Annotated in this window: 104 protein-coding genes, 1 tRNA gene and 1 pseudogene (2 of these 106 running past the window's edge); 50 read left to right on the forward strand and 56 right to left on the reverse strand. The window is 64.5% G+C overall.

Annotation, left to right across the window (positions count from 1 at the left end; genetic code table 11):
• Positions 1–332 carry the 3' portion of an NAD(P)/FAD-dependent oxidoreductase gene (locus GUY30_RS05670; protein ID WP_167194841.1) on the forward strand. Its footprint begins 1042 nt before the window's first position, so only the last 332 of its 1374 coding nucleotides appear in the window; its start codon lies beyond the left edge, outside the window; its stop codon occupies positions 330–332.
• Positions 333–492: 160 nt separating this feature from the next.
• On the opposite strand, the gene GUY30_RS05675 is transcribed toward GUY30_RS05670, so the two are convergent.
• A complete protein-coding gene (locus tag GUY30_RS05675) occupies positions 493–1098 on the reverse strand; it encodes an NAD(P)-dependent oxidoreductase (RefSeq protein ID WP_167194844.1) in 606 nt (201 codons plus the stop codon).
• 114 nt (positions 1099–1212) lie between these two features.
• Between GUY30_RS05675 and GUY30_RS05680 the strand changes: the two genes are divergently transcribed.
• On the forward strand, positions 1213–1602 hold the full coding sequence (locus GUY30_RS05680; protein ID WP_167194847.1) for a winged helix-turn-helix transcriptional regulator: 390 nt from the start codon (positions 1213–1215) through the stop codon (positions 1600–1602).
• On the opposite strand, the gene GUY30_RS05685 is transcribed toward GUY30_RS05680, so the two are convergent.
• Positions 1590–2069, reverse strand: a complete 480-nt coding sequence (locus tag GUY30_RS05685; protein ID WP_167194850.1) for a hypothetical protein — start codon at positions 2067–2069, stop codon at positions 1590–1592. The genes GUY30_RS05680 and GUY30_RS05685 overlap by 13 nt on opposite strands.
• A gap of 71 nt (positions 2070–2140) precedes the next feature.
• Here GUY30_RS05685 and bioB point away from each other — a divergent pair, with 71 nt between their 5' ends.
• From bioB to bioD, 4 genes are read left to right on the forward strand one after another with little or no spacing between them, the layout of a single operon-like run.
• Positions 2141–3361: a biotin synthase BioB gene (bioB, locus tag GUY30_RS05690; RefSeq protein WP_167194853.1), complete on the forward strand. Its 1221-nt coding sequence runs from the start codon at positions 2141–2143 to the stop codon at positions 3359–3361.
• 13 nt (positions 3362–3374) lie between these two features.
• A complete protein-coding gene (locus GUY30_RS05695) occupies positions 3375–4700 on the forward strand; it encodes an adenosylmethionine--8-amino-7-oxononanoate transaminase (RefSeq protein ID WP_167194856.1) in 1326 nt (441 codons plus the stop codon).
• Positions 4697–5830 (forward strand): aminotransferase class I/II-fold pyridoxal phosphate-dependent enzyme, encoded by a 1134-nt coding sequence (locus GUY30_RS05700; RefSeq protein ID WP_167194859.1) that lies wholly within the window; start codon positions 4697–4699, stop codon positions 5828–5830. The genes GUY30_RS05695 and GUY30_RS05700 overlap by 4 nt, the downstream gene beginning before the upstream one ends.
• A complete protein-coding gene (bioD, locus tag GUY30_RS05705; protein ID WP_167194862.1) occupies positions 5827–6636 on the forward strand; it encodes an ATP-dependent dethiobiotin synthetase BioD in 810 nt (269 codons plus the stop codon). Before GUY30_RS05700 ends, bioD begins: the two co-directional genes overlap by 4 nt.
• Positions 6637–6704: 68 nt before the next feature.
• Here the strand turns inward: bioD and GUY30_RS05710 are convergent.
• Positions 6705–6781 (reverse strand) — tRNA-Leu (locus GUY30_RS05710).
• A gap of 90 nt (positions 6782–6871) precedes the next feature.
• Between GUY30_RS05710 and GUY30_RS05715 the strand changes: the two genes are divergently transcribed.
• Positions 6872–8158: an MFS transporter gene (locus tag GUY30_RS05715; RefSeq protein WP_167194865.1), complete on the forward strand. Its 1287-nt coding sequence runs from the start codon at positions 6872–6874 to the stop codon at positions 8156–8158.
• Positions 8159–8225: 67 nt separating this feature from the next.
• Positions 8226–9128, forward strand: a complete 903-nt coding sequence (gene ppk2, locus GUY30_RS05720; RefSeq protein WP_127364114.1) for a polyphosphate kinase 2 — start codon at positions 8226–8228, stop codon at positions 9126–9128.
• Positions 9129–9264: 136 nt separating this feature from the next.
• On the opposite strand, the gene GUY30_RS05725 is transcribed toward ppk2, so the two are convergent.
• From GUY30_RS05725 to GUY30_RS05745, 5 genes are all read right to left on the reverse strand, one after another.
• Positions 9265–10440 carry a TIGR01906 family membrane protein gene (locus tag GUY30_RS05725; protein WP_228281725.1) on the reverse strand — a complete coding sequence of 392 codons (1176 nt, stop codon included), beginning with the start codon at positions 10438–10440 and terminating at the stop codon, positions 9265–9267.
• A 94-nt stretch (positions 10441–10534) separates the two neighbouring features.
• Positions 10535–11461 (reverse strand): AEC family transporter, encoded by a 927-nt coding sequence (locus GUY30_RS05730; protein ID WP_167194868.1) that lies wholly within the window; start codon positions 11459–11461, stop codon positions 10535–10537.
• Between the two features lie 84 nt (positions 11462–11545).
• The gene (locus GUY30_RS05735; protein ID WP_228281727.1) at positions 11546–11863 is read right to left on the reverse strand and encodes a hypothetical protein; all 318 of its coding nucleotides are present in this window, start codon (positions 11861–11863) and stop codon (positions 11546–11548) included.
• A 139-nt stretch (positions 11864–12002) separates the two neighbouring features.
• Positions 12003–12431: a YidH family protein gene (locus GUY30_RS05740; RefSeq protein ID WP_167194874.1), complete on the reverse strand. Its 429-nt coding sequence runs from the start codon at positions 12429–12431 to the stop codon at positions 12003–12005.
• Positions 12431–12823 carry a YidH family protein gene (locus tag GUY30_RS05745; protein ID WP_167194876.1) on the reverse strand — a complete coding sequence of 131 codons (393 nt, stop codon included), beginning with the start codon at positions 12821–12823 and terminating at the stop codon, positions 12431–12433. The genes GUY30_RS05740 and GUY30_RS05745 overlap by 1 nt, the downstream gene beginning before the upstream one ends.
• Before the next feature lie 175 nt (positions 12824–12998).
• Between GUY30_RS05745 and GUY30_RS05750 the strand changes: the two genes are divergently transcribed.
• Genes GUY30_RS05750 through hrpA form a run of 3 tightly spaced genes read left to right on the forward strand, consistent with a single transcriptional unit; the run spans position 12999 to position 19423 of the window.
• A complete protein-coding gene (locus GUY30_RS05750) occupies positions 12999–14315 on the forward strand; it encodes an Nramp family divalent metal transporter (protein ID WP_208091490.1) in 1317 nt (438 codons plus the stop codon).
• 50 nt (positions 14316–14365) lie between these two features.
• A complete protein-coding gene (locus GUY30_RS05755) occupies positions 14366–14974 on the forward strand; it encodes a DinB family protein (RefSeq protein ID WP_167194879.1) in 609 nt (202 codons plus the stop codon).
• 42 nt (positions 14975–15016) lie between these two features.
• The gene (gene hrpA, locus GUY30_RS05760) at positions 15017–19423 is read left to right on the forward strand and encodes an ATP-dependent RNA helicase HrpA (protein WP_167194882.1); all 4407 of its coding nucleotides are present in this window, start codon (positions 15017–15019) and stop codon (positions 19421–19423) included.
• Positions 19424–19578: 155 nt separating this feature from the next.
• Here the strand turns inward: hrpA and GUY30_RS05765 are convergent, their stop codons facing one another.
• Positions 19579–19947, reverse strand: a complete 369-nt coding sequence (locus GUY30_RS05765; protein WP_167194885.1) for a hypothetical protein — start codon at positions 19945–19947, stop codon at positions 19579–19581.
• Between the two features lie 149 nt (positions 19948–20096).
• Between GUY30_RS05765 and GUY30_RS05770 the strand changes: the two genes are divergently transcribed.
• The 11 genes from GUY30_RS05770 to GUY30_RS05820 all read left to right on the forward strand — a co-directional run bounded on the left by GUY30_RS05770 (position 20097) and on the right by GUY30_RS05820 (position 32914).
• Positions 20097–21689, forward strand: a complete 1593-nt coding sequence (locus GUY30_RS05770; protein WP_167194888.1) for a peptide chain release factor 3 — start codon at positions 20097–20099, stop codon at positions 21687–21689.
• Positions 21690–21842: 153 nt separating this feature from the next.
• Complete coding sequence (locus tag GUY30_RS05775; RefSeq protein WP_167194891.1) at positions 21843–22928, forward strand: inositol-3-phosphate synthase; 1086 nt, start codon at positions 21843–21845, stop codon at positions 22926–22928.
• Between the two features lie 322 nt (positions 22929–23250).
• Positions 23251–24834 carry an AbgT family transporter gene (locus GUY30_RS05780; RefSeq protein WP_167194894.1) on the forward strand — a complete coding sequence of 528 codons (1584 nt, stop codon included), beginning with the start codon at positions 23251–23253 and terminating at the stop codon, positions 24832–24834.
• Between the two features lie 219 nt (positions 24835–25053).
• Entirely contained in the window at positions 25054–25836 is a 783-nt protein-coding gene (locus tag GUY30_RS05785) for a Bax inhibitor-1/YccA family protein (protein ID WP_167200731.1), read from the forward strand.
• Positions 25837–26041: 205 nt separating this feature from the next.
• On the forward strand, positions 26042–26938 hold the full coding sequence (locus tag GUY30_RS05790; RefSeq protein WP_167194897.1) for a dihydrodipicolinate synthase family protein: 897 nt from the start codon (positions 26042–26044) through the stop codon (positions 26936–26938).
• Positions 26935–28452, forward strand: coding sequence for an aldehyde dehydrogenase family protein (locus GUY30_RS05795; protein WP_167194900.1), 1518 nt, complete (start codon positions 26935–26937; stop codon positions 28450–28452). The genes GUY30_RS05790 and GUY30_RS05795 overlap by 4 nt, the downstream gene beginning before the upstream one ends.
• 53 nt (positions 28453–28505) lie before the next feature.
• Positions 28506–28832 (forward strand): hypothetical protein, encoded by a 327-nt coding sequence (locus tag GUY30_RS05800; RefSeq protein ID WP_167194903.1) that lies wholly within the window; start codon positions 28506–28508, stop codon positions 28830–28832.
• 22 nt (positions 28833–28854) lie between these two features.
• Positions 28855–30429: a molybdopterin-dependent oxidoreductase gene (locus GUY30_RS05805; protein WP_167194906.1), complete on the forward strand. Its 1575-nt coding sequence runs from the start codon at positions 28855–28857 to the stop codon at positions 30427–30429.
• A 145-nt stretch (positions 30430–30574) separates the two neighbouring features.
• On the forward strand, positions 30575–30781 hold the full coding sequence (locus GUY30_RS05810; RefSeq protein ID WP_167194909.1) for a hypothetical protein: 207 nt from the start codon (positions 30575–30577) through the stop codon (positions 30779–30781).
• The gene (locus GUY30_RS05815; protein ID WP_167194912.1) at positions 30778–32316 is read left to right on the forward strand and encodes a sodium/proline symporter; all 1539 of its coding nucleotides are present in this window, start codon (positions 30778–30780) and stop codon (positions 32314–32316) included. Before GUY30_RS05810 ends, GUY30_RS05815 begins: the two co-directional genes overlap by 4 nt.
• A gap of 1 nt (position 32317) precedes the next feature.
• Positions 32318–32914 (forward strand): hypothetical protein, encoded by a 597-nt coding sequence (locus tag GUY30_RS05820; RefSeq protein ID WP_167194915.1) that lies wholly within the window; start codon positions 32318–32320, stop codon positions 32912–32914.
• 16 nt (positions 32915–32930) lie between these two features.
• Here the strand turns inward: GUY30_RS05820 and GUY30_RS05825 are convergent, their stop codons facing one another.
• The gene (locus tag GUY30_RS05825; protein ID WP_062861351.1) at positions 32931–33353 is read right to left on the reverse strand and encodes a VOC family protein; all 423 of its coding nucleotides are present in this window, start codon (positions 33351–33353) and stop codon (positions 32931–32933) included.
• Positions 33354–33371: 18 nt separating this feature from the next.
• Between GUY30_RS05825 and GUY30_RS05830 the strand changes: the two genes are divergently transcribed.
• Positions 33372–34265 (forward strand): helix-turn-helix domain-containing protein, encoded by an 894-nt coding sequence (locus GUY30_RS05830; RefSeq protein WP_167194918.1) that lies wholly within the window; start codon positions 33372–33374, stop codon positions 34263–34265.
• A 50-nt stretch (positions 34266–34315) separates the two neighbouring features.
• Here GUY30_RS05830 and nhaC read toward each other — a convergent pair whose 3' ends face one another.
• From nhaC to GUY30_RS05875, 8 genes are all read right to left on the reverse strand, one after another.
• Positions 34316–35761 carry a Na+/H+ antiporter NhaC gene (gene nhaC / locus GUY30_RS05835; protein ID WP_052239761.1) on the reverse strand — a complete coding sequence of 482 codons (1446 nt, stop codon included), beginning with the start codon at positions 35759–35761 and terminating at the stop codon, positions 34316–34318.
• Positions 35758–36900, reverse strand: coding sequence for a beta-aspartyl-peptidase (gene iadA / locus GUY30_RS05840; protein ID WP_039207196.1), 1143 nt, complete (start codon positions 36898–36900; stop codon positions 35758–35760). The genes nhaC and iadA overlap by 4 nt, the downstream gene beginning before the upstream one ends.
• A gap of 23 nt (positions 36901–36923) precedes the next feature.
• Positions 36924–37754, reverse strand: coding sequence for an ABC transporter ATP-binding protein (locus GUY30_RS05845; RefSeq protein ID WP_167194921.1), 831 nt, complete (start codon positions 37752–37754; stop codon positions 36924–36926).
• Positions 37751–38542, reverse strand: coding sequence for an ABC transporter ATP-binding protein (locus GUY30_RS05850; RefSeq protein WP_167194924.1), 792 nt, complete (start codon positions 38540–38542; stop codon positions 37751–37753). The genes GUY30_RS05845 and GUY30_RS05850 overlap by 4 nt, the downstream gene beginning before the upstream one ends.
• Positions 38539–39471, reverse strand: coding sequence for an ABC transporter permease (locus GUY30_RS05855; RefSeq protein WP_167194927.1), 933 nt, complete (start codon positions 39469–39471; stop codon positions 38539–38541). The genes GUY30_RS05850 and GUY30_RS05855 overlap by 4 nt, the downstream gene beginning before the upstream one ends.
• On the reverse strand, positions 39468–40580 hold the full coding sequence (locus tag GUY30_RS05860; RefSeq protein ID WP_228281730.1) for an ABC transporter permease: 1113 nt from the start codon (positions 40578–40580) through the stop codon (positions 39468–39470). Before GUY30_RS05860 ends, GUY30_RS05855 begins: the two co-directional genes overlap by 4 nt.
• A 2-nt stretch (positions 40581–40582) precedes the next feature.
• The gene (locus GUY30_RS05865; RefSeq protein WP_167194930.1) at positions 40583–42145 is read right to left on the reverse strand and encodes an ABC transporter substrate-binding protein; all 1563 of its coding nucleotides are present in this window, start codon (positions 42143–42145) and stop codon (positions 40583–40585) included.
• 210 nt (positions 42146–42355) lie between these two features.
• Positions 42356–43837, reverse strand: a complete 1482-nt coding sequence (locus GUY30_RS05875; RefSeq protein WP_167194933.1) for a malate:quinone oxidoreductase — start codon at positions 43835–43837, stop codon at positions 42356–42358.
• A gap of 64 nt (positions 43838–43901) precedes the next feature.
• On the opposite strand from GUY30_RS05875, the gene GUY30_RS05880 reads away from it, so the two are divergent.
• Positions 43902–44813: a LysR family transcriptional regulator gene (locus tag GUY30_RS05880; RefSeq protein WP_167194936.1), complete on the forward strand. Its 912-nt coding sequence runs from the start codon at positions 43902–43904 to the stop codon at positions 44811–44813.
• A 69-nt stretch (positions 44814–44882) separates the two neighbouring features.
• On the opposite strand, the gene GUY30_RS05885 is transcribed toward GUY30_RS05880, so the two are convergent.
• Entirely contained in the window at positions 44883–45803 is a 921-nt protein-coding gene (locus tag GUY30_RS05885) for a LysR family transcriptional regulator (RefSeq protein WP_039207203.1), read from the reverse strand.
• A 113-nt stretch (positions 45804–45916) separates the two neighbouring features.
• Between GUY30_RS05885 and GUY30_RS05890 the strand changes: the two genes are divergently transcribed.
• Both GUY30_RS05890 and GUY30_RS05895 read left to right on the forward strand, forming a co-directional pair.
• Positions 45917–47050: a PrpF domain-containing protein gene (locus tag GUY30_RS05890; RefSeq protein ID WP_167194939.1), complete on the forward strand. Its 1134-nt coding sequence runs from the start codon at positions 45917–45919 to the stop codon at positions 47048–47050.
• Between the two features lie 70 nt (positions 47051–47120).
• A complete protein-coding gene (locus tag GUY30_RS05895) occupies positions 47121–48485 on the forward strand; it encodes an SLC13 family permease (protein ID WP_167194942.1) in 1365 nt (454 codons plus the stop codon).
• A gap of 35 nt (positions 48486–48520) precedes the next feature.
• On the opposite strand, the gene GUY30_RS18035 is transcribed toward GUY30_RS05895, so the two are convergent.
• The 4 genes from GUY30_RS18035 to GUY30_RS05910 all read right to left on the reverse strand — a co-directional run bounded on the left by GUY30_RS18035 (position 48521) and on the right by GUY30_RS05910 (position 52770).
• The gene (locus GUY30_RS18035; RefSeq protein WP_266096054.1) at positions 48521–48646 is read right to left on the reverse strand and encodes a hypothetical protein; all 126 of its coding nucleotides are present in this window, start codon (positions 48644–48646) and stop codon (positions 48521–48523) included.
• A gap of 29 nt (positions 48647–48675) precedes the next feature.
• Positions 48676–50787: an iron ABC transporter permease gene (locus tag GUY30_RS05900; RefSeq protein WP_167200735.1), complete on the reverse strand. Its 2112-nt coding sequence runs from the start codon at positions 50785–50787 to the stop codon at positions 48676–48678.
• 27 nt (positions 50788–50814) lie between these two features.
• Positions 50815–51858 carry an ABC transporter substrate-binding protein gene (locus GUY30_RS05905; protein ID WP_167194945.1) on the reverse strand — a complete coding sequence of 348 codons (1044 nt, stop codon included), beginning with the start codon at positions 51856–51858 and terminating at the stop codon, positions 50815–50817.
• An 87-nt stretch (positions 51859–51945) separates the two neighbouring features.
• Positions 51946–52770: an ABC transporter ATP-binding protein gene (locus GUY30_RS05910; protein ID WP_062241614.1), complete on the reverse strand. Its 825-nt coding sequence runs from the start codon at positions 52768–52770 to the stop codon at positions 51946–51948.
• A gap of 209 nt (positions 52771–52979) precedes the next feature.
• On the opposite strand from GUY30_RS05910, the gene GUY30_RS05915 reads away from it, so the two are divergent.
• Both GUY30_RS05915 and GUY30_RS05920 read left to right on the forward strand, forming a co-directional pair.
• Positions 52980–54113: a metallophosphoesterase family protein gene (locus GUY30_RS05915; RefSeq protein WP_167194947.1), complete on the forward strand. Its 1134-nt coding sequence runs from the start codon at positions 52980–52982 to the stop codon at positions 54111–54113.
• The gene (locus GUY30_RS05920) at positions 54110–56713 is read left to right on the forward strand and encodes an ATP-binding protein (RefSeq protein WP_167194950.1); all 2604 of its coding nucleotides are present in this window, start codon (positions 54110–54112) and stop codon (positions 56711–56713) included. Before GUY30_RS05915 ends, GUY30_RS05920 begins: the two co-directional genes overlap by 4 nt.
• Positions 56714–56812: 99 nt before the next feature.
• Here the strand turns inward: GUY30_RS05920 and GUY30_RS05925 are convergent, their stop codons facing one another.
• From GUY30_RS05925 to GUY30_RS05940, 4 genes are all read right to left on the reverse strand, one after another.
• Positions 56813–58531, reverse strand: coding sequence for a class I adenylate-forming enzyme family protein (locus GUY30_RS05925; protein ID WP_167194953.1), 1719 nt, complete (start codon positions 58529–58531; stop codon positions 56813–56815).
• Positions 58532–58616: 85 nt separating this feature from the next.
• Positions 58617–59822: an acyl-CoA dehydrogenase family protein gene (locus tag GUY30_RS05930; RefSeq protein WP_167194956.1), complete on the reverse strand. Its 1206-nt coding sequence runs from the start codon at positions 59820–59822 to the stop codon at positions 58617–58619.
• A gap of 83 nt (positions 59823–59905) precedes the next feature.
• Entirely contained in the window at positions 59906–60700 is a 795-nt protein-coding gene (locus GUY30_RS05935; protein ID WP_167194959.1) for an SDR family oxidoreductase, read from the reverse strand.
• Positions 60697–61719 carry a phosphotransferase family protein gene (locus GUY30_RS05940; protein ID WP_167194962.1) on the reverse strand — a complete coding sequence of 341 codons (1023 nt, stop codon included), beginning with the start codon at positions 61717–61719 and terminating at the stop codon, positions 60697–60699. Before GUY30_RS05940 ends, GUY30_RS05935 begins: the two co-directional genes overlap by 4 nt.
• Before the next feature lie 174 nt (positions 61720–61893).
• On the opposite strand from GUY30_RS05940, the gene GUY30_RS05945 reads away from it, so the two are divergent.
• The gene (locus tag GUY30_RS05945; RefSeq protein WP_167194965.1) at positions 61894–62865 is read left to right on the forward strand and encodes an NADPH:quinone oxidoreductase family protein; all 972 of its coding nucleotides are present in this window, start codon (positions 61894–61896) and stop codon (positions 62863–62865) included.
• A 69-nt stretch (positions 62866–62934) separates the two neighbouring features.
• Here GUY30_RS05945 and GUY30_RS05950 read toward each other — a convergent pair whose 3' ends face one another.
• The 7 genes from GUY30_RS05950 to GUY30_RS05980 all read right to left on the reverse strand — a co-directional run bounded on the left by GUY30_RS05950 (position 62935) and on the right by GUY30_RS05980 (position 72591).
• Complete coding sequence (locus tag GUY30_RS05950; protein WP_167194967.1) at positions 62935–64551, reverse strand: nuclease-related domain-containing DEAD/DEAH box helicase; 1617 nt, start codon at positions 64549–64551, stop codon at positions 62935–62937.
• 131 nt (positions 64552–64682) lie between these two features.
• Complete coding sequence (locus GUY30_RS05955; protein ID WP_167194970.1) at positions 64683–66065, reverse strand: MFS transporter; 1383 nt, start codon at positions 66063–66065, stop codon at positions 64683–64685.
• Between the two features lie 360 nt (positions 66066–66425).
• Positions 66426–67151, reverse strand: a complete 726-nt coding sequence (locus tag GUY30_RS05960) for a DeoR/GlpR family DNA-binding transcription regulator (protein ID WP_167194973.1) — start codon at positions 67149–67151, stop codon at positions 66426–66428.
• A 69-nt stretch (positions 67152–67220) separates the two neighbouring features.
• The gene (gene pdxA / locus GUY30_RS05965; protein WP_167194975.1) at positions 67221–68267 is read right to left on the reverse strand and encodes a 4-hydroxythreonine-4-phosphate dehydrogenase PdxA; all 1047 of its coding nucleotides are present in this window, start codon (positions 68265–68267) and stop codon (positions 67221–67223) included.
• A gap of 65 nt (positions 68268–68332) precedes the next feature.
• Positions 68333–69742: a four-carbon acid sugar kinase family protein gene (locus GUY30_RS05970; RefSeq protein WP_228281732.1), complete on the reverse strand. Its 1410-nt coding sequence runs from the start codon at positions 69740–69742 to the stop codon at positions 68333–68335.
• Entirely contained in the window at positions 69739–71184 is a 1446-nt protein-coding gene (locus tag GUY30_RS05975; protein ID WP_208091491.1) for a GntP family permease, read from the reverse strand. Before GUY30_RS05975 ends, GUY30_RS05970 begins: the two co-directional genes overlap by 4 nt.
• A 345-nt stretch (positions 71185–71529) precedes the next feature.
• A complete protein-coding gene (locus tag GUY30_RS05980) occupies positions 71530–72591 on the reverse strand; it encodes a 2,3-butanediol dehydrogenase (RefSeq protein ID WP_167194978.1) in 1062 nt (353 codons plus the stop codon).
• Between the two features lie 176 nt (positions 72592–72767).
• Here GUY30_RS05980 and GUY30_RS05985 point away from each other — a divergent pair, with 176 nt between their 5' ends.
• Positions 72768–74918 (forward strand): heavy metal translocating P-type ATPase, encoded by a 2151-nt coding sequence (locus GUY30_RS05985; protein ID WP_407645303.1) that lies wholly within the window; start codon positions 72768–72770, stop codon positions 74916–74918.
• Positions 74919–75009: 91 nt separating this feature from the next.
• Here the strand turns inward: GUY30_RS05985 and GUY30_RS05990 are convergent, their stop codons facing one another.
• On the reverse strand, positions 75010–75969 hold the full coding sequence (locus GUY30_RS05990; protein ID WP_208091492.1) for a VOC family protein: 960 nt from the start codon (positions 75967–75969) through the stop codon (positions 75010–75012).
• A 185-nt stretch (positions 75970–76154) separates the two neighbouring features.
• On the opposite strand from GUY30_RS05990, the gene GUY30_RS05995 reads away from it, so the two are divergent.
• A complete protein-coding gene (locus GUY30_RS05995) occupies positions 76155–76658 on the forward strand; it encodes a hypothetical protein (RefSeq protein ID WP_167194983.1) in 504 nt (167 codons plus the stop codon).
• A gap of 12 nt (positions 76659–76670) precedes the next feature.
• On the opposite strand, the gene rraA is transcribed toward GUY30_RS05995, so the two are convergent.
• The 6 genes from rraA to GUY30_RS06025 all read right to left on the reverse strand — a co-directional run bounded on the left by rraA (position 76671) and on the right by GUY30_RS06025 (position 80991).
• Entirely contained in the window at positions 76671–77138 is a 468-nt protein-coding gene (rraA, locus tag GUY30_RS06000; RefSeq protein WP_101545050.1) for a ribonuclease E activity regulator RraA, read from the reverse strand.
• Positions 77139–77176: 38 nt separating this feature from the next.
• Entirely contained in the window at positions 77177–78199 is a 1023-nt protein-coding gene (locus tag GUY30_RS06005; RefSeq protein ID WP_167194986.1) for a D-cysteine desulfhydrase family protein, read from the reverse strand.
• A 36-nt stretch (positions 78200–78235) separates the two neighbouring features.
• A complete protein-coding gene (locus GUY30_RS06010; protein WP_167194989.1) occupies positions 78236–78709 on the reverse strand; it encodes a hypothetical protein in 474 nt (157 codons plus the stop codon).
• Between the two features lie 212 nt (positions 78710–78921).
• The gene (locus GUY30_RS06015) at positions 78922–80232 is read right to left on the reverse strand and encodes a dicarboxylate/amino acid:cation symporter (protein WP_167194993.1); all 1311 of its coding nucleotides are present in this window, start codon (positions 80230–80232) and stop codon (positions 78922–78924) included.
• Positions 80233–80377: 145 nt separating this feature from the next.
• Positions 80378–80650 (reverse strand): hypothetical protein, encoded by a 273-nt coding sequence (locus GUY30_RS06020; protein ID WP_127364141.1) that lies wholly within the window; start codon positions 80648–80650, stop codon positions 80378–80380.
• Positions 80651–80763: 113 nt separating this feature from the next.
• The gene (locus tag GUY30_RS06025; RefSeq protein ID WP_167194996.1) at positions 80764–80991 is read right to left on the reverse strand and encodes a hypothetical protein; all 228 of its coding nucleotides are present in this window, start codon (positions 80989–80991) and stop codon (positions 80764–80766) included.
• 204 nt (positions 80992–81195) lie between these two features.
• Between GUY30_RS06025 and GUY30_RS06030 the strand changes: the two genes are divergently transcribed.
• Positions 81196–83022 carry an acyl-CoA dehydrogenase gene (locus GUY30_RS06030; RefSeq protein WP_167194999.1) on the forward strand — a complete coding sequence of 609 codons (1827 nt, stop codon included), beginning with the start codon at positions 81196–81198 and terminating at the stop codon, positions 83020–83022.
• A gap of 6 nt (positions 83023–83028) precedes the next feature.
• Here GUY30_RS06030 and GUY30_RS06035 read toward each other — a convergent pair whose 3' ends face one another.
• The 3 genes from GUY30_RS06035 to GUY30_RS06045 form a co-directional block, all read right to left on the reverse strand.
• On the reverse strand, positions 83029–83763 hold the full coding sequence (locus tag GUY30_RS06035) for a phosphatase PAP2 family protein (RefSeq protein ID WP_228281734.1): 735 nt from the start codon (positions 83761–83763) through the stop codon (positions 83029–83031).
• Between the two features lie 108 nt (positions 83764–83871).
• The gene (locus GUY30_RS06040) at positions 83872–84537 is read right to left on the reverse strand and encodes a response regulator (protein ID WP_167195002.1); all 666 of its coding nucleotides are present in this window, start codon (positions 84535–84537) and stop codon (positions 83872–83874) included.
• Positions 84538–84605: 68 nt separating this feature from the next.
• Complete coding sequence (locus GUY30_RS06045) at positions 84606–86027, reverse strand: sensor histidine kinase (RefSeq protein ID WP_228281739.1); 1422 nt, start codon at positions 86025–86027, stop codon at positions 84606–84608.
• Between the two features lie 159 nt (positions 86028–86186).
• Between GUY30_RS06045 and GUY30_RS06050 the strand changes: the two genes are divergently transcribed.
• A complete protein-coding gene (locus GUY30_RS06050) occupies positions 86187–86987 on the forward strand; it encodes a DUF4352 domain-containing protein (protein WP_167195005.1) in 801 nt (266 codons plus the stop codon).
• Between the two features lie 2 nt (positions 86988–86989).
• Here the strand turns inward: GUY30_RS06050 and GUY30_RS06055 are convergent, their stop codons facing one another.
• Positions 86990–87778, reverse strand: coding sequence for a fructosamine kinase family protein (locus tag GUY30_RS06055; RefSeq protein ID WP_167195008.1), 789 nt, complete (start codon positions 87776–87778; stop codon positions 86990–86992).
• A gap of 100 nt (positions 87779–87878) precedes the next feature.
• Here GUY30_RS06055 and GUY30_RS06060 point away from each other — a divergent pair, with 100 nt between their 5' ends.
• The 5 genes from GUY30_RS06060 to GUY30_RS06080 are packed head-to-tail and all read left to right on the forward strand — an operon-like array spanning position 87879 to position 92264.
• Positions 87879–88892 (forward strand): zinc-dependent alcohol dehydrogenase, encoded by a 1014-nt coding sequence (locus GUY30_RS06060; protein WP_167195011.1) that lies wholly within the window; start codon positions 87879–87881, stop codon positions 88890–88892.
• A 25-nt stretch (positions 88893–88917) separates the two neighbouring features.
• The gene (locus GUY30_RS06065) at positions 88918–89370 is read left to right on the forward strand and encodes a 6-pyruvoyl trahydropterin synthase family protein (protein ID WP_323127775.1); all 453 of its coding nucleotides are present in this window, start codon (positions 88918–88920) and stop codon (positions 89368–89370) included.
• On the forward strand, positions 89367–90503 hold the full coding sequence (locus GUY30_RS06070; protein WP_167195014.1) for a glycosyltransferase family 4 protein: 1137 nt from the start codon (positions 89367–89369) through the stop codon (positions 90501–90503). The genes GUY30_RS06065 and GUY30_RS06070 overlap by 4 nt, the downstream gene beginning before the upstream one ends.
• Entirely contained in the window at positions 90500–91393 is an 894-nt protein-coding gene (locus GUY30_RS06075; RefSeq protein WP_167195017.1) for a methyltransferase domain-containing protein, read from the forward strand. The genes GUY30_RS06070 and GUY30_RS06075 overlap by 4 nt, the downstream gene beginning before the upstream one ends.
• Position 91394: 1 nt before the next feature.
• Positions 91395–92264: a lysylphosphatidylglycerol synthase transmembrane domain-containing protein gene (locus GUY30_RS06080; RefSeq protein ID WP_167195020.1), complete on the forward strand. Its 870-nt coding sequence runs from the start codon at positions 91395–91397 to the stop codon at positions 92262–92264.
• Here the strand turns inward: GUY30_RS06080 and ribA are convergent.
• Together ribA and GUY30_RS06090 are read right to left on the reverse strand one after the other, a co-directional pair.
• Positions 92179–93579: a GTP cyclohydrolase II gene (gene ribA / locus GUY30_RS06085; RefSeq protein WP_167195023.1), complete on the reverse strand. Its 1401-nt coding sequence runs from the start codon at positions 93577–93579 to the stop codon at positions 92179–92181. The two genes, GUY30_RS06080 and ribA, sit on opposite strands and share 86 nt — an antisense overlap.
• A 28-nt stretch (positions 93580–93607) precedes the next feature.
• The gene (locus GUY30_RS06090) at positions 93608–94375 is read right to left on the reverse strand and encodes a CDP-alcohol phosphatidyltransferase family protein (protein WP_167195026.1); all 768 of its coding nucleotides are present in this window, start codon (positions 94373–94375) and stop codon (positions 93608–93610) included.
• Between the two features lie 275 nt (positions 94376–94650).
• Here GUY30_RS06090 and GUY30_RS06095 point away from each other — a divergent pair, with 275 nt between their 5' ends.
• From GUY30_RS06095 to GUY30_RS06105, 3 genes are all read left to right on the forward strand, one after another.
• Positions 94651–94794, forward strand: a complete 144-nt coding sequence (locus tag GUY30_RS06095) for a GPGG-motif small membrane protein (protein WP_167195029.1) — start codon at positions 94651–94653, stop codon at positions 94792–94794.
• Between the two features lie 199 nt (positions 94795–94993).
• Positions 94994–95929, forward strand: coding sequence for a formylglycine-generating enzyme family protein (locus GUY30_RS06100; protein WP_167200747.1), 936 nt, complete (start codon positions 94994–94996; stop codon positions 95927–95929).
• A 78-nt stretch (positions 95930–96007) separates the two neighbouring features.
• A complete protein-coding gene (locus tag GUY30_RS06105) occupies positions 96008–97513 on the forward strand; it encodes a succinyl-CoA:acetate CoA-transferase ScpC (protein WP_167195032.1) in 1506 nt (501 codons plus the stop codon).
• Between the two features lie 28 nt (positions 97514–97541).
• On the opposite strand, the gene GUY30_RS06110 is transcribed toward GUY30_RS06105, so the two are convergent.
• Positions 97542–98807, reverse strand: coding sequence for an SLC13 family permease (locus GUY30_RS06110; protein ID WP_167195035.1), 1266 nt, complete (start codon positions 98805–98807; stop codon positions 97542–97544).
• 311 nt (positions 98808–99118) lie between these two features.
• Here GUY30_RS06110 and GUY30_RS06115 point away from each other — a divergent pair, with 311 nt between their 5' ends.
• The 6 genes and pseudogenes from GUY30_RS06115 to GUY30_RS06135 all read left to right on the forward strand — a co-directional run bounded on the left by GUY30_RS06115 (position 99119) and on the right by GUY30_RS06135 (position 104321).
• Positions 99119–99598, forward strand: a complete 480-nt coding sequence (locus GUY30_RS06115) for a YybH family protein (protein WP_167195038.1) — start codon at positions 99119–99121, stop codon at positions 99596–99598.
• An 86-nt stretch (positions 99599–99684) separates the two neighbouring features.
• Positions 99685–100308 (forward strand): annotated as a pseudogene (locus tag GUY30_RS18095) (cytosine permease); the annotation flags it as partial.
• 79 nt (positions 100309–100387) lie between these two features.
• Positions 100388–100969, forward strand: coding sequence for a cytosine permease (locus GUY30_RS18100; protein WP_323127776.1), 582 nt, complete (start codon positions 100388–100390; stop codon positions 100967–100969).
• Positions 100970–101114: 145 nt separating this feature from the next.
• Complete coding sequence (locus GUY30_RS06125; protein ID WP_167195041.1) at positions 101115–102395, forward strand: sensor histidine kinase; 1281 nt, start codon at positions 101115–101117, stop codon at positions 102393–102395.
• Positions 102392–103042, forward strand: coding sequence for a response regulator (locus tag GUY30_RS06130; RefSeq protein ID WP_167195044.1), 651 nt, complete (start codon positions 102392–102394; stop codon positions 103040–103042). Before GUY30_RS06125 ends, GUY30_RS06130 begins: the two co-directional genes overlap by 4 nt.
• A 103-nt stretch (positions 103043–103145) precedes the next feature.
• On the forward strand, positions 103146–104321 hold the full coding sequence (locus tag GUY30_RS06135; RefSeq protein WP_228281750.1) for a fatty acid desaturase family protein: 1176 nt from the start codon (positions 103146–103148) through the stop codon (positions 104319–104321).
• A 4-nt stretch (positions 104322–104325) separates the two neighbouring features.
• On the opposite strand, the gene GUY30_RS06140 is transcribed toward GUY30_RS06135, so the two are convergent.
• Both GUY30_RS06140 and GUY30_RS06145 read right to left on the reverse strand, forming a co-directional pair.
• On the reverse strand, positions 104326–105153 hold the full coding sequence (locus tag GUY30_RS06140; RefSeq protein ID WP_167195047.1) for an MBL fold metallo-hydrolase: 828 nt from the start codon (positions 105151–105153) through the stop codon (positions 104326–104328).
• Positions 105154–105258: 105 nt separating this feature from the next.
• On the reverse strand, positions 105259–106296 hold the full coding sequence (locus GUY30_RS06145; protein ID WP_167195051.1) for an ABC transporter permease: 1038 nt from the start codon (positions 106294–106296) through the stop codon (positions 105259–105261).
• A 269-nt stretch (positions 106297–106565) separates the two neighbouring features.
• Here GUY30_RS06145 and GUY30_RS06150 point away from each other — a divergent pair, with 269 nt between their 5' ends.
• Positions 106566–107135 carry a TetR/AcrR family transcriptional regulator gene (locus tag GUY30_RS06150; RefSeq protein WP_228281751.1) on the forward strand — a complete coding sequence of 190 codons (570 nt, stop codon included), beginning with the start codon at positions 106566–106568 and terminating at the stop codon, positions 107133–107135.
• A 13-nt stretch (positions 107136–107148) separates the two neighbouring features.
• Here GUY30_RS06150 and GUY30_RS06155 read toward each other — a convergent pair whose 3' ends face one another.
• The 3 genes from GUY30_RS06155 to GUY30_RS06165 form a co-directional block, all read right to left on the reverse strand.
• Positions 107149–107895 carry an MgtC/SapB family protein gene (locus GUY30_RS06155; RefSeq protein WP_167195056.1) on the reverse strand — a complete coding sequence of 249 codons (747 nt, stop codon included), beginning with the start codon at positions 107893–107895 and terminating at the stop codon, positions 107149–107151.
• A 105-nt stretch (positions 107896–108000) separates the two neighbouring features.
• Entirely contained in the window at positions 108001–108429 is a 429-nt protein-coding gene (locus GUY30_RS06160) for a hypothetical protein (RefSeq protein ID WP_167195059.1), read from the reverse strand.
• Positions 108426–110381 (reverse strand): ABC transporter permease, encoded by a 1956-nt coding sequence (locus GUY30_RS06165; RefSeq protein WP_167195062.1) that lies wholly within the window; start codon positions 110379–110381, stop codon positions 108426–108428. Before GUY30_RS06165 ends, GUY30_RS06160 begins: the two co-directional genes overlap by 4 nt.
• Positions 110382–110514: 133 nt before the next feature.
• Here GUY30_RS06165 and GUY30_RS06170 point away from each other — a divergent pair, with 133 nt between their 5' ends.
• Complete coding sequence (locus tag GUY30_RS06170; RefSeq protein WP_167195065.1) at positions 110515–111171, forward strand: TetR/AcrR family transcriptional regulator; 657 nt, start codon at positions 110515–110517, stop codon at positions 111169–111171.
• 108 nt (positions 111172–111279) lie between these two features.
• Here the strand turns inward: GUY30_RS06170 and GUY30_RS06175 are convergent, their stop codons facing one another.
• The 3 genes from GUY30_RS06175 to GUY30_RS06185 form a co-directional block, all read right to left on the reverse strand.
• Complete coding sequence (locus GUY30_RS06175; RefSeq protein ID WP_167195068.1) at positions 111280–112002, reverse strand: DsbA family oxidoreductase; 723 nt, start codon at positions 112000–112002, stop codon at positions 111280–111282.
• A gap of 43 nt (positions 112003–112045) precedes the next feature.
• A complete protein-coding gene (locus GUY30_RS06180; protein ID WP_167195071.1) occupies positions 112046–113122 on the reverse strand; it encodes an Rv2578c family radical SAM protein in 1077 nt (358 codons plus the stop codon).
• A 61-nt stretch (positions 113123–113183) separates the two neighbouring features.
• Positions 113184–113714: a flavin reductase family protein gene (locus tag GUY30_RS06185; protein ID WP_167195074.1), complete on the reverse strand. Its 531-nt coding sequence runs from the start codon at positions 113712–113714 to the stop codon at positions 113184–113186.
• A gap of 307 nt (positions 113715–114021) precedes the next feature.
• Between GUY30_RS06185 and GUY30_RS06190 the strand changes: the two genes are divergently transcribed.
• Positions 114022–115343 carry the 5' portion of an MFS transporter gene (locus tag GUY30_RS06190; protein ID WP_167195078.1) on the forward strand. 10 nt of this gene lie beyond the right edge of the window, so 1322 of the gene's 1332 nt are visible here — the first part of the coding sequence; its start codon is at positions 114022–114024; its stop codon lies beyond the right edge, outside the window.

Below are 115343 nucleotides of genomic sequence, written 5' to 3' on the forward strand. Positions count from 1 at the left end.
ACGTGCTCGCGGCTCTGCGCGGAGAGACCGAGTTCAAGCAGTACTTCCACAAGACCATCGGTACGGTCGCCGGTCTGGGCGTGTACAAGGGCGTCTCACAGATGGGTGATTTCGAAGCCCGCGGAATCCTCGCTTGGCTCATGCACCGCGCCTACCACGGCTACGCCATCCCGACCATGGACCGCAAGGTTCGGGTCTTCGGCAACTGGTTCGTCAGCGCCGTCCTCGGCCGCGACGTTACGCCGCTGGCAGACCTCGATGTTCCGCGTAAGAACTTCGTCGAAGCCGCGAACTCGAAGCCGGCTCCGAAGAAGGAGCCTGCAAAGGCCTGATTTCAGGCGGCCGGTGCCATCTGGTCACCTGCCCTGATGAGACGACAGCGCCGGGGATGCATCTGCATCCCCGGCGCTGTCATGTTCGCATGACCGCGAGTGGCTGGCTCTCCTCTGGGCGTCGGGATCCGCCGCGCATGGTCATCGACCGTCAGTTCGGTCAGTTCGCGACGGTGAACCGGACGTCGATGTGCTTCGGTTCAACGATCTCGTCGACCATGGCGACCGCGAAGTCCTCGGCCGAGATTGCGTCACCGGCCGGGACCTCCAGCTCGGTCTTGTACGAACCCGTGCGCTTCCCGGGGGCGATCTCCGGTGCGGGGGAGATGAGCGTCCAGGGCGACCAGTTGCCTGTCCGCAGCAGCTCGAGCGCTCGGGTGCCGGTCTCCGATTCGGCCTTGTAGATCGCGGGGAAGCCCTCGGTGTCCTTGAGCATGGTGTCGCCGACCCACAGGGAACCGGCGCCGCCGACGACGAAGATGCGGGTGTTGCCGCTGTTCTCGGCCAAGGTCTTCAGGGCGTCGAGCCACTCCTGGTGGTCCCCGCCGGTGCGGCTGGGACCGGTGGTGGAGACGATGATGTCGTGTTCGGCGGCGATGCGGGCGTCGAACTCGGCATCGGCCATATCGCCCTTGATGCTGCGGGCGGCACCGGGCACGTCGCTGCCCGAGCGGGTGATGCCGGTGATGTCGAGGCCGCGGCCGGCCGCCTCGGCGGTGACGCGGGAGCCGATCATTCCGGATGCTCCGAAGAGTGCGATCTTCATGGTGTGTCCCTTTCTGCTGCGGCGTCGGGTTCGCGGCGCCGAGGTGGTTTCTTCTGTGATGACATCATGACACTATCGTTTGGAAAGGGAGTACCTCAAAGATACTATTGGGATATGAGAATCAGAGAATCTTGGGAAGGCGATGCCTTCGATCCGGAGTGCCCCACCCGAGTCATCCTCGATCGGGTCGGTGACAAGTGGACGGTGCTCATCATCGAGATCCTCGATGACAGCCCGAAGCGCTTCGGCGAGATCCGACAGGCGATCGGGGGCATCACCCCGAAGGTGCTCACCTCGACGCTGCGATCACTCGTCGCCGACGGCTTGGTGACCAGGCAGTCGTTTGGGGAGGTGCCCCCGCGGGTGGAGTATTCGCTCACCGATCTCGGTCGCTCGCTGCAGGCTCCCGTGACCGCGCTGCGGAGGTGGGCCGAGCGCAATGTCGCCGAGTTGATCGACAATCGTGATCGCCAGGCCGAGATCGATGATGCTCAGGCGCGCTGATCGGCCTTGCGGGTGAGTTCGCCGAGGACGGTGATGAGCTCTCTCAGGCGGCCCGCGGCGCGGTAGGTGCGCGGTGAACCCGAGTACACCCAGTTGTTCGTGATGATCGAGGCGCTGCCGTTGTTCGTCGCCACCTTGAACTCTCCGACAGTGAGCGTCGCGAGGTGATCCTCGACGAGGCGGCGCCGCAGCTCCGGTCCCATCTGCACCCAATGATCGGCGGCCTCGAAATCAATGTCCGACCAGTCGGCTCCCGACTCACGGTAGGCGAGAGGACGGTAGGGGGCGTCGATGCATGCGTTCAGCGACGGCGCCTCGGTGCCGATGTCCGGGCCGGAGTTGGAGTCGTCGGCAGCGCTGTCGACGGCGATGAGTACGGCGGGCCCGGCCGCCTCGGCGAGGTTCGGATCATCGGTGCCGTCGACGAACCGGGGATGATCGCCGGCGGTGAGAAGTACGAAGGTCATAACACCATTCTGCCTGTTCGGGCGGAGAGTGTGATTTGGCACTCTATTGAACAGTGTTCAATAATGACAACATGGATAGCTATCAAAAACTCGCCGAGCGCGTGCTCGCCGGCGATCCGGCCAGCGCCTCCGATGCCCGCACGATCCTGTCGTCGTCCGACGAGGACCTCCTCGACCTTGTCGCCGCTGCCTCCCGGCTGCGCCGCGAACATTTCGGCAATCGCGTCAAGGTCAACTACCTCGTCAACCTCAAATCGGGACTCTGCCCGGAGGACTGCGGATACTGCTCGCAGCGTTTGGGCTCAGAAGCCGACATTCTCAAGTACTCATGGCTGCCGAAGGATGAGGCGAAGCGGCAGGCGGAATTCGGTCTGGCAGGGGGAGCCTCGCGGGTCTGCCTCGTCGCGTCCGGACGCGGTCCTTCGAACCGGGACGTCGAGCGCGTCTCGGGGATGGTCGAGGAGATCAAGACATCCAGTCCCGACGTCGAGGTCTGCGCCTGCCTCGGGTTCCTCAAGGACGGTCAGGCACAGCGACTCAAGGACGCCGGTGTCGACGCGTACAACCACAACCTCAACACTGCCGAATCTCTCTACCCCGATATCTGCACGACTCATACGTTCGCCGACCGTGTCGACACCGTGGACAAGGCGCGTGGTGCAGGGCTCTCCCCGTGCTCGGGGCTGATCGTCGGAATGGGGGAGACGGACGAGCAGATCATCGAGGCGATCGAATCGCTCAAGGCCGTTGACTCCGATTCGATCCCGGTCAACTTCCTCATTCCCTTCGACGGCACACCGCTCGAAGGAACCTGGACTCTGACCCCGCAGCATTGCCTGCGGATTCTCTGCGCCGTGCGATTCCTGTGCCCGGACCGCGAGCTGCGCATCGCCGGAGGTCGGGAGATGCACCTGCGTACGCTGCAGCCGCTGTCGCTGCATGTGGCCAATTCGCTCTTCCTCGGCGACTATCTGACCTCGGAGGGGCAGGCCGCCGAGGAAGACCTCGACATGATCGTCGATGGAGGCTTCGAGATCGTCGGGGCAGAGAGTGCCGAACTACTGCGTGATGAGCTCAAGGCTCACCGGGCAGCCCATCAGGCCGCCTTCGCCGAGGTGGCGCCCGGTGACATGAAGAGCGACGGAACGTCCGCTGAGGCAGCAAAGTCCGCGAGCACCCTGCCGTGCGGCAAACCTCTGCCGACGGCTGGTCAAGAAGCCGACGACTCCGGAGTGATGATTCCGACGATCCGGCGCCGCGGCGCGGGCACAGAGCACGCGCCCAATGTCTGAGGCGGGACAACGGATGCCGACGAGCACGCTCGAGCGCGATTCCGGCCTGCTGTGGCACCCCTACGGTCCGCTCGACGCCGGCGCGCACTTCTCGGTCACCGGCGCAGATGGGCCCTATGTGGAGTTGCGCGATGCTTCGGGATCGGCGCATCGACTGCTCGACGGGATGAGCTCGTGGTGGTCGGTCGTCCACGGATACCAACATCCGGTCATGGATGCGGCACTGACCACCCAGATCGGATCGTTCTCGCACGTCATGTTCGGCGGTCTCACCCATGAACCGGCCGTCGAACTAGCCGAGCGGCTCGTCGCAGTCACACCGGACGGACTCGACCATGTCTTCCTCGCAGACTCGGGTTCGGTCTCGGTCGAAGTCGCGCTCAAGCTCGCCATCCAATACCAGCTGGCCCGCGGCCGCGACCGCAGGCGCTTCCTTGCCCTCGAAGGTGCCTACCATGGTGACACCACCGGGGCGATGAGCGTGTGCGGCCCAGTTGGGGGAATGCACAACGATTTCGCCGGGCTGCTCGCAACCCAGCTGTTCCTGCCTCGTCCGCCGTTGCCGGAGGCATCCGCTGCCGAGGTGCACGAATGGTTGGTCACGGCTGAAAACCTCGTCGATGCGCACGGGGCAGAGATCGCCGGCATCATCGTCGAACCCCTCTTCCAAGGTGCCGGAGGTATGCGCCCATATCACCCCGCCGCCCTGCAGTCACTGCGGCGGTTGGCCACCGAGATCGATGCCGTACTCATCGCCGACGAGATCGCCACCGGCTTCGGACGCGCGGGCTCTGACTTCGCCTGTCGAGCCGCGGGGATCACCCCGGACGTCATGTGCCTGGGCAAGGCTCTGACCGGCGGCTATCTCACATTGGCGGCGCTGCTGTGCAGTGGAACGGTTGCCGACGTCATCACCACTTCGTCCCACCGGGCGCTCATGCACGGGCCCACGTTCATGGCGAATCCCCTGGCGTGTGCTGCGGCAAATGCGTCGGTCGGCCTCCTCATCGATGACGAGACGAGCGGCTGGGAGCCGGCCATTGGACGGATCGCTCAGGCCCTCGAAACGGGGCTCGCTCCAGCCAGGCGGCTGGATCACGTCATCGAGGCGCGGGTGACCGGCGGCATCGGCGTCGTCGAACTCGACCGCCCGGTCGACGTGGCTCTGACCACGCGCATAGCCTCCGAACACGGGGTGTGGCTGCGGCCGTTTCGGCAGCACATCTATACGATGCCGCCCTATATCTCGACTCCGGCGGTGGTGGACACCATCACGGAGGCGATTGTCGCGGCAGCCGCGGCACACGGGGATGGGTGCGAGTTCGAGGTTGCATCGTGAACGCCCTCTTCTCCCGCCTTTCCGCCGCCGCCGAGCGCCGAAGTACTGCCGGTCTATATCGCAGTGACCTCGTGCTCGACGGACTCGACCTCGCCTCGAACGATTACCTCGGGCTCTCGGCGCATCCGTTGGTGAGTTCCGCAGCGATCGAGGAGATCGAACGCAGCAGCACCTCGGCCAGCGCATCGCGACTCGTCACCGGGACCACACACGCCCACCACCGATTGGAAGCTGCGCTGGCCGAACGGCTGCGGCACCCTGCGTGTGTGACCTTCTCCAGCGGTTATCTGGCTAATATCGCCGCCGTCACTGCTCTGGCCGGTCCTGATACTCTCATCATCTCCGACGCCCACAACCATGCGTCACTCATCGATGCCTGCCGTCTGGCAAAAGCTCCGACGAGAATCGTCGCCCACAACGACCTGGAGGCCGTTGAAGCCGCTTTGGCCGGTCGTCAGCAGCCAGAGGCGCTTGTCGTCGTCGAATCCGTGTACTCCGTATTCGGTGACACCGCGGACCTGCCTTGTCTTCTTGACCTCTGCGTTCGTTACGACGCTCTGCTGCTCGTCGACGAAGCGCACGGGATCGGTGTGACCGGCGCCGAGACAGCCGTCGGAATGGGGGCGGCCGCCGCGGTGAGCGAATTCCGCGACCGCCTCGTGGTCACCGCCACGCTGTCGAAAGCGCTCGGCTCCCAGGGAGGGGCTGTGCTGGGAGCCGGTCTCGTCCGAGATGCTGTGGTCAACACGGCTCGCACCTTCATCTTCGACACCGGTCTTTCCCCTGCCATGGCGGCCGCAGCGCGTGCCGCACTCGACCTCGTTACCGCTGAGCGGGTGGCGTCGATGAAGGCCGCCCGCTCACAACTGGCAGCCGTACTTGATGTGCCGGTCCCGGCCGGTGCCGTGCTGTCCGTTCCCATGCCGAGTCCGGAATCAGGCGTCCGGGCGCGCGAACTGCTGTGCGAGGAGGGGATCCTCGTCGGCTGTTTCCGCCCTCCTTCGGTGCCCGACGGCATCACGCGTCTGCGGCTGACAGCTCGTGCCGGACTCAGCCCTGGGGAGCTGGCCTACGCCTGTGAGCGCATTCGGGCGGTCACCGAAATCTGCGCTGCGGAGTCGGCGGCATGATCCCGCGCTTTCTGCTCGTCACGGGAACGGACACCGGCGTCGGCAAGACCATCGCCACCGCGGCGTTGGCCGCGGCACTGAATGCGGCTGGACGTCGAGTGATCATGTGCAAGCCGATCCAGACGGGGCATATCAGGTCCGACGATCCTGAACGTGAGCAGCTCGAGTCCGATTACAGCGACGTCGTCACAGAATCCGACGCGGAGGCCGTGGCTCGGCTGACCGGCATCCATACGTTCACGAACACCACCCTCCGCCTGCCGATGGCTCCGGTTCCCGCCGCCAAAGCCGAATGGGACGGGTTCAAGTCGGTCGATGATGAGGCAGCTGGCGCTGTACCACCCGATCCGGACTCCTCAGGGGCCGACAGAGTCTCGAATCTGCCGACCGCAGCCGAGCACGTGGACTTCATCCGTACGGCACTCGCACGAACCGAAGCCGACCACGTCCTCATCGAAGGGTCCGGGGGAGTCCTCGTCGATTTCGGAGAGCATACCGTCGCAGACATCGCAGCCGGACTGTCGGAAGGAGAGAACTCGGTCGGTGCCGCTATCGTCGTCCGCTCCCGCCTAGGGACCCTCAACCACACTGCTCTCACCGCTGAAGCCCTTGAGAGACGGCGGGTTTCGACCACCGGCATCATCATCGGTTCGTGGCCCGAAAAGGCGTCTCCGGTTGACCGTGACAATTGGGCTGCACTGTCGGCGATGGCACCTGTCCTCGGAGCGATTCCCGCCGGAGTCGGAGACAGGCTCGATCGGAACGAGTTCTCTGCCCGGGCACCTGGGTGGCTGCGCCTGTCCTGATCGCAGAGGCGGTGAAGGAATCGGCCTGGTCCTCGCTGTGAATCGCCTCAGGTCAGAAGCAATTTCAATGGTCCCCCCAGTGGGACTCGAACCCACACTGAATCGATTTTAAGTCGACTGCCTCTGCCGATTGGGCTATAGGGGGAATGCTCAGAACACACTTTATCGGCAATGCCCGGCCACCGCGATCTGAGACATCCCGCGGACGATCCGGGCACACGGCTAACCTGGAGCGATGACGACGAACGGACCCACCAGACAGGCCTGGGTGATCCTCGTCGTCGGCGTCCTCACGCAGATGGCGGCGACCATCGCGATCGCCGGACCCGCCTTCCTCATCCCATACATGCACTCCGACCTCGGCTTCACACTCACCCAGGCCGGCACCGTCGCTGCCGCACCGAGCTTCGGACTCATCCTCACCCTCATCGCCTGGGGCGCATTCGCCGACCGCTTCGGCGAACGTCTGGCGATGACCTTGGGCATCGGTCTGACCGCTGTGTTCTCGGCCGCCGCGGTCCTCGTCGTCGACTCGCCGATCTGGATGGTCATCGTCATCGCAGCCTCCGGTGCCGCGGCCGCCTCGGTGAACTCTGCCTCCGGCCGCGTCGTCATGGGTTGGTTCCCCCGCCACCGCCGAGGGCTGGCCATGGGCATCCGTCAGATGTCCCAACCCCTGGGCACGAGCGTGGCCGCCGTGACCATCCCGGGGATCGCTGCGGCCGGCGGATTCCCCGCCTACCTCTGGTTCGTCGCCGCCGTGACCGGCGTACTCGCCCTCATCTGCTTCGCTCTCATCCGCAACCCACCGGACCCGACCCCCACCCGCGCCGAGGTGGCCTACCCCGACCGCGACACCGAACCGGAAGCGGAACGCCACGGACAGAACGAACAGGGCACCGCCTCGGCGGGGGAGGGGAAGCCCAGAGCCGCCTCGGCGATCAATCCCTACCGCAGCGATTCCTTCCTGTGGCGCATCCACGCGGTCTCCGCGCTCCTCGTCGTCCCGCAGTTCGCGTTCTCTACCTACGGACTCGTCTGGCTCATCGTCGTCCAGGGGATCGGCGCGGGCGCCGCCGGAGTGATCGTCGCGATCGCGCAGATCATCGGCGCGGTCGGCCGCATGGTCGTCGGCGCGCTCTCCGACCGCACGGGATCCCGCGTCGGCCTCATGCGCATCGTCGCCGTCGCCGCCGTGATATTCGTGGTGGCTATCGCCATCCTGTCGCTGACTGAGCTCCCCGCTGTCGCCGCAGTCGTCTTCATCCTCGCCTCGGCCGTCTCCGTGGCCGACAACGGACTGGCCTTCGCCTCGGTGGCCGAAGCCGCCGGACCGCGCTGGTCGGGCAAGGCGCTGGGAGCTCAGAACACGGGACAGTTCGTCATGTCGGCCCTGCTCGGCCCCGGATTCGGTGCCCTGGTGACGGCGTTCGGCTATCCGCTGTCCTTCGGACTCATCGCCATCGCGCCACTATTGAGCGTCGGAATCATCCCGCGACGCGACGTCGATCGCATAACCTGATATTCATCTCTGCGCATTATCGTGCACGAGGCACACCCCGGTGTCGACAGTGAAAGGGAAGGATCTCGTGAACAATCTGTTCCAAGAGAATCTGCGGGAGTACATCGACAAACTCCGCCTCGAGGGGTACACCGTCGAGGACAGTCAGACCACGGATCCGCACCTCATCGACCCCATGGGCCGGGCCGTCGAAACTTGGCGGGAAGGGTACCCGTACGACGAACAGATGGACCGCGAAGAGTACGAACTCGAGAAGTACAGACTGCAGGTCGAACTGCTGAAATTCCAGTACTGGGGTCAGGACACGGGCGCCAAACACGTCATCGTCTTCGAAGGTCGTGACGCTGCCGGCAAGGGCGGAACGATCAAACGCTTCACCGAACACCTCAACCCGCGTGCCGCCCGCGTCGTCGCACTCAACAAACCCTCCGACCGCGAAGCCGGGCAGTGGTACTTCCAGCGCTACATCTCCCACCTGCCCACGAGTGGGGAGATCGTCATGTTCGACCGCTCCTGGTACAACCGGGGCAACGTCGAGAGGGTCATGGGATTCTGCACCGACGGCGAATACGAGACCTTCATGGAACAGGCTCCCGTGTTCGAGAAGATGCTCATCGACTCCGGAGTCCACGTCACGAAGTTCTGGTTCTCCGTGACCCAGAGAGAGCAGCGGACCCGGTTTGCGATCCGTCAGATCGACCCGGTGCGGCGGTGGAAGCTCTCACCGATGGATCTCGAGTCCCTCGATCGCTGGGACGCCTACACGGAGGCGAAGGAAGAGACGTTCCGCCGCACGGACACCGACCACGCTCCGTGGATCACGATCAAGAGCAATGACAAGAAACGCGCCCGCCTCAACGCGATGCGCTACTTCCTCAACCAGTTCGACTATGAGGACAAAGACCCGTCGGTCGTCTACGAAGCCGACCCGCTTCTGGTCCGCCGCGGCCGTGACGCGGTCGACGACTGATTCCGGACAGAAATTCGGCCGGGTGGAAGGGGAAAGACCACCCGGCCGGAACCGTGGAGCGGGACTCGAACCCGCTGTGCAGTGACGTGCTGCTGTGCCGCCGGAGGCCGATGCTCCGGACCGCGGCGAAACCGAATCAGATCTCTGCTTCGGCGTCCTTACGTGCCTTGCGCAGCGCCCGGCGCTTCTTGTGACCGGTGAAGCTGAGCAGGAAGAGGATGATCGCCAGGAGCACGAAGAGTCCGCCGCCGGCGATGCCCGCATCGACCCAGAACTGAGGCGGGAAGAGGCGGATGAGCGAATCATCGGCGTAGAACTCCCAGGTCCCATCGGCGAAGAACACCTTGTGGAACCCGCGGAAGAAGCTGTCCCAGCCGAGGACGGCGATAACGGCGACAGCGGCCATGAAGATGATGCTGAAGATCGACCCCAGACGCACGCCTGCATGGATGCCCGATCCGTTCTTGCGGCACATGTAGATGCCGAACAGCACAGATCCGATGATGCCGACGAGAGCCACGAGGTAGAGCAGCGAGATCAGACCCTTGACGTCAGCCATATGGCCGAGCTCTTCGGAGATGAAGATCGGCTCTCCGTTGGGCATGACGATATCGGCGAGGTAGCGCCGGGAATCGAAGTTGTGCAGGTAGTCGATGACATAGGTTCCGTAGTGCTCACGGTCGGCGGCACTGAAGCCGAACTGATCGGCCGGGAATCCGGGCCGGAAGTACTCGAATTTGAGGAAGATCCCCGAGGCGACGAAGCGCACTGCCAGAGCCAACAGGACGAACGGGGTGGCGAGCATGATCCAGATCGTGCCGATGACATCGAGCACCGACCGGCGCCGCTCGGGCACCTCGGGATCGCGGACATCGGTCGACGTCGCCGCCTTCGACACTGCAGCCCAATCGGCTTCGCTCATCACCGCGGTGCGCGCGTTCTGCGGCACTTCGCGTGTGGCACCGGTATCGGTCGAAGCTGACGTCGCGGCAGCCGATTCCGTCCCCGTGGACTTCTGCGCGGAGTTCTGCTCGGCGGCACGCGTGCTCGCGGTCGCCGGCTGAGAGTGCGGATTCGTCGAATGGGCGGGAGTCACCCTCACCGGGCCCGTCGAGGGCTTCGCGTCCGCGGAATGCTCAGGGGCATCCTCGGCGATGGGATCCGTGATCGGATCGAACGCCTCGGTGTCGGTCGAGGGGTCATTTGCCGCCTCCAGAGGAGCCTGCGACTGCTTATCGGCAGCACTGGCAGACCCTGAACTCATCCGCCTGCTCAGGAGGTCTTCGGTCTCGTTCTTCTCGTCTCTGGACACATCCCCATTGTCAGCGACCACGTGGTCCAAAAGGGGGAGGACACGCCACGACGGCCGATTTCACCGGGTCCCTCGCCGAGGCGGCACCGCGGAGTCAGCCGAGGAGGGCGGCGATGATGACGAGGGCTGGAACGGACAGAACCGTGGTGATGAATACGGCGTCGCGCATGAGCGCCTCGGATTGTCGGTACTGCATCGAGTAGATGTAGACGTTCTGCGCGGTCGGCAGGGCGGAGGTGACGACGATGGCGAACAGGTCGATCCCGTCGTAGCCGAGCAGAGGTCCGCCGATGGCCCAGGCGATGACCGGCTGCGCGATGAGTTTGGCGCCGGTGATGTAACTCAGCTGGGCGCGGCTGCCCTTGACGGGGATTCCCCACCCATCCTTGAGTGAGATTCCGAAGGCCAGCAGCGCGCCGGGGACCGCGGTTGCGCCGATCATATCGATGGGTTCGAAGACGAACCGCGGCAGTTCGAAGCCCGTCGCCGACGCGACCACACCGGCAGCGGCACCCAGGACGATGGGGTTCTTGAGCACTTGGAGGATCGCGGAATACCAGTGCGAATCATGCTGCTTCTTCCCCGCACCGTCGAGCACAGCCATGCCGATGGGAGCGAGGACGAGCAGCTGGAAGAGCAGGACCGGGGCGACGTAGCCGATGTCGTGGAGGACGTACGCGGCGATCGGGATGCCCAAGTTGCCGATGTTGACGTAGCTGGTCGCCCAAGCGGAGAACATCGCCTCACCGGTGCTGCGCCGCCTGATCCACTTGGTGAGGACGAAGAGGGCGGCACCGACGATGAGTGCGGAACCGCCGGTGGCGAAGAGCGCGGTGTTGAAGATCAGCCCGAGGTCGGTCTCGGCGACCGTGACGTAGAGCAGAGTCGGGGTGCCGGCGTAGAAGACGAGCTTCGCGATGACCTGCTGGCCGTGGGGTCCGAGAACGCCGGAGCGGCCGAGGATGAGCCCGACCAGAATGACTCCGGCGATGACGGCGAAACCTTCGAATACGGCCAGCATGGGCTGCTCGGGGTCCTCGCTTCCTGCGTCTGGGACGGGCGGTGTCAGTCCGGAATCGTCGCATTCAATCTGGAACGGTTGGTGTCAGTCCGCCTCGGCGATGTCGGAGACGACGTAGGACGCTGCGGCGCTGACCGCGCTCACGGCGAACACGGCCGGCCAGGCACCGATCTTCTTCGCCAGAGGGTGTGAGGCGCCGAACCCGCCGAGATAAGCCAGGCTCAGACCGGTGGCGGCCGGCCAGCCCTTCTTCACATACCAGGAACGGGCGGCGTAGGCGCCGGCCGCGGCGAGGACGACTCCGCCGAGGGGGCGGATCCCGGTCTCGCGGGCGGTGAGGAAACCGCCGATGAGGCCGACGACGACGAGTGGAGCGGTGGAGACTTCGCGTGCATCCTTCATACCGACCAGTTTAGGCGTGCAGGTCAGCGGCTCGGACGGCGGTCTCATAACGAGGAACGGGAATCGGGTCGGGTGCGCTGGTCGGGGAATTGGTGCGATCGTGCAGGGAGTGTGCCTGTGCGATCGTTCGACAGCAGCCTCAGAGCAGGCTGATCTTGATGACCGAGGCGATGCTCAGCGCTGCGATGAGGCACACCGAGGCGGTGAGGAAGATGACGGCCCACGGGGTCGGGCGACCGCGTTCGGCCAGGATCGAGTCCGAACCGAGCCGGTAGCGCCTGACCTGCATGGCGATGGCGACGATCGCCATACCCATGCACACGACGAAGATCGCCACCGACCACCCCTGGAAGACATTGATGAAGCGCATGAAGACGAGGCTGACGACCGTCATCGTCAGACTCGTTCGCAGCCATGACTGTACGGTCCGTTCCGGCTGCAGCGCCGGATCGGCATGCGGCTGCGGGCGGGGAGAGCGCTGGGTGGGTCGCGGCAGGCGTGGCCGCCCGCGCGATGAGTGGTCTGGTTGGTGGGGTCCGGTCGATTCGGGCCCGGTCGGCTCCGACATCACAGCAGACCGGCGAACACCAGAACGAGCAGACCGGCACCCAGCGCCGAGGCGAGGCTGACGATGGGAATGATGAGCGGCAGAGGCAGCGAGGTCTTGCGACGCATCGCGGATTCGATGCGATGCCAGCGGACGGCGGCACCGGCGGCGAGGATGAAGCCGATGACCATGAGTACGATCGACAGGGTCGCCCGCAGGCCGGTGGTGAAGATCTCCGAGGTGAAGGCTTCGACGGCGATTCCGCCGCCGATGAATGCCAGAGCGGTGCGGATCCAGGACAGGAAGGTCCGCTCGTTGGCCAAGGTGAAGCGAGGATCGGGGTCGACGCCGTCGGGGAAGACCCGGCGGGCGATGCGGCTGCGGGAGTCCTGCGAAGAATTGTCGTCACTCACCCTTCGAGGATAACGGCAGACGGTATGAGACTGGTGACATGCAGGAGCTGTTGTCACCTATCATGACTGTGAACATACGGAGACCGCTGCGCCGCCGATGTGCGGGGAACCCATTGGAGGATCCCCGACCAGATGGTGAGTCTGTGCGCGGCCGAAGATGAAAGCGAAGAACACCATGAGTGAGCAGCCGAACGGTGTGAGTCCCGGCGAGGCGGGCGACCCCGAGGCCGTATCCGGAGTGGAAGAGGCCTCTGGTCCCGCCAAATGGAAGGTCATCGGTCCCGGACTCGTCGTCGCGGCCACCGGTGTCGGCGCCGCCGATATGGTCGCCACCCTCGTCGCCGGAAGCCAATTCGGCTACGGACTGCTGTGGGCCGTGATCGTCGGCGTCATCCTCAAGATCGTCCTCGTCGAAGGGGCCGGCCGATTCAGCCTCGCGACCGGAAAGACGATCTTCGAAGGCTGGCGTTCGCTCGGCCGCTGGACCACGTGGTACTTCGGTCCCTACATCATCATCTGGGGCTTCGTCTACGGAGCGACCGCAATGAGTTCGGCGGCGTTGCCGCTGGCCGCGCTGTTCCCCGGAGTCAACCTCACGGTGTGGTCGGTGCTCATGGGCCTGGCCGGCTTCGCCATGGTGTGGTTCGGCCGCTACGGCGTGTTCGAGAAGATCACCGCCATCCTCGTCGGGATCATGTTCATCACCGTCGTGGGGCTGGCGATCATCGCCGCACCGAACATCCCCGACATGCTCACCGGGCTGATCCCGATCATCCCCGAAGGCGGAGTGATCTACACGCTCGCGCTCGCCGGAGGAGTCGGCGGCACCATCACCCTGGCCGCCTACGGCTACTGGCTGCGCGAGAAGGGCTGGCACACCCCGAAGTGGATGCGGGTGATGCGCATCGACAACTCGATGGCGTACGTGATGACCGGCATCTTCGTCATCGCCATGCTCATCGTCGGCGCCGAAGTCGTCCGCGCCGCGGGAGTCTCGATCTCCGCCGACGACAAAGGGCTGCTCGACCTCGCCGACGTCCTCAAGGCCCGCTACGGCGAGGTCGTGGGTATCGGCTTCCTCGTCGGATTCTGGGCCGCCTCCTTCTCCTCGATCATCGGCGTCTGGAACGGCGTCTCGCTCATGTTCGCCGACTTCTGGGGACACATGCGCAAGAAGCCGGGCGGACACCCCGACACCCTGACCGGCGGCAAGTACTTCAAGTTCTATGTGCTGTGGCTGACCTTCCCGCCGATGCTGCTGTTCATCCTCGGCAAACCGATCGGACTCATCCTCGCCTATGGCGTCCTCGGCTCACTGTTCATGCCGTTCCTCGCCATCACCCTCCTCGGGCTGCTCAACGGCAAGAAGATTCCGAAGGAATGGGCGAACAAGCTGCACACTAACATCGCCCTGGCGATCACCGCGCTGCTGTTCATCATCCTCGGCGTCCAGCAGCTCTACTCGGCGCTGGCACCGCTGTGGGGCGGATAAAAGGCACACACACTATGGTCATCCGACCGTAACCGGGGCAGACTGAGACCATGTCCCGCAACGATGCGATGAAGGCCATTCTCAAGAACTCACTGCAGGCCGGCCGCAGCGACCTGCTGTGGAAACTCGAGGGACTGAGTCAACGAGACCTTCGACTGCCGCAGACACCCACCGGATTCAACCTGCTCGGAGCCGTGAAGCACATGGCCAATGTGGAGGTCGGATACTTCGGCGAAACCTTCGGTCGCTCCTGGCCGCAACCCGAGGAGCTTGTGAGTCTTGACCAGATCGCGACCGACCCGCAGGCCGATTGGTACGCGACTTCTGCCGAATCTGCCGAGCACATCCTCGGCCTGTACCGGCGAGTGTGGACCTTCGCCGATGAGACGATCGACCAGCTCGATCTCGATGCCCAGGGCACGGTGCCGCACTGGCCCGGAGAGCGGGCGACGGTCACTCTGCAGCAGATGATGGTCCACGTCCTCGTCGACCTGACGCGACACCTCGGGCAGGTCGACATCGTGCGGGAGGGCATAGACGGTCAGGCCGGACTCGACCCGAGGATCTCGAACATTCCCGACGACATCGACTGGGATGCCTACCTCGCCTCGCTGCGAGCACTGGCCGATGATTCGGGAAGCCGGTCGGACACCACCTGAGAAGGACCAACTTGGAGGGGCAGACGATAAGCTGGGATCCACATGGCAGAAAACAACTCAGCATCATCGTCTCCGCGAGGACTGCAGCGAACCCCGCAGGATGAGACTCAGGCCCCGCGTACTCCCGCACAGGATCGCTCCGGGCATTCGCAGGCGCACCCGCAGGAGAAGCGGGGAACGCAGGGGAAGAAAGATACACGGGAGAAGCGCTCGCCGCGGCGGAAGAATTCTCGGCGCCGCAACACCGGCGCCGAACATCGCGAACGTCGGGCCCGACTGGCAGCCGCCCGCGCGGCTCATCCGGTCACCGTCTCCTACCCGGCCGATCTGCCGGTCACCGCGGCGAAGGACGAGATCGCGGGCGCGATCAGGGACAACCAGGTCGTCATCATCGCCGGTGAGACGGGATCGGGAAAGACCACCCAGCTGCCGAAGATCTGCCTCGACCTCGGCCTCGGTGTCGACGGACTCATCGGCCACACGCAGCCTCGGCGCATCGCCGCCCGGACCGTGGCCGAGCGCATCGCCGACGAAATCGATGAAGAGCTCGGCAACACCATCGGCTACCAGGTGCGGTTCACCGCGCAGGTCGCCGACTCCACCCGGGTGAAGGTGATGACCGACGGCATCCTGCTGTCCGAGCTCTCGCGTGACAAACTGCTGCGCGACTACGAAGTCATCATCATCGACGAGGCACACGAACGCAGCCTCAACATCGACTTTCTGCTCGGCTATCTCAAGGAAGTCCTCGACAGACGTCCCGATCTCAAGGTCATCATCACCTCGGCGACGATCGATCCCGAATCGTTCTCCGCCCACTTCGATGACGCTCCGATTATCTCCGTCGAAGGCCGCACCTTCCCCGTCGAGGTCCGCTACCGGCCGCTCGGAGATGATCCTGCCGATGACGATGTCGACGGGCCCGGCGAATCCGGAGACTACGAAACCGGAGTCGAGGAGCAGACGGACGGAATCATCTTGGCCGTCGACGAACTCGCCGCCGAAGACCCCGGTGACATCCTCGTCTTCCTCTCCGGAGAACGCGAGATCCGTGACACCGCCGACGCCCTGACCGACCACCTGCGCAGACGTCCGCGAATGAGCAATTGGGAAGTCGTGCCGCTGTTCGCGCGGCTCTCAGCAGGGGAGCAGCAGAAGGTCTTCCAACCGCATTCGCGCCCCCGTATCGTCCTGGCCACGAACGTCGCCGAAACCTCGCTGACGGTGCCCGGAATCAAATACGTCATCGACGTCGGCACCGCCCGCATCTCCCGCTACTCCAACCGCACCCGAGTGCAGCGTCTGCCGATCGAGCGGATCTCCCAGGCCAGCGCGAACCAGCGCAAGGGTCGTTCGGGGCGCACCAGCGACGGCATCTGCATCCGGCTGTACTCGGAAGAGGACTTCGAATCGCGCCCAGAATTCACCGATCCGGAGATTCTGCGCACGAACCTCGCCAGCGTCATCCTGCAGATGGCCTCACTGGGATTCGCCTCGAGCGATCAGGAGATCCTCGACTTCCCGTTCCTCACCCCGCCGGAGGCCAGAGCCGTCCGTGACGGACGCACGATGCTCACCGAACTCGGGGCGCTGACCAGCGACTCTGCTGGGAAGATCCACGTCACCGAGATCGGTCGGAAGCTCACCGTGCTGCCGATCGATCCGCGCCTGGCTCGAATGGTCATCGCCGGGGCGGAAGCCGGCTGTGGGGGAGAGGTCACGGTCATCGTCGCCGCACTGTCGATCCAGGATCCCCGGGAACGCCCGGCCGAGGTCCGAGCCGCCGCCGATGAGAAGCACGCCCGATTCACCCATCGGGGCAGCGACTTCCTGTCCTACCTCAATCTGTGGAACTATCTGCAGAGTCTGCAGGCGGACATGGGGTCGTCGAAATTCCGTCGGCGCTGCAAGGACGAATTCCTCAACTTCGTGCGCATCCGAGAATGGCAGGACCTCGTCGGCCAGCTGCGCTCACTGCTCGGCTCCGCCGGGATCAGGATCGGGAAGTCCGTCTGGCAGCCGACCGACGACGGCGGGTCCGAACTCGGCGCGGACAGCGGAAACGCGGCGACAGGTGGGGCCGGCGACGGTTCCGACCGAGGGCAAGCCGGTCAAGCAGGTCGTGGCGGCGGACGCGGTCGTGGCCGTGAGGGCCAGGGTGCTCGTGACGCTCAGAAGGCTCAACCCGGTCGTGACACCGGGAACGCTCAGGGTGGACGCGGTGCCAACGGCAAGATCGGATTCGCCGAGCTCAGTGCCGCGAAGCGCAGTGCGAAGAAGCAGGGGGTGACCGGACCGGCAGGAGACACCGGGAAACAGGTGGCCGCAGCCAAACTCGACCCGCATGCCGCCGCCATCCACCGGTCTCTGCTCACCGGATTACTGACGATGATCGGTTCACGCTCGGAGCGGCACAAGGACTATCAGGGAGCCCGCGGCACACGCTTCGCGATCTTCCCCGGCTCCGGACTCTTCAAGGTCAACCCCGACTTCGTCATGGCCGCCGAGCTTGTCGAGACTTCCCGCCTGTGGGCACGCACCGTGGCCGCGATCGACCCGGACTGGGTCGTCGAAGCCGCCGGTGATCTGGTCACCCGTCAGCATTCGGACCCGCACTGGTCGACGAAGGCCGGCGCCTCGATGGTGTACGAGAAGATCTCCCTCTACGGGGTCACACTCGTCAGCGACCGTCGCGTCGGCTATGGGCAGATCGACGCAGAAGCCGCACGCGACGCCTTCATCCGCAAGGGCCTCATCGAAGGCGACTGGCACGAGCGCTTCGGTTTCCTCGACCACAATGCTGCCGTCATCGAGGAGGCAGAGGAACTGGCCTCGCGGACGAGGAACCGTCGCGTGCTCGACCAGGACGATGCCCTGTACGAATTCTTCGATGAGCGGATTCCGGAGGGGATCACCTCGGCGGCGGATTTCCGGGGGTGGTGGAAGAAGCAGAAGCGACAGGATGCGCACCTGCTCGACCTCACCACCTCGGTGCTGCTCAGCGACGACAGCGAGGAATTGACCGCCTCGGTGGCCTCGGATTTCCCGATGGAATGGGAACTGACCGACGGCACCCGGGCGAAGCTGCGCTACTCGTTCGACCCCGGCAGCACCGAGGACGGGGTGACCGTGGAGATCCCCGCCGAGGCGGTGCCCGCGGTCGACGCGGACGAGTTCAGCTGGCAGGTCCCCGGGCTGCGCGAAGAACTCGTCGCCGCCTTAATCCGATCACTGCCGAAGAGCAAGCGCCGCTACTTCGTTCCCGCTCCCGACGTCGCTCGCGAGATCCTGCCGGCGCTCACCCCGTATCAGGGAAGTCTGCCGGACGTGCTCGCCGCGTATCTGAGCGAACGCGCCGGCGGGGGAGGGCTGAACGACCTCGTGCCGATCACGGTCACCGCCGATGACTTCGACAGGTCACGGATTCCTGCCCACCTGCGGCTGACCTTCCGGGTCGTCGACGGGAAGAAGACCGTCGGTCTCGGCGAGGACCTCGCTGCGCTGACGACGAAAGCCAAACCGCAGGTGCGCAAGGCCCGACAGAAGCAGAGCGCGTTCACCCCGAAGACCGGGTTGACGGACTGGTCGTTCGGCGAACTGGCCGATCCCGATCAGGCCCCGGCCGGTGTCGTTCCAGGGCTGGCAGACCGGTCGACGTCGGTCGACCTCGTCGCCTTCGACACCGCAGCGCAGGCACGACTGGCCACGCGGGAAGCGATCATCACCCTGCTGGCACAGCACACCGGTGAAGCACTGAAATACCTGCAGGATGGTCTGACGACTCAGGAGAAGCTCGTCCTCGCCGGCCATCAGAAGACCGCCGACGAACTGCTCGTCGGGCTGATTCGGGTCGGGATCCGCGGGCTCGTCGCCGACCGGTTGGGGCCGGCCGAAACGTCGTGGGTGTCCACCGCCGAGGAGTTCGCACGACTGCGCAAGCACGTCGACGCCGAGCTGCCGCTGACCTGTTCGGCACTGCTGCCGGTCCTGATGAAGGCGCTGACGACGGCGACCGAGCTCGACAAGCTCGTGTCGAAGGCCTCCTCGTTGGCGATCCTGGCCAACCTCGCCGATGTGCAGGCGTGGAGCGCCTCCCGGATGAGTACCGCCGCCATTGCGGCGATGACTCCGCAGATGCTGCGCGAACTGCCGCGGTGGGTGCGAGCCGAAGTGGTGCGCATCGGCGGGATGCAGGACTCACCGATCCGGGACAAGCAGCTCATGGACCGGGTCACCGGGAGCGGCAATGATGTGCTCAAGAAGATCGGCAATCGCTTCCCAGCATTGGCGAAGACCGAATGGTCGCAGCTCATCGTGTCTCTGCCTACTACGTGGGTCGAGGTCGTTCTGATGCTCGAAGAGCTGCGAGTGTCACTGTTCGCGAATTCGCTGGGCACTGCGCATCCGGTGTCGGAGAAGCGCATCGCGAAGGCCCTCGCTCAGCTCTGACTCGAGCATCCCTCACCGGCAACGCCACAACGCACTGTTGCACCGGGGTGGAGTGGCGCGGAGAGTGACTGATGCATGAGCACCTGTAGGAGAAGCAGCCGGCGCGAGGAGTTGCGGGTAAATGTACGGATTGCGAGGACCGGTGTGGAGCGAGACTAGACGTCGGCGAAGAAGCCGCTGAAGAGCCACCACAGCGGCAGCGCCCCGGCGGCCAGAAGGGTCGCAACCGCCCACCAGATGCGCCACTTCCAGGTGCGGCGACGGGTGCCGATGAAGAGGAACGCGAGATAGAAGACGAGGCAGAAGGCTCCCGAGAGACTGAGAAGCACCATCCCGGCCGCCTCTCCGCCGGAGGTGCCGAGGTCGAACAGGTACTTCGTCGTCTGCGCGATCTGCCAGGAGAACCAGATCGCCGCGCAGAGCAGCGGGACGCCCAGAACTCCCGCGATGATGAGCGGCAGGGCTTTGAGCCAGCGTTCCTTCGGCTCCGAACGGCCGGCGTATTCGACGAATTCCTCAGACATCGCACCCCAGCATATGGGCAGATTCCGACAGGACGCTGGACGCAACGCCCACCGACGGCGGGCCTGCACGCACAGGTGCTGAAAGCGCCCCCAGCCACTGTGACTGAACGGACACGCCGGAGACGTGCGAAGAACGATACGATATTGCGGTGACTTCTGGCCAGTATTCCGACAAGGACATCCGACACGAGGCGTCCCGCCGCCGCACGTTCGCTGTCATCTCGCACCCCGACGCGGGCAAATCGACGACCACCGAGGCGCTCGCCCTCCACGCTCGCGCCATCGGCCAGGCAGGAGCCACCCATGGCAAGGCAGGTCGCCGTGCCACCGTCTCCGACTGGATGCAGATGGAGCAGGACCGCGGAATCTCGATCTCCTCGGCCGCCCTGCAGTTCGAGTACCGCGACGCCGTGTTCAACCTCGTCGACACCCCCGGCCACGCCGACTTCTCCGAGGACACCTATCGTGTGCTCTCCGCCGTCGACTGCGCCGTCATGCTCATCGACGCCGCCAAGGGCCTCGAGGCGCAGACGATGAAGCTCTTCGAGGTCTGTGCCCACCGGAACATCCCGATCATCACGGTCGTCAACAAGTGGGACCGCCCCGGCCTCGATGCGCTCGAACTCATGGACGAGGTCCAGCAGCGCACCGGCCTCCTGCCCACCCCGATCACCTGGCCCGTCGGCCAGTCCGGAGACTTCCGCGGAGTCCTCGACCGCACCAGCGGCGAGTACACGAAGTACACCCGCACCGATGGCGGTGCCACGATCGCCGGTGAGGACACTTACACGTCCGAGGCGGCCGCCGACCTCGAGGGCGAGGCCTGGACGACCGCTGTCGATGAGTCCGAGCTGCTGGAGATGGAGGACCAGAACCACGACCAGGAGACCTTCCTCGCCGGCAAGTCGACCCCGGTGATGTTCGCCTCGGCCGTGCTCAACTTCGGCATCCACAAACTCCTCGATCTCCTCGTCGATCTCGCCCCGCCCGCTGAGGCCCGCCTGGACAAGGACGATGAGCCCCGCCACGTCGACGAGCCCTTCTCCGGTTTCGTGTTCAAGGTGCAGGCGGGAATGGATTCCAACCACCGTGACCGGCTCGCCTACATCCGAGTCTGCTCGGGAGTCTTCGAACGCGGAACCGTGCTCACCCATGCCAGCACCGGCAAACCGTTCGCCACGAAGTACGCTCAGCAGGTCTTCGGCCGCGACCGCGACGTCGTCGACGAAGCGTTCCCCGGCGATGTCGTCGGGCTGGTCAACGCCTCCGCACTGCGCGTCGGTGACTCCCTCTACCTTGATAAGAAGGTCGAGTTCCCCGGCATTCCGACGTTCTCACCGGAACACTTCATGGTCATCCGCGCCAAAGACTCTTCGAAGTACAAGCAGTTCCGCCGCGGCATCGAACAGCTCGACCATGAAGGCGTCATCCAGGTGCTGCGCTCCGACCTGCGCGGTGATCAGGCGCCCGTTCTCGGCGCGGTCGGACCCATGCAGTTCGAAGTGGCCGAAGACCGGATGACCAACGAATTCAACGCTCCCTGTACCTTGGAGCGCCTGAACTTCTCCCTCGCCCGACGCACCACCCCCGAATGCGTGCCGACCCTGGCCCGGGAGCGTTCGGTCGAGGTCCTCCACCGTTCCGATGGAGAGCTGCTGGCGCTGTTCTCCGACCGGTGGCGGCTGCAGGGCGTGCAGAAGAACCACCCCGACCTGGTTCTCGAACCTCTGGTCGTCAGCTGAGACGAGCGCCGCTCCGAACGGATGCCGGTATCCGGCATTTTGACGCGGACATTATTATGGATAGTTGGGGCCGAAGCGAAGCCCCGCAGGGCTGACCGCCCGCGTGGGACTTCTCCCGCCGCTCGGTGAAACCCGTACAGACAAAGGAGAATTGTGGGAACGAAATCGATTCGAGTCGCGATTGCCGGACTGGGCAACTGCGCCTCGTCCCTGATCCAGGGCGTGGAATACTACCGGAACGCCTCGCCCGGGACGAAGGTTCCCGGCCTCATGCATGTGGAATTCGGGGACTACCACGTCGGTGGCATCGATTTCGTTGCCGCCTTCGACGTCGACGGCAAGAAGGTCGGCGTCGACATCGCCGAGGCGATCACGGCGAGTGAGAACAACACCATCAAACTCGCCGATGTGGAGCCCACCGGCATCGAGGTCCTGCGCGGACCCACACTCGACGGACTCGGCGAGTACTACCGCGACACGATCGTCGAATCCGACCGCGACGCCGTCGACGTGGCCAAGGCCCTGCAGGACGCCGAGGCGGATGTCCTCGTGTGCTACCTGCCCGTCGGTTCGCAGAAGGCCGTCGAGTTCTACGCTCAGGCCGCCATCGATGCGAAGGTCGCCTTCGTCAACGCCCTGCCCGTGTTCATCGCCGGCACCAAGGAATGGGACGAGAAGTTCCGTGCCGCCGGTGTCCCGATCGTCGGTGACGACATCAAGTCCCAGATCGGTGCGACCATCACCCACCGTGTGATGGCGAAGCTGTTCGAAGACCGCGGCGTCGTCCTCGACCGGACCTACCAGCTCAACGTCGGCGGCAACATGGACTTCAAGAACATGCTCGAGCGTCAGCGCCTCGAGTCGAAGAAGATCTCGAAGACCCAGGCAGTGACCTCGAACACCTCGGCCCAGCTGGCCGACCGTGACGTCCACATCGGACCCAGCGACTATGTCGAATGGCTCGACGATCGCAAGTGGGCGTTCGTGCGCCTCGAGGGCCGCAACTTCGGCGACGCCCCGGTGTCCCTGGAGTACAAGCTCGAGGTGTGGGACTCGCCGAACTCCGCCGGCGTCATCATCGACGCCGTGCGTGCGGCGAAGATCGGCCTCGACCGCGGAATCGGCGGAGCGCTGATCTCCGCTTCCTCGTACTTCATGAAGTCGCCCCCGGAGCAGCAGGACGACGACGCCGCCCACGAGGCCGTCGAAGCGTTCATCCGCGGCGACATCGAACGCTGATTTCGCCGAGGCGGCCCACCCTCATCCCGAGTGCTGAGCCGCCTTCCGGTTGAGAGGGCGCCGCCCGCAGACACCTGCGGTCGGCGCCCTCACCTATTCACCACCGTCGGGGAGCTCGACCATCAACGTCGGTGAGCACGAGACCGCACTGCCGCCTCGGCGGGGGACGGGTGCGTCCGGCCGCATCCGAATATCCGGAATATGAGATTTCCGTGACACAACGCCGATTGTCCATGAGACTTGCTCCTTGAGGTGCTCGCACTCACAGGGGCGACACCGGGCTCAACGCATTCGCCAGCGCCACCCCGACCGAGGAGACCTGATGTCGAGCACCACACCTGCGACCGCAGAGAAGAGGAATGACGGTTCCGAGCTGAGCTGGCTCATGCGCGTCCTCGTCATCATCGAAAAGGCCGGCAATAAGCTGCCGCACCCGTTCTGGCTGTTCCTGTCGCTGGCCGTCATCGTCATGATCCTCTCGGCGATCTTCGCCTCCACCGGTCTCAACGCCGTCAACCCGGCCACGGACGAGAAGGTGACGGTGACGAACCTCTTCTCCACCGAATCGCTGCGTGAGATCGTCGCGGGAGCCACGAACAACTTCGTCACCTTCCCACCGCTGGGACTCGTCCTCATCGTGCTCATCGGCGTAGCCGTGGCCGAACAGTCCGGACTCATCCCGGCGATGCTGCGCGGAACCATCGCCGGGGCCTCGCCGAAGTGGATCACGTTCATCGTCGCCCTGGCCGGAACCGCCTCGTCGATCGCCTCCGACGCCTCCTACATGATCATGATTCCCCTCGGCGGACTAGCGTTCAAAGCCGTCGGCCGCAATCCGCTGCTCGGCTGCCTCGTCGCCTACGCGGCGACCTCGGGAGGCTATTCGGCAGCACCCATGGTCAATTCGCTCGACACGATCCTCGGCGGTCTCTCGACCTCGGCCGCGCAGATCATCGACGCCGACTACACCGTCAGCCCGGTCGCGAACTTCTACTTCAACTTCGTCTCCATGTTCGTCGTCGCCGCCGCGGTGACCCTGGTGACCGAGCTGGTCCTGTCCAAGCGAGCCGACCAGATCGAACTCGACGAGGAGACCGAGGACGATCCGGACAACTTCGACGTCAAGATGGCCCTCGACGCCAATGAGAAGCGCGGAATCGTCATCGCCGTCATCTCGATCATCGTCTGCGCCGCGGTGCTGTTCGCTCTCGCCTGGCCCGCCGGATCGTTCCTCCGCGACGAGGCCGGAGGCTTCGGCCCCGAATCCGGTCTGATGGCAGGAATCGCCGCGATCATCGGCTTCGGCTTCTTCATCGTCGGCATCGTCTACGGCTACGCCACCGGGTCGATCAAGCGCACCGCTGACATCCCGGAGATGATGGGCAAGGGACTGCTGCCGTTTGTGCCGGTCATCGTGCTGTTCTTCGCTGCCAGCCAGTTCCTCGCGCTGTTCAAGATGTCCAACCTCGGCGAGATCTTGGCGATCAAGGGCGCCGAGGTGTTCGGAGCCCTCAACACCGGCCCCTTCGTCATCCTCCTCGGCGGATGGCTGCTCGTGGCGCTCGGCGCGCTGTTCCTCACCTCCGGTTCGGGACTGTGGACGCTCATGGCCCCGGTGCTCGTCCCGATGTTCATGCTCCTGTCGATCTCCCCGGAGACCACCCAGGCCCTCTACCGCATCGGTGATTCGACGACGAACATCATCTCTCCGATGAGCCCGTACTTCGTCGTGGTCCTCGGGTTCGTGCAGCGGTACAAGAAGGACGCAGGCATCGGCACTGTGCTCTCGTTCACGATCCCGCTGTCGTTCGCCATGTTCGTCTTCTGGGGGCTCCTGTTCTTCATCTGGTGGGCCACCGGCATCCCGTGGGGACCGGGCGCGGCCACTCATTACCAGATGGGCTGAACTGTCACTGCCCGATGGGCTGAACCGGGAATTATCCGCTGGAATCAGGTGTTGTCCACCACAGCATCACGATCGTGCAACGTCGGACCGTGCTGGCCGGGATCCTCAGTTCCCGTCCAGACCGTCCGGTTAGACTGTGACCGTGAAAGATCATCTGCGCAGCCTGCCGGCTGTGCACATTCTGCTCAGATCGAAAGGATCTCGACCGTGAGTAACCCCATGATGAACCGGGCTATCAATCAGGGAGCCCAGGCCGGACGCAATCAGCCGGTCATGTCCGATCAGGAGCTCAACAACCTGTTCAATCAGCCTGCCGCGCAGAACCGCAACGCAGGCCCCCAGGTCGCCGACCGTGCGATGACGTATGACGATGTGATGATGAAGACCGGTGTGCTCTTCGCCATCCTCCTCGCCGGTGGCGTCGTCGGCTGGCTCGTTCCGATGTTGGCGCTGCCGGCAGCGATCATCGCACTCGTCCTCGGACTCGTCAACGCCTTCAAGAAGGAACCGAGCAAGGCGCTGATCATCGGCTATGCCGCATTCGAGGGCGTCTTCCTCGGCGGCATCTCCGGCATGTTCGAATCCATGTACCCCGGCATCGTCGTCCAGGCCGTGCTCGCCACGCTCAGCGTCTTCGGCGTCATGCTCGCCCTGTTCAAGTTCAAGGGTGTGCGCTACGGCTCGAAGATGATGAAGTTCATGATGATCGCCGTCGGCGGCTACGCGGTCTTCTCGATCATCAACTTCTTCTTCGCCATGTTCACCGGCTCCGGCGGTGCCCGCAGCATCGAGGTCTTCGGCATCCCTCTGGGAATCATCATCGGCATCGTCGCCACCGTGCTCGCCGCGATGACCCTGATCATGGACTTCCAGATGATCGAAGAGGGCGTCAAGCACCAGATCCCGGAGAAGTACTCCTGGATGTGCGCCTTCTCGCTCATGGTCACCCTCGTGTGGCTCTACATCGAGATCCTGCGCCTCATCTCCTACTTCAGAGACTGAGAGACGGTCGCGCCCCACACCTGTGGGCCGCGGCCGAGCGCTGAACGAAGGGCGGATCCCCGAAATGGGGGTCCGCCCTTCGTCGTCGCCATTGCTTGTGATCACTTTTCTGCCTATCGTCTGAGATACCGACGAGAAGCGTCGGCGGACCGACTTCATCGCTGAAGCGCGGACCACAGATCTCAAGGCCTGAGAGGACGATTCGATGACGAATCCGATGCACGGTGTGTTCGCCGTACCCACGACTCCCTATACCGAGGACGGAGACCAGAACCTCGACGCCCTGGGCGGTCGCATCGAGGAGGTGCTCGCCTCCGGTGTGACCGGTCTCCTCGGTCTCGGCGCCACGGGGGAGGCACTGGCGCTCGGCACTGCGGAGAGGGAAGCTCAGATCAAGACCATCGTCTCGGCCGTCGACGGCCGGGCGCATGTGGTCATCGGATGCATGGCATACACCCCGTCGGAGATGTCGGCCCAGATCACCGCGGCCGCCGGTTGGGGTGCCGACGCCATCATGGTCACCCCTCCCTTCTACGGCGGGCTCGAACCCGACGCCGTCATCGCCGCCCTGCGACCGGTCCTCACCGCCTCCGAACTGCCGGTCATGGTCTACAACAATCCCCACTCCACCGGTACCGACCTGCTCCCGGACCACCTCGCCTCGCTCCAGGACACCGGCAGATTCTGGAGCGTCAAAGAGACCTCGGGCGAAGCCACCCGGATTCGGGAGCTGCGCAGCCGCCTCGGTGACGACACCGACATCTTCGTCGGCGCCGACGGAATCGCGCTCGAAGGCTTCGCCCAGGGCGCCAGCGGCTGGGTGGCAGCATCGGCGTGGCTGCTGCCCGAACACTGCCAGAAACTCTGGAAGCTGGCCGACAGCGGTGATTGGGCCGATGCCGTCGACCTCTGGAGAAGCCTGGGACGCGCCCTCGGACTCATCGAGGGCGACTCCGCCTTCATCTCACTCATCAAACAGGCACTCAGCAATTCCGGCCGTGAACAGGGACCGGTGCGTCCACCCCTGCCGACCGCCGACCCCGAAGCCCTGGCGGCGCTGCTCGACGCGATCGCCGAGCTGGAGAGGAACCACACAGCATGAGCACCACGACATCAGCAGAGAACACCCTCGTCGACCGCGGCCGCACCGCACTGAGAGCGATCATCGACGGCAACCTCGGACAGTGGATCGGAGGCCGAGCCGTCACCGGCGCCGGAGACGAGATCAGTCTCATCTCACCGAGCGAGGGCACGGTCATCGGCAGCCTCTCCGCGGCGAGCGAGCAGCAGCTCGATGAGACGGTCGCCGCAGCACGCAGCGCCTTCAACGAAGCCGACTGGGTCGACGATGCGAAGCTGCGAGCCCGCGTGCTGCGTCGCCTCGCCGACCTCGTCGAAGCCGACGCCGAAGAGATCGCCTATCTCGACGGCATCGAAGCCGGAAAGGTCGCCCTCGGCAGCGTCGAGGAAGACGTTCCCGACGTCGCCGCGAACCTCAGACTGAGCGCCGACCTCATCTCCCGCGATGACGGACGCTATCTGCAGGGCCCCGACGGGTGGGGCTGGGTGACGAAAGTGCCCAGCGGAGTCGTCGGAGCGATCCTGCCGTGGAACTATCCCGTCGCCATGCTCGGCTGGAAGATCGCCCCGGCCCTGGCCGCCGGCAATGCCATGGTTGTCAAAACCTCCGAGGACTCGACGCTCAGCGCCCTTCACCTCGCCAGACTCGCCACCGAGGCAGGGGTGCCCGACGGCATCCTCAACGTACTCACGGGCACCGGTGCGGGAATCGGCGCCGCCATGGGCATGCACCTCGGCATCGACGTGCTCACCTTCACCGGTTCCGGACCCGTCGGCCGATCCTTCCTCGAATCCTCGGCGCGATCGAACCTCAAGAAGGTGTCCCTCGAACTCGGTGGCCGTGCCGGCTATATCGTCGACTCCGATCACGCCACGGACTTCCGGGCCATCGCCGCCGACATCGCCGGTGCCGCCTTCGGCACCAGCGGTCAGAACTGCACCGCCGCATCTCGGGTCATCTACGTCGGCGACGATGACGAGAGGTTCGCCGAATTCCGCACCGCGCTCATCGACGCGATCGAGGCACTGACCGTCGGCGATCCCTTCGACGACGGCACGGACGTCGGACCGGTGATCAACGCCCGCGCCCACGACCGCATCACCTCCTGGGTCGACGAAGCGGTGGAGAAGGGAGCGCGAATCCTCAACACCCGTGCCGACGTCCCCAGCACCGGCACCTGGTACCCGCCGACCGTCATCGAGAACGTGCCTGACGACAGCGAACTCGGCCGCGGAGAGATCTTCGGCCCCGTCACCCAGCTGCTGCGACGCACCGACAGAGACGACGCCGTCGACCTCATCAACGGCGAACCCTATGGGCTGGCCTCGAGCGTGTGGTGCGAGGACATCGCCCGAGTCCGATGGTGGGCCAGCCGGATCCGCGTGGGCACGCTCGCCGTCAACGGCTACAGCGAAGGCACCGAAGCCACTCCGTTCGGCGGAATGCGACAGTCCGGATTCTGGGGCCGCGACAACGGCCCGGAAGCGCTGGAGACCTATCAGGAGACCATGACCGTATGGGTCGCCGACTCCTGAGCATCGTCTTGAGTTCCGCCGCTGCCGCCACTCCTGAGGACTATCATGGGTCCATGACCACAGCAGCGGCGGAACTCGAGACCGAGGTGCGTCGTCTGCGGATCCGAATCATCTCCCTGACCACCGCCCAACTCGACGAGGCGGTCCCGCGGGCACCGAGCAGACGGGCAGCCATCCGTGAGGCCCTCAACGAATTCTCGTCGATCGGCTCCGACGCCCGACCAGTGCCGGAACTCGGCGATCAGAACCTCGCCGATCAGGTCGTCGTGCTCCTCGAACACGGACTGCGTGCGGCTCAGACACTGCCCGAACCCGACCGCGCGAATCGCATCGGCACCCTCACCGAGGCGGCCGTGCGCCTCCGTCGCATCCTGGCCTGAGGATGGGGACCGGGAGGGCATGATGGCGGGCACTCGACGCACCTGGCCTTCCGTGATCTCCGGGATCGTTGCGACCCTCATCTACTTCGGCGTCGCCGAACTCATCGCCCGCAGCCTGGACGTGGCATCAGCCCCGGCGCTGCTCATCGGCCAAGCCCTCATCCCGCTGATGCCCACGGTGCTCATCAAGCCCGCGATCGCGATCTTCGGCGCTCACGACAAACTCGCTCTCGTCATCACCATCGTCGCCGGTGGAGCCGGACTCGGCGCGATCATCGGGTGGATCGGCGCCCGACGTCGAGGTCTCGCGCTCGTTCTGCTCATCGGCTTCGGACTGCTGCCGGCCGTCGTCGGCTTCAGCTCCGGTGCCGGTCTGGTGGCCACCCTGCCGAGTCTCGGCGGAATCGCCGCCGGAGCAGCGGCCTTCCTCGTCCTCCTTCACCTCGCCGAGGCTCCGACTCGAGCCGGACAAGGCACGGCCGGCACGCCCTCGGAAACCACGTCATCTCCGACCCGACCCGGGCGGAGGGCCTTCTTCGGGCTGGCCGCGGGACTGAGCGCGGTCGGCATCTCCGCCGTCGCGGCCGGACAGTCCGCGGCCACACTGGCGCGCAGTGCGGCAGGAACGGTGACGAAGCTCGTCCTGCCACGGCCGGCCGCCTCAGCGCCGGAGATCCCCGCGGGCGCCGAACTCGACGTACCCGGACTGACCCCGCTGGTCACGGAGACCTCTGACTTCTATCGCATCGACACGGCGCTGTTCCCGCCGTCGATCGATGCGGGAACGTGGATGCTGCGCGTCCACGGAATGGTCGAGAACGAGTTCACGATCTCCATGGCCGAACTCCTCGAACTTCCACTCCAGGAGCATTATGTGACCCTGGCCTGCGTCTCGAACGAGGTCGGCGGCGACCTCGTCGGCAATGCGAAATGGCTGGGCTATCCGATCCGGGATCTGCTCGCCAGGGCGAAACCGCACGCCGGCGCGGACATGGTGCTCTCGGGCTCCGATGACGGATTCACCGCCTCCACCCCGCTCGAAGTGCTCACCGATGACCGGGCGGCCCTGCTGGCCGTGGCCATGAACGGCCACGCCCTGCCACGCGACCACGGATACCCGGCCCGGCTGGTCGTCCCGGGACTCTACGGGTACGTCTCGGCCACGAAATGGGTGACCGATATCGAGGTGACGAGGTTCGCGGGCAAGGAAGCATATTGGACGACCCGCGGCTGGTCCACCCACGGACCCGTGCTGGTGGCCTCCCGCATCGATGTGCCCCGCCCCGGCGCCACCGTTACGCCCAAGAGCGGCGACCGGATCGTCACCGCAGGCATGGCCTGGGCGCAGCACACCGGCATCGAGAAGGTGCAGGTGCGCATCGACAACGGGGACTGGACCGAAGCGGAACTGAGCGAGGAACTCACCGCCGATACGTGGCGGCAGTGGCGGTGCGAGCACACGGGACTGAGCACGGGCACGCATACCGTCAGCGTCCGCGCGATCGACCAGGACGGAAACGTGCAGACCTCGGAGCGCAGGCCCGCCATTCCCGGTGCCGCGACGGGACTCCACGAACGCCAGTTCACCGTCGAATGACGCCGCGCACCAGGTGGGAAAGGACTCGAGTCTGACCAGCACTTCCCACCATGCGAGCCCGGTGCGGCAGTCTCAGGCTTCTCGCGATACGTTGTAATCTCACTCACAGAAGCTGTTCTACTTACGTCACAACGAGGTGGTCAACGTGTTCGGTCTCCCGACGGCGACGGTCGTCATCATTGTCGGCATCCCTGCGATCTGGGTGATCTACACCCTTGTCTTCGTCTTCCTCTCCCGCGGATGGAAGGCCGAGGACGTGGCCGAGGATCAGGCACTGGCGCGAACCGCGAACGGCACGGACGGACGAGACGGCGGGGCCGCCTCGGCGAACGGGAACGGGGGAGCGGCATGAACATCGAAACCTGGTTCCTCGTCATCTACTTCGTCGCCATGGCCGGGATCGGCGTGTGGACGCTCAAGATCGGGTCGAAGGGCAGCGAGGGATATCTGCTGGGCGGCCGCAGCTTGGGCGCCGCGGTCACGGCTCTGCGTCTGCAGTCGTCGTCGATGTCGGGGTACATGTTCCTCGGTGCGGGATCGCTGGCCTATACGAAGGGCTACTTCTCACTCTGGTACGCGATGGGTGACATCGGCGGCGGCGTCCTCAATCTCTCGATCCTGGGCCGGCGGATGCGCAAGCTCTCGCAGATCCTCGGATCGCTCACATCGATCGAATACCTCGAACATCGGTATCCGTCGAAGTGGATCCGCGCGATCGCCGCACCGGTCGCGCTGTTCTGCATCTTCTTCTATGTCATGAGCCAGTTCATCGCCGGCGGACGCGGCCTCGAGATGGTCACCGGCGTCCCCTACGCCTGGGCGCTGCTCATCGCCGTCGGCGTCATCGTCTTCTACACCTTCCTCGGCGGCTACCTCGCCGTGGCCTACACCGACTTCGTGCAGGCGATCATCATGCTCATCGGCATGGTGTGGATCCTCATCGCCTGTCTGCAGGCCGTGGGCGGATGGACGGCCGGCAACGAGGCGGTCGGGCAGATCAATCCGAACCTGCTGACCATGTGGGGACCCGATGGAATCGAATCCGTCCAATGGGGAGTCATCGTCGGCGCCGTCCTCGTCTTCTCCATCGGCTATATGGGCTGGCCGCACGTCAACGTCAGCCATATGGCGATGAAGCGGCCCTCGGTGGCCAGGCGCGCCAGCCTCTACGCCACCGGGTTCAACCTGCTGTTCATCCCGGCCCCCTATATCGTCGGCATCATGGCGCTCGTCCTGTTGCCGACCCTGGACAACCCGGAACTCGCGGTCTTCCAAGTCGCTGACACGGTGCTGCCGGACTTCGCCGTGGGCATCGTCATGGCCGGAATCATGGCCGCGATCATGTCCACCGCGGACGCTCTGCTGCTGCAGTCGGGCACGATCGCCAGCCAGGACCTGTTCCAGCGCTTCTTCAAGAAGGACATGTCCGACCAACAGTCCGTCTGGGTCTCGCGGTTCACCGTCCTGGTGCTGGCGATCATCGGCTACTTCGTCGCCGTGAACGATCCGCCCGCAGTCGCCGAGGTGGTCATCTTCTCCACCACGGTGCTCGGCGCCGCATTCGTCCCCGTCTACATCGCCGCCGCGTGGTGGAAGAAGGCGAACGTGCCCGGTGCGATCACCTCGATGATCGCCGGCACCGTGTCCTCCGTCGTCTGGCAGCTCACCGGACTCGTCGACGTCACCGGAATCGACCCCATGGGAATCGGCATCGTGTGCTCGACGCTGGCTCTCATCCTCGTCTCCCTGGCCACCCAGCGTTCGCATCCGGTGCCTGCCCACGTGCTTGAGGCCATGAAGGAGACCGACAAGATCGGTGCGGTTCCCGCGCACATGCTCACCGGTCAGAACGATTCCCTGGCCGGTCAGGTTCCGAAAGACGCCTGAGATGAGTGCTGAGATCGGAACCGGGCACCCGGTCGGCCCGGACCTGCAGGTCGAGGATCCGGTGCGAATGGAACCGCACGTCACTACCGCCGAGGCGCTCGCCGCCTTCCAGCGCAAGCTCCCGGGCGCTGTCGCCGAGGCGAGAATCGTCCACCATCCGTTCTGGTGGGCCGCCCTCGATGTGCGCACTCGTGGATTCTTCCGTCGGGGTGCGGCCGGGCCGGGGCAGCGCATGGACGTGCTCGTCAATGCGGTGTCCGGGCGGGGCATGATCGCGGACTTCACCCCTCGCGGCGCCTCCGCGGACCCTGAGGAGTGGTCCAGTCTGATCGGCGAGCAGGCGGGACCGCTGCCGAGCCCGGGGGCGGCCGAGCGGACCGCACGATCATTGGCCCGTGCGAAGGTCGTCAAGACGGTCAAACTCGGGATGGGCATCGACATCACGCCCGCCGACGGTCTGCGCGGTGTGCTCAAACCTAACTGGATCGTCACCGGAGGGAATGAGAAGCATTCGGCGACGATCCTCGTCGACGGTCTGGACGGGTCGCACTACATTGTGCGGGTGGACAAGGCAGGGCGGAGCCGAGAGATCGGCTGAACGACAGCCGGGATGCTCAGCCCCAGTTCTTGGCGTCCGTGATGCAGAACGGATGACCGGCCGGGTCGAGGAGCACGACCCAGGTCTCGCCCGGCTGCGGTTCGGCTCGGGAGGCACCGAGTGCGACACAGCGATCGGCTGCCGCTTCGATGTCATCGGCGGCGAGGTCGAGGTGGAACTGCTTGTGTCCGTCGTCGGGCCAGCTCGGTCGCTGATAGTCCGGGATCGTGCCGATGCCCAGGGCATGGCTGGGGCCGGTGAGCATCGCATAGTTCTCGTCCGAATAGGCGATGGGCCAGCCGAGGACGGCGGAGTAGAACTCTCCGAGAACGGCTGCGTTCGGGGCGTCGAGGGTGACCATCGCCAGAGTGGCGACGGGGGTTGCGGTAGTGCTGTCGGCAGCGGTCGGGGCGGTGTCGGTCTTCTGTGTTTGAGTCATGTCTGACATTCTTGTGCCATGGACGACGACGTCACTAGGAAAAATGCGTCACTGCCGCAGCACTTCTTCGGACGTGTGCTCAAGCCGGGGGAGATGCTCGAGCATGCGCGTTATTCGTCCGTTCGTGTCGTCGCCGAGCGCCTGCGCCCCTTCGTCAAACGCTATTGGGCCGTCGAGTGGGATCTGCCGGAGGGCGAGAGCTATCAGACGGCGACCTTGTCCGAACCGACCATCCATCTGACCTTCGAGTTCGGCGACAGCCGGCGGGCGCACGTGGACGGGCCTGGGGCATGGGTGACCGGTCCGGTCACCAAGCGTCGCTTCGATGTGGGAATCTTCGGACGCGGCGGAGTCTTCGGCGTGAACTTTCAGCCGGGTGCGACACTGGCGTTCTCCGAGGAGAAGCCGGCGAGCATCCGTGATTCGACCGTCCCTGCCGAACTGTGGTTTCCGAGGTTGGATGACGACCTCGGACTCTCTGAGATGTTTGCTCAGTCGCAGAGAGCCGGGACGCCCGACTTCAGCGAATTGGCCGCTTCGGTGGAAAGCTGGCTGCTGTCCTGGCAGCCGCAGATGACCCCGTCGTTCGAACGGCTGAAACGGGTGCTCGACATCCTGTCCGACCCCGAAGTCGTGAGCCTGAAGGTCCTCGCGGAGAGAGCCGATATCGGTGAGCGTACGCTGCAGCGGATATTCAGCAGCTTCTGCGGAGTCGGAGTGAAGAAGATCTTGGCCAGGGCACGGATCATCGACGCGGTCGCAGCGATCGACCGCGGGTGGGACGGAAATCTGGCCGACCTCGGCGCACACTTCGGATGGTTCGATCAATCGCATTTCAGCACGGACTTCGTTCGCGTCACCGGCTTCAGTCCGGCCGAGTACGCGCAGCGGAAGTCGGCGCGCATCAGCTGAAATTGAAAGTGGCCCGGAAACGTCGAGGAACGATCATCCGATCAGGCGTCTCAGCGACGTTTGGCGATGCCGAACCCGGTGTAGCCGAGGATGATGGCGAACGCGAAGCCGACATAGCAGAACACCGCCCACGGTGCGTAGTCGAGGACGGAGACCCCAAGGACTCCTGCCATGTAGACGCCCGCTGAGGACCACGGAATCAGTGGAACGATGACGGTGCCGGAGTCCTCGAGGGTGCGCGAGAGGTTCTTGGCATCCAAGCCGCGGTCGGCGTAGGCCCTCTTGAACAGTTCGCCCGGCACGATGATCGAGAGGTAGGAGTTGCCGGTCACGACGGCCATCGTGATGCATGACAGGACAGTTGAGAGAACGAGGTCTCCCGTGCGCTTCACGAACTTCAACAGCGAGCGGATGATGGTTTCGAGGGCACCGGACCGCGACATTATTCCGGCGAACGCGAAGGCGCTGAACGCGATGAGGATGACACCGGTCATCGACGCCATCCCGCCCTGCGACACCAACTCGACGACATCGGGGTCCAGGCTCTCGAGCGTTGAGGGCCCGACTTCGAGCATGTTCGGGGTGAATCCGTCGACCGTCGAGGCGAAGATCGATTCGACGCTGACCTTCTGGAAGATCGCCGCAAGGATCCCCGCTACAAGTGACGATCCGATGATCGTCGGCAGCGTCGGCAGTTTGAGCACGGCTCCGGCGAGGACGATGACCATCGGCAGAAGCAGGAGAACGTTGAAGGAGAACAGGCCGTCCAAGGTACCTGTGACGGCGCTGATCTGGTCCGAATCGGTGCTTCCCGAGTGCTGATTGATGCCGACGAACAGGTAGAGCGCCAGCGCCACGAGTGTGGCTGGAATCGTGGTGTAGAGCATGTGGCGAATGTGCTCCCAGAGGGTGGTTCCCGCAGCTATCGGTGCCAAATTCGTCGTATCCGACAGTGGAGACAACTTGTCGCCGAAGTATGCGCCCGCGACAATCGCTCCTGCTGTCGCTGCCAGCGGGGCGTCGAGGCCCGTGGCGATGCCCATGAGAGCCACGCCCACTGTTCCGGCCGAACCCCAGGACGTTCCCGTGATGACCGAGACGATCGCCGAGATGACGAAGGCGATGAGGACGATGAACTTCGCGCTGATGAGGCCGAGACCGTAGTAGATCATCATCGGAATGGTCCCGGCGATCATCCATGTGCCGATGAGGATGCCGATGGAGATGAGCACAAGCAGAGCCGGCATCGCCGTATCGAGCTTCTCTCTGATCCCCAGCAGCATATCCTCCCAGGACAGCCCCATGCGCAGAGCCACCAAGCCGGCGATGATCGCAGACAGGATCAACAGCGGCTCCGGGGCGAGGCCGAGGACGCCGTAGCCCACAGCCAGCAGCACGAGCATCGCGCCCAGGGGAACCAGAGACCATCCCAGCGGCGGGAGCTTCTCCTCGACGTCGGCCGTGTGGGTCGTCGTGGTGCCGGGTTCGCGGCTCATTCGAAAGTTCCTCGGATCTGGGGTTCGCCGTCGCGGACGATCTCGCGTCCCCGGGAAAAGGCGAGTCGGATGGTGTGTTGGTCATCGGTGAGGAGGACGTCGGCGTCGCACCCGCTTCGGAGACGGCCCTTGTGCCCGAGCACGAGAGCATCAGCCGTATTGGAGGTGACGAGGGCGAGGGCCTGAGACAGGTCCATACCGGGCAATTCGGCACACTCCCACACCTGTTCGAAGAGGGTGGTCTGCTTGGCCACTTCCAAGCCGATCAGCCGCCCGTGCGCGTCGAATTCGGGCAGACTGCCGTTGGCGTCCGACGACAGAGTGAGTCGGGTGAGGTCGCCGCCGAGTTCGATGTAGTCTCTGACCGACTCTGCGGTCGTCGAGCCCGCGGTCATGTCAACGGTGGCGCCCTTGGCTGCGAGGCTCACCGCATCGGCCAGAAGCTCGGTGCTCCTGGTGATGTGAGTGGCATAGACGGCCTGCGGGGCGATCGGGTACTCGTCGAGCAGCCGGTGCAGAGGGGCCAGACGCGACCAGTACGGTCCGACATGGAAGTGGGTGACGCCCGCTTTGCCGCTGAGCAGACCACCGACATGGCTGTGGCTGACGAGCTCGGCCAATGCTTCTACCGTCGGTTGGAAGGAACGCCGATCCGAGATCGCAACCTCGCCGACGCCGATGACCTTGTCGATGAGGACGACATCGTCGACGACGGTGCCGGTCAGCGTTCGTGCCGGGACCTGGTAACTGCCTGTGTAGATATATGTGGAGATGCCGTCGGCCTCGAGCGCGCGGGCCTTGGCAAGGAGATCCGCGTGGCTGCGAGTCACACCGTCGGTGCCCAAGCAGCCGACGACTGTGGTCACCCCGGCGCTGACGATGTCGCTGACGAGGATCTCCGGGGTGCGATTGGCGTATCCGCCCTCACCACCGCCACCGGCGATGTGGACGTGCGGGTCGATGAACCCCGGCACGGCGGTCAGACCGCGGGCATCGATGACAGAGGCATGCGGCAGGTCGGTCACCGCTTCGACGGGGACCTCCCCGATGTAGGTGATCTGCTGCCCCTCGATGAGAATGTCCTGCTGACCGAGTCGTTCCGGGGCGAAGACTTCGGCCCCTTGCAGCAATATCACCATTTCATGTCCTCTCCTTGTCGTGGCTAACCAGGTATGAACCCCTTGCCGTCCACCTTCGGGATGGCAGCGAGGAGTTTCTGTGTATAGGGGTGGTTCGGATCGTTCCAGATCTGTTCCGTCGAACCGACCTCGACGATCCTACCCGCTTCCATCACTGCGACCCTGTCTGCGATATCGCGAACGACCGAGAGATCGTGGCTGATGAAGATCATCGAGGCGCCGGAGTCGATGGCGAGGTCGCGCATCATGCGAGCGATCCGGGCCTGGAGGAACGCATCGAGTGAGGCGATGGGCTCATCCCCGACGAGCACCTTCGGACCCGCAGCCAGGGCACGAGCGATGGCGATGCGCTGACGTTGTCCGCCGGAGAACGAATGTGAGTACCGCTGTGCCGAGTCCGACGGCAGGTCGACGGCCTCCAACAGGGATTCGACGCTCCATGTGCCGTCAGGGTTGAGCGCCAGCGCGTCCTCGAGCTGGTCGCGGATGCGCCTGCGCGGGTTGAGAGACGCGTAGGGATTCTGGAAGACCATCTGAATCCCGAGCAGTTCCTTCGCCCTCTTCTTCAGACCGAGGGCTCTGACCGGGTGGCCATCGAAGGTGATGGAGCCGCCGGCGGGTTTCTCCAATCCGCAGATGAGTTTGGCCAGAGTCGACTTTCCGCAGCCGGATTCGCCGACGAGTCCGAGCACTTCTGACCGACCCAGCCGCAGAGACACTCCGTTGACTGCCCGGAAGCGACCTCCGCCGTCGAGTTTGTACTCACACGCCACGGAATCGAGCGACAGCAGAGGAGCATCGGATGCGGGGGAGTGACCGGCGGTGGCGGTGGGAGCCTGGTCGATCGATGTCATGAGGAGACCTCCGCTCCGGGCAGCGATTCGATGAGCGAGCGTGTGTACTCGTGTCGGGGCGCGGTGATGATGGCCTCCCGTTCGCCGGTTTCGACGACGACGCCGTTCTTCATGACGACGATGGTGTCCGCGACCGACGACAGGACCCCGAAGTCGTGAGTGACCAGGAGCACCGCGAGGTCGAGGTCGTCGCAGAGTTCACGCAGCAGGCGGAGGATGCCCGCCTGCACGGTGACATCGAGTGCCGTGGTCGGTTCGTCGGCGATGAGGACCTTGGGGTCGCAGATGATCGCTGAGGCGAATGCGATGCGCTGCAGCTGTCCGCCGGAGAACTGGTGGGGGTATTTCTTCACCGCTTCTTCCGGGTGCGGAACCCTGGTCCGGCCGAGGATCTCGATGGCCTTGGCCAGGGCAGCTCTCCTCGACACCTTCTGGTGGTGTCGAAGGTGGTCGGTGATCTGGTCGCCGACCGTGAGCATGGGATGGAACGCTGAGGCCGGATCCTGGAAGACCATCGACAGCTGCACTCCGCGCAGGCGGTTGTGCTGTTTGGCGGGCATTCCCACCAGTTCGACCCCATCGAAGTTGATGCTTCCGCTCAGCTCCGCACCTGCAGGGGAGAGTCCCATCACAGCGAGACCGGTCTGGGTCTTGCCGGACCCTGATGCTCCTGCGACGCCTGTGATGCGACCTGCTTCGAGGTCGAAGGAGACGTCCTTGAGGATATGAGTGGTCTTCTTCCCCGTGGTGACCGACAGATTGAGGTCTCTGATGCTGATCATGCTCATGAGGTCGTCTCACCGACTTCCTGGGCGGTATGCGGGTCGAGAGTGTCGCGCAGACTGTCGCCGATGAAGTTGAACGCCATGACGATGGTGAGGATGCAGAGTCCGGGGAAGAACGCGATCCACCAGGCCGCGAACTGAGAGACTCCTTCGCTGATCATCGCGCCCCAGTCCGGCGTCGGCGGAACGGCGCCGAGAGACAGGAACGACAGACCGGCCATCGTGAGGATCGCCGAACCGACATCGAGGGTGGCGAGCACGACGACCGGGGAGATGACGTTCGGTGCGATTTCGCGGGCCAGTGATCGGCCCGCACTGAATCCGAGCAAGCGTCCGGCGATGACGTACTCGCTGCCGCGCGCCGTCATCACCAGCGACCTGGTGACACGGGCGTAGGACGGCCATGAGACGAGCAGGATCGCAATGATCGCGTTCTTCAGCCCCGGTCCGAGGGCGGCTGCGATGACCATGGCGAGGATGATGGTGGGGAAAGCGAACACGAGGTCGGCGATGCGCATGATGATCTCGTCGACGGCCCGACCGAAGTATCCGGCGATAGCGCCGAGCACCGAGCCCAGCAGTGCCGAACAGATGACGACGAACACCGCGGCGGGCAGGGTGGTGCGGGCGGCGACGAGGATGCGGGAGAGCACGTCTCGGCCCAGGGTGTCGGTGCCGAGCAGATTCTCACCGTTGGGAGCCGACAACCGGGGGAAGTTCTGCGCCAGAGGATCGAACGGTGCCAGCAGCGGTGCGAAGATCGCCACGAGCAGCCAGATCACGAGGATCCCGGCCCCGACGAACCCCAGCGGAGTGCGCAGCGCCTTCGGGAAGCGGATCTGCCACCTCTTCAGTCCGGGGACGACGGGATCGTGGTGAGCCGCCTCGGCGATGGGGGCATTGGTGGGCTGTTTCGGGGTGCCGATGCTCATCTCACCCTCACTCTCGGATCCACGAAGCCGTAGATCAGGTCGACGATGAAGTTCACGAGGATGTAGACGACGCCGATGACGAGGCCGACGCCCATGATGACGGGCAGGTCCAGTGTGGTGGCCCCGCGGTAGGCGTACTGGCCGAGTCCGTTCCAGGCGAAGACGGTCTCGGTCAGCACCGCACCGGAGAGCAGGGAACCGAACGCCAGACCGACGACGGTGATGACCGGGACCAAGGCGCCTCGGAAGATGTATTTGAAGACCACTGTCCTTGCCGGCAGGCCCTTCGCTTTGGCCGCGGTGACGTAGTCGAGTCGGATGATGTCGAGGACGCTGGAGCGGCTGAACCGGGTGAGCAGACCGATGGTGAAGAGTGCGAGAACGCACGACGGCAGGACGAGGTGGCCCAGCGCGTTGGCGAACGTCGCCATCTGACCCGCGAAGAGGGAGTCGACAGTGTAGAGGCCGGTCACCTTCGGCGGCGGGGTGATCCAGGGGTCGAGCCGTCCGGCGCCGGGGACGACTCGCAGCTTGAAGAAGAACACGAAGTAGGCGACGGTGGCGATCCAGAACGTCGGCGCCGAGATGCCGATGAGGCTGAGTGTGCGGATCGCGTGGTCGACGATGCTGTTCTGTTTGAGAGCGCTGAGCAGACCGAGCAGCAGTCCGAGGAGGACGGAGATGAGGATCGCTCCGATGCCGAGTTCGATCGATGCGGGGAAGACCTGACCGATCGAGGCGAGCACGGGCGTGCGCGTCTGGTTGGAGACGCCCAGATCTCCTTGGAGCAGATTGCCCAGGTAGGTGAAGTACTGGACGAGGAGCGGCTGGTCGAGGCCGAGCTTTTCCCGTGTCTGCGCGACGATCTCCGGATCTGCTGCCGCCCGGTCGCCGAGGATGGCCGCGACCGGGTCGGTGGGCACGAGATTGGTGAGCAGGAACGTCACCACGGTCACGCCCCAGATCAGGATGATCGAGATCCCGATCCGGATGAGGATGAATCGGAGGAGCGGGTGGAGCTTCGGCGGTTTGATCCGCTGCGCCGCGTCCGCCTCACCAGAGGCGGACGCGGCAGGAGCATCGTGCGGCGCTGTGGTGGCTTCCGCCATCCTCACTCTGCCTTTGCGAAGTCGAACGAGACGTCGGCGTTGGACACGAACTTCGTGATGCTCGAACCGACGGCGATGGTGCTGACCGGTTGGACGAGCGGGATCCACACCGCGGTGTCGGTGGTCGCCTTGAACAGCTTCGCGTAGGCGGCGTCGCGGGCATCGCCCTTCGCCTCGGCCGCTTCGTCCGCAAGCTTCTTCAGCTTCGGGTCGTCCTTCCAGTTCACGCGATCGGCGACGTCGCCGCCGGGAATGAAGACGTTGTAGTTCGTCGGATCGGGGAAGTCCGCACCCCAGGTTCCGATGCCCATCGGCTGTTTGGCCGAGCGGAAGCCGTCGAGCTGAGTCGAGCTCGGGGCCGGCTTGAGGTCGAGGTTGATATCGGCCTCCTTCAACTGTGCCTGCAGGGTCTCGGCGAGCTGCGCGAGATCGACTCCGTTGACGGCCTGGTCACTCGAGTAGTGGAAGGGAACCTTCTCACCGTCGTAGCCGGCCTTCTGCAGCAGCTTCTTCGCCTTTGCGAGGTCGCGTTCCGGCGCTTCGTCCTTCGGGACGGCGCCGACGAACTCGTTCGGTACGAGGCTGGCCATCCGCTGCGATCCCTTTCCGGCGAGGTCGGTGAGCTTGTCGTAGTCGATCGCCGCCATGACGGCCTTGCGGAAGTTCGGGTCTGCTGCCGGGCCGCCGATCTTCTCATCCGTGTTGTTGAAGATGTAGAGGCTGCGAGTCGAGGGCAGGCTGGAGATCTTGCCCATCGATTCATCGATCTGCTTCGCCTGATCGGCGTTGAGGTCGAAGGCGACCTGCGCCTGACCCGATTGGATATCGGTCAGCTGGGTCTCGGCAGAGACATTGCGCATCACCACGCGCTTGTACTTCGGTTCGGGACCGTTGTAGTGCTCGTTCGCGGTGAGCACGACCTGGCTGTCGGCGTCGTACTTCTCCACCTTGTACGGTCCCGAGCCCTGGGAGTTCTCGTTGAGGAACTGTTCGGCACCGTCGTTCTCGTCCGTGGTTCCCTTGTTCTCCTTGACGACCTTCGAATTGACGATGCCGATCGAGGAGTTGGGGAGGATGTAGGGCAGTGCGGGATTGGGTTCTGCGCTGGTGAGCGTGACCGTCTTGTCGTCGACCTTCTTCACCTTGACCCCCTCGAGGAAGAAGGAGGGGTTGCCTTTGATGCCCTGAAGGCGTTCGAAGGAGAAGACGATGTCGTCGGCGGTGACGGGATCGCCGTTGGAGAATTTCGCGTCCTCGTCCTTGAGGGTCAGCGTCATCTCCTTGTTGTCCTCGGACATCTCGTACGAGCAGAGGCCGTCGGTCGGCTTGGTGAGGTCGCCGTCCTCGAATTCGAGGGCCGTCTGGTAGATGGCGTTGTCGATCGTCGACCCGGTGAACTCGAATTGTCGATGGGGGTCGATCGTCTTGAGGTTGAAGGCCGTCTCGGCCACGATCGTGTCGCCGGCACCGCCGGCTTCGTCGGAGCCTCCGCCGCAGGCAGCGAGCCCAGCGGTCAGTGCGAGGGTGGAGCAGATTGCGACGAGATTGCGGGACAGGCGCCTCATGTGTGATCTCCCTAACAGTAAGTGTTGTGAGTCACATTAAGGTCGAAACGCCTGCCATGCAATTCAACCTGCCACAAAGCTGGCGGATTTCCACTGTGCCTTTCCGCCAACGTCTCGACCGGCGAGATGAGACTTCTGATCTGCGACTTCTGTCGGCATTCGTCAGACCCATCGTTCGCCGGCCGAGTCCACAGCGGAAATCCGCGCGGGCTACTCGGAGCTGACCGGAGACAGTCCGAGAGCGGCATCGGTCTCGTGATGAGAGCGGGTGACCGCCTCGGTGGTCCAGTCGGTGCGACCGAGGTCGGGGACCGCCTCGGCGATCTGGGACTTCCAACCGCCGTGCCACTGGGCGGGGAAAGCCTGCTTGAGCAGATCGACCATGATCGGCACCGCTGTCGACGCTCCGGGGGAGGCTCCGATGAGGCCCGCGATCGATCCGTCGGCGGAGACGACGAGTTCGGTGCCCTGCTGCAGGACGCCGATCTTCTTCCGATCCGGTTTGACCAGCTGGGCCCTCTGCCCGGCCGGCAGCAGCGTCCACTCGTTGCGTCGAGCCCGGGGGAAGAAGCGCTGCAGCTGCGCGAACTTCCGGGACGGGCTGGCGGCGAGCTCCTTGACGAGGAATGACACGAGGCTGAGGTTCTGCAGACCGGCGGCCGCGATGACATGCAGATTGTCGGGTCGAACAGTCGTGAAGGAATCGGAGAGCCGACCGTGCTTGAGCAGCTTCGTGCTGAACGTCGCATACGGACCGAACATCAGGTGCTCCTCGCCGTCGACGACGCGTCTGTCCAGGTGCGGCACCGACATCGGCGGAGCGCCCACGTCGGCCTGACCGTAGACTTTCGCATCATGGCGGGCAACGACCGCCGGAGTCGAGCACCGGTAGAAAGCGGCCCCGACCGGCAGGACGGCATACCCGCGGATTTCGGGGACCTTCGCCTTCTGCAGGATTCTGAGCGCGAAGCCGCCTGCCCCGACGAAGACGGTGCCTGCCCGCACAGCGAACGATCCCATTGATGACGATCCCGTGATCGACCATCCGTCTGCTTCCCGTTCAATCCCGGTCACACCGTGGCCGGTAAGCACCTCGGTGGATCCGAGCGTGAGCAGAGCCCGAGTCAGGGCGCCGAAATCGACGTCGGTGCCGCGGAGGTGCCGGGCGGCGGCGATTGGTTCGCCGTCGTCGACCCGCCCCTCCATCGTCAGGGGAGCCCACCGGGCGATAGTGTCCGGATCCTCTGTGTGCTCCATCTCAGCGAAGAGGGGATCGGCACGCAGAGTGTCGACACGGCGGCGCAGGTAAGCGACGTCGTCGCGACCGAACACCAGGTTCATATGCGGCGTCGTGTGGACGAAATCCGTCGGATCGAGGAGGCCCTGCCGAACAAGATGTGCCCACCATTGCCTGGTGAGGTGGAACTGCTCGGCAATGTGTCGCGGCTTCGATCCGTCCGCGGGATCGGGCATGTAGTTGAGTTCGCAGTACCCCGAATGTCCGGTGCCGGCATTGTTCCAGGCCTCGCTGCTCTCGCCTGCTGAGTCCGGGGCCTTCTCGAGGACGAGGATCCGCAGTTCGGGGTCGAGCAGGGTCAACATCGAGCTCAGCGTTGCGGACATGATGCCCGCGCCGATGAGGACGACATCGGCGTCGGGCAGCTGGTCGGTGTGCGTGGGGTTCGCAGTCATGTTCTCACCATGCGCCTACGCGAATCATCCGTCCAATGAGCGATTGGATATGTATGATCCGAATATGGAACGATCATCCGACGCTCGGACGGCGCCGCTGACGGCGCTGCGGGAACTCGTCGAACTGGCTGATCAGGACAGTCACCTGACCGAGGCGGCGGCCGCCCTCGGCATACCCCAGTCCACGATGAGTCGACGGATCCACGCACTCGAGCGCCACCTCGGCATGGCCTTGACCGTCCCGCGCGGTCGCGCCATCGGTCTGACGACGGCGGCCATCGATCTCGTGGGCTCGGTGCGTGCCCCGCTGAGGGAGATCGATGCGGCATTGGTCGATCTCGCCGAGGCAGCCGATCCCGAGCACGGCAGGATCAGGTTCGGGTTTCCCCTGACGATGGGTGCCGGTGAGGTGCCCGATCTGCTCGCGGTCTTCAACCGCGAACATCCGGGCATCCGCCTCGATCTCAAACAGGCCCACGGTGCCGAGCTCGTCGCTGATCTGCAGCGGGGCATCCTCGATCTGGCGATCATCATTCCGCCGCCGCCCGAGGTCAGCCACGAGGTGCTCGCACGGCAGACGATCATCGCGGCGCTGCCCGATGTGCACCCGCTGGCAGGTGTCCGCAGCATCACCCTGGATCGCTTGGAGTACGAGGAATTCATCGCCACCCCTGCGAGTTACAACCTCCGGGTGCTGACCGACCACTGGTGTCAGGCCAGCGGATTCGATCCGGAAGTGAAGATCGAGGTCACCGAGTTCTCGACGATCCGCGAATTCGTCGGTCGTGGAATGGGCGTGGCATTGATCCCGCCCGCGGTGCGTCCGGTCGACGGAATCACCGAGGTGGCTCTGGACGGGGCCGAATACGTGCGTGAGGTCGCGCTGTGTTCGGCTGTGCGTCGACCCGGCCGGGTAGTCGAGCGCCTGCGCGATTTCGTCCGCGAGCACGCGGCCGCGTGGGCAATCGAGGGCTGATGCGAAAGTGCGTACATCGTTGAGACCGTCGCCTGTGGGGAAGCTCGGTCCTGGAGTCGGAGGGAGCTGCTAGGTCCGCCATTCCTTCGCGCTGGCGATCTTGCGGAATGCGCGGACCAGAGACAGCACGGCCGGTGATGGCACTCGTTCGGGCAGTTGGGAAAGGACGATGCGTCTCGGCGCTGGATTTCCTCTGATGGAGACGACCTTCACGTCGGGGCCGTGGGAATGGACTGCAAGGCGAGGGGCGATGGCCACCCCCAGCCCAGCGGCGACCATGCCCAGAAGCTCTTGGTAGTCATTGGCCTCGAAGACGATGCGCGGCGCGAACCCGGCATCACTGCATATCCGTCCGAGCACCGAGGCCACGGGGTGGGAAGAGCGCGTGATCCATGGATTGTCTGCCACTTCTCGAAGGTCTACGACTCTGCGTCTGGCCAGGGCATGAGTTGATGGCAGGAGCAGCATCGTGGGCTCTTTGAGCAATGTCGTTGACACCGGGATCTGGTCGTCGATGGGGGCCCAGGGGTAGTCCCATAGCGTCGCGAGATCGACCTCGCGCCGTTCGAGCGCTTCTTGGATGCGGTCGAGGCGGTAGCTCTTGACCGTCACATCAAGGTCCGGATGCAGCTCATGGAAATGCTGAAGGATCTTCGGCATCACCGAGGCGGCGAAGGTCGGAAAAGTGGCGATCCGCACTTCACCCCGGTCCAGCTGGGCAAACGCGGACATATCGTTTCGCGCGGCTGTGAGCGCATTGTCGATAGTTGCCGCATAAGCGGAGAGTTTGACCCCGGCATCTGTCAGGCGCATGCCCTTCGGGTGTCGGACGACCAGCGGCAGACCGACTTCGCGTTCCAATTTGCTGATCTGCTGAGACACCGCCGAGGTCGATAACGCGAGTTCGTCGGCAGCGGCGGAGAGGCTGCCTGTCCGAAAGACGAGAAGCAGGACAAGCAGCCGATCGACGTTGTAGGGCGCTGAACTCATGGTTTAAGCATAGCTTATAGAGATGTAAATAAGTGTTGATTGAACTTAACTGGCCGATGTGAAAACTTGATGTTCGTCGTCGCAGACAGCGGCGATGGATCAAGGAGAAGCGAGTGGAAAGTCAACTCCACGGACAGTGGTACAGAGGTGGAACATCCAAATGCTGGCTGTTCGCCAATGACGAGATGCCCGCAGACAGAGCGGGAATCGCGCAAGCCTTGTCTGCGGCCTTCGGGTCGGGAGATGAACGTCAGCTCAACGGAGTCGGCGGAGCTTCCTCAACGACCTCCAAAGCCGCAGTCATCTCGCCGTCGGCGATCCCCGGCATCGACATCAGCTACCTGTTCGCGCAGGTCGGAATCGGTCAGTCGGCGGTCGAGTTCACGTCGAACTGCGGCAATTGCGCTTCGGCTGTTGCGCTCTATGCCATCCAGAACGGCCTGGTCCGACCCGGAGGTGAAATCACTCCGGTGAGGATGGTGAATGAGAACACTCGCTCCGTCGTGGTCGCTCATGTGGCCACCCCCGGAAGGAAGATTCCGGCGAACGGATCCGAGACGATTCCAGGAAGCTCGATGCCGGGCATTCCGGTCAACGTCTTCTTCGAAAACGTCGACGGCGCTTCCACCGGAGAACTGCTGCCGACCGGTGAGGCCGTCACTCGGCTGAGTTTCGAGGATTCCACGGTCTCAGCGAGCTGCATCGACGCCGGAGCCCCGGCCTGTTTCGTCAATGGCGCTGAGCTCGGATTGTCCGGGGCTGGGATGACCGCGGAGATCCGACTGAGACTCAAGGAACTCATCGCGATCCGAGCGACCGCCTCGAGGTCGATGGGGCTGAGCACCGACGGCGAGGAGCCGAGTCCTGCCATTCCCAAAGTGGGGCTCATCGCACCGCCGTCCGACTACACCAGTATCTCGGGGGAGAAGATCTCCGCCGAAGACTATGACATCTCAGCGCGGATGGTATCGATGTTCGATCTCCATCCTGCCATCGGGATCACCTCGGCGATCGCCCTGGCTCGGGCTGCATTCGTCGAAGGAAGCCTTGTCAATGAAGCCATCGACAAGCGGATTCTTCAGAAGACCGACGCCGCTGAGGAGGTGGCTTTCCGAATCGGCACTCCCGTCGGAGTCATCGTCTGCCGAGTGCAGCTCACCGAGTCGGGGCAGGTCGCTCGCCTCGGAGTCAGACGCGTGGCGCGACGGATTGCGCACGCAGATATCGATCTGCCGCTGGTCTCATAAACGACCGTCTCAATGAAAATCTGAATCTTCTCGACGAAGATCAGCTGACAATGAAGTTGGAGGAACACCGATGTCCCTAGTTCAGATACTCATGCTCGTGGTGCTGGTGGTGATGTTCATCGCCGCCACGAAATGGCCCATCAACATCGGGATCATGGGCCTCGTCGGGGCCTTCGTCTTCGGCACGTTCGTGTTCGGCATGGATGACAAGGAGATCCTCGAGGAGTTTCCCGCGAGCATTGTGCTGACGATCGTCGGCGTGACCTTCTTCTTCAGCATCGCCCAGAGGAACGGGACGATCAGAGTCCTTGTGGACCTCGCTATCAGAGCGGTCAGGGGACGAATCAATATCGTTCCGTGGATCTTCTTCGTCGTCTCCTCGATACTGACGGCCATGGGCACTTTCTCTCCCGCCGCCGTCGCGCTCCTGGCACCGGCTGCCATGGGATTCTGTGCCTCGACCGGGTACAGCGGAGTGGTCATGGGAGCGATGGTCATCAACGGCGCACACGCCGGTGGGTTCTCTCCGATCTCCGTGTCCGGAAACATCGTTCGTGACATTGCGGAAGCCAATGGCTTCGAGATCAACGGCGGCGCACTCTTCCTCGCCGCCTACGTGGTCAACCTCCTGGTCACGATTCTCACCGTCGTAGTGATGAAGGCTCTCGGGCGACTGCGCACAGTGCCCGACCCGGACAACCTTGAGAGTTGGGGAACTCATGGAGACTCCAGTTCGGGAAATGCAGGGCCGACCTCGGGCGGCGCGACGACTGCGTCGAGCAGCGGTTTCGGAACGGCCGTGGCCGTCGAAACCGAGGCGTCCACGATGACACCGACGATGACTCGTGAGGTGTGGCTGACGATCGGCCTCATCGTCGTCATGGTCGTCGGCGCGGTCGGATTCGAACTGCCGATCGGCTTCCTCGGACTGGCGTGCGGACTCGTCCTGGCGTTCACCTCTTTGCAGAACACCGAGAACCTCGTCTCCGGAATCTCGTGGTCGACCGTCCTACTGGTCTCGGGCATGGTCGTCTACGTCAGCTTGCTCACCCATGCCGGTGTCATCGATTCACTGTCGAAGATGGCAGTGGCAATCGGCGCGCCCCTCGTCGTCGCGATCCTGCTCTGCTATGTCATCGGAGTGAGTTCGGCCTTCGCCTCTTCGACTGCGCTGCTCACAGCGCTGATTCCGATGTCCATCCCTCTGCTCGAGCAGAGCGCCCTCAGCGCGACTGCCGTCATGTCTGCGCTCGCCGTATCGGCGACGATCGTCGATGTCTCGCCGTTCTCGACGGACGGTGCGCTCATCATCGCCAACACACGGGGCAGCGAGGCCAAGACGATCTGGCGCGATCTCATGATCTACGCCGGCTTCGTCGTCCTCATCGCCCCGATTCTTGCCTGGGCCCTGCTGGTGCCGACAGGGATCATCTGACAATCGCGCCGAACAAAGGTCGCCGTCGAACATCATCACGATTCGACGGCGACCTTTCGTCTGCCGCTATTCTGCCGGATGACAAGAAGGTGCACCCCGAATTGCAGGGCCGCCGGACCGGCCGTGTCGTCGAGCGCCTCCGTGACTTCATCGGCGACCACGCGACCGAGTGGGCGGCGAGAACTGAAGCTCAGGCGCGGGTGCGCGCCAGCAGGTAGACGAAGTACGGGGCGCCGATGAGGGCGACGATGAGTCCGGCCCGGATCTGCGCCGGCGCGATGACCGTGCGCCCCAGGGCGTCGGCGACGACGAGGCCGACGGACCCGAGAAGCATTGCTGTGGGCACGACCCGGGCATGACGGGCGCCGACCAGAGCCCGTGCAGCATGCGGGGCGACGAGACCGATGAATCCGACGACACCGACGGCCGACACACTCACCGCCGCGAGGATGGCCGCCGTGATGAGCACGGCGAGGCGCACCGGTTCTCGCGGAACCCCGACCAGCCGCGGGGTGTCATCGTCGAGCGCGAGCAGATCGAGTTCGCGCGTCCACACGAACGCCAGCGGCACGGCGACGAGCAGAGCGAGCGCCACCGGCGCGATATCGGCCCAGGTCCGTCCGTACGTCGAACCGGAGAGCCAGGTGAACAGGGCCGGAGTGTCCCAGGGATTTGCGCGGACGAGGAACAGCGTTGTCAGAGCCGTGAACCCGAACCAAAGGCCGATGCCGATGAGGACGAGACGGTCTGTGTTCATCCCGCCCCGCCACGAGAGTCCGTAGACGATGGCGAAGGCGAGAAGCGCACCGACGATCCCGACCGCAGAGACGAGACCGACCCCGGCGCCGGGGATGAGGGTGACGGCGATGACGGCACCTAACCCGGCACCGCCGGTGATGCCGAGCAGCCCGGGTTCGGCCAGGGGATTGCGTGCGCTGGCTTGGACGAGGGTGCCGGAGAGTCCGAGTGCGGCCCCGGCGGCCAGAGCCGCAGCGACCCGTGGCGCCCGGGAATCGAAGGCGAAGTCGATGACGGGCGCCGCCCGATCCTGGAACCACAGCAGCACATCGCCGAGGAGGTAGAAGCGTTCACCCGTGAGCAGACCGGTCACGGCGACGGCGAAGAGAACCACGACGCCGGCGACGATGACGAGCCCGGCCCGACGCGGACCGACGACGGTCGAATTCGCTGCCGAGGTGGACGCCGCCGGTGATGACGTGTGCATCGATCGCGCGAGCAGAACGAGGACGATCGCCCCGAGCACGGTCGTCGTCACTCCCGACGGCAGGGTGATCGCCTCGGTGGCGCCGACGATGGCGCGCAGCAGGGCATCGGCGACGATGACGACGATCGCACCGATGAGCCCGGCGGCCGGAAAGAGCACGGCGTGACGGCCGAGGCCCGGGCTGATGCGGGCCAGGAGTCTGGCGATGACCGGGGCGCAGAGACCGACGAAGCCGATCGGGCCAGCCAGAGTCACCGCGGTGGCGGTGAGCATCACGGCGAGGAGGATGCCGATGGCCCGAGTCGACCTGACCGGGACTCCGAGCACCGAGGCGGCACCATCACCGAGCCCGAGCAGATCCAGACGCCGCGACAGCAGGATCGCAGCACCGGCGATGACGGCGATGACCGGAATGCTGCGCAGAGCAGCGGAGCCGTCGAGCTGATTGAGAGTGCCCGAACCCCAGGAGAAGAGACTCGTCGTCTCCTCGGCGAAGAGGATGAGCAACGTCGACGTCCCCGCCTGCAGCGCCATCGCCGTGGCCGTGCCCGCCAGCACGAGCCGAGTCGTCGAGGCACCGGGGCCTCCAGCCAGACCCAGGACCAGGGCCGCGGCGAGCAGACCGCCGAGGAAGGCGACCCCGCCCGAGGCCCAGATCGGAATCGCAATGCCGAAGGCCGTGACCACGGTGACGGCGAAGTATGCCCCACCGGTGACCGCCAGGGTGTCCGGCGACGCCAAGGGGTTACGCGCGAGCGACTGGAACAGGGCACCGGCAACGCCCAAGGCGATGCCGACGAGTATCCCTGCCCCCACGCGCGGCAGCCGGGACCCCAGCAGGATGTCACGGGCACTGGGGCCATCCTCGGCGGGGGAGAGTGTGCCGGTCACGGCACTGAACAGCTCTCTGACGCCGATGCCCGAGGTCCCCTGTGTGATGTGCCATGCGGAGGCGATGACGAGGATGGCGACGAGCCCGAGCAGGGCGGCGGCGGTCGAGAGAGCACCGACGACACCGCGACCGCGCACCGGAACCACGGTCGGTTCCGGTGCCGCTGTCGTCGGGCTGGGCGTCATCTGGCGGGTCAGGGGAGAGGCCACGGATTACTTCGTCAGTGCGTCGACGTAGGCGTCGAGGGCTTTCTCGGAGGATTTGGGTCCGCCGAAGGTCCAGATCCCTGCGGGGAAGGCCGTGGTGCGGTCGTCCTTCACGGCGGGGATGTTCGCCCAGATGTCGTTCTTCTTCAACAGCTCGACATAGTCCTCGGACTCTGGGTCTTCGGTTCCGGTGTAGAAGAAGTTCGCGTCGCCGACCTTCGAGATGCCTTCGATATCGGTCTGTCCCAATCCGTACGCGGGGTCGACCTCACCGGTCCATGCGTTCTTCATGCCCAGCTCCTCGCCGAGTTCGCCGATGAGCGAACCCTGGCCGAAGGGGCGCAGCGCCACATTCGAACCGTTGACCCAGCCGTCGAAGTAGACGAATTCGGTGGTCTCCGGGTCCGCCTCGGCGATGGCCTTCTTGGATTCTTCGAGCTTCTTATCGAAGTCGGTCAGGACGGCTTCTGCGCGCTCGGTGCGACCGGTGGCCTCGGCGACGGCGGTGAATGTGTCCTTCATGTACTTGACGGGATCCTTGCCGTCGGCTCCGGCCATCGCCATCACGGGGATTCCCTGCTTCTCGAGCTGACCGACGATCTTGTCCTTGCGATTCGTCGTTTCGATGATGACGAGATCCGGATCGGCCGACAGGATCGATTCGACATTGGGCTCCTGGCGGGTGCCGACGTCGGTGGTCGACTCGGGAAGCTTCTCCGCAGTGTCCCAAGTGGTGAAGCCCTTCGCATCGGCGACGGCGGCGGGATCGACGCAGAGGGAGAGCAGATCTTCGGTGTACTGCCATTCGAGAGACACGACCTTCGCCGCCGGCTTGTCCAGCTCGATCTCGTGACCGGTGTCGTCGGTGACGGTGACCGGATCCGCCGAGGTGGTGCTCGAGTCGTCCGCGCACGATGCCGAGGTCTGTGACTTCGCATCGGCGGGAGCGTCGGTGTCGGTCGTTCCGCACCCGGTGAGGGCCAGTGCGCAGACCGCCGTTGCCGAAGCGAAGGCGGCGAACGAGGTGCGCGACAGAGGTGTTGTGGTCATGGTGTTCTTTCTGTGGGCCGATCGGCGATCGGATTCGAGGCGGTGCGATATCAGGGTGTGGACGTCAAAGGGTGGAGCGAGGGCGCTTCAGTGGGCTGCGGCAGGGAGCCGGGTCCGTCGGTGGAGTGCCTCGACCCGAACCAGGCCGGTGTCCGCATCGATGCGAGTCGCGATGGGCAGCCCGTAGACCTCGCTCAGCGTCTCGGCGGTGAAGACGTCTTCGCAGGTGCCGACCGAACGGATGCGGCCCTGTTCGAGCAGGACCACGTGGTCGGCAACGGTGGCCGCATGTTCGAGGTCGTGGAGGACGACGCCGACGGCGATGTCGTGGTCATCGGCGAGTTCGCGCATGAGGTCGAGGATCTCCGCCTGGTAGCGCAGGTCCAGATGGTTCGTCGGTTCGTCGAGCAGGAGCACACCGGTGTCCTGCGCCAGGCAGGTCGCCAGCCACACGCGTTGGAGTTCACCGCCGGAGAGCTGGTCGACCGGACGATCGGCCATCGCCATAGTGCCGGTGAGAGTCAGTGCACGATCGACCGCGCTGCGATCGGCCTCGGTGAGACCGGCGAAGCGCTTGCGGTGCGGGTGGCGGCCGAAGGTGACGATCTCACGGACGCTGAGCCCAGACGGGTGCGGGCGAGACTGGGACAGCAGGGTGACGAACCGGGCGAATTCTCTGGCTGTCAGAGTGCTCGACGGAGTGTCCGCATCTGCCTCGCTGATGACGACATCGCCCGAGGCGATCGGGTGGAGTCGGGCCAGTGATCGCAGGACGGTCGACTTGCCCGATCCGTTGGGGCCGAGCAGGGCGGTCACCCGTCCCGGGAGGATCGTCAGGCTCACGTCATGGACGACCTCGGTGCGGTCGTAGCCCAGGTTGAGGCCGGTGGCAGTCAGTGCAATCGCGTTCACAAATGATTAGCCTAACCTAAGTCGCGAGTTGAGGGTATGGCTGAGGGACGGAACTCGTTGGTCGAGCGAGGTCTGCGCGGTGCGTCGTTGGCATCCGCCCCGGTGGGACCTCTGGCTGCGATGCAAAGTGTGCTGTGCATCACTTATGTCAGTGGCGGCCGATATGGTGAGCCCGCGACCGTAAGATGGGACCGATCGAGGAGGAGCAGATGAGATTCATCGCCACGGGGGACTGGCAGCTGGGCATGACCGCGCACTACCTCAGCGACGAGGCGCGCCCGAGGTTCCACCGCGCACGCCTCGATGCCGTGGCTCGCATCGGTGCGCTCGCCGCCGAGACGGACGCGGAGTTCGTCCTCGTCTGCGGAGACGTCTTCGAAACCAACCAGCTCGACCGAGCGATCATCGCCCGCACCTTCGAAGTCCTCAACGCGTTCACCGTCCCGGTCGTCCTGCTTCCCGGCAACCACGACCCCTTGGACGCCGCCTCGATCTACGACTCCGCAGCATTCTCCTCGCGAGTGCCCTCCCATGTGCACGTCCTGCGCGACAGTGGTCCCTTCACCGTCGGTCCCGGGGTCGAGATCATCGGAGCCCCCTGGTTCTCCAAACATCCCCAAGGGGATCTCGTCGCCGCGGCGACGAATGACCTCGCCGAGGTGGCTGCCGGTGATATCCGCATCATCGCCGGACACGGAGCCGTCAGCGTCCTTGACCCTGACCGGGAATCGCTGGCGACGATCGACACCGACCATCTGCAGGCTCTGGTGCGTGAGGATCGCGCCCAGTTCGTCGCGCTCGGTGACCGGCACGCGACCTTCGAAGTCGCCGACCGCATCTGGTACCCGGGGGCACCGGAGGTGACCTCTCGACGTGAGACCGATCCGGGCAACGTCCTCGTCGTCGACATCGATCCCGACACCCATCGGGCCGAGGTCGACAAGGTCCACGTCGGCACCTGGGCCTTCACCGTCATCGAAGCCGACCTCAACTCCACCGAGGATGTCACCGAGTTCGAAGAGCGGATGAACGCCGTCCCCGACAAGGACCGCACGGCGGTGTGGCTGATCCTGCGCGGCACTCTGCCGACGGCGGCGAAAGCCCGCCTCGATGAACAGCTCGATCACTTCTCCGATCTGTTCGCCCTCGTCTCACTCTGGGAGCGGCACATGGACTTGGCGGTCGTCGCCGCCGACGAAGACTTCGCCGATCTCGGACTGAGCGGGTATCTGCAGGAGACCCTCGACGAACTCTCCACACGAGCCACAGCAGACGACGACGCAGCGGTCGCGGCCCAAGACGCACTCGGCCTGCTCTTCCGATTCGCCAGGAGCGGTTCATGAGACTTCATTCCATTCGCCTCATCGACTACCGAGCAATCAGCGACGCCACCGTCGACTTCAGCTCCGGAGTGACGATCGTCGAAGGTCCGAACGAGGTCGGGAAGTCCTCGATCCACCAAGCCATCACACAGCTGCGTGAGGACAAGGACAGTTCGCGCAAGGCCAGCGTCAAAGACACCCAGCCGGTCGGCTCCGACGTCGGCCCACGGGTCAACCTGCACCTGAGCACCGGGGACTACGAACTCCGGTACAGCAAACGCTGGATCAAACAGCCCTTCACCGAACTGAGCATTCTCAAGCCTGTCTCCGAACAGCTCAGCGGCAACGAGGCACACGAAAGATTCTTGGCGATCCTCGACGAAACCGTCGACGTCGACCTGCTCGATGCCCTCGACGTCGCTCAGGGACGCAGCCTCGATCAGGCGTCTTTGGCCGAGATCAAGGCCCTGCACGGGGCTCTGGGCGATGCCGGGGAGGAGCCGGCCGACCACGATGCCTTCCTCGACCGAGTCGAATCCGAATACCTGAGGTTCTTCACGGCCAAAGGCAAAGAGACCGGTGAACTGCGCAGACTCACCGAGCAGCTTCCCGCCGCCGAAGAACAGTATCGTGATTTGGTGGCTCGCAGCGCCGACATGGACGCGCTCGTCGACCGACATGCTCGAGCAACTGAGCGGCTGAAGGGTGTGCGTGCCCAACTGGAGTCGGCCGTGACCGAACGCAAAGACGCTGAGGCAGCCGTGCAGGCTGTGTCCGGGCTCAAGGCTGAACTCGACCGTGCGCTCGAACGCGCAAGCGCCGCGCAGAGAGAACGACAGCGTGCCGAGGAGGCACGTGACCGTCGCCAGGCACTCATCACTGAGGTCGCCACGGCTGAAGAGGCAGTGCAGACTGCCGACGACGCGCTCGAGAAGGTCACGGCCGCGAAGCAGGAAGAGGACTCGACGCTCGCCGCGGCGCAGAAGAGCCTCGAGGCCAGACAGGCCGAACTCGTCCGCGCGCAGGACCAGGCGAAGAGTGCATCTGCCGAACTCGCTCGTGCCCGGGCACGCAGAGAGGTCGACACTCTGCGGAAGAGGCTGACCGATATCCGTCAGCAGGAACATCGTGTCGCCGAAGCGAAAGCGACGATCGGGTCGATCACTGTGACCGCGAAGGACGTCGAGAAACTCGGGGGACTGTTCACCGAGCTGCGCATTGCGCAGAACGCGAAGACGGCGGCTGCGGCACAGATCGTCGCCCGCCGCCTCGGCGACACCGCAGTGAGCATCGACGGAACCGATGTGCCGAAGGATTCTGCCGAGGAATTCGCCGTCACCTCGGACCTGCAGATCCTCATCGACTCCGTCGTCGACATCACCGTGCGACCGGGTCAGTCGCCGGCCGAGCTCGACCGGCATCTCGAATCCGCTCAGGCACATCTCGACGCGGAGCTCGACCGCCTCGGAGTGGCCACCCTTGAGGAGGCACGAGAACGCAGCGAGGTGCGCACCGATGCCGAGGCAGTGCTGGCAGAAGCCACATCGACTCTGCGTGTGCTCATCGGGGACGACGACCGCGATGAGCTCAATGCCGCCCTCACCCGAGCCGAACATGTGGCGGGAGACGAATCAGACACGAACGATTCCGCCACGTCGATCGACGATCTCCAAGCCAGAGTCGAAGCGACGACGGCAGCCGTCGACGATGCGAGTGCACAGGTCGATACGGCCAGGACCGCGCTCGACCGTATCCGCGCCGACCGAGATGAGGCACGTGTGGCTGCGGTGCGTGCACAGTCGACGCACGAGCAGGCGGCGACGACGCTGCAGAACCTCAGTACCCGCCTGAGCACGGACAGGGAATCGAACTCCGATGAGTCGCTCGACGAAGCACTGACGGCCGCCGCGGCAACATTGACGCAGTTGGAGGACGAGGCCGCTGCCGCACGCTCCGAATACGACGCCGCCGACCCGGAGACCCTGGAGATGCGTCGGCAGAATGCTCTCCAGCTCTTCGAGAGCAAGCAGAAGCAGCAGGAGAAGGACCGACAGGAAGTCGATCAGCTCTCGGCCCTCCTCGAGGATCGCGCGGCCGAAGGCATCTACGACAAGCTCAAAGTCGCAGAGCAGAACCTGGAGTCCATTCGATCGAGGCTCGCTCGCATGCAGCGTCAGGCGAATGCGATCCGTCTGCTGCGCGATACCGTGCTCGCGCACAAGGAAGAGGCTCAGCGGAGGTACGTCGCCCCGTTCAAGGAAGCGATCGAGAAGCTTGGGCGAGTGATCTTCGGTCAGGGACTGTCGGTGGAGATCTCCGAGAATCTCGAAATCGTCTCCCGCACGCTCGACGGGCGCACGGTCGCCTTCGACGCGCTTTCGGGCGGAACGAAGGAGCAGCTGGCGCTCATCGGCCGCCTTGCCGTGGCCACGCTCGTCGATGGGGAATCCGGTGCCCCGGTCATCCTCGACGATGCCTTCGGATTCTCCGATGCGCAGCGACTGGCTGCACTCAACGTCATTCTCGGCAATGTCGGTCGCACGGCTCAGGTCATCCTGCTCACCTGCCAGCCCGATCGTTTCAGCTCCATCGGCGGCGCCGAAACCGTCAGCCTGAGCTGAACCGCCTTTGACATTGCCCGACTGAACGAGTTGCGGACGTTCCGTGCGGGATTCTGGCAAGATCCAGCACGGAACGTCCGCAACTCTAAGCAGCAGCCTTCAGTCCGCGGGGGTAGCCGCCTGTTTAGCCGCTTGGGCGGCTTCGACGGCATCGGCGCGAATCGTCCGCCGCAGGATCTTGCCGGAACTCGTCTTCGGCAGCTGATCGATGAACGTCACCTGGTGCGGAGCCTTATAGGAGGCGAGCCGCTCCCGGCAGAAGGACACGATCTCCTCCGCGGTCGCCTCGGCGCCGGGCTGCAGCGTGACGAAGGCCGCCACATCCTCTCCGCGGTAGTCATCGGGGATACCCACGACCGCTGCCTCCTGCACGGCGGGATGCATGTAGAGCACGTCCTCGACCTCACGTGGCCAGACCTTGAAGCCGGACGCATTGATCATGTCCTTCTTCCGGTCGACGATGAACAGCCATCCGTCCTCATTCATGAACCCGACATCGCCGGTGTGAAGCTCGCCGTTCGGGATCTGCTCGGCCGTGGCCTGAGGATTGTTGAGATAGCTTGAGACCACCTGCGGTCCGGAGATCGCAACTTCCCCGACCTCTCCGGGGCCCACAGGCCGACCGTCGTCATCGAGGATGCGGATCATCACGTCCGCCTGCGGCAGACCGCAGGCGAGGTTTCCGCTGTCCGGGTCGACCGGGGCCTGGAAACCGTGCGGCACGGTGGCGACCTGCGCGCAGGTCTCCGACAGGCCGTAGCCCTGACCGACATAGATCTCTGCACGTTCTTCGAACTTGTTGACCAGCCCCTCGGGCAGCGGGGCACCACCGGACATGAGGGACTTGAAGGACGCGAACTTCTCGGCACTGAAATCCGGGTGCGCCATCATCGCTGTATAGATCGTGGTCGGGCCGGCCATGTACGCAGGCTTCTCCCGACCGCACAGGGCGATGAGCGAACCGGGATCGAAACGATAGTTGAGGATGAACCGGGCACCGCCGGCGACAGCTGCAAGGAACTGGCAGATGAAACCGGTGATGTGGAACAGCGGAGCCAGAGAGACGTATCCGTCGCCGGGTTTCAGAATCGGATTGCGCAGGCAGTAACGCGAATTGCTCGAGACGTTCGCATGAGTGGCCGCCGCTCCCTTCGACCGTCCCGAGGTGCCGGACGTGTAGGCGATGAGCCCGAGATCCGAAGGAACGGGGGAGAGCGGGGTGAAATCAGTATCGAGGTTGTTCTCCACCGCGTCTGCGAATGCGAAACGTCCCTCGGTCGGCGGCAGATCCGCGAACCGCGGCAGCTTGTCGAACATCGCAAAGATCGCTTCGGGGCCATCCGTCTGGAAGCTCCGGTCATCGCTGAGAACGACCAGTGGCACGTCCGCCGTATAGTCCTTGACCCGGTCGAGATATGCGGCCTGAGAGACGACGAGCCCCTTGACCTCAGAGTCGGAGAAGATGTGCTCGAGCTCGCCACGGTACATGGGGTTGAGCGGAACGACGGTGCCTCCGGCTTTCCAGATCCCGTAGGTGGAGATGACAAATGCTGGGGTGTTCTGGTCATAGATGCCGACACGGTCGCCGGGCTTGATGCCGTGGCCCGAGAGGAAGGCAGCGAACGCCGTCGACCACCGGTCGAACTCCGCCCAGGTCAGGGTGAATCCGTAGTAGTTGATGCCCTCCTCGTCGCCGCGGGCTTCGACCGTCTCGGCCAAGTCGGCCAGGGGCGTCGATTCCGGCAGCACATAAGGCTCCTGAGCGAGATCACCCAAGGTAGTGATCCACGGGCGATCCTCAAACCAACTGTTCGTCATTGAACATCCTTTCGCAGGCGATGCCGGGCCCGTGCACTAAGCCGCGGGCCCGGCGGGGTTTTACTGTATCGCGGAAGAGGCGATCTCAGCCGCGGTATTTCTTGATCTCATTGCGAGCAATGGAGCGTTTGTGCACTTCATCCGGTCCGTCGGCCAGTCGCAGAGTGCGCATATGGGCCCACATCCGGGCCAGCGGGAAGTCCTCGGTGACTCCGCCGCCGCCATGGATCTGAACCGCCCGATCGATGACCTTCAGCGCCATCGTCGGCGCGACGACCTTGATCTCGGCGATCTCGTTCTTCGCGACCTTATTGCCGTACTTGTCCATCATGTCTGCGGCATGCAGGGTGAGCAGCCGGGCCTGATCGATTTCGATCCGGGACTCGGCGATCCAGTCTTGGATGTTCGCCCGGTTAGACAGCTTCTCACCGAAAGTCACACGAGAATCGGCGCGTCTGACCATGAGCTCCAATGCCCGCTCGGCGGCTCCGATGGCGCGCATGCAGTGGTGGATGCGGCCCGGACCCAGCCGCGCCTGACTGATGGCGAAGCCTTCGCCCTCACCCTTGAGGATGCCCTTGAACGGCACGAGCACGTTCTCGAAGATGATCTCGGCGTGACCCTCCCGGTCGGCGTAACCGTACACGGGCAGGTTGCGCACAACCGTGACGCCGGCGGCATCGATCGGCACGACGAGCATCGACTGCTGCCGGTGCACCTCGGCGGTGGGATCGGTCTTGCCCATGACGATGAGCACGCGGCAGTTCGGGTGCATTCCGTTCGACGCAAACCACTTGCGACCGTTGAGCACGAAACCGTCCTCGGTGCGTTCCATGGACATCTCGACGTTCGTCGCATCGGAGCTGGCCACGGCCGGCTCGGTCATCGCGAAGGCCGAAGCGATCTCTCCGGCAAGCAGCGGTTTGAGGTACTTCTCCTTGTGCTCATCGGTGCCGAAGACCGTGAAGACCTCCATATTGCCGGTATCCGGAGCATTGCAGTTGATCGCTTCGGGGGCGATCTCCAGGCTGCGTCCGGTGATCTCGGCCAGCGGAGCATATTCGAGGTTCGTCAGGCCGGGACCCCATTCCGGGTGCGGGTGGAAGAGGTTCCACAGGCCCTGCTTCTTTGCTTCGGCCTTGAGGTCTTCGAGGATCCGCGGCTGCGTGTGGGGACTGGCCGCTGCAGCCATCTGTTCGGCGTAGACCGGTTCGGCCGGGTAGACGAATTCGTCCATGAACGCGCTGAGTCGCTCCTGATACTCGCGTCCGCGTTCGCTGGTTTCCAACACGTGGGCTCCTTGTTTCTCGGTGGGTCTCACACTGCTGTGAGGTCTGGTCTCAGCCGGGTCTCACCCGGTGGCGAGGCTCGCTGTCACTCTGCGTTGAGTCGAGCTTGGTAACGGGACATTCCGCGCAGCCAGCGGTCGTAGTCGCTGCCTTTCATCCGATACATCTCGAGGACTTCGGGGTGCGGCAGGATGAGGAACTGCTCGTCCTCGACGGCGTCGAGAACGATGGTGGCCACCTCGGCGGGTTCCAGGACGGTCCCGGCTGAGGTCACGGCTTTCTGCGCGGGACCTCCGCCGGATCCGGCATCGTCGAGCAGATTCGTGTTCACTCCCATCGGACAGATCACCGAGGCGCGGATTCCGTCGTCGCGGTAGGTCATGGCCAGCCATTCGGCGAATCCGACCGAAGCGTGCTTGGTCACCGAGTAGGCGGCCGAGCCGATCTGCGTGAGCAGGCCCGCCGCCGAGGCGGTGGCGACGAAGTATCCGGAACCGGCTTCCTGCCAGCGGGGGACGAGCGCCTGAGCGGCTCGGATATGAGCGCGCAAGTTGACGTCGATGATCGAGTCCCAGTCCGCGTCGTCCTCACCGAGCATCGCCGGCCCGATGATCCCAGCATTGGCGAAGTACAGATCGATCCTGCCGAGGCGGTCGTCGGCGAAGTCGATGAGCGCACCGATTCCCTCGACCGACGACACATCCCCGGTCCACGCGAATGCCGATGTGCCGAGACCGGCGGCAGTGTCGCTGACGGCAGGGGAGAGGTCGGCGAGGACGACGGCGGCCCCGCGGTCGATGAGCTCAGCGGCCAGTGCCGCGCCGATTCCTCCGGCGGCTCCGGTGACGACTGCCCGCCTGCCTGCCAAGGCCGAGGTCATGACTTCTCCAACAGACCGAGTGCCTGACGTGCGAGGTCTTCGACTCCTGCTCCGGCCTCTTCGGGGTCGAGATCGAGGTCGCCCATCTTTCCCGTCGCCAGTCGCGTGTACACGCCTTCGCGGATGCAGGCCAGCTTCCACATCGCGAAAGCCGAGTAGTAGCCGACATCGTGGACTTCGTGGCCGGTGGCGTCCTGGTAGTGGTCGATGAGTTCGTCCGTGGTGGGGAAGCCGTCGTCGGGTCGAGGCACCCAGATGCTGGTGTACTGGTCCGGCACAGTGAGCATGGCGATGAAATAGCCGAGGTCGGTGAGCACCTCCCCGATGGCCGTCAGCTCCCAGTCGACGACGGCGTTGACCGAACCATCGGGTGTGAAGATCATATTGTTCGGTTTGAAGTCCCCATGCGCGATTCCCACGGGTGAGCGTGCTGGGTCGGGCATGGCCTCGCGGAGCGCATCGTGGACCTCGTGGATCATCGGGGTCTCGCGCATCGCGATCTCCTCGACCTGCCCGATCCAGCGTCGCAGCTGGCGGTCGATGAGTCCGCCCGGCCGGCGCAGATCGGACAACCCGACGGCATCGACATCGACGGAATGGATGGCAGCCAATGCATCGACCATGCCGAAGGCGCAATCGCAGCGGTTCTCGGCAGGGATCGACTCCCACTCGGCAGGAGTGTTGATCGGGAATCCGGGGCAGTGATCCATGAACACGAAGGGCACATCGAGGACCTCGGGGTCATCGACGATGTCGAGGACAGTCGGCACCGGCACGCTGCTGTCGTTGAGTGCGGCCATGATCCGGCCTTCACGGGCGACGTTGTGAGCACTCCCGCCCTCGTGGCCCAACGGCGGACGACGCAGAACCCAGCGGGGGCTGCCGTCGACGAGGACGGTGAACGTGAGGTTGGACCGACCGACCGACATCACTTCGACGTCGAAATCGCTGACTCCGAATCTCTGCTCGATCCATCGGCCGATGCTGTCCGCGTCGAACCCTGCCGGTGATTCTGTCATCCTTGACCTTCCCGAGTGAACAATCGTTCAGTAGAGTTCACATTATTCATCCCTGACGGGGGAGTCAAGCCGTGAGAGTGATCACTCTCATAGCCTCGTCGTGTGATAGAGGTGAGAAGACCGCCGACACCGGAGCCGCGGCTCTGCGTGCGTCAAAACGATAGCGAGGAATCAATGAAAGCCATTCGTGTCACCGCTCTGACCGGCCCCGATGATGTGGAGCACCTTGATGTGGAGCGTCCTGTTCCGGGGCCCGGCCAGGTGCTCGTCAAGGTCGCCTACGCCGGAGTGACGTTCCCCGAAGTGCTGCAGACCCGTGGGATGTATCAGGTCAAGCATGACCTGCCCTTCACCCTGGGTTCCGAAGCCTCCGGCGTGGTTGCCGAGGTGGGTCCGGACTCCCGCTACTCCGTCGGAGACCGGGTCGCCGCGATCACCGGAAAGGGAACCTTTGCCGAATACCTCATCGCCGGTGACGAAGCTACCGTGAAGGTCCCGGATTCGGTCTCTCTGGCAGATGCCGCCGGTATGCCGATGAACGTGCTCACCGCTGACTTCGCACTGCGTGTGCGGGCGAATGCCCAGCCCGGGCAGAGCCTCCTCGTCCACGGTGCCGCGGGCGGGCTCGGTTCGGCCGCAGTGCAGCTGGGCCTGGCCATGGGCCTCGAGGTCGTCGCCGTCGTCTCGACCGAGGCGAAGGCCGATGCGGTGCGGGAGCTCGGTGCGACTCATGTCGTCCTCGCCGATGGGTTCAAGGATGCGACGAAGGAGCTCTATCCCAAGGGCGTCGATGTCGTCTTCGACCCCGTTGGAGGCGACCGCTTCACCGATTCGACGCGGGTGCTCGCTCCGTTCGGGCGCCTCCTCGTTCTCGGCTTCACCGCTGGTGAGATTCCCTCGATCAAGGTCAATCGTCTGCTGCTCAAGAACATCTCCGTCGACGGTGTCGCCTGGGGTGGGGCGGCCTGGGGGCACCCGAGCTATATCCACGAGCAGTGGGACGTCGTCCTCGATCACGTCTCTGCGGGCAGACTGAATCCGCGCATCCACGCGACCTACCCCCTGGCCGAGGCATCCTCGGCGATCAATGAACTCGACGGCCGCTCAGTGATGGGCAAAGTCCTCCTCGAGGTCGCGGGGGAGTAGTCTCTGACGCTCTGCGCGTCGGATGGCATCTGCTCCATCCGGAGCTGGAGTCGGTGACGAGCTGAGCGATCAGTTGTCGTAGATCTCGTCGAAGATGCTCAGATCGCCGACGACAATGAGCTTCGTCGTCGCTCGCGACATTCCGACGTAGAGCATATCGATGGCCCGCTGTCGGTCTCTGAATCCGTTGAGACAGAGGACCACAGCGGGCCTTTCGAGTCCTTTGAAGCCGAGCACGTGGCCGTAGAAGACATCCTCGGCGGCGAAGAATTGGTCCCAGTAGGCCGCGATTCCCTCGGTCTCGACGATCTCCTTCTGCACCGGGTGCCTGGAGCCGGTGGTCAGCAGTGCGATCTGACCGGCGACCCAACCGGCGTCCATGAGCGCTTCGACCACGCCATCCGCTGCGGCGACTGCCGAGTCGGCGTCGACGTCCATCCATTTGATCTCCTCGCCGGGCCCGTTGCGGGCGATGGGAGGCTCGAGCGCGAGGTCGGCGATGCCGGCGACGATCTGGGCGGAGTTGCGCAGATTCTCGTCGAGCTGGATGGGGCTCATCGTGATGGGTGATTCACCCTGGCGGTCGAAGATCCGCTGGCGTTCGTCGGTGAAGACGTAGAGGGTGCCTGCCAACTGGTTGCGCAGACACGACTGCACCGCATCCCACCACAGCAGGCTGAAGTCCTGGCCTTCATCGATGACGATCGCGTCGAAGAGGCTCTTGCGTGGGCGCTCATCGGCGAGGTCCTTGAGCATCGTGGGCAGCCGCCGTTCCCAATAGTCAGAGTCGTCGTCGCTGCCCGTGGGGGCACCCCAGCTGATGGGCAGGTCGTGGAAGAGGCCGACGAACGCGGGTCTGTCTTCGTCGGGCCATTGGCTGGTGTGGAGCTGGAGGAAGCGGCCGAGTCCGCGGGAATAGCACATGAGCGCGACCTTTTTGCCCTCTTGGGTCAGCGCCTTGGCCTTGAGCAGAGCGAGATAGGTCTTGCCCGACCCGGCACCGCCGCTGATCTCGGCGCGATTCTGGTGGCGGAGGATGCGGATGAGCTTCGCCTGTTCACGGCTGAGGGCATCGGCGCGGTGGGAGATCTCGGAGGCTTTGAGTGCGAAATTCTCGACCGCTTGGTTCGTTCTGCGGAGGTTCTTCAAGACGAATTCGTGGCCGGCGGTGAGGTCGTGGCGTTCGGGGTCGAAGTCAAAGCGCAGCTGATCAGCGATCTTCGATGCCAGGGAGTCGATCTCGGTGCCATCGACGAGTTGCCTTCTCGGCGCATCCGCCTGGTCCCAGCTTCTCGGCAGCTCCGTGTAGGGGAGGACTGCAAGATGGCTGATCGGCCCGGGAACACGGGAAAGCCGCGGGCGCAGATAGCCCACGAGGGTATGTTTGGCGATCATCGCCTGCTCGAGAGGTGGTTCGGGCAGACGGCTGCGCTTTCCTTGGGCACCGGAAGTGAACCATTTGCCGTCGACGACGTCGACGCGTCCGCCCTTGACCTCGATGACGGCGATCCCGACTCCCGGCCACAGGATGAGGAGATCGATCTCGACGTCCTTGTCGTCGCCGGTCAGCCGTTGGCCGTGGATGATCGTCACCCCGTCGGGAAGCTGACGGCGCAGCGCATTCCACACGACCTCCTCGGCGGTGGAATCGTTGAAATCAGGCTGTTCGGGAATCAACATGACCATGGTCCGAGACTAACGCAGATACCGTCGCAGAAGACCGGCGACACTGCATCGGACGTTACGATGCAGTGTCGCCGGTCTGACTCCTTGGAATGGCCGTGCCTCTCAGTGGTGGTCGCCGGCGGCGGGGACGATCATTTCGCGTCGTTGACGAGCTCCGATTCGTCGAGGACGACGTCCGCGCCCGTCTCCGGAAGTCCACAGCCGCGCAGCGAGGCACCGTTGGTCTCCTTCATGAAGATCGTGGCGACCAAGCCGATCGCACATGCCGCCATGACGAGGTAGGCGGGAATGATGGTGTTTCCGGTTGCGCCGATGAGTCCATCGCTGATCGACGGAGCAGTACCGCCGAACAGTGCGGTCGAGACGTTGTAGGCGATGGCGAATCCGGCGAAGCGCACAGGTCCGGGGAACATCGCCGGGAAGGTCGCGGAAATCGTGGAGATCTGCGGAATGTAGAGGATTCCGAGGACAGCGAGTCCGATGAGCGCCCACACGAAACCGTTGGCCATGAGCATGAACATCGGAATCGCCGCGACGAAGAGGCTGATGAGGGAGAAGTACCAGACAGGCTTGCGTCCGACCTTGTCCGAGAGCATTCCGCCGAAGGGGATGAGGATCATCATGAACGCCTGGGCGAGGAACATCACGGTCAGTGACGCGTTCGGGCTCATGCCGACCGGGTCCTGCAGATATGTGGGCATGTAGGACAGCAGCGTGTAGTTGACGACGTTGACCGCGACGACCATGCCGCCGAGGACGAGCAGCTGCTTCTTGTAGTTCGCGAAGAGGGTCGCGAAGACTTCCTTGACCGACTTGCCTTGATCGCTGTTGTCGAGCTCTTCGTAGACAGGGGATTCATCGAGCTGATTGCGCAGGTAGAGACCGACGACGCCGAGGACTCCGGCGAAGATGAACGGAATCCTCCAGGCCCAGTCTGTCATCGTCTGCTCGCCCAGTCCGAGTTGCAGGAGGAGAACGAACAGCGAACCGGCGGCCATACCTGCCAGGGTGCCGAATTCGAGGAAGCTGCCGAAGAATCCGCGCCGGTTGTCAGGGGCGTATTCGGCCATGAAGGTGGCGGCACCGCCGTATTCACCGCCGGAGGAGAAGCCCTGAATGACGCGGAGCAGGACGAGGATGATGGGTGCGGCGACGCCGATGGTGTCGTAGCTGGGCAGCAGGGCGATGCAGAAGGTCGAGCCTGCCATGAGCAGGATCGTCAGCGCCAGAACGCGTTTGCGGCCGAGGCGATCGCCCATCGGTCCCCAGATGATTCCGCCGAGGGGGCGGAAGATGAAGGATACGGCGAAGGTCAGCAGCGCCATCAGCTGCGCATGCTCGCCGGGGAAGAAGTGCTGCGCGAGATAGGTGACCGAGACAGCGTAGAGACCGTAGTCGAACCATTCGGTCGCATTGCCCAGCGCCGAGGCGGCGACGGCTTTGCGCACCGTCTTGAGATCGGGCTCGGGTGGGGAAGCGGGTGATGCGGATCCTGAAGTATTGGGGATACTCATGAATTCCTCCAGTCATGTGGACCACTGTCGAAGTGATCCATCTTTCGAACCGAAGCCACGTTACGAGCACGTGTTCAGCTTCTCAATCGAGGAATCGTGTCAAATCGTCGGCGTGTCATTAGCGAAATATTCGTCGTCGACGTGTCTGACCAGGAGGAATGCTCTGCCTATTTGGAATTTGAACGGCAAGTCTGCTTCACAGGGAACAGTGAAGTTATCGTTATCGGAAGCGTGTTGACAGAAAATTGAAACGATGGCCGAATTTGTCTCAACCTCGTTGAGGAGTAGGATCCGCGTTCGGGTTATCCGAACCACTTCTCAATTCGGCGGCCGAACTCCTTTGGCCCCTCCGGCCACGACTCAGCTTCGTGGGTGCTCGCTGTGCTCGTCGATCCACGTCCAGCCGAGTGGCATCGGCGCCCAAGCGGCGACCTCACGGCCGGACTTCGAACTGTCGGCGAGGACGATGACTGTTCCGGCTCGCTCGGCGATGAGCTCCTTCGTGCGGGCCTCGTCGAGACTCGGTTCGCCGAGTCCCTGCGTCGGATCGACAGCATCGGCGCCGAGGAAGGCGATGTCGACGTGGATGCGCGACAGCGCATGATCGGACAGCGCACCGGTGGTGCCGTGGGACAGGGTCGAAACTTCGCCGCCGACCATGACCACCTTGGGGCCGGCGGGATGGGCCAGGGCCAACGCGATCTCGAGGCCGCGGGTGAACACGGTGAGCTCGCTGCGGTCCCTGATCCGCTCGGCCAGGCGCACGGTCGTCGAACCGGCGTCGAGGAAGACGGTGCGCACTCCGACCTCGTCGAGCCGCTCGAGTGCCGCTGCTGCGATGGCGTCCTTCGCCTCGGCCTGCTGTTCCATCCGCTCGCCCAACGGCGGTTCGACATAGCCGGCAGCGGCGGCGCCGCCGATGGTGCGGATGATCTCTCCGTCTGCGGCCAGCTCGCGCAGGTCGCGGCGAATAGTCGATTCCGAGGTCTCGAGTTCCCCGGCCAATCGGGGGATGCTCCATGAGCCGGTCTTGAGCAGACCGAGAATGGTGTCACGCCGCTTCTGGGTCCCCGATCGGATCGCCATCTGTCTCCCTCTCGTCGTCCGCACCTCCGACCGCAGCGGAATCGCCGCGGTCGGACATGCGTCTTCAGCCTACTTCGGCAGGTACTCCGCACGGATGCCGTCGACGAACGGTGCGTAGCCGATAGCAGCGCGGTAGGCCGAGCGCATGGTGCCCGCGTCGGCGATGCCCTGTCCGGCGATGTCGAAGGCAGTGCCGTGATCGACGGAGGTGCGCAGGATCGGCAGGCCGACGGTGACGGAGATGGTGCCGTCGAAGTCGAAGGTCTTCGACGCGATGTGCCCCTGATCGTGGTACTGCGAGAGGATGCCGTCATAGCGGCCAGTCAGTCCCTGGTGGAAGACGGAGTCGGCCGGGATCGGCCCGGCGACCTCGAAGGCGCCTGCGGCATTGACCTTCTTAACGGCCGGGCGGAGGATCTCGATCTCCTCGTCACCGAAGGCGCCGTTCTCACCACCGTGCGGATTGAGCGCCGCGACGGCCAACCTCGGCGAAGAAACTCCGTAGAGCTGGAGGGCGCGGTGGGCACGTTCGATGGAATCGACCTGGGTGTCGATGGTGAGGGCATCGAGGGCCTTGCGCAGGGACATGTGGCGGGTGGCGAAGAAGATCTGGAGTTTGTGGTCGGGAACCTTCGTGTTCTCGACGACGAACATCGTGTCCTGCTTCGTCACTCCGGTCAGCTCACCGAGCATCTCGGTGTGCCCGAGGTGCTGCGAACCGGATTTCCACACGGCTTCCTTGTTGATGGGGCCGGTGACGATGCCGGCGACCTTCTCGGCCATGGCCGCCTGGGTGGCGATCTCGATCGCGGCCACCGAGGCCTTGCCCGCGCGGGCATCGACGACGCCCCAGTCGGGCAGATCGTCGCCGAGGATGCCGATGTCGAAGACGTCGATGACGCCTTCGCCTGCCGAAGGCGTCGACCAATCGGAGATGGCGCGCAGCTCGACATCGAGTCCGAGGACGTCGACGGCACGTTTCATCACGGCCAGATCCGCCACGGCGATCCCGTGCTGGTCGTCTCTGCCCGCGAATTCCGCGAGCACGGTGGCGGTGATCTCCGGTCCGATGCCGACGGGATCGCCCACGGTCACGGCGAGTGCTGGTGCTGTCATTGCTGTTTCCTCAGATGGTTCGGGTGATTGTCGGACGATGGGGTGCGAGGTTCGTCGTGCACGATTCAGTCTCGTCTGACTCGGGCGGTGGTCGAGAGGAATTCGAGGCATTCGACGGCGGTGCCCGCGTCGCCGATGAGCCCGCCCTTCGTGACGATCGGCAGTCCGTCGGCGCTCCCGCCGACGAGGCGACCGCCCACGGCCAGCGGCACGATCTCCTTGTCGATCTCCATCCCCATGGCCCCGAGTTCGCGCATCACCGTGGCGGTGACGTCCCCGCCGGTGGTGTAGAGGCCGGAGATCGGCAGTGCGGACATGATCGCTGAGGCGATCAGTGCCAGGCGCTGTGTCGTCTGCTCGGATTCGGCATCTGTGAGTTCGCGCAGATCGCTGGATTCGAGGACGGTGGCGATGATGATCGCCCGCGCCGAGGCGGTCCGATCGATGAGCGTGAGTGTGTCCTCGACATCGGGCAGGCCCGCATCGTCGGCGGGCACACGGAGGACCGTGACGGTGGGGTCGTCGGCCACGGCGGCAAGCTGCGCACGGGTGACCTCGGTGGCCGATCCCGAAATGCCGAGGAGGATGCCATCGGCGCGAGTCGGCAGCCTGGACAGGGCCAGCGCGAGGCTGCCGGGTCCGGGATCGATGCTCACCCAGTCCAACTGCTCGCCGTCGGCCAGACCTGCGCGGTCGCGGGTACCGGGGTCGGCCGCCTCGGCGATGTCCTGGGTGATCTCAGCGATGACGGAACCGACGAGGTCGATATGGTCGGTGGTCAGGGCATCGGCGATGAGCACGTCCGCACCCTCGCCGATGGCGTCGAGCACGGCGGTGCGGACTGCATCACGTCCGGCCAGCACGGTGGCGATATCGATGAGGTGGCTGTCGAGATCCGTGCCGGCGGCGAGGATCTCCTCGATGACGGAGGTGTGCATCGGGGAGCGGACGTCATGGGCGAGCTCGGTGTGTTCGAGCAGTCGGCCGCCCAGCAGCTGTCGCCCCTGCACGGTGGTTCTGCCTGCGGCAGGGAACGCCGGCGCGCACAGGCCCAGCACGCGATGCGGCGGACCATCGGTCCCGGCGAGAGACCGTCTGCGGGCCGCGATGGCGGCGGCCGCGGCGGGTCCGACATTGCCGCGCAGAGTGGTGTCGATGCGGCATGCCACGAGGTCGACGGCCCCTGCGGTTTCGATGAGTTCGGCGTAGAGCTCACTTGCCTGCTGTGCGGGCAGGTGCCGGGAGTCGGTGTTGACGACGACCGCGTCGAAATCATCGAGCAGCCCGCTGATGTCGACGCCGCCGGCCGGGCCGATATCGGTGACGGTGATCGTCCGCAGCCCCGCCTCGGCGAACAGGGCTCCGCACGCATTTCCGCCGGTGAGATCGTCGGCGACGATGAGGATGCGCGGACTCGCCTGCGTCGAGGAGGTGGCTGCGGTCATTTCGGAGTCGGACAAGTGGGAGGCGTTCATACGACCAAGTCGAGCACGAACAGCAGCGGAAGGGAACAGATCCACACGGCGGTAGTGATTCCCGACCAGCCCTTGATGGCATTGATTCCGTCGAGGCCGGCGAATCGGGTGACGACCCAGAAGTAGGAGTCGTTGAAGTAGGAGAAGACCATCGAGCCGGCGGTGCAGGCCATCACGGCCACGAGCGGGTCGAGTCCCAGCGGGGCGATGAGCGGAGCCGTCACCGAGGCAGCGGTGATCATCGCTACCGTGCCCGACCCCTGAGCCAGACGCACGAGCGAGGCGATGAGGAACGGGACGAGGAGGGCCGGCAGGCTGATCGAGGCGATCGCCTCGGCGAGGGCATCACCGACGCCCGATTCGCGCAGCACCAGTCCGAAGCTTCCCCCGGCACCGGTGATGAGCAGGATGAGTCCGGCCGAGGCGGCGCCGTCGGCCAGCCAGCTCTGCACCTGGTTGCGTGGGGTTACGCGGGGCAGCAGCGTATAGACGGCGAGGACGAGGCCGATGATCAGAGCGACGACGGGGTTGCCGAGGAAGGCCAGAGGTGCGACCCAGGCGGAGGGCTCGTAGGCGTCTCCGGCGAGTTCGCCCTGAGCGTTTTTGTCGATCGCGGTGCTCACGGTGTTGGCGACGATGAGCAGGAGCGGGACGATGAGCGGCAGGAAGCCGAGGAAGGCGCCCGGCTTCTTGCCGGTGCCCGGGGCGGAGCCGGTGCCGGTCGAGTCTCCGCCTTCGGCGGTGAGGACGCTGCCTCCGGCGGAACCGGATGTGGGCTCGACGACCGCTTCGGCGTAGACGTCGTGCTTGACCTGGGCGTTGAGCACGGGCTCGAGCTTCGGTCCGATCCATCGGGCGTAGACGACGACCACAGGCAGAAGGATGACGGTGAAGACGAGTCCGGCGAGGATGACCGCACCGATATCGGCGCCGAGAATGCCGGTGGCTGCCAGCGGACCCGGAGTCGGGGGCACCATGTGGTGGGTCAGCGTCATTCCGCAGCCCAGCGCCAGGGCGAGGGTGACGTAGCCGCCCTTCTTCACACGGGCGATGGAGCGTGCCAGCGGGTTCATGATGACGTACCCGGAGTCGCAGAAGACCGGGATGGAGACGAGGGAGCCGACTGTGCCCATCGCCCAGGGCTCGCGGCCCTTGCCGAAGGCGCGCAGGAAGGCGCGGGCCAGGGAGTCGGCGGCACCGGAGACTTCGAGGATCTTGCCGATGCCGACACCGAGTCCGATGACGATGCCGATGCTGGCCAGGGTGTCGCCGAAGCCCGTGGTGATGGAGTCGACGATCGAGAGCAGGTCTTGACCGGCGACGATGCCGGTGACGACCGCTGCCAGGAGCAGGGCGATGAAGGCGTCGAGCCGGGTCGCGAGCACGATGACGACGATCGTCGCGATTCCGGCGACCAGCGCCAGGATGAGTTGCAGGTCCATAAGGTCCTCCGCAGTGAGGCCGGCTCAGGGAGCCAGGGTGTGTGGTTCTCATTGACTTCGACGCGAACTGCGATGCCCGAGGGCAGTCGACGATCAGCATCAAAGTTGAACAGTATGAGCAAGTATGTGTCATAACTGCACGTTTATGCAATGTCGAACGCGGGTGAGTTCCTCCTGCGGGGAGGGTGCGTGAATGCGGGGCCAAGCGTGTGAGTGCGGAGGCGCGTGCGTGAATGCAGAAATTCGAGGGAGCGGAATGTTGATTTCAGCGGACTGAATCGACATTCTGCTCCCTCGAAACTGCGGAGTGCTCGTCAAGAGGGTGCCGAGGAGGTTCCTGATGGCTCAGGCGCGGGGGTTTACGATGATCTTCACGTGGTGCTCGTTGTTGTCGATGAGCTCGTCGAAGCCGCCCGTGATGAGCGCGTCCAGGCCGATGCGTGCGGTGATGAATGCGGAGAGGTCGATCGTTCCTTCGGAGACGAGGCGGATCGTCTCAGGGTGGTCTCCGGCGTAGCCGATCGTGCCTCTGAGGTCGATCTCCTTGAGCACGAGACTGGGCAGATCGACTTCAGGTCTGTGTCCCCAGATGGACACGTTGACGATGACTCCACCCGGACGGGTGGCATCGATGAGCATGTCCAGGACGGCGGGGACAGAGGAGCATTCAAACCCGACGTCGGCGCCTTTGCCGTCGGTTCGTTGGCGGACCGACTCAGCGACATCGGATTCTCTGGGGTCGAAGACTTCGTCGGCCACTCCCGTTGACTCTGCCATGGCCTTCCGCGCTTCCGAGAGTTCAGAGATGAAGACGGTCAGGCCCTTGGCTTTGAGGACGGCTGCAGTCAGAAGGCCGATCGGGCCTGCTCCGCCGACGATGGCGGTCTGGCCTGCAGCGGCGCCGGAGCGTGTGGCTGCGTGGTGGGCAACTGACAATGGTTCGATCAACGCAGCCTGGTCGAGCGGAATATCGCCGATCGGGTGCACCCAGCGACGCTGCACGACGATCTTCTCCGACAGTCCGCCGCCATGGCCGCCGAGGCCGATGAAGTTCATGTCCTTCGACAGCTGATAGCTCTGGCCGGGGCTGGTGTCGACATCCTCGGCGATGATGTAGGGCTCGACGACGACGTTCTGGCCGACGTTCAGGTCGGTGACGCCTTCGCCGAGGTGGGTGATCGTGCCGGAGAATTCGTGCCCCATCGTGACAGGCGCGGACTCGCCGGAAATCGGATGGGGGTGCCCTGCCGGAGGGACGAAGATCGGCCCTTCGAGGTATTCGTGGAGGTCCGTTCCGCAGATCCCGCACCATGCGACGTCGATGGCGACAGTGCCTGGACGCAGTTCGGGCTCTGGGATGTCTTCAATCCGGATGTCGTTGCGCGCGTGGAAACGTGCTGCTCTCATGGTGATTCCTTCCGCGGTCTGAGAATGCCGTTCGGCATTCTTTGACGCTAGGGCGCGTGAGGCGATCGAGCCAGGGTTGCAAGGGATTGCATGTGGGCGGCGTCACCGTTGATTTATACCCCCTAGGGGTATAAATTGAAGGCATGGACAGACAGCAGAATCATCAGCATCAGGGAATGGCTCCTGCTGAAAAGGGCCACTCGGCACACATCGATGACATGGACCATGCCGATCACCCTCATCACGGCCACGGCGGTCATGATGGGCACTCCGGTCACGAAAGCCATGGCGGACACACGGGACATGGCGGGCTCGGTGGACATGGCGATCATGTCGCGCAGTTCCGGCGCCTGTTCTGGATCATGCTCGTCATCGCCGTCCCTGTCGTCGCGTTCAGCCCGATGTTCGGCCACCTCGTCGGATACGAGGTTCCCGACACCGGCCTCCTCGGTGCGCTTCGTTGGCTCTCACCGATCCTGGGCACCGTCATGTACGTCTGGGGCGGAAAGCCGTTCCTGGCCGGCGGACTCGACGAGATCAAGGGGCGAAGTCCGGGCATGATGCTGCTCATTGCTTTGGCGATCACGGTCGCTTTCATCTCCTCCTGGGGGTCGTCGCTGGGCCTGCTCGACCCGCAGCTCGATTTCTGGTGGGAGCTGGCTCTGCTGGTCGTGATCATGCTCGCCGGTCACTGGATGGAGATGCGCTCACTGGCACTGACCACCTCGGCGCTGGACAGTCTCGCCGCGCTGCTGCCGGATGAGGCCGAGAAGATCATCGATGGGGAGACGGTGAGCGTCGCTCCATCCGACCTCGTCGTCGGGGACATCGTCCTCGTTCGACCCGGTGCCTCGGTGCCCGCCGACGGACGGATCATCGACGGTTCGGCCCATATGGACGAATCCATGGTCACCGGAGAATCGACGACGGTCCGACGCGGCGAAGGCGACTCGGTTGTGGCCGGCACCGTCGCCGCCGATTCCGGGCTTCGGGTCGAGATCACCGCGATCGGTGGCGAGACAACGCTGGCCGGTATCCAGAAGCTGGTCTCCGACGCTCAGAGCTCGTCATCGCGAGCCCAGCGCATCGCCGATCGAGCCTCGGCCTGGCTGTTCTGGTTCGCTCTCGGCGCTGCCGTCATCACAGCGGTCGTCTGGTCGCTCATCGGCATGCCCGATTCGGCGGTCGTGCGCACGATCACCGTGCTCGTCATCGCCTGTCCTCACGCCTTGGGTCTGGCCATTCCGCTGGTCGTGTCGATCGCCACCGAACGTGCCGCCCGTGCCGGCGTCCTCGTCAAGGACCGGCTCGCGCTCGAGACGATGCGCACGGTCGATTCCGTGCTCTTCGACAAGACCGGCACTCTGACGAAGGGTCAGCCGACGGTCACCGCCATCGAAGTCGTCGAGGGTGCCGGGGCCACGCGGGCCGAGAGTGAAGTGCTTGGCCTGGCGGCTGCGGCCGAAGCCGACAGCGAGCACCCGCTGGCCGCAGCCATCGTCACGGCTGCGGCTGAACGGGGGATCGACGTGCCGACAGCATCCGACTTCTCGTCGTCACCTGCGGTTGGGGTCAAGGCCGTCATCGCAGGCCAGACGGTCGAGGTGGGTGGTCCCAGACTGCTCGAGGCGCATGACGCGCCCGAGGCGAAGTCTGCGGAGGCCTGGCGAGCCGAAGGTGCCATCATCCTCCACGTGCTCGTCGACGGATCTGTCGTCGGTGCCCTGCGGTTGGCCGATGAGATCCGGCCGGAGTCTCGCGATGCCGTCGATGCACTCCACGCCATCGGTGCACAGGTCGTGATGATCACCGGAGACGCCGAGGCGGTCGCGCAGTCTGTGGCCTCCGAGCTCGGCATCGACCGTGTCTTTGCCGGCGTTCATCCCGCCGACAAGGCGGCGAAGGTCTCCGAGCTGCAGGGGGAGGGGCGTCGTGTGGCGATGGTCGGTGACGGTGTCAATGACGCTCCTGCGCTCGCGCAGGCCGATGTCGGCATCGCCATCGGGGCCGGAACCGATGTGGCCATCGGCTCTGCAGGAGTCATCCTCGCTTCCGACGATCCGCGGTCCGTGCTCTCGATTGTCGAACTCTCTCGGGCGACCTACCGGAAGATGAAGCAGAACCTGTGGTGGGCGGCCGGGTACAACCTGCTGTCGGTGCCGCTGGCGGCAGGAGTGCTCGCTCCTGTCGGATTCGTGCTGCCGATGAGCGTGGGCGCGATCCTCATGTCGATCTCGACGATCGTCGTCGCCCTCAATGCTCAGCTGCTGCGCCGGCTGGCCCTGAATCCACAGGCGGCAGTCGAGCAGGTGCGGAACAGCCGCTGAGTGCCGCGGAGACGACTGAGGCGGGCGATGCTTAGAGCATCGCCCGCCTCAGTTCGTTCAGGCCGGTGGGACTATGCCCATCGGCGCTGAGTTACCGCGCCAGGGTCTCGTCGATAGAGCTGGTTCCGGTGGCCAAGGTGACCTGAGTGCCCCACGGATCGACGACGCGCACGGACCGTCCGTCATCGGCGAAATCGAGCTTGTGTACACGCAGACGAGCGACCAGTGCATCGAGATCCTCGCGACCGGGAACGGTGATCGCCACATCACCGAGGCCGAGGCTGGCTGCGCGTGGACCGGCGCCACGGCTGTTCCAGGTGTTCATGGCGACGTGGTGGTGGTATCCGCCGGCCGCGGCGAAGAGGACTCCGGGCATTGAGGACAGCGACGGTTCGAAGCCGAGGGCGTCGACGTAGAACTCGCGGGCCTGTGGAATGTTGCCGACCTGCAAGTGGACGTGGCCGACGATTCCGGGTTCGGCCACGGTGTTCGCGAGGACATCCTGCTTGAGGTGACGCTCGAGGAAACGGTTCGGATCGAGGTGGATCGAATCCATCTGGACCTCTCCGTCGATGGAGTGCGTCCATTCCGAGCGAGCCCGGTCGACGTAGAGTTCGATGCCGTTGCCCTCGGGGTCGGTGAAGTAGAAGGCCTGGCTGACCAGGTGGTCGCTGGATCCGACGAAAGTGCTGTTCGTGTTCTGAGCGGCATGGGCGACGGTGGCCGCCAGAGCTTCCTTGTCGTCGAAGAGGAACGCGGTGTGGAACAGGCCGGCCTGCTTGGGGTCGACGCCGGGCAGGTCCGGGGTCGACACTAGCTTGACCAGGGGAGTGGTGCCGCGGCCGAGCACACGGTGGACTTCGCCATCGCGGGCGGTCTCTTCGAGTGGTTCCATCGCCAGGGCGTTCGAGTAGTAGTTCGACATCTTCTCGAGGTCGCCGACGCGCAGGGTCACCGCGTCCATTCCGGTGGCCGCGCTGAGTCGTTTCCCATCGACGGCGGGTGTCTGCGGGGCGGTGGAACTTGGTGCCTGGATGGGGGTGGTAGTCATGCTGTTCTCCTGAGCGGATGGGCTGTTGGGTCCAGTCTAGATCGATATAGTTGAACATTCAACAAAGAGACTGATGGTCCTATTCCCCGATCCGCGCCGAAGGGGGCCCGATCCCATTGAAGCCCCACGCTCTGTGTGACTGAGTCGATGCGGCACCAGCGCACGCCCGCCGATAGGCTGGTGCCATGAGGTTCGATTCGAAGTCCGCCCCTGCTCTCGCCGGGCTCCTGACCGCCGCGCTCATCGCCCTCAGCGGCTGCGGCTCCGATTCTGGCTCATCGTCGGAGCCCGAAACGACTCCGACTCTGGACGTCGTGGAGCAGGGCTTCGATTCCCTTGACGAGCTCTCGGATTATGTGGCGCAGTCCTTGGACGGTGTCGAGGTGAGTCTCGAATCCGAGACGAACCCCGACTTCAACCAGGAGGCCGAACCCGAACGCCTCCATGTCCACTTCGCCTCGACTGAGGACAAAGTCAAAGATTTGGAAGCTACGGCGTTCATCGTCCAAGCGACGTCACGGGCGGGTTTCGACTATGACATCCTCGTGGTCACCGGAGTTGTGTCGGTAGGGGAGTGGGCGTACCTCTACGACCGGTCGACTGTCGAAGAGCTCACCGCTGATGGTCAGATCGCTGTTGCCGATATCTGGGACTCAGCCGAACAGAGCTTCGACACCATTCACCGCTGAGTCTCTGCCGCCCTACTTCTCGACGGCAACGCCGTCGGCGTCGGCGAAGACCATCGCTCCCGGGCGGATCGTCGCGCCGCCGATCTCCACGGTCACGTCGATCTCACCGGCACCGTCTTTCGCGCTCTTGCGCGGGTTGCTGGCCAGAGCCTTGATGCCGAACTCCATCTCGGCCAGAGCCTCACGGTCACGGACGGCACCGTTGATGACGACACCGTTCCAGCCGTTTCGAACTCCTGCCTCGGCGATCATGTCACCCATGAGGGCGGTGGCGATCGATCCGTCACCGTCGATGACGAGCACGGCGCCGTCGCCGGGCTGATTGAGGGTCTGCTTGACCAGTCCGTTGTCCTGGTAGCAGCGGATGGTGCGGGCCGGGCCGGAGAATGAGGTCTTGGCTCCGAAGTCGCCGAAGTTCAGAGCGATCGAATAGAGCTCGTCGCCGCGTTCGTCCCACAGGTCTGCTGTCGAAACTGTCATCTGTCTGCCTTCCGTCGATGGCGGGTGGTGGGAGGTGCTCAGGCGAACGCCTGGGCGCGGGCGTAGAGTCCGGGGACTCCGCCGGAGTGGACGAAGACGACCGCGTCATCGGAAGAGAAACGGCCGGATCTGATGAGGTCGGTGAGGCCGGCCGCTGCCTTGCCGGTGTAGACCGGGTCGAGGACGATGCCCTCGGTGCGGGCGAAGAGACGCACAGCTTCGACCATCCCGGGGGTCGGCAGAGCGTATCCCGTCCCGACATAATCGCCGAGTCCCACTGTGGCTGCGCGAGGGACCGTGGGCAGGTCGAGGAACTGCGCCGTGGAGTCGACGAGGTTCACGATCTTCGGTTCCTGCTCCGCCTGTATCCGGCTGACGTTGATGCCGATGACCTGAGCATCGCTTCCTGCGCTGTGGAGGCCGACGATGAGTCCGGCCTGCATTCCGGCCGAACCGCTGGGCGTGACGATCGTGGGCGAATCCAGCCCCGCCTCGGCGAATTGGTCGAGCATCTCAACGGCACAGTCGACGTAACCGAGCGCACCGATCGGATTCGACCCGCCCACCGGGATGACGTAAGGCTTCCTGCCCTCGCCGCGCAGCTTCTCGGCCAGAACCTCAGCCTCGCCGAGGAGGTCGGCCCCGTGGCCGAGCACCGTGACCGAATCCGCGCCGAGAAGATCGAAGAGCAGGAAGTTTCCCGTGTACCCCGGCGGGTTCGACCCTGCCGGGCCGAGCGAGGTGCCGTCCGGTCCGAGATCCTCTTCGACGATGAGGTGACAGTCGAGGCCCTCGGCGCGGGCAGCCGACAAGGTCAGTCGACAGTGATTGGACTGCACCCCGCCGACGGTGATGAGCGTGTCCGCGCCCTGATTCCGGGCGTCGGCGATGAGGAACTCGAGTTTGCGCGTCTTATTCCCGCCCTGAGTCAGTCCCAGCTGGTCATCGCGTTTGATCCAGATCTGCGGTCCGCCGAGTTCGGCGGACAGGCTCCGCAGATGCTGGAGAGGCGTCGGCCCCGCGGTGTAGCGACGGCGCGGGACTTCATTCAGGGCGACCATGGTTCCCGAGTCTACCCGCCGCTCACGCGCCCGAACTCAGCGTGTCAATCGGACGGAGCGGACGGCATGATCGGCTTTGTCATCAGCCGCTCGATTGTCGACGTGCACTACGAGCAGGGCTCCGGTGACTCGGTTTGAGTACACCACGGTGCTCTTCTCTGCGTCCCCGTCAGCGGCGATGCGCTTCCACTCCTTCACGTTCGCACGTCCATGCTCGTTGAGGGCCTCAAGAGCGGAAGGTGTGGCCCGCTTGTTGAGGTCATCACGCGCGTCTGCCGCCCACGCGGAGATGAATTCGTCGGCATACTTCGCTGCAGCCTTCGGATGTCCGACACTGTGCACATCGGCTTCGGAGGCGCTGGTGCTGGAGGCCTCGGAAGACTGCTGACTGACCGCGGCGCCGGCGGGTTGGGTGGCGAGGAGACCCCCACCGAGAGCGATGACGGCGGCAACTGTCGAAACGACCGTGCGGCGGACAACAGAGCGGTGGTGGTCGATGATGGCAGACATGGGGGGCTGATTCTCCTGCAGACGATGGTCATTGCTGGGGACGAGTATCGTCAGCTCAGGTGAGAACCGATTCCCCAAGTCTGAGCGAATGCTGAGAATCCGAGTCGCAAATGCGGAAGTTCTATTGCGTTCCTATGACATCTCCGAGACATTCAGCCAGAAGGAGCCTTGTCTGAATCTGCGAGCTCGGGAGTGTGACAGATTCACTGAGCTTACGGAACCGAATCGTGATCATCCTCGTCGGCCTTGTCCATCCAATCCTTACCGTCGAGGATGCGGGCGACCATCATCGAACTCGCCTGATCGCCGACGGAGTTGACGGTGGTGGCCGGGGGATCGATGACGGTTCCGATGATCTGGATGATCGGCAGTGCCGCGGCCGGGAAGCCGTAGAGGGTGATGATCATGAGCTCGCCGATGAAGCCGCCGGAGGGGATTCCTGCCATGACCATGCCGGCCAGCAGCGCCACGGCGATGGCGATGAGGATGTTCTCCAGGGTGAAGAATTCGCGCTGGAACACGGCAAAGAGGAAGGCGATCTTGAGGATCGCGGACAGGCTCGATCCTTCCATGTGGATCGTGGCACCGATCGGCACGATCGTCTCCCGGATGTCGCGGGGGACTCCGATCTTCTCTCCTGCACGCAGGTTCGCCGGGATCGCCGCCACCGAGGACGACGTACCCAAGGAGATCGCCGTGGGCTCGAGGATATTGCCCCAGAACCGAGACACGCCTCGGCGGCCGCCGGCGAGGAAGGAGTAGAACGTGAACGCGAGGATGAAGTAGGCGATCGCCACCGGGTAGTAGACGAGGAAAGCGCGAACATAGTCCCCGACGAGCTGGGAGCCGAGGTCACCGATGAGAGCGGCGAAGTAGGCACCGAGGCCGATCGGGGCGTAGTACATCACGATCGAGGTGAACTTGAGGAACACCTCGGTGCCGGAGTTGAGGAACTGGGCGAACGGCTTGCCCGCGTCGCCGATCCTGCTGGTGGCGAAGCCGACGATGACGGCGAAGACGATGAGTGCGAGCATGTGCTCGGCGGAGAGGATCTTCGAGAAGTCGTCGACGACGACGGTCTGGACGAGCTGGTCGCCGATGGACCCGACGCCCTCGACGTTCTCCGGCTCCTGCATCTCCACCTGGACGCCGTCCGTGGCGTTGAAGATGCGCAGCGCGGCGACCATGACGATGGAGGCGATGATGCCGGTGACGGCGAAGACTCCCAGCATGCTGCCCATGATCTTGCCCAGTCGCGCGGCCGAGGACATTCCCGCGACCGCGGAGGCGATGGAGAAGAACACGAGCGGCACGACGAGAGTGAACATCATGTTGATGAACAGCGTGCCGAACGGTTTGATGACGGTGGCACGTTCCCCGAAGACGAGGCCGATGATCGCGCCGATGACCACCCCTGTGAGGATGAAGAGCGGGAAGCGGTAATTGCGGAGGATCCGCAGGAAACCCGATGGCTGCGGCCTCGAATCAGACGTCTGCGCCGGCGAGGCAGTGGGGGAGGGCATAGGCTCTGCCTTTCATTTCAGCATCGTTGTTCCGCCGACTTGTCGGCGTGGCATCAGGGCCCTGGCGATCCTACCTGGGACACAGCGAAACCCGGCACATGGATGACCATGTACCGGGTTGTCGATGTTCGTTCGAGCCGACGAATCAGCTCTCAGCTGACGAATCCTCGGCGTTCGAAGTGTCCGAGGATGGAGTCACGGCGGACTCGTCGATCGCCTCATGCGAGCCGTCCGGGAGGCGTCGGAGGGTCACACCTTCCGCTTCGGCGAGCTTCTCCAGGTCCTCTTCGGATACATCGTCGGCATATCCGGGAGTCGCACCATAGGCGACATCGGGTCCGCTGGCCCTCGCCCCGAGCTCGTCGAGCTTGTCGTTGATCTTGTCGACCTTCTTCTGTGAATCAGTCTGGTCGGTCATCTGTCACCACCTCACTGCTGCGAAGACGCTGTACTCGTGACCATAGTCGTTTTCTTTGATTCGTCCAGGGGGTGCCTCGCTTGCAGACGCAGCGCCGGATACTGAGCCGATGTTCAGTCATCGTAACTCGAGTGGGATTCGTCGACGGCGAGATGCGAGCCGTCGGGATTGCGGTAGAGCTTCACTCCTTCGTGCTCAGCCGTGGCTTGCAGCCGTTCTTCAGAGCTGTCTTCGCGGTAGCCGACCTTCTGCCCCTGGCCGATGTTGGCGCTCTTGAACGCCTTCGAGATCTGCTCGATCATGTCGGCCAACTTCGACGATCGATTCATTTCTGCGGTCATGATCCTTCGCCCCATTCCCACGCAGATTGTAGAGAGAATTATAGCTCTCGCGGGGGCCGAAACCCAGGGATGAGGAGCGTTTGGCGGACCTCACAACTGATCAATAGCCAAACCCTTGCACTGTGAGAGGGCGAATCGCTTTACTTAACGAACGTTTAACTTTAGTTTGGTCTCGTGACTGAACAGAGCAAAGGCAATGGCGTCTTGACGACTGCGACAGAATCCATCCTCTCCGCCAAGGACATCGAATTCCAACTCTACGACTGGCTCAAGGTCGACGAACTCTGCGACCGACCTCGCTTCTCCGACCATTCGCGTGAGGTCTTCGACTCCGTGCTCGAAGCCAGCGAGGAGCTTGCCAAGGAGCGGTTCGCGACCCATGCACGAAAGTCCGACCTCAACGAACCGAGGTTCGACGGCACCGAAGTGACGCTGATCCCCGAGATCAAGTCTGCACTCGACCAGTTCGCCGGCATCGGCCTGCTGTCGGCGACGATGGATGAGAGCGTCGGCGGCATTCAACTGCCGCAGACGATCGCGAAGGCCTGCTTCGCCTGGTTCCAGGCGGCCAACATCGGCACCGCCAGCTACCCGATGCTGACCATGGCCAACGCCAATCTGCTGCTTGAATATGGAACCGAGGAGCAGATCGAGAAGTACGTTGTGCCCGAGCTCGACGGCCGCTTCTTCGGCACAATGTGCCTGTCCGAACCCGAGGTCGGCTCCTCGCTGGGCGACGTCACGACGAAGGCTGTACCGGATCCCGACAGCGGCGACGATGCGTTCCGCGTCCACGGCACGAAGATGTGGATCTCCGGCGGTGACCACGAACTCTCGGAGAACATCGTCCACCTCGTCCTGGCCCGTGCCGAGGGTGACCAGCCAGGTGTCAAAGGTCTGAGCCTTTTCCTGGTCCCGAAGTACCTCGTCAACGACGATGGCAGCCTCGGTGAGCGCAATGATGTCGTCCTGTCCGGGCTCAACCACAAGATGGGATGGCGTGGAACGACGAACACGCTGCTCAACTTCGGCGAGGGCGCACACACTCCGGCCGGTTCTGCCGGTGCGGTCGGCTACCTCGTGGGGGAGCGGGGCCAGGGACTGGCCTGCATGTTCCACATGATGAACGAGGCTCGAATCGGTGTCGGAGCCGGTGCGGTCGGACTGGGCTACCACGGGTACCTCGATGCCCTCCGCTATGCCCGCGACCGCCGCCAGGGTCGTCCCGACGGTGCCAAGGCAGCCGATGCTCCTCCGGTTCCGATCGTCGAACACTCCGATGTCCGGCGCATGCTGCTGTCGTCGAAGAGCTACGTGGAGGGCGGGCTCGGGCTCATCCTCTATGCCGCGCGTCTGCTCGACGAATCCGAAACTGCTGATTCCGAGGCCGAGCGTGACCGTGCGGCACTGCTGCTCGATGTGCTCACCCCGATCGTCAAGACCTGGCCGAGCGTGTGGTGCCTGAAAGCCAACGACCACGCCATTCAGGTGCTCGGCGGTGCGGGATACACTCGCGATCACGATGTCGAACAGCTCTACCGCGACAATCGGCTCAATCCGATCCACGAGGGCACGCACGGCATCCAGGCCAAGGATCTCCTCGGCCGCAAGGTCATCATGAAGGGCGGGGCCGGCCTGCAGGTGCTGCTGGGAAAGATGCGGGAGACCCTCGCCGAGGCGGCCGACCGTTCTGATTGGACCGCCGAGACCGCTGCCCTGGCGTCAGCCGTGGATCGCATCGAATCCGTCACCGCCGCAGTGTGGGCGAGCGGAGACCCAACGGTGGCCTTCGACAACGCGTGGACCTATCTGGAAGCGGTCGGACACACCGTGATGGCGTGGCTGTGGTTGCAGCAGGGGATGGCTGCCGAAGCGACCGCCGGTGACCGTGGCGATTCGGCGTTCCTCAAGGGAAAGATCGCCGCGGCGCGGTATTTCCTCGTTCACGAACTGCCGCAGACCGGGCCGTGGTTCGATCTTGTCGAAAGCAAGGCGACGACGTTCGCCGACCTCGATGACTCCTGGCTGTGAAAGCTTTTAAGTACTGAGATCGGTGAATCGCCTGTCGGCGATGATGAGCAGTCGCAGGAAGACTCCGCCGATCAGCAGACCCCCGATGAGGTCGGTGGCCCAATGCCAGCCGAGGGCGAAGGACACGACCACGGAGTTCACGCTGACGGCGGCGACGCCCCACCACAGCAGCTGCGCGGTTCTGGTGGAGACGTCGCTGTAGGTGGCGATGAGGTAGGCGACCGCGCCGTAGATAAGTACTGCTTCGGCCGCGTGCCCGGACGGGTAGCTGATTCCACGGCCGCCGATTTCGATCAGACCGCCGTGGAAGAACCGCGGGTCGTGCAGGGTGGTCGACGGTCGGGCGAGAAGAACCTTGAGCGAACCGACGCCGAGGTAGAAAGCTGCTTCGACGGCGATCGCGAAGACGATCGGCCGCCAGGACCGACGTTTGCGTGCCAGGACGATTGCAGTGATCGCCAGGACGGGAAGACAGACTGCCTGGCCTGCGATGGGATCGAGGATGTGCTGAAAGAACCAGACGAGGTCGGGCTCGAACAGGTAGAGCCATCGTCGATTGAGCTTGTAGTCCCAGACTCGCAGAGGGCCGGCTGCGGCGAGTGTGACGACGACGAAGCCGATCGCCAAGACCCAGAATGAGGTTGCCCAAGACAGCAACCCCTGTGCTCGTTCCGTCCACTGACTGCGATCTGAGGGGTTGCTGATCGTCTTCTCGGATTCGACATAGCGTTCAGCAACCATCAGAGTCGATTTTAGACGGAATGGGCAATCACTTCTGCTGTGGGGGATAAAGAAACGGTGAATTCTTGCGAGGATTCCCCGAGGCAACCACCAGTCGCATTGTTGAGGTCAGTGCCTGCGGGCCCTGACCACCATCGTGGCGATGCGCACGCGATTGTTCGTGTCCAGTTTGACGTTGATCCGGTTGAGGTGAGTCTTGACCGTAGCCAGACTCATGAACGTCTCCTCGGCGATCTCCTGATTCGACAGGCCGTCGGCCACGAGTTCGGCGATCTGACGCTCGCGGTCGGTGAGCCCTGCCAACAGCTCCACAGCCTCCCGTTGCAGGCGATGGTCGGAGTTCGACCTGACCTTGGCGATGACCTGTCGCATCGACTGCGGAGCAAGAATGGGCTCACCGGCGTGGACCTTGCGGACCGCAGCGGCGAGATCCACAGGACCGATGTCCTTGTGCAGGTATCCGGCGGCACCCGCCTCGAGAGCCCTGAAGAGGTAGTCGTCGCTGCTCATGCTCGTCAGGGACACCACTTTCGGCGGTCGGACGCTGTTGAGCAGGCGCTGGGTGGCTTCGATTCCGCCGATTCCCGGCATCCGTATGTCCATGAGCACGACATCGGGATAGTGCAGAGACGCCTTCTCGATGGACTCTTCCCCGCTCAGCGCCGAGGCAACGACGTCGATGCCGTCGGCGGCCTGGAGGATCCCCCTGATCCCGGTGATGACCATGGGATCGTCATCGACGACCATGACTCGGATCGGGGCGGCTTGGTTCATGAACGTCACAATACCCGAGGCCCATGACACGGATCGGCGCGGCGCGGAAGTCCCTGCTCCGCATCGCCTCAGGTCTGGGGTGAGAGGGACCGAAAGCACACCTGCACACGGAACTCATTGCCGAACACCCCGATCGACGCTTCGCCGCCGAACATCTCGGTGCGCTCGCGGATGCCGACCAGACCGGATCCCGATCCGGTCGATCCCAACTGAGCGTCCTGCGGACCCCGGCGGTGACCGGCCGGTCCCGGTCCGTGATCGGGCGCGCCGGCACCGGCTTCTCTTCCCGGTCCCGGCGCATATCGTGGGCGCGGCGGAACACCGACTGGGCCTGGAGGGCTGGGCAGCGGATTGCTCACCGAGATCTGGATACCGCGGGCCGCCGAGACTGCGATGTCCACCGTCACCGGCAGATTCGGCGCATGTTTCATCGCGTTCGTCAGCGCCTCCTGAACAATGCGATAGGCTGCACGGTCGAGCGCAGGCGGGCACGAGTCCACGTCCTGGATGACGATGAGCGGACGGATGACCGTGCCGGTGGACGCCACGGAGGAGATGAGCTCGGGAATCGCAGCCATCGTCGCGCGGCTCGGAGGGGAAGAATTCTCCTGCCCCGGCTGCGGACCAGCCAGATCGCCGTTCCTCACACCACCCACCAGATGACGCAGATCCTCCAGTGACGCGCGGGCTTCCTCCCGCAGGGCTGACGCCGTCGAAGCGACCTCGGGGTCGGTCTGTGCTCCGACCTCAAGGGCGCCGGTGTGCAGCGAGATCACCGATAGGCGGTGGGAGAGCGTGTCGTGAAGCTCGCGTGCCAAGAGCTCTCGTTCGGACTGCCGCGCGATCTCGGCCGTGAGCGACTCATTGCGCTGTGCTTGCCGTTCGGCGATCGACTCGACCGCTCTCATCCTCCGCGTCCGACGCAGAAGCGCGCCGACCCCCAGCGCCGTACACAATCCGATGACGCCGGCTGCGATCGTGATGATTCTGATCGCCAGGTGCGAATCCTCCGGAGGGATGGTCGCCTCGAGTCCCGTGACCTGTGCCGGGTCGGGCAGGAAGAAGATGCTGAACGGATTGTGCTCCGGCGGTGCCAGACACATCCTCACCGTGGAGAACGCCATCAGTCCGGTACTCACCGCCGAGGCGATGATCGCCTGCCGTCGGGGTGCTCGGATGACGAGGTGGAAGACTGCAATGAGGAGCATCAGCGCATCGCCCCACCCCGCTGTGAGCAGTGCTCCGGCGACGAAAGGCACCCAGGGCCATCTGTGTCGGAGGAAGACGAGTCCCCACACGAGGAACAGCAGCAGGACGGCCACGAGCCCCGTGTCGTTGAGTTCCCCGTCGGAGAAAGCCCAGGCGTTCGCGGTCAGCGCCATCGACGAGGTGAAGAACCCGAAGAGATAGGCGATGACGCCGATGAGGATGCTGCCGGCGATGCGCACACCGCGCGGGATCCTGCGGCGAGGGACGGTTTGTTCTGACACAAGAGAATCGTAACCGCGGGGGCTGACACGCGTAGTCCACCTTCCGGCTGGAGAAGGTCAACCGATCGGCTGGCGGGATCCAGCCCGATTGCGGACGCGCCGAGGCGCGGACGGGACGAAGCTGGAGCAGTCAGCCAGATCCAGCTTCGAAGGAGCGTCATGTCCCATCCCCAGAATCCCCAGAACACCCCGCAGCCGCCGCAGTCTCCACAGCCCCAGCATCAGTGGTCCCCGCAGCACCAGCCCCCTCACAACGCCCAGCACCAGACCTCGCCGCAGAACTTTGGCCCCCAGCAGTGGGGACCGGCACAGAACGCACCGGCCTACGGGACCGGCGGCTACCCGCAGCAGCCCTACGGTCAGAAGCCGCCGAAACAGAAGAAACCGCTGCTCAAACGCTGGTGGTTCTGGCTGCTCGTCGTCATCGTCGTCATCGCAATTGCCAGCGCGCTCGGCGGCGGGGGAGAGGACACCGGCACCTCGGAGAGCGGCTCGTCCGACGCCCAGCAGTCGGGCGAGTCCGCGGAGAAGGAGGCTGCGGACAAGCCTGCGGAGGAAGCATCGTATGGAATCGGAGACACCGTGGCCGCCGATGACTGGGAGATCACCGTCGCCAAGGTCGAAGACGGAGTCTCACAGGTCGGCGACGAATTCCTCAACGCCAAGGCACAGGGACAGTTCGTCCAGATCGAACTGTCGGTGAAGAACACCGGATCGGATCCGAACTTCTTCTTCGAAGACGACATCAAACTCGGTGATGAGTCCGGCAACACCTACTCTGCGGACTCAGAAGCCGGTATCTATGCGGCCGAGAACAACATCCTCTTCCTCGAAGAGATCAACCCCGGAAACACCGCCGAGGGTGTCCTCGTCTTCGACGTGCCCGAAGACGCCGACCCGAACAAGCTGACCTTCGCCGGCGGACTGTTCTCCGACCCGGTGGAGATCTCCTTGAAGTGACCTCACCGGTGCAGCTGTTCCGCCCGGGCGATGATCGACCGGGCGGCGCTGACCGTCTGCCCGAGGAATCCGCGCCCGAACAGACGGATATGAGCGAGCAGAGCGAAGAAGCTGTGCGCCGGCAGGTCATCCCGCCAGCCGTCCGGCATCGGGTGGGCCTGTTCGTAGCCGGAGAAGATCTCCTCGAGAAACGGGGCACCGAAAAGGGCGAGCAACGCGAGGTCTTCCAGTCGGTGACCGCCGTGGGCGGCCGGATCGATGAGCGTCACCCCGGTCGGTGTCCACATGAGGTTGCCCGCCCACAGATCACCGTGGATGCGTGCCGGTGCTTCCTCGCCTTCGCCGCAGATCCCGGCGAAGGCGCCGGATGAGATCGCATCGATCGCCGAGGCGACCGTGGCCCGATCCGCGCCTGTGAGGTCCCCGGCAACCGCCGTGACCAACGGGCGGAGGCGCTGCTCGACCCAGTACTCGGTGAAGTCGCTGACAGACTCGGCGGGCACCTCGAAGGGATTGTCGAGGGGGCCGAAGAATGACTGTGGTGCCGGTGCCCATCCGAAACCGGGAGCACCCGCATCGTGGAGCCGAGCGAGGTCGCGACCGAAGGAGGCGGCCGCCTCGGCGGTGGGACCGGTCTCTCCGAGGCGGCGCAGCCGCAGGAAATCCGCACCATGTTCGACGACGTCGACGACCGGGACCACACCCGGTTCGGCCAGCCATCTCAGCCCAGCGGCCTCGGCGGCGAAGAACCCGTCCGGGGCGGACTTCCGCAGTTTGAGGAAATCAGTCATGGCCACAGGGTAGTGGTCCGGTCGTCGGCTATCAGCCTGATCACGGTCACGGGCGTCGCCTGGGTCCGCTGCGGGGCAGGGGCACCTGTACGATCGAAGCATGGCTTGGCAGTACTGGACGGAAGCCGCCCGGCAAGGGGGCTGGCGTGAAGTGCCCACCCCGCACGCGAACCCCGACTCAGAGAGCGAGCTGCGGATCACCACAACCGCCTCGGCGGTGTCGAAAGGCACCGAATCACTCGTCCACACCGGCCGCATCCCCGCCCGCGTCGAAGACCTGATGAGGGCTCCTAACCAGCTCGGGGACTTCCCGTTCCCGGTGTCGTACGGCTACCTCGGCGTCGGTGTCGTCGACGAAGGACCGCGCGAGTGGATCGGCGCTCGGGTCTTCGGCCTGCTGCCCCATCACTCCCACCACATTGTGACCACCGAGGATGTCCACCTCATTCCCGATGACATCGATGACCACCGAGCGCTGTTGGCCGGCGCCGTCGAAACCGGTCTCAACATCCTCTGGCAGCAGCCGCCGCGCTTCGCCGACCGCGTCGCCGTCATCGGAGCGGGCATGATCGGCACATCCACCGCGCTGCTGGCCTCCCGGATGCCGCTCGACCGGCTCGAAATCGTCGAGACCGATCCAGACAGGCGCACACTGCTCACTGACCTCGGCCTTACCGCGGTCGCACCGGACGACGCCTCCTCCGACTGCGACCTCGTCATCCACACCTCCGGGAACCAGGCCGGACTGGCCCGCGGACTCGAGATCACCGGCGACGACGGCACCGTGATCGAAGCATCCTGGTACGGCAGCGACAGCCCCAGCGTGCCGCTCGGCGCAGACTTTCACGCCCGCCGGCTGAGCATCATCGCCTCACAGGTCGGCGAGGTCGCCGCCGGACATCGAGCACGCCGCACCCGCGCCCAACGGATGCGCGCGGCCCTGACAGCCTTGAACGATGACCGCTTCGATGCCCTGATCACCGGAGTCTCCGACTGGACGGAGCTGCCGACGATCATTGACGAACTCAGCGGCGGCAGTGACGGTGACGGCAGCGGCCTCGCCCGCACCGCACTCTGTCATGTCATCGACTTTACGGGCGCCCACACCCGCTGACCGATTCCCGGTCACTGCAGAAGCGTTGAACCGCACGCATCCGCAGCCCGGCGGCGAAGAACCCAACCGATACCCCGAGAGGAAAGAGAAGACGATGTTCGGACTCACCGTCAACGACCATGTGATGATCGCCCACAGCCTGCCCGACGAATTCTTCGGACCCGCCCAAGGTGTCCACGGCGCCACTCTCGAAGTCTCGGCGACTTTCACCCGCCCGAGCCTGGACGAGCATTCCGTCGTCCTCGACATCGGTGAGGCTATGACCCTGCTCGACGCGGCTCTGACCCCTCTGCGCTACGCGAACCTCGACGAACACCCGGACTTCACCGGGAAGCTGAGCACGACCGAAGCCGTTGCCGAATATATCGGACAACGCCTGGCCGGATCACTGGCGGACCGCCCCGAGATCGGCATCAGCATCGAACTGCGGGAGAATCCGCGCGCAGCGATCACGTACACCGTCCCGGAGCGGGCGTGAGCCTTCACCTCATCGAACCCGACCTCGGCCGCATCAGCGGGGGAGCGGCATTCAACCGCGCACTCGCCGAGGCGGCCGGATCCCAGATCGTGCTCCATTCGGTGCCCGGTTACTGGGCTGAACCGGGACCAGCCGAGTCAGTGGCCGTGCATGATCTCCTGGCCGCAGTGGCCGGACCCGTCCTCCTCGACGGGCTCATCGCCACTGCACTGCCCGAGGTGATGACCGATCCTGGAGACGCGAACCGCACCGAGCAGGGTTCGCCCATCCCTCTCATCCATTGCCTGGCAGACGCTGACGACAATGCGGGCCGTGACCGCGAACGGCAGGTCATCAGCGCCGTACCCGCCGTCATCACCACGAGCCGGTTCACCGCCGCGGGCTTGGAATCCCGGTACGGGATCCGCGCCGAGGCTGCCGTGCCCGGGAACCCGGCACGCCCACAGAGCTCAGGCGGTGGAGGAGCGCATTTCGTGTGCATCGGCGCCATCGAGGAGAACAAAGGACAGCTGCTCATCGCCGAAGCACTGACAGAACTGATGGCGACGGAGACAGCACGACCCGACGCCTGCGTGCAGGAAGCAGCACTGGATGAGGTAGCCGCGGAAGAGTCGTTGCGGGTCACCTTCGCCGGCCCGATAGTCGACGCAGAATACGGTCGTCGGCTGCAGTCGGCATGCAACGACCTGCCCGCGGGCAGAGCCGACATCGTCGGAGAACTCAGTCCCACCGAGATCGACGCCTTGTACAGCAACGCCGACCTGCTGCTTCTGCCCTCACGCTCGGAGGCTTATGGGATGGTCGTCGCCGAGGCAGCCGCCGCCGGAATCCCCGCCTTCGTCACCGCCGGAACCGGAGCCGAAGAGCCCCTGGGAGCCGGACTCGGCCTGCCCCGCACCGTCGGCGCGTGGACACATGCGCTGCACCGCTGGGTGGCCGACGACGAGTTCCGCACCGAACTGACCGAATCGGCCCGCCGGAATCGTCTCCACGTCAAACGTTCCTGGACCGACACCGCCGCCGAAGTTCTGCGCGTCACCGCCGAGCACACGCGTCCGATCGCGCCACCTGCCTCGGCAGAACAGCACGGACCGCCCGCAGCGGCGGACAGAAAACAGAGGAGCACCTCGTGACTGCGGCCGAACCCGACTGGCTGGACCTGCGCCGCCCCGCCGATGACGAAGCACGCCAGGAGTCGCTGCATCTGCTCGATGATGCAGTTGCCCGACTGCGGGATGGAACAGAGTCGAACTCGAAGTCACTTTTGGCCATCGACATCGGAGCCGGCACCGGCAACTCCGCACTGTGGTTCGACGCTGCTCTGCGCGCTCGCCTGCCCGACTGGCAGATCAACTGGATCCTCCTTGACTCCGACCAAGCTTCCCTCGGTCTGGCGGCAAAGGCCCTTCCTCATGCCCGGACAATCTGTGCCCCGATCGACGCCCTCCCGACCCTCAGCACCGAGCTGCTCACTACTTCGGAATTCCAGGGATCGAAGCTCCTGCTCACCTGCAGCGCCCTCCTCGACGTCCTCACCGAAACAGACCTCACCGCCGTCGTTCGCTCTCTGGCTGACCACGACGGCCTCGGACTGTTCCTGCTCAGCATCGTCGGCGGGTGGGAGCTCGATCCGGCCCATCCACATGACGCAGCTATCGATGCAGCCTTCACTGCCCATCAGCACCGTGACGGCAGGCTCGGCCACCACGCACCCGATCGCCTCATCAGCCTCGCCCGCAGACACGGACTCACCGCACTCGACGGCCCCAGCCCCTGGCGTCTCGCGGCCCCAGACGACCGAACCTTCCTCAGCAGGTTCCTCTCCGAACGTCTTGACGCAGCTGTTGAGGAGGACCCTGCGCTCGCCTCGGCTGCACGGGACTGGTGGACGCAGCGGCGGGCACAGCTGGACTCGGGACTGCGCGTCAGGGTTGACCATCTCGATGTGCTCATCGACGCCACCGACCGCGGACGACATACCTCAACTGTTCGTGCGACCACCCCACCGACCGGACAGAAGTGACATGACCTGGGCGAAGAGGGCTCTCATGCTCGCCATCACCGTCGCACTGCTGGCACTGACGGTGAGAGTCGTCGGCGCTCAAGCACTCGTCGACGGATGGCAGGTCCTCAACGTCTGGACAGTACTGACCGCCCTCGCCTGCGGGTTCATCATGACCGGCGCCCAAGCGCTGCGGTGGACGCTGCTGCTCGCACACAGAGGCACCGCCATCACGTGGTCACGGGCGCTCGCCGACTGCTATTCCTCGTCACTGCTCAATATGGTGCTGCCCGGCGGACTCGGCGGTGATGCCGCCCGAGTGGCCGTCTACCGGCACACCGGGCCGAAGAAGTGGCTGTCACCGCTGGCTGCCGTCGGCGCCGAACGACTGAGCACGACGACGCTGCTCTTCGCCACCGCCGCCCTCTGTCTCATCGACGTCTCCGGCCGACTGGCACTCATTGCCGCAGCCGTCTCCGTGGCCACTCTGGTCATCTCCGTGTGGGGAATGCGCGGAATGGACTGGCAGCGCACTTTCTCCATCTGGGCATCCTCGGCCCTGGGAATGGCGGCTCTCTTCGTGCTCTTCCTCATCGCCATGGCGGCGCTCGGTGGCCCTGTCGTGCCGGTGCTCGCGGTCGTCGGACTCGCGGCGATGAGCATCCCGATCGGCGTCGGCGGATGGGGAGTGCGCGAAATCAGCGTCAGCCTCATCGCAGCCGGAATCTCCGTGTCGATGGATACTGCAGTGACGGCCTCGACCGGCTACGGCCTGCTTGCGGTGATTTCCACGCTGCCGGGTATCGTCACTGTGTGGGCTGCGGGGACTCGACGGAAGCAGGTTCCTGCACGCTCGGACTCGGCTGCGAATGAGCAGCCGCAGCCGGACTGAGCAGATATTCGGTGCATATATCCTCACCGAGTTCGAACCGACGGAACGGTGTCCGCAGTGCCTGCGCCATCACCTCGGACCCTTGGAAGCGGATGCCCGGCACACCATCTCCGATGAACACCGGAGCGGTGGTGAGGAACAGCCGGTCGAGAGCACCCGCGGCAAGGAAGGATGAGACCGTGCGTCCGCCGCCCTCGACGAGGATGGACCCGGCCACTAGGCCACGGACGACGGCGATGATGTCCTGCGGGGATGCCGGCGGGGGAAGACGGACCACACGGACGTGGTCACTGACATCTGCACCGGGAGCCGCCTCGGCGCCGATCAGCCACACGGTCGGTGTCGGACCGGTGCTCAGCACCGTCGACGTGGCCGGAACGCGGGCGTACGGATCGAGGACGACGCGGACAGGGTCGGTGCCGGGCACCGCGCGGACGGTGAGCTGCGGATCATCGGCGATGACGGTCTGAGCGCCGACGAGGACGGCGCCCACATGCGCGCGGATCCGGTGCAGATGGGTCCGGTCCGTGGTTCCGGAGACGAAGCAGGCATCGCCCGTGCGAGTCGCGATGAACCCGTCCTGGCTCTGTGCGAGCTGGGCGACGACTTCCTCGTTCGCGGCCAGAGCAGTGTAGATGTCCGCGTCGACACCCACGTCGACACCGGACAGCTGTGTGCGCGATGACTCCGTATCCGTCGCGGGCGGGATATCGTGGTCCATCCGCAGCCGTTTGGTGGTGAGATAGACGCTGTTCTCCGGCCGGTCGGCCACGGGCAGCCGCACCCGGGAAACGACCTCGATGCCCAATTCCTCGAGCGCATGCTGTTTGCTCGGATTCGAGGTCAGCAGCCTGATGCGCGGGCAGCCGAGCTCACGCAGAATCATAGCCGCCGCAGTGTAGTCACGGGCGTCGTCGGGCAGACCGAGGGCACGATTGGCGGCGACGGTGTCCATGCCCTCGTCCTGGAGCGCATATGCCTGCAGCTTCGCGGCCAGGCCGATTCCGCGACCTTCATGCTCGGCCATATAGACGAGCATCCCGTGTCCCTCGGCGGCGATCGCAGCCAACGCCGCATCGAGCTGGTCCCCGCAGTCGCACCGATGCGAACCCAGAGCATCACCGGTGAGGCATTCGCTGTGCACCCGGACCAACGGTCGGTCACAACCGGCCGGGTCGCCCATCGTCAGCACCGCATGGGTGACTGCGTCGAGAGTGAACGACCTGATGGCGAAAGTCCCATGCTCCGTGGGCAGCGAACTCACCGGGCCTGTCACGAGGCGTTCCGGGGCGGTGCTGGTGTGCGTCGACGTCATGCCAGCAGTATAGGAAGAAAGATCGTGGTCACCGTGCATGTCGCTCGAGCCAGATGATATCGCGACCGAACGACCAGGTGAGCGCGGCCAGAGCCAGTCCGGCCGCACCGAAGCCGATCCATTCGTGAGCTTGAGCCAGGGGAGAAGCGGCAGTGATAAGGAGGATGCCCTGCGCTGCGGCCACCACCTTGCGCATCTGCGAGAACGGCAACTTCTGCTGCCACTGGGGACGGAACGCCGTGATGAAGCGGAATACGTAGTAGTACAGGCCCGGCAGCGCCGTCCACCACCCCCACATCGGGACGAGGGCGAGCGCGAGGATGAGGATGAACAGGGCATCGACCGTCTCGTCGAACCCGGCTCCCGCCTCGGTGACCTGGGTCCGGCGGGCCACGAATCCGTCGACTCCGTCGAGGGCAAGAGCGAGTGAACCGACGACCACGGCGGCCCACGTCAGGCCCGGTTGTGAGTGGATGATCAGGCAGGTGCAGACGATGACGAGACCCAGTCGGCAGGCCGTGACCGTATCGGCTGGCGTCCACGGCCGACCTTGACGTAGGCGTGGTCCCACGCCGATCGCCGCGACCACGAGGACAGCGAGCACCGTCACCAGTGCAGGGTTGAGGATCACGGACACGGTCGCCGAGGCGGCCAGAAGAGACGCTACCACGGTTCCGCTACGTACGGCGCCGTTGAGGAGCCTGGCCCCGATTCCGGTATCGACTCCGGCGTCGCCGGTGCCTGTGACGTTGCCCGTGCCTGTGCTGGCAGAGGCGTCGGTCCGTGGCTGGGTCACATCAAGCATCCTTCCTCAGGTACCGGCAAGAGCGCCTGCCGGTGTGATCGACGTGACAGGCTCTGAACTTTCACTATAGACGATGCCGGAATGGATCGGCCGCGCAGGGAGGCTATCGGTGGGAAAGGGGCGGGAATCACCGGGAGAGTCATGGGCCGGTCACGATTGCAGGCGAACCGGCGTGTTGATGAAGAAGGTCGCATTTCGCCGGTTCTTCTGTGCAAGGATGAACCAACCTCGACCGAGGTCAACAGTATTCAAGTCAAGGAGCAACCATGGCTTTCATTCTCTGGATCATCGCGGCGATCCTCGTCATCTCCGGCATCTTCGCCCTCTTCCGCAAGCAGCTGCTGTGGGGCATCGTCCTCATCGTTGTCGGCTGCCTCGTGGGACCGGGCGGAGTCAGCCTCTTCGCCTGACTATCTGACCGGGTTGTCCCCGGCATCGGCCGACGTCATAGGGTGTTCCCAGAGTCCGCACCGCTCAGAGGCGGACCCGGTACGAAAGGGGCACCCACACGTGACGAAGAACGGAGATCACGGCGCCGCCGAAGCGCAGAACGGCCACTCATGCTGCGCTCCCGCGACCAACCGCGCCGAGGCGGGGGACAGCCAACCAATGGATCTTGCGGTTGGTCGTGCCGTGAGTTCCGAGTCGAACCTTGAGTTCAGCTTCGATTTCGTCACCGTCGGCGGCACCTTCGATATGGGAGATCCCTTCGGCGACGGTCATCCCGCCGATGGGGAGGGACCACGCCACCGGGTCGACCTCACCGAATTCGACATCGCCACGACAAGCGTGACGAACGACGATTTCGCCCAGTTCGTCGCCGACACCGGGTTCGTCACGACGGCGGAACGGCTGGGCACCTCTGCGGTGTTCGCCATGCTCTTGGAGACCAATCCGGGGGCGCGGGCACACGTCCTCGGGCAGGCCCCGGGCGTGCCCTGGTGGGTCGAAGTCTCCGGGGCGAACTGGGCCGCACCCGAAGGGCCCGGATCCACCATCGATAACCGGAGAGACCATCCCGTCGTCCACATCAGCTGGGACGACGCCCAGGCCTATTGCGCCTGGTCAGGCACACGGCTGCCGAGCGAGGCCGAATGGGAGCTCGCCGCTCGCGGTGGGCTCAAGGGTCGCCGCTATCCATGGGGCAATCGGCTGCTGAACGACGGGGAGTGGAACTGCAATATCTGGCAGGGAGAATTCCCACGCACGAACACCCTCGATGACGGGTTCATCAGCACCGCACCGGCCCGACACTTCGCCCCCAACGGGCTGGGCCTGTTCAACACCGTGGGCAACGTGTGGGAATGGTGCGCCGACTGGTTCACCCACGACTACTACCAGCATTCCCCGCAGTCCGATCCGCGCGGCCCCGACACCGGAGACAAACGGATCATGCGCGGAGGATCGTTCCTGTGCCACGACTCCTACTGCAACCGCTATCGGGTGGCCGCCCGATCCTCGAACACACCGGATTCCTCGGCCTCGAACATCGGATTCCGCGTCGTCAAGGACCGCGGCGAGGACACTGTCCCGAACCGGGACTGAGGCGGAGCCGACCCAGCGATCCTCGGGTGGTGGGGCCGCCTCGGCGAGCGAGGTCCCTTGACCGATAGACTGCGCGTCATGTCGAGAATCACCTGCCCCGAACTGAGCACGAAGACCGTCACCGTTGAGGAGGCGGCCCGCCATATCGACAATGGCCAACGCGTGGCGATGAGCGGTTTCACAGGTTCCGGGTACCCGAAGGCAGTCCCGGGGGCGGTAGCCGCACGTGCTCAGGCCGCCCACGATCGGGGTGAGGACTTCCGGATCGAACTGTGGACGGGAGCATCGACGGCGCCGGAACTCGACGGGGTACTCGCCGAAGCGAACGCGGTGAGCAAACGGCTGCCGTTCCAATCCGATCCGGCGATGCGGGCCTCGATCAATTCGGGTGACACCGCGTATGTCGACACTCACCTCAGCCATTCGGCTCAGCAGGCGTGGTTCGGCTTCTACGGCAATCTCGACGTCGCCGTCGTCGAAGTCGCGGCGATCCTGCCCAACGGTCTGCTGGTTCCCGGCAGTTCCGTCGGGAACTCGAAGACATGGCTCGACCTGGCCGACAAGATCATCCTCGAGGTCAACGACTGGCATCCGCGCGGGTACGAAGGCTTCCACGACGTCTACTACGGAACCCGGCGCCCGCCCGAGCGGCTGCCGATCCAACTGCTCGAGCCGATGCAGCGCATCGGTGACCCCTATCTGCGTGTCGACCCGGCGAAGGTCGTCGCCGTGGTGGAGACGAACGCTCCGGACCGGAACCTGCCGTTCAAACCTGCCGACGAGGACTCGAAGGAGATTGCCGGCCACCTCGTTGACTTCCTCCGCCATGAGATCGCCGCAGATCGGCTGCCGCCGGAACTGCTGCCGCTGCAGTCAGGCATCGGCAATGTCGCCAATGCGGTGATGGGCAATCTCGCCGACAGCGAGTTCGCGGGACTGACCGCCTATACGGAAGTCATCCAGGACGGAATGCTCGACCTCATCGACAGCGGAAAGCTCACCTCGGTGTCGGCGACGGCGTTCTCACTCTCGGCCGAACGGGCAGCGGACTTCAACGACCGGATCGAGTCGTACAAGGGCAGGATCCTGCTGCGCACCCAGGAGATGTCGAACCACCCAGAAGCCATCCGGCGACTCGGCATCATCGCCATCAACGGAATGGTCGAGGCCGATATCTACGGTAACGTCAACTCCACGCATGTGACCGGTTCGTCGATCATCAACGGCATCGGCGGCTCCGGTGACTTCGCCCGCAACGCCTACCTCAACTTCTTCGTGTCGAACTCGCAGGCCAAAGCGGGAGCGATTTCTGCGATCGTGCCGTTCGCCAGCCATATCGACCACACCGAACACGACACTCAGATCTTGGTCACCGAACGGGGCCTGGCCGATCTGCGCGGACTGCCGCCGGTGGCCAGGGCACGGAGGATCATCGACAACTGCGCCCACCCGGACTACCGGGACCGTCTCACCGACTACCTCGAACGTGCGATCGCGGCGAACCCGACCGGTCGGCATACCCCGCACATCCTCGCCGAGGCTCTGTCCTGGCACGAGAAGTTCATCACGACCGGGCACATGTGAGCGGCAGCGGGGCCCCGACCCCGCCGGTTCAGCCGCTTATCACGGTCGGCACCGCGGCGACCACCCAGGCGAGTCCTGGCCCGATGAGGCACATGAGGCCGGCGTAGCCGATCATCTGTCTGTAGTAGCGGTCGCGGATGCTCGGATGGACATTGGCCAGGAGCATCGCGCCGTTGGTCGAGAACGGACTGATGTCGACGATGGTCGCGGCGATCGCCAGCGCCGCGACGAACCCTCCGACATGCACGTCGCCCGACTCGAGGAACGGCACCGCCAGGGCGATGACGACACCGATGATCGCCAAGGACGACGCCAGCGCAGAGATCAGGCCGGACATGTAGAACAGCAGCAGCGCTGCCAGCAGGGGGACGCCGATCGCTGAGATGCCGGCCGAGACCCATTCGACGGTTCCGGCCTCCTGCAGCACGGCGATGTAGGTGAGCACTCCGCAGATGAGGATGACGATCGACCATGAGACCTTCGACAGCGCGGCCTTGCCTGCGGCCGGGTCGATGGCGGCGAGCACTACCGAGATCGTGATGGTCACCAGGCCCACATCCCAGCTGAAGATGATCACGGACAGCGCCATCGCGATGAGCCCGATCAGGGTCGGGATCTGAGAGCGTGTGAGACGGATGGTCGTTCCGCCGTCGGCTTCGGACTCTGGGTGGGGGTGAGCCCCATCTGCCTCCGCGCGCAGTCCTGGCCGGCGACGGAGGACGAACCAGACAACGACCGCGAAGACGGTATTGAAGATGAACGGGGCGAGGAACAAGGTCAGCGGCGTCGGTGTGAGACCGTTCGTGGTCAGATAGTCATTGATGAAGATGCCGTAGACGCTGATCGCGGAGAACGCGCCGGCCAATGCTCCGTGCACGACGAGCAGACCGACCATGAACTGATTGATCCGATGACGCCGCGCGAACGACAGCGCCAGCGGCGCGATGATGGCCACCGCGAAGAGCGCCCCCAGCGAGATGAGGACAGCCGTCAGTGCGAAGAAGATCCAGGGCATGAGTCCGACGCGCCCGCCGACGAGCTTCACACACCAGCGGACGATCACTTCGATGGCACCGTTGTTCTGGGCGAATCCGAAGAGATAGGTCAGGCCGACGAGCGTAAGGAAGAGGTCGACGGGAAATCCTGCGAGGAACTCTTCGGGCGCCTGGTGCAGGACGAGGCCGCCGACGCCCGCGGCCGCGATGAAGCCGAGCAGGCCCATATTGATGTCCCGCCAGGTTCCGATGACGAACATCAGTCCGAGGACGACGACGCAGATCAGTTCTGCACTCATGGGTTCAGCTTCTCCTTCGAACGTCAGCCGCGGAATGTCCGGCGGCACACGGGCATGCGACTCAAATTAATGCATGTCACCTGGTGCGATCAGGTCCATTCGGCATATGAACTCACAGTGACGTTCAGCGGAAGAATTCACGCGCCGATTCGCCGCTTCGTATAACTGAGGTCAGAATTCGTCCACCGCGGATAGTGCGGACGATCACAGACTCGTTAGTGTGTCATTCAGCTTCATCGGGCCGCACGCGAATCATTTGGACTCAACGCGGCATCCTCCTTCTCTCAGTCTGCGAAAGGTCGCCGTCGATCATGAACGAATCCACACCGGAGCCCAGCGAATCAGATGTGCTCACGGCCGCCTCGGCGATCGTCGATGCCTTCGCCGCCACGGACACTCAGTCGTATTTCTCCCGATTCGCCGAGGACGCCTCCTTCGTCTTCCACCCCGAAACGCGACGCCTGAACACTCGCGTGGAATATGAAAGGGAGTGGGTTTCGTGGTTGGCCGACGGTTGGTCAGTGGCCGCCTGCGCCTCATCGGACCAGCTCGTGCAGACCTTCCCCGGCGGAGCCGTATTCTCCCACACCGTCGATACGACCGTGAACACCGCAGACGGGCGGGAATCCTACCGGGAACGCGAATCGATCGTCTTCCGCCGCCTCGGTGACGGTGAACTCATCGCCATCCACGAACACCTCTCAACGGTCCCGGATTCTGCCGACGGCTCGTCGGCGGCTGGTCCCAGTGCCGCCGAAAGCAAGCCCGGCGCCGAGGAGGTCGCGCAGTGAACTGGTACCGCCGTTTGGAACAGCGATTGGAATCCGGCCACGATTCCGGAGTCATCCGCGGGACCCTGAGCGGGGGACGGATCTTCATGATCTGGCTGGCCGCGAACCTCGTCGTCACGACCCTGCTGACCGGAACTCTGTTCGTCCCCGGCATCGACTTCACCACAGCAGTCATCGTCATCATCCTCGGGACGATCATCGGCACCATCGTGCTCACGCTCATCGGCAACATCGGCACCCGTACGGGCTTGGCGACCATGGCCATCACCCGCGGTGCCTTCGGTGCCAAGGGCAGCTTCCTGCCGGTCGCGGCCAATGTTATCATCCTCATGGGCTGGAGCTGGGTGCAGGCCATGTTGGCGGGGATCAGTGTCAACTATGTGGTCGCCCAGACGACGGGGTTCTCCAATCCGATCCTCTTCTCGGTGCTCTGCCAGGCCCTCGTCGTCGGGTTGGCGATTCTCGGCCATGAAGGCATCGAGAAGGCCGAACCCTGGTTCGCTCTCCTCATCCTGCTGGTCATGGCCTATGTCTTCGTCATCGCGTTCACGGGACACTCACCCGCCGAATATGCAGGAATCAAGAGCCTGCCGGAGCTCGAGTTCACTCCGGTCCTCGCGCTCGACATCGTTATCTCCACAGCCATCTCCTGGACCGTGCTCTCCGGTGACCTCAACCGTTTGGCCGGTTCCCAGAGAGCCGGAATCGTCGGATCGGGGTTGGGCTACCTGACTTCGACCGTGCTGGCGATGCTGCTGGGTCTCACTGCCTTCAGCTTCATCCTGCTCGATGGGGGGAGACCCGGCCGAGTTCGACCCGACTGTGCTGGCCGCCGAGTTCGGGTGGGCATTGGCCATCGTCATCTTCCTCTCCGTCATGGCCACGAACACGATGGTCGTCTACGGAATGGTCAACTCCGTCGTCGGCGCGCAGAGCCGAACGAAGCTGAAGTTCCTGCCCATGGCGCTCATCCTCGGCGCGATCTCGATCATCGGTTCGACATGGTTGGCCCTGCTCGACCAGTACACCGACTTTCTGGTGATGATCGGAGCGTTCTTCGTTCCCGTGTTCGCCATCCTCATCGTCGATTACTACATCATCAAACGCTGTGCCTACTCACCCGACATCCTCAAGGACTCCGGCGGGATCTACTCCTACACGCGCGGAATCAATTGGGTGGCCGTCGAGGTGTGGGTCCTCGGGGCACTGGCTTCCTATGTGCTCACCTACGCCTATCCAAGCCCGATAGGAGCGACGATCCCGTCCTTCGCCAGCTCCTTCGTGCTCTACCTCGCGCTGTCCTGGGGCAGCCGAGCGAAGTTCGCGGGAACTCGGCATGCGCACCTGGCCGACGGGATCCGCGGAAGCTGAACGGGGAGTTCTCGGTTCCGGGCCGGGAACTGACCACCATGTGCCGTTCCCAGGTGATGAAGCAGTCCACGCGCTATGATCGCACCGGTCGGCCGGAATCACAGAAGGGAACCCGGTGTCTGTGATGGTAATCTTCGACAGGTTCATGCCCCCGAACCGTCGACTCAACCCCGAGGCGCTGGCCTGGGTCGCGGTGATCGTGCTTGCCATCGTCATGCTCGCGGTGGAATCGTCGATCGCCGTCTCGGTCAATGAGGCCCCCGTCGCATTGGCCTTCGTCGTCACCATCGTCCATGTCGGGTCCATGCCGCTGTCCATGCTGCGCCCGCTCTTCGGCACGATCATGTCGATCGCCGCCTGCACTGTGCTGCCGCTGCTGGGACCGCTCGTGTCGGGTGTGCCGTGGCCGTGGATGGTTCCGATGATGATCACTCAGATCGTCATCATCCTCATCATCGGCCTCCGCGCCCACTGGGGAGTGGCCCTGGCCGCACTGCTCGGCAGCATCGCAGGTTCGGCGGCCGCGGTGCTCATCACTCATCTGCTGGTGGCAGACACCCGCACCGACGGTGCCATTGTCAACATCCTCATCTACTCCTGCATCGCCGGCGGCGTCTACCTCGCGGCGGTCATCATCCAGCAATGGCAGCTCATCCGCTCCCAACTGGTCCAGGAGAAGGAGAACACCGCGGAGGAGCACTCCAAACGCGTGACCATCGAGGAGAAGGCCCGCATCGCCAGGGAACTCCACGACATCGTCGCCCACAGCATGTCGATCATCAACATCCAAGCCTCCAGCGCACCGTTCCGCCATGCCGAGATCGACTCAGAAGTGGCCAAAGAGTTCGAAGACATCTCCACCTCCGCCCGCACAGCGCTGACCGAGATGCGCGGACTGCTCAGCGTCCTGCGCAACGATGAGGGCGGAGGCGAACTGGCACCGCAGCCGAAGTTCTCCGAGATCGACCCGCTCATCGAGAAGGCCCGACAGGCCGGAGTGCAGGTCACCGTCGAACGCAGCGGCGAACCGATCGACCACCTCATGCGCGACAGCACCGGACTCGCCGGCTACCGCATCATCCAAGAAGCCCTGAGCAACGCGATCCGCCACGCCCGCAACTCCGCCATCGCCATCCGCATCCGCGGTGGCAGCTCAGCCGTCTGGATCAGCGTCACCAATGACCACGGCGACGGGCCCGGCGAGGCCGCAAAACACGAGAAGCATGGTCGGCAGGGACTGATCGGCATGCGCGAACGGGCAGCCTCGGTCGGTGGGGAGATCCGCAGCGGAGCCACTGCCGACGGAGGCTTCGAAGTCGAAGCAGTGCTGCCGCTTTCGCCCCGCGAACGCTCGACCGACGACGGCGAACCGAGCGCCGACACACCGGTCACGGACACTTCGGCCACGGACAAGGAGACCCCATGATCAGGATCGTCATCGCCGATGACCAAGCGATGGTCCGGGCCGGCTTCGCCGCGCTGCTGAGCGCTCATGCAGATATCGAGGTCATCGGACAGGCCGAAGACGGTGCACACTGCGTCGATCTCGTCGCCGACCTTGACCCCGATATCGTCCTCATGGACGTCCGAATGCCGCTCATGGACGGAATCGAAGCAACCCGCACGATCGTCGCCGCGAATGCCGAGACCCGGATCATCATGCTCACCACCTTCGACATCGACGACTATGTCTTCGATGCCATCCGCGCCGGGGCCAGCGGTTTCCTCCTCAAGGATGCCCCGCCCAGTGAACTCGCCGAGGCGGTCCGCATCGTCGCCGGAGGCGAAGCGCTCCTGGCGCCGAGCGTGACGAAACGGGTCATCGAACACTTCGCCACCGGAGGACAGAAGCCCAACCGCACCGCGCTGCCCGAACTCACCGACCGAGAACGCGAGATCCTCATCCAAGTCGCCCGCGGAGCGTCCAACACGGAGATCGCGGCGAGTCTGCACATCGCAGTGCAGACCGTGAAGACCCACGTCTCCCGGATCCTGTACAAACTCGATGCCCGAGATCGCGCCCAAGCAGTCATCGCCGCCTACGAATCAGGTCTCATCGTCCCCAACAGCTGAGTTCTGCTCCCGTCCTCGCCTCGGACCCCCTACCCGAGTAGGGGGTGAAGAACGGCTCCCAGGGGTGACGAAAAACGGTGCGGGCATCCATACGGTGGGAACCATGAACCCGTCTGACCGCATGACCTCCGAACCGACTTCCCCAACTGCCACCGAACTGTCGACTCCGGCACCGGATCGGGCCACGCGGGCCGCAGTGCTCGAACGCAGGCGAGCGAAGAGGGGAACCGCCGAACAGGAATTCACCAGCGACTTCAGCGCGCTGATGGCGCAGGTCAAAGAAGCGGGCCTGCTGGCCAGGCGGCCGGGCTGGAACACCCTGCGCTTCGTCCTCCTCGGACTCGGCTACGTTGCATCCTTCGCCATGCTCTTCCTCATCGGTGAGAGCTGGTGGCAGATGGCGACCGCAGTCGTATTCGGCGCACTTTTCACCCAGACCGCCTATGTCGCCCACGACGCAGCACACCGGCAGATCTTCACCAGCGGAAAAGTGGGGGAGTGGGTGTCGACGATCATCGGCAACCTCTTCATCGGACTGAGCTACGGATGGTGGCTGAAGAAGCACAATGCGCTTCACCACGCCAATCCGAACAAGGCCGGAGTAGACGGAGACATCGCTCCCGGCGCCCTCGTCTTCACTCCTGAGGATGCACGTGAACGCACAGGCCTGGCCAAATGGTTCGCCGCACGTCAGGGCTGGTTCTTCCTGCCGCTGCTGACCCTGGCCGGCCTCCAGCTGCACGTCGAGTCCGTCAAAGCCATCGTCCGGGGACAGTCGTCGATCAAACGCCGTTGGATCGAAGGCGTCTTCATCGGAATCCGCCTCATCGGGTTCCCCGCGCTCGCCATCTGGGCGGCAGGTCCTCTCGTCGGCAGCGTCTTCTTCCTCGTCCAGCTCGCCGTCTTCGGCGTGCATATGGGCGGATCATTCGCCCCCAACCACAAAGGCCAGCCGATCGTACCCAAAGATGTGAAGATCGACTTCCTGCGCCGTCAGACGCTGATGTCACGCAATATCTCCGGCGGTCGCTTCATGGGATTCCTCATGGGCGGTCTGAACTATCAGATCGAACACCACCTGTTCCCCAGCATGCCGAGCGTCAACCTGCACCGGGTGCAGCCGATGGTCCGCGAATACTGCCGCCAGAAGGACATCACCTACACCGAGACGACTCTGCTCGAGTCCTACAAGATCATCATCGCCTACCTCAACCGGGTGGGCCTCGGCGAAGCAGACCCCTTCGACTGTCCCGTCACCGCGCAGTTCCGGTCGCGCTGAGGACTCAGGTGAGGTGATCGTGGTCGCCGGAGACCCATTCTGCGTAGCGTTCCGCCGATGTCTGCACTGCAGAGTGTGCCCCGGAACCGATCGACTGACCGAAGTTGCCGTACATGCGGTCGAAGTCGAGATCGATCACCGAGGCGGCGATGCGCCTGACGACCGTGGCCGACAACGGCAGATAGTTCGGGAAGCTGCGCATGAACGTCACCCACCCCGATCGCGCCACCGGACCGATCGAATCGCCGCTGAGCATGACCCCGGCGCCGTCGGCGCCCGTCCAGACTGCCACCGCACTGCCGGGGAAATGACCTCCCGTCCTCCGGAGCCTCACCCCCGGCACCGGCTCCGCCTCGTGGAAATAGGGGCAGACGGCCCGGCCGGTCCGCTGCACCCATTCGAGGTCGGCCCGGCACACGAAGACGGGAGCTCCATCGAATGCGGCACTCCATTCCAACTGGGTGCCGAACATGTGCGGGTGGCTGGCGGCGATCGCCGCAACTCCGCCGAGGTCCCGGACCGCCGCGACCGCCTCGGCGTCGATATAGGCGGGGACATCGAAGAGCACATTGCCGGATTCGGTGCACGCGAGATAGCAGGTCTGCCCGATCCCGAGCTTCGGTTCGACGCGGATGGCGAAGAGACCGGGTTCCCGCTCCGTGGTGGTGATGCGGTGGCATTCGGATTCGAGGTCTGCCCGAGTCGTCCACTGTTGGCCGGAGGCAGGAACCCATTGCCGATCGTCCTCGCAGATCGGACACAGTTGTGGTGGAGGCGTCGTCGTCTCCACCCCGCAGGTGCGGCAGATCGTCACATCGGAAAATGCCACCATGTCATCCTCTCGGTTCCACAGAAGAAACCACAGACTCCCACCGAGCCTAGTCCTCACATAGAGTGAAGACCAGGATCGATGGGAGTCCGACGACGCGGCAGCTTGTCAGCGGGCGGCCGTGTGCGCCTTCCTGTGGGCGATGACGTGGCCGACGAGGATGAGCGCGATGCTGACGACGAGCCAAGCGCTGAGCACCCACCACTGGAGAGCCGACGGCGCGTCAGGGAAGTAGGAGAGATCGCGCAGCAGCGTGCCCGCCGCTCCGGGCACGAAGAACTGACCGATATCGCCCCAGGAGCCGGCGAGGAACTCCTTCGGCTGATTGAGCGAGGCGATCGGATTGCCGATGAGCATGGTGAGCACTGCACCGAACGCGATGCCGGCAGGTCCGATGAGGGAGACGAAGCCGTTGATCAGGCCGACCGTGGCCGCGATCGACAAGCCGATCGCCAGGGCATTGATCGCGAAGTTCCCCTGCAGGATCCCGAACCAGGTCTGCATGATCAGGGCCAGTGCCAGTCCTCCGACGACTCCGTAGACGATGGTGCCGACCAGGCGCATCCGCCGTGAACGGATGCCCATGCTGGTGAGCACACCGCCGACGATGCCGCCAAGGGTCAACGGCAGACCCGCGATGGCCAGGCCCGCACCGGAGGGATCGTCGTCGGAGAGCGGCACGACGTCGGTGATCTTCACCTGCGGAACCTCCGTCGCCGAGGCGGCCGGATCGGCGCCGTCTCCGGCCGGGTTGCCCTGCGGCGGGGCCTGACCGGAGGCAGCGGCCTCGAGAGCCTTCTGCATCTGCTCCTGCATCTTCTTCGTGCCTGCCTTGAGGCCCGAGATCGCCTGTTGGTCGATGTTGTGCTGCATCTGGGTGCCGATTCCGCTGAGCTGCTGCGCGACAGCAGGGGAGGCGGCCTTGGCGATGAGGATCTCCGGTTCGTCCTCGAGGACGAAGGCGCCGTAGACCTCTCGCTGTTCGATGAGGTTCACCGCCTCGGCGCGTGAGTCGACGGTCTTGAGATCGAGCATGCCGTCCGGGGCGTTCTCAACGATCTGGTCGATCTGCTCTTCGTCTCCGACCGCTGCGATCGGCAGGTCGTTGGGGTCCGAGGTCACGGTCGGCCAGCTGAAGGCGAGCATGACGAGGCTGACGACGGCGGCGGCGAGGACGGCGACGAGGAGCGCGTCCGAACTGTGGGGGAGCGGCCTGCGCCGCCTTCTCCGGTGTCTCGCTCACCGCCGAGTGGTCGGCCTTGCCTTCTCTGCTGCGTATCTGGGTCGGCATGTCTGTCCAATCATCGAAAACGAATACTCGTTCATTATGAAACCGTCCGCTACGATATATCAAGAATGGTCATTCGTTTTTTGGGGGAGATATGCCGAAGGTCACCGAGGAGCACAGGAGTGCGATGCGTGCCAGGATTCAGGATGCGGCGCTGGCCTGCTTCGTGCGCAGGGGGTTCGCCGGTGCGTCGATGGCCGATATAGTCAAGGAAGCGGGGCTGTCGGCCGGAGCGGTCTATGTCTACTACGCGTCGAAGGCCGACCTGATGATCGACGTCGCCCGCCGGGTGATGGAGCCGCGCATGGCGGTGCTCGAGGCGGCCAAGTCCGGAAGTGAGGTGACAGCTCCTGCCGAGGTGTTCGTCGAGCTCATCGATTCCCTGCTCATCGACAATCCGTTCGCCTCGGTCATGGTTCAGGTCTGGGGAGAGTCTTCCTACGACAAGGAGTTCGCGAATTTCGCCGGTGGGATATTCGAGGCGCTCATCGAAGAATTCACCGTCTATCTTGCCGCCTATCTGCAGGATCAGCGGGGAGCGGACGCTGAAGGCGCGCGGGCTCGTGCCGCGGCAATGGTGCCCGGGCTGCTGGCAATGATCCAGGGGGCCGTCGTCCAGTCGACCGTCTTCGGCGAGTCCTCCCGGCTGCGGGTCCGGGCCGGAATCGAAGCAGTGATCTCCAGCGTCGATTTCTGAGTTCGTCGGCTGCTCAGACGGAATCGCCGTCGTCATCGACCGAGTGGACGCGGTCTTCGCGCATGCTCACCGTATCGACGCCGCTCAGTTCCATGAGCGGGGCGACGAGCAGGTGCAGAGGCCGCTTTCCGTCGAACCTCACATCGACCTGCACCATCCGCGTCTCGTCGGGGGACTCGAAGCGGCGCGAATCGACGATCGTATTCGCAAAACCCATTCGACCGGCCAGAGCGAGGATCTCGCGGAGGACACCGGCCCCGTCGTGGTAGGTGATGCGCAGGAGTTTTCGATGGTCGCTGTTGGGGATCTTGCGGATGAGAGGCGCGATGACGAACAGCGTGAACAGGTGCAGAGCAGTGAGCATCGCGGCCAAGGGCAGCATTCCCGCACCGCAGGCCATTCCGACGGCCGCGGTGACCCAGATCGTTGCGGCGGTGGTGAGTCCGCGGACCATGTTGCGTCCTTTGAAGATGACTCCGGCGCCGAGAAAGCCGATTCCGGAGACGATCTGCGCGGAGATCCGTGAAGGGTCGAGGCGGACGTCGTTCTCGAGCACTCCGGCGAATCCATACGCGGAGATCAGAGTGAAAGCGCAGGTGCCGATGCCCACGAGCACGTGGGTGCGGTACCCGGCGGCCTTCTGCCTGAACTGCCGCTCGAAGCCGATGAGGGAACACAGGACGAAGCTGGCCAGCAGCAGACCGGCCTGGAGCAGTCCTGCGCTGCCCAGGATGTTCTCAAACGACGAGGAGTTGACCATAGTGCATTCACCATAGCCCCACACCCAACGAACAACCCCCAATTACTACCTGACGGCGGCCCAGCAACCTCGCGCGAGGTTGCTGGGCCGCCGTCAGGTAGCAGGTCAGACTGTGGAGGGGATCTTCTCGTCCTCTGACTCACGGTTGTGGGTCAGACCGTCGCCGGCGGTCGGGGCCCTGCGGGACGAATCGCGGTCCTCAGGATCCTCATCGACGACGGACCCCTGGACCGTCTGGTGGGAATCGTCGTGGTGCGACGGCTCGTGGTCGTCCGCCTCTGCATCGGTCTCCAGCTGGGAGGGCGACATGCCCAACGCCAGTGCCTGCTTGCGCTGTTCCTTGGCGATCTCTCGCTCGCGTTCGAGGTGGAGATTGCCGAAATCATGGGCCGTGCGCGGCGGTTTGATGCCATCGATGAGGAAGACGAGAGCCAGCGACACCAGTCCCCACAGGCCGATGACCTGCAGATGTTCGGTCACGACATCGCCGTCGAAATACAGGATGGAGCGGATGGTTTCGACCGAGGCGGTCATCGGCAGAAAATCGTGCAATGTGGCGAAGAACTTCGGCACCATATACTGCGAGAGGGCTCCGTTCGACGACGGCACGCCGGCGAACATGAGCGTGCCGATGACCGGGATGATCGCGAACATGCCCAAGAGCCTTTCGAAGACCATGGCGAACATGGAGATGCAGGCGATGGCGATGATGCCGGCGCCCCACAGCGCCGAGAAATGCCCGTCGACGGCTCCTGTGATCGGACCGGCGATGGTCGCGCGACGACCAGCGACATGAACGGTGCGTAGACGACGATGATCGGCAGCATCCGCTTCAGCGGCCTGGTCCACGGGTTGGCGTTAGCGGCAACGATGACGACCATGAAGCCGGCGAGGATCCATCCCATCGCCACGTACATCACAACCACGCCGTTCTTGTCCCGATCGGGCAAGGGCTTCAGGTCGTCGACCGTGAGATCGGAGTCCTGCGCCTGAGCCACCTGTTCGAAGACCTGTACGGCCACACGGTAGGAAGCGTTGTTGCCGGCCTGGTTGGCCAAGAGCTCGAAATCCGGATTCTTCTCGCTGGGTAGGACGAGCGCGGCGACCTCATCGCGGTTCTCCACAAGCCGACGGGCTTCGCTCTTGTCATCGAGCGCGGTGAACTCGAACTTTCCGTCCATCTGCTCATCGAGCTGCTTGATCGTGTCTTCGGCCTGTTCGACCGAGGACCCGACGACCGCGACCGGCATGTCTTTCGGCGTCGGCGAATGCATCGCTCCGAGCATGAACGTGATCATCATGGTCACCATCGCCAGCGGGAAGAGGGTCAGCGAAATGTAGCGCATGAGCTTCGGATCCGGTCTCCGGCCGCCGTGGATCGCTGCCACATTGACATCCAGCGGCACAGGGTGTTCATTGCGCTTGGCGTAGAAGTGGTCATAAAACTTCGTCAGCAGCAGACCGGCCACCGCGCCGAGGGCGAGCACGAAGAGGTGTCCAGTGACCCCGTTTCCGTCGAAGTAGAGGACGGAGCGCAGTGACTCGCCGATCGCCGGCATCGGCAGGAACTCGTGGGTGAAGCGGAAGAACTTCGGCATGCTGTACACCGGCATCGCCATATTCGATGACGGCATGCCGAGGACCATGAGAAAGAGGATTCCGAGGATCACGCCCAGAGCGCCTACGAGGCGGGTGATGAAGAGCAGGACTGCGGAGATCGCGAAGACGCCCAGCCAGGCGATGCCGAGCACCGCCACCGTGTCGTCGACGACGTCGAGGATCGGGCAGGCCACGGTCCAGACGAGACCGGCGATGGCGGCCGACCAGCCGGCGAGCATCGGCACGATGCGTTTGAACTTCAGCGGTTCGGGGGAGTTCGACCGCAGGACGCTGAAGGGCATATATCCGGCCATGACGGTGGACGTCATGAGGAACATCGCCGCCATTCCCGTCGGGTCGCGGTCCGGCAGCGGGGCGATGTCCTCGGCGGTGACCTTCAGCCCGTCGTCCTCGAGCGCGGGACGCACGAGCTGTTCGACGGTGGTTGCCTGCTGGACCCCGGCACCGCTGGCAGTGACGATCGTTGCCGTATCGCCTTCGCCGATGATCGCCGCCGAGGCGTCCCGATCGGAGACGTCTTCGCGTGCGGAATAGACGTTGTCGGTGGACTCGATGTCGAAGGCGTCGGGCTCAGCGCCGTTGATCGCGAACGTCGCATCATCGGCCTTGTCCGATGAGCCGGCCACGACGACGGGCCTGTCGTTGGCCTCCGGGGAGTGCATCGTTCCCAGGTACCTCGTGATCATCATCCCCACGAAGATGAGCGGCATGATGAAGATCGCAACGGTGCGGCCGATGAATTCGGCTTTCGCGCGTTTGGCCGCAGCCTCGTCCTCTGCAGTCTGCGTCGCGCCGGCCTCGGAGTCGGAGACCGGGTGCTCGGACTCGAGGGCCTCTCTTCTCGTTTGTGGTTGGCGATCGGACATTGTCTTCCCCCTGGCGGATCGGAAGTCGTGTGATCCTCGTCGACCACCGTGAACTTCGCCAGTTCAAGACACGTGACTTAATATCGTAAAATCGAGATGTTGTGATTTCGGGAGCGAATGGAACGATGAGGGAATGACCAGTCAGAGAGACCGGGCGCGGGATGCGCTGCTCGATGCCGCCGAAGAGCTGTTCGCGCGCAATGGGATCGATGCGGTATCGAATCGGCGCATCGTCGAACATGCCGGTGCCGCAAACCATTCGGCCGTCGCCTATCATTTCGGCGGTCGTGACGGGCTGCTGCGTGCACTCGTCGAGCGCCATAACGAGGAGATGTCCCGCCGCAGGGATGAGCTGAGGGCGCAGCTGGGCGACTCGCCGAACATCCATGAACTCGTCACGGCTCGTCTGCGGCCGCTCTTCGAACTGTTCGACGGCCTTCCGAAGCCGAGCTGGCGCGCGCAGTTCATGTCACAGCTCTCGGCGGTTCCGTCCGCCGTCGAAGTGGCCAAGGAGGTCGTCGCGGACGCGAACCTGCCCGATGACCTGCGATTCATCAACGGAGCGGTCGACGGGATCCCCGAAGGGGTTCTGCGCGGTCGCGCCTATCTGCTGGGGAGCATGGTCGTCGGCGTCTGCGCCGACCAGGAGGCGAAGATGAATGAAGACGCCAATAAGGGCAGCTGGGAACAGGTCGGCCGCTTTCTCATCGATGCGGCGGCGGGAATGCTCGGGGCACCGGTGACCGACCCGGACGGTGCCGTGCGCTACCCGAGCGTTCCCCTGCTCTGATCAGCTGACAGCCCCGCCCGGACCTCTTGCTATTGCTACCTGACGGCGGCCCAGCAACCTCGCGCGAGGTTGCTGGGCCGCCGTCAGGTAGCAATAGGGGTGTTTTGGTCAGTTGCAGCCGTCGGGGCCGCAGGCGGCGCCGACAGCGAAGTCCTTGCCCGCTGACTGCGGAGTGCCGCTGAGCACCGTGAGCTTCTGGCCCTCATCCCATGCCGTCTCGAGGGCCTGGGTGAAGACGTCGGCCGGCTGTGCCCCGGAGATGCCGTACTTGCGGTCGATGACGAAGAACGGGACGCCGTTGGCGCCGAGCGAGCGGGCCTCATTGATATCGGACCGCACCTCCTCGGAGTACTCATCGGTTGCGAGGACACGTCGGACTTCGTCGGAGTCGAGGCCGATCTCACGCCCCACCTCGGCGAGATAATCGATGTCACCGATGTCGCGCCCCTTCTCGAAGTGCCCCGACAGCAGAGCTTCCTTGGCCTGTGACATGAGCCCGTGAGTCTTGGCGAAGTGGAGGAAGCGATGGGCGGTGAAGCTGTTGGCTACGACGATCGAATCGAAGTCGTAGTTCAGACCGACTGCGGCGGCCTGCTGCGTGACATGGTCGAACATTTGCCGCACCTGAGCGGCGGGCATGCCCTTCATCTGGCTGAGGTATTCGGTCTCGGTGCCGTCAAAGTGATCGGGCAGGCTCGGGTCCAGCTGGAAGCTGCGCCATTGGACGTCGACATCGTCCTTGTGGGCAAATGTATCGAGGGCCTCCTCGAAGCGACGTTTTCCGATATAGCACCAGGGGCAGGCGATGTCCGACCAGATCTCAATCTTCATATCAATGGCAACCGCGCCCGACGCGCGGATATTCCGGTCCGATTCAGAACAGCGCCTGCTGCGCCGGGGCGGCGAACTGCTGGGCCGGTGCCGTCTGCAGGTTTGTCTGATGCGGGGTTCGGTTCGATTCCCTGCGCCCGCGCATCCGGGAGGTCGCCGGGTAATCGTCATCGCTGCGGCCTCGCAGTCCGAAGCGGTCGATGAGCGGGTTGATGCGCTCACCGAGCCATCGTCGATACTCCTTCGACACGTAGGGGGACCGGGCATACATCGTGCGGTAGCGGGGGAGGAGCTCGGGGTGTTCGCGTTCGAGCCATTCGAAGAACCATTCGCGGGTGCCGGGGCGCAGGTGCAGCGCTCCGTAGACGACTCGTGCGGCACCCGCGTCCTTGATTGCTCGGAGTGCGGACTCGAGGTGGTCGCGGGAGTCGGTGAGCTTCGGCATGATCGGCATCATGAAGACGGTGACGTCGAATCCGAGCTCGGCGGCCGCGCGTACGGTGGCCAGTCGGGCCTTCGTCGTCGGGGTGCCGGGCTCGATGCTCTGCTGCAGGGCGTCGTCGTGGACGGCGATCGACATGTTGATCTCCACCGGAGCGTCTTCGGCGACGCGGGCCAGCAGCGGCAGATCGCGGCGCAGCAGTGTGCCCTTGGTCAGAATCGACATCGGTGTCGACTGCTCGGCCAGGGCAGTGATGATTCCCGGCATCAGGCAGTAGCGGCCTTCGGCCCGCTGATAGGGGTCGGTGTTCGTGCCCAGGGCGACATGGTCACGCGCCCACTTCGGGCGTGCCAGTTCGGCGGCGAGGACTTCGGCGACATTGACCTTGACGACGACCTGGCGATCGAAGTCGGTCCCGGAGTCGAGATCGAGGTAGCGGTGGGTGTTCCTTGCGAAGCAGTACACGCAGGCGTGCGAGCAGCCGCGGTAGGGGTTGACCGTCCAGGAGAACGGCATCGAACTCGATCGCGGGACGCCGTTGAGAGCGGACTTCGCCAGCACCTCGTGGAAGGTGATTCCTGAGAATTCCGGCGTCTGCACCGACCGGATCAGTCCCTTCGTTCCGAAGAGGACCGGGGGGCTCGAGCCGGTGCCGTCACTCGCTTCGTTCCACCGCATGACTTCATTCGAACATGAGTTCGAATCAGAGTCAAGGGTGGGGCGCCGTGGTCATGCAGGGTCAGGAGACGCGCAGGCCTTTGAACTCGCTGCGGTGGAAGACCAGAGCCTCGGGTCCGTCGTCGTTGCGGGTGCCGAGGATCTCGAGCAGGGCCACGGTATGGTCACCGGCTGCGACCTCTTCGTAGAGACGGGTCCAGAGGAATGCGGAGCTGCCGGGGATCGTCAGTCCGCCTCCGGCTGTGACTTCGGGGCTGACGCCGGTGAAGCGTCGGCTGCGGTCTTTCGCTGCCAGCTGCCTGGCCAGGTGCTCCTGGTCGGTGCCGAGCAGGGAGATCCCGAGCTCGGGCGCCCGGCGCAGGGTGGGCCAGGTGGTCGATGAGTTCTGGATCGCGACGCTGACCAGCGGTGGGTCGAGGGAGACGCCGACGGTGAGGGTGGAGGCGACGAGGCCCAGGGGCGCCGCATCGACCTCGGCGCCGATGAAGGCGACGCCCTGAGGGAAGTGGGAGAAGGTCTCGCGGAGGGTCTCAGGTGTTGCGGGGGTCACCGGTGCCGGTGCTTGTGTGGTGGGGTCTGCCAAGAGCGTCATTCCTTCACCTCTGTCTTCGTGTGGTCGTCGGAGTCTCGGGCGAGAGTCTCGGGCGCCTGCTGATCTGTTGAGCAGACAATGTCGACGAGGTCGTCTGCGAGTGCCTATGAAGTCGATCATCGCAAAGCGGAAGCGTTTCCATCGTGGCCAAGGTCATACGAAGACGACTTATGACCACATATGACGCTGAGCGTCAGGACGTGACACAAAAGCGGAGGTGCCGGCGACGTCCGGGCATAGATTGCTCAGCGAAACACGGACTCGTCTGGCCGCGAGCCGCCCGAACCCCGCCGCAGAGGAGCATCACATGACGCAGACTTCGGTCACCGCACCGAGAACCCAGGACCCACCGCAGCGGCTCCTGTCGGGAAAGAAGCGGGTGCTCGCCTCGGCCTTCGCCGGAACGACGATCGAGTGGTACGACTTCTACCTCTACGGCACCGCAGCAGCCCTGATCTTCAATGTCCAGTTCTTCCCCAGCCACAGTGAGCTGGGCAGCAGCCTCGCCGCCTTCGCCAGCCTCGCCGTCGGCTTCTTCGCCCGACCACTGGGCGGCATCATCGCCGGCCATCTCGGCGATCGGGTGGGCAGAAAGGCTCTTCTCGTCGTCTCCCTGCTGTCCATGGGAATCGCGTCGACGCTCATCGGACTCGTCCCGAACTTCAACGCGATCGGCTGGTGGGCAGCTGCTGCCCTCGTCGTCCTGCGCATCGTGCAGGGACTCTCAGCCGGAGCGGAATGGGGCGGCTCGGCACTGCTCTCGGTCGAACACGCACCGGCGAGCAAGCGCGGACTGTTCGGCTCCTTCACCCAGATCGGCTCCGCCGCGGGAATGCTTTTGGCCACCGGCGCCTTCTTCACCGTCCAGAGCCTGCTCACCGACGAACAGTTCGAAGCCTTCGGCTGGCGCATCCCCTTCCTCGCCTCCGCTCTGCTCGTCGCGCTGGGACTCTGGATCCGCCTCGGCGTCTCCGATGCTCCGGAATTCCAGGAGCTCAAGGCCTCCGGCAACGTCGCCAAGGCGCCCCTGCGCGACGTGCTGACCAAACACCCACGGGTCCTCCTTGTCACCATCGGACTCCGCCTGGCGCAGAACAGCGTCTTCTACCTCATCACCGTCTACATGCTCAGCTACCTGTCGGAGAACCGCGGCGACTCGACCTCGGGTGTCACGGCCGTCATGATCGCCTCGGCGATCGGACTGTTCACCGGGCCTCTCTGGGGGTGGGCCTCGGACAAGGTCGGTCGCAAACGCGTGAGCATCGGCGGCATCATCGGCGTCGCCGTCTTCGGCTGGATCTTCTTCGCCTTCCTCGACTCGGGCCCCTTGGCGTTCCTGCCCATCATCGTCATCCTCGGCATGAATTTCGCCCACGATGCGATCTACGGCCCGCAGGCCGCGTGGTTCGCCGAACAGTTCCCCATCGAGGTCCGCTACTCGGGCGTGAATATGGGCTACCAGCTGGGCACCGTCATCGGCGGCGGAATCATGCCGATGGTTGCAGCCCTGCTCTACGTCGCCGGAGGGCACTCGCCCTGGCTCATCTGCGGTTACCTCACCCTGCTGTGCGTCCTCTCGCTCATCGCCGCCATCGGCGCAAAAGATCCAGCCCGAGTGCTCGCACGCGA

The sequence above is a fragment of the Brevibacterium pigmentatum genome (assembly GCF_011617465.1).
In the GTDB taxonomy this organism is placed as follows: Bacteria; Actinomycetota; Actinomycetes; order Actinomycetales; family Brevibacteriaceae; genus Brevibacterium; species Brevibacterium pigmentatum.

Excerpts from the sequence above, each read along its gene's own strand:
- GUY30_RS05675 (WP_167194844.1), bottom strand. The coding sequence starts at position 1,098 with ATGAAGATCGCACTCTTCGGAGCATCCGGAATGATCGGCTCCCGCGTC.
- GUY30_RS05680 (WP_167194847.1), top strand. The coding sequence starts at position 1,213 with ATGAGAATCAGAGAATCTTGGGAAGGCGATGCCTTCGATCCGGAGTGC.
- GUY30_RS05685 (WP_167194850.1), bottom strand. The coding sequence starts at position 2,069 with ATGACCTTCGTACTTCTCACCGCCGGCGATCATCCCCGGTTCGTCGAC.
- bioB (WP_167194853.1), top strand. The coding sequence starts at position 2,141 with ATGGATAGCTATCAAAAACTCGCCGAGCGCGTGCTCGCCGGCGATCCG.
- GUY30_RS05695 (WP_167194856.1), top strand. The coding sequence starts at position 3,375 with ATGCCGACGAGCACGCTCGAGCGCGATTCCGGCCTGCTGTGGCACCCC.
- bioD (WP_167194862.1), top strand. The coding sequence starts at position 5,827 with ATGATCCCGCGCTTTCTGCTCGTCACGGGAACGGACACCGGCGTCGGC.
- GUY30_RS05715 (WP_167194865.1), top strand. The coding sequence starts at position 6,872 with ATGACGACGAACGGACCCACCAGACAGGCCTGGGTGATCCTCGTCGTC.
- GUY30_RS05730 (WP_167194868.1), bottom strand. The coding sequence starts at position 11,461 with ATGCTGGCCGTATTCGAAGGTTTCGCCGTCATCGCCGGAGTCATTCTG.
- GUY30_RS05735 (WP_228281727.1), bottom strand. The coding sequence starts at position 11,863 with ATGAAGGATGCACGCGAAGTCTCCACCGCTCCACTCGTCGTCGTCGGC.
- GUY30_RS05740 (WP_167194874.1), bottom strand. The coding sequence starts at position 12,431 with ATGTCGGAGCCGACCGGGCCCGAATCGACCGGACCCCACCAACCAGAC.
- GUY30_RS05750 (WP_208091490.1), top strand. The coding sequence starts at position 12,999 with ATGAGTGAGCAGCCGAACGGTGTGAGTCCCGGCGAGGCGGGCGACCCC.
- GUY30_RS05755 (WP_167194879.1), top strand. The coding sequence starts at position 14,366 with ATGTCCCGCAACGATGCGATGAAGGCCATTCTCAAGAACTCACTGCAG.
- hrpA (WP_167194882.1), top strand. The coding sequence starts at position 15,017 with ATGGCAGAAAACAACTCAGCATCATCGTCTCCGCGAGGACTGCAGCGA.
- GUY30_RS05765 (WP_167194885.1), bottom strand. The coding sequence starts at position 19,947 with ATGTCTGAGGAATTCGTCGAATACGCCGGCCGTTCGGAGCCGAAGGAA.
- GUY30_RS05780 (WP_167194894.1), top strand. The coding sequence starts at position 23,251 with ATGTCGAGCACCACACCTGCGACCGCAGAGAAGAGGAATGACGGTTCC.
- GUY30_RS05785 (WP_167200731.1), top strand. The coding sequence starts at position 25,054 with ATGATGAACCGGGCTATCAATCAGGGAGCCCAGGCCGGACGCAATCAG.
- GUY30_RS05790 (WP_167194897.1), top strand. The coding sequence starts at position 26,042 with ATGACGAATCCGATGCACGGTGTGTTCGCCGTACCCACGACTCCCTAT.
- GUY30_RS05795 (WP_167194900.1), top strand. The coding sequence starts at position 26,935 with ATGAGCACCACGACATCAGCAGAGAACACCCTCGTCGACCGCGGCCGC.
- GUY30_RS05800 (WP_167194903.1), top strand. The coding sequence starts at position 28,506 with ATGACCACAGCAGCGGCGGAACTCGAGACCGAGGTGCGTCGTCTGCGG.
- GUY30_RS05805 (WP_167194906.1), top strand. The coding sequence starts at position 28,855 with ATGGCGGGCACTCGACGCACCTGGCCTTCCGTGATCTCCGGGATCGTT.
- GUY30_RS05815 (WP_167194912.1), top strand. The coding sequence starts at position 30,778 with ATGAACATCGAAACCTGGTTCCTCGTCATCTACTTCGTCGCCATGGCC.
- GUY30_RS05820 (WP_167194915.1), top strand. The coding sequence starts at position 32,318 with ATGAGTGCTGAGATCGGAACCGGGCACCCGGTCGGCCCGGACCTGCAG.
- GUY30_RS05825 (WP_062861351.1), bottom strand. The coding sequence starts at position 33,353 with ATGACTCAAACACAGAAGACCGACACCGCCCCGACCGCTGCCGACAGC.
- GUY30_RS05830 (WP_167194918.1), top strand. The coding sequence starts at position 33,372 with ATGGACGACGACGTCACTAGGAAAAATGCGTCACTGCCGCAGCACTTC.
- nhaC (WP_052239761.1), bottom strand. The coding sequence starts at position 35,761 with ATGAGCCGCGAACCCGGCACCACGACGACCCACACGGCCGACGTCGAG.
- iadA (WP_039207196.1), bottom strand. The coding sequence starts at position 36,900 with ATGGTGATATTGCTGCAAGGGGCCGAAGTCTTCGCCCCGGAACGACTC.
- GUY30_RS05845 (WP_167194921.1), bottom strand. The coding sequence starts at position 37,754 with ATGACATCGATCGACCAGGCTCCCACCGCCACCGCCGGTCACTCCCCC.
- GUY30_RS05850 (WP_167194924.1), bottom strand. The coding sequence starts at position 38,542 with ATGAGCATGATCAGCATCAGAGACCTCAATCTGTCGGTCACCACGGGG.
- GUY30_RS05855 (WP_167194927.1), bottom strand. The coding sequence starts at position 39,471 with ATGAGCATCGGCACCCCGAAACAGCCCACCAATGCCCCCATCGCCGAG.
- GUY30_RS05860 (WP_228281730.1), bottom strand. The coding sequence starts at position 40,580 with ATGGCGGAAGCCACCACAGCGCCGCACGATGCTCCTGCCGCGTCCGCC.
- GUY30_RS05865 (WP_167194930.1), bottom strand. The coding sequence starts at position 42,145 with ATGAGGCGCCTGTCCCGCAATCTCGTCGCAATCTGCTCCACCCTCGCA.
- GUY30_RS05875 (WP_167194933.1), bottom strand. The coding sequence starts at position 43,837 with ATGACTGCGAACCCCACGCACACCGACCAGCTGCCCGACGCCGATGTC.
- GUY30_RS05880 (WP_167194936.1), top strand. The coding sequence starts at position 43,902 with ATGGAACGATCATCCGACGCTCGGACGGCGCCGCTGACGGCGCTGCGG.
- GUY30_RS05885 (WP_039207203.1), bottom strand. The coding sequence starts at position 45,803 with ATGAGTTCAGCGCCCTACAACGTCGATCGGCTGCTTGTCCTGCTTCTC.
- GUY30_RS05895 (WP_167194942.1), top strand. The coding sequence starts at position 47,121 with ATGTCCCTAGTTCAGATACTCATGCTCGTGGTGCTGGTGGTGATGTTC.
- GUY30_RS05900 (WP_167200735.1), bottom strand. The coding sequence starts at position 50,787 with ATGACGCCCAGCCCGACGACAGCGGCACCGGAACCGACCGTGGTTCCG.
- GUY30_RS05905 (WP_167194945.1), bottom strand. The coding sequence starts at position 51,858 with ATGACCACAACACCTCTGTCGCGCACCTCGTTCGCCGCCTTCGCTTCG.
- GUY30_RS05915 (WP_167194947.1), top strand. The coding sequence starts at position 52,980 with ATGAGATTCATCGCCACGGGGGACTGGCAGCTGGGCATGACCGCGCAC.
- GUY30_RS05920 (WP_167194950.1), top strand. The coding sequence starts at position 54,110 with ATGAGACTTCATTCCATTCGCCTCATCGACTACCGAGCAATCAGCGAC.
- GUY30_RS05925 (WP_167194953.1), bottom strand. The coding sequence starts at position 58,531 with ATGACGAACAGTTGGTTTGAGGATCGCCCGTGGATCACTACCTTGGGT.
- GUY30_RS05935 (WP_167194959.1), bottom strand. The coding sequence starts at position 60,700 with ATGACCTCGGCCTTGGCAGGCAGGCGGGCAGTCGTCACCGGAGCCGCC.
- GUY30_RS05940 (WP_167194962.1), bottom strand. The coding sequence starts at position 61,719 with ATGACAGAATCACCGGCAGGGTTCGACGCGGACAGCATCGGCCGATGG.
- GUY30_RS05945 (WP_167194965.1), top strand. The coding sequence starts at position 61,894 with ATGAAAGCCATTCGTGTCACCGCTCTGACCGGCCCCGATGATGTGGAG.
- GUY30_RS05950 (WP_167194967.1), bottom strand. The coding sequence starts at position 64,551 with ATGGTCATGTTGATTCCCGAACAGCCTGATTTCAACGATTCCACCGCC.
- GUY30_RS05955 (WP_167194970.1), bottom strand. The coding sequence starts at position 66,065 with ATGAGTATCCCCAATACTTCAGGATCCGCATCACCCGCTTCCCCACCC.
- GUY30_RS05960 (WP_167194973.1), bottom strand. The coding sequence starts at position 67,151 with ATGGCGATCCGATCGGGGACCCAGAAGCGGCGTGACACCATTCTCGGT.
- pdxA (WP_167194975.1), bottom strand. The coding sequence starts at position 68,267 with ATGACAGCACCAGCACTCGCCGTGACCGTGGGCGATCCCGTCGGCATC.
- GUY30_RS05970 (WP_228281732.1), bottom strand. The coding sequence starts at position 69,742 with ATGAACGCCTCCCACTTGTCCGACTCCGAAATGACCGCAGCCACCTCC.
- GUY30_RS05975 (WP_208091491.1), bottom strand. The coding sequence starts at position 71,184 with ATGGACCTGCAACTCATCCTGGCGCTGGTCGCCGGAATCGCGACGATC.
- GUY30_RS05980 (WP_167194978.1), bottom strand. The coding sequence starts at position 72,591 with ATGAGAGCAGCACGTTTCCACGCGCGCAACGACATCCGGATTGAAGAC.
- GUY30_RS05985 (WP_407645303.1), top strand. The coding sequence starts at position 72,768 with ATGGCTCCTGCTGAAAAGGGCCACTCGGCACACATCGATGACATGGAC.
- GUY30_RS05990 (WP_208091492.1), bottom strand. The coding sequence starts at position 75,969 with ATGACTACCACCCCCATCCAGGCACCAAGTTCCACCGCCCCGCAGACA.
- GUY30_RS05995 (WP_167194983.1), top strand. The coding sequence starts at position 76,155 with ATGAGGTTCGATTCGAAGTCCGCCCCTGCTCTCGCCGGGCTCCTGACC.
- rraA (WP_101545050.1), bottom strand. The coding sequence starts at position 77,138 with ATGACAGTTTCGACAGCAGACCTGTGGGACGAACGCGGCGACGAGCTC.
- GUY30_RS06005 (WP_167194986.1), bottom strand. The coding sequence starts at position 78,199 with ATGGTCGCCCTGAATGAAGTCCCGCGCCGTCGCTACACCGCGGGGCCG.
- GUY30_RS06010 (WP_167194989.1), bottom strand. The coding sequence starts at position 78,709 with ATGTCTGCCATCATCGACCACCACCGCTCTGTTGTCCGCCGCACGGTC.
- GUY30_RS06015 (WP_167194993.1), bottom strand. The coding sequence starts at position 80,232 with ATGCCCTCCCCCACTGCCTCGCCGGCGCAGACGTCTGATTCGAGGCCG.
- GUY30_RS06020 (WP_127364141.1), bottom strand. The coding sequence starts at position 80,650 with ATGACCGACCAGACTGATTCACAGAAGAAGGTCGACAAGATCAACGAC.
- GUY30_RS06025 (WP_167194996.1), bottom strand. The coding sequence starts at position 80,991 with ATGACCGCAGAAATGAATCGATCGTCGAAGTTGGCCGACATGATCGAG.
- GUY30_RS06035 (WP_228281734.1), bottom strand. The coding sequence starts at position 83,763 with ATGGTTGCTGAACGCTATGTCGAATCCGAGAAGACGATCAGCAACCCC.
- GUY30_RS06040 (WP_167195002.1), bottom strand. The coding sequence starts at position 84,537 with ATGAACCAAGCCGCCCCGATCCGAGTCATGGTCGTCGATGACGATCCC.
- GUY30_RS06050 (WP_167195005.1), top strand. The coding sequence starts at position 86,187 with ATGTCCCATCCCCAGAATCCCCAGAACACCCCGCAGCCGCCGCAGTCT.
- GUY30_RS06055 (WP_167195008.1), bottom strand. The coding sequence starts at position 87,778 with ATGACTGATTTCCTCAAACTGCGGAAGTCCGCCCCGGACGGGTTCTTC.
- GUY30_RS06060 (WP_167195011.1), top strand. The coding sequence starts at position 87,879 with ATGGCTTGGCAGTACTGGACGGAAGCCGCCCGGCAAGGGGGCTGGCGT.
- GUY30_RS06080 (WP_167195020.1), top strand. The coding sequence starts at position 91,395 with ATGACCTGGGCGAAGAGGGCTCTCATGCTCGCCATCACCGTCGCACTG.
- ribA (WP_167195023.1), bottom strand. The coding sequence starts at position 93,579 with ATGACGTCGACGCACACCAGCACCGCCCCGGAACGCCTCGTGACAGGC.
- GUY30_RS06095 (WP_167195029.1), top strand. The coding sequence starts at position 94,651 with ATGGCTTTCATTCTCTGGATCATCGCGGCGATCCTCGTCATCTCCGGC.
- GUY30_RS06100 (WP_167200747.1), top strand. The coding sequence starts at position 94,994 with ATGGATCTTGCGGTTGGTCGTGCCGTGAGTTCCGAGTCGAACCTTGAG.
- GUY30_RS06105 (WP_167195032.1), top strand. The coding sequence starts at position 96,008 with ATGTCGAGAATCACCTGCCCCGAACTGAGCACGAAGACCGTCACCGTT.
- GUY30_RS06110 (WP_167195035.1), bottom strand. The coding sequence starts at position 98,807 with ATGAGTGCAGAACTGATCTGCGTCGTCGTCCTCGGACTGATGTTCGTC.
- GUY30_RS06115 (WP_167195038.1), top strand. The coding sequence starts at position 99,119 with ATGAACGAATCCACACCGGAGCCCAGCGAATCAGATGTGCTCACGGCC.
- GUY30_RS18100 (WP_323127776.1), top strand. The coding sequence starts at position 100,388 with ATGGGGGGAGACCCGGCCGAGTTCGACCCGACTGTGCTGGCCGCCGAG.
- GUY30_RS06125 (WP_167195041.1), top strand. The coding sequence starts at position 101,115 with ATGCCCCCGAACCGTCGACTCAACCCCGAGGCGCTGGCCTGGGTCGCG.
- GUY30_RS06130 (WP_167195044.1), top strand. The coding sequence starts at position 102,392 with ATGATCAGGATCGTCATCGCCGATGACCAAGCGATGGTCCGGGCCGGC.
- GUY30_RS06135 (WP_228281750.1), top strand. The coding sequence starts at position 103,146 with ATGAACCCGTCTGACCGCATGACCTCCGAACCGACTTCCCCAACTGCC.
- GUY30_RS06140 (WP_167195047.1), bottom strand. The coding sequence starts at position 105,153 with ATGGTGGCATTTTCCGATGTGACGATCTGCCGCACCTGCGGGGTGGAG.
- GUY30_RS06145 (WP_167195051.1), bottom strand. The coding sequence starts at position 106,296 with ATGCTCGCCTTCAGCTGGCCGACCGTGACCTCGGACCCCAACGACCTG.
- GUY30_RS06150 (WP_228281751.1), top strand. The coding sequence starts at position 106,566 with ATGCGTGCCAGGATTCAGGATGCGGCGCTGGCCTGCTTCGTGCGCAGG.
- GUY30_RS06155 (WP_167195056.1), bottom strand. The coding sequence starts at position 107,895 with ATGGTCAACTCCTCGTCGTTTGAGAACATCCTGGGCAGCGCAGGACTG.
- GUY30_RS06160 (WP_167195059.1), bottom strand. The coding sequence starts at position 108,429 with ATGACCGCCTCGGTCGAAACCATCCGCTCCATCCTGTATTTCGACGGC.
- GUY30_RS06165 (WP_167195062.1), bottom strand. The coding sequence starts at position 110,381 with ATGTCCGATCGCCAACCACAAACGAGAAGAGAGGCCCTCGAGTCCGAG.
- GUY30_RS06170 (WP_167195065.1), top strand. The coding sequence starts at position 110,515 with ATGACCAGTCAGAGAGACCGGGCGCGGGATGCGCTGCTCGATGCCGCC.
- GUY30_RS06175 (WP_167195068.1), bottom strand. The coding sequence starts at position 112,002 with ATGAAGATTGAGATCTGGTCGGACATCGCCTGCCCCTGGTGCTATATC.
- GUY30_RS06180 (WP_167195071.1), bottom strand. The coding sequence starts at position 113,122 with ATGCGGTGGAACGAAGCGAGTGACGGCACCGGCTCGAGCCCCCCGGTC.
- GUY30_RS06185 (WP_167195074.1), bottom strand. The coding sequence starts at position 113,714 with ATGACGCTCTTGGCAGACCCCACCACACAAGCACCGGCACCGGTGACC.